Annotated in this window: 104 protein-coding genes, 1 pseudogene and 1 riboswitch (1 of these 106 running past the window's edge); of the genes and pseudogenes, 62 read left to right on the forward strand and 43 right to left on the reverse strand. The window is 71.8% G+C overall.

Features of this window, described 5'->3' with window-relative positions:
- Positions 1–578, reverse strand: the 5' end (the start) of a protein-coding gene (locus ACZ52C_RS27310; RefSeq protein ID WP_469077243.1) for an ABC transporter substrate-binding protein. Its footprint begins 733 nt before the window's first position; 578 of the gene's 1311 nt are visible here — the first part of the coding sequence; it begins with the start codon at positions 576–578; its stop codon lies off the left edge, out of view.
- A gap of 256 nt (positions 579–834) precedes the next feature.
- Between ACZ52C_RS27310 and ACZ52C_RS27315 the strand changes: the two genes are divergently transcribed.
- Positions 835–1863: a LacI family DNA-binding transcriptional regulator gene (locus ACZ52C_RS27315; protein WP_469077244.1), complete on the forward strand. Its 1029-nt coding sequence runs from the start codon at positions 835–837 to the stop codon at positions 1861–1863.
- Positions 1864–2544: 681 nt separating this feature from the next.
- Here the strand turns inward: ACZ52C_RS27315 and ACZ52C_RS27320 are convergent.
- Positions 2545–3114 (reverse strand): AAA family ATPase, encoded by a 570-nt coding sequence (locus tag ACZ52C_RS27320; protein ID WP_469077245.1) that lies wholly within the window; start codon positions 3112–3114, stop codon positions 2545–2547.
- 291 nt (positions 3115–3405) lie between these two features.
- Positions 3406–3867: a MarR family winged helix-turn-helix transcriptional regulator gene (locus ACZ52C_RS27325; RefSeq protein ID WP_469077246.1), complete on the reverse strand. Its 462-nt coding sequence runs from the start codon at positions 3865–3867 to the stop codon at positions 3406–3408.
- A 112-nt stretch (positions 3868–3979) separates the two neighbouring features.
- On the opposite strand from ACZ52C_RS27325, the gene ACZ52C_RS27330 reads away from it, so the two are divergent.
- The 4 genes from ACZ52C_RS27330 to ACZ52C_RS27345 all read left to right on the forward strand — a co-directional run bounded on the left by ACZ52C_RS27330 (position 3980) and on the right by ACZ52C_RS27345 (position 8588).
- Positions 3980–4384, forward strand: coding sequence for an HGxxPAAW family protein (locus tag ACZ52C_RS27330; protein ID WP_469077247.1), 405 nt, complete (start codon positions 3980–3982; stop codon positions 4382–4384).
- Between the two features lie 101 nt (positions 4385–4485).
- The gene (locus ACZ52C_RS27335; RefSeq protein WP_469077248.1) at positions 4486–5601 is read left to right on the forward strand and encodes a LacI family DNA-binding transcriptional regulator; all 1116 of its coding nucleotides are present in this window, start codon (positions 4486–4488) and stop codon (positions 5599–5601) included.
- A gap of 290 nt (positions 5602–5891) precedes the next feature.
- Positions 5892–7952: a galactose-binding domain-containing protein gene (locus tag ACZ52C_RS27340; RefSeq protein ID WP_469077249.1), complete on the forward strand. Its 2061-nt coding sequence runs from the start codon at positions 5892–5894 to the stop codon at positions 7950–7952.
- A gap of 30 nt (positions 7953–7982) precedes the next feature.
- The gene (locus ACZ52C_RS27345) at positions 7983–8588 is read left to right on the forward strand and encodes a TetR/AcrR family transcriptional regulator (RefSeq protein ID WP_469077250.1); all 606 of its coding nucleotides are present in this window, start codon (positions 7983–7985) and stop codon (positions 8586–8588) included.
- A gap of 3 nt (positions 8589–8591) precedes the next feature.
- Here the strand turns inward: ACZ52C_RS27345 and ACZ52C_RS27350 are convergent, their stop codons facing one another.
- From ACZ52C_RS27350 to ACZ52C_RS27370, 5 genes are all read right to left on the reverse strand, one after another.
- Entirely contained in the window at positions 8592–9173 is a 582-nt protein-coding gene (locus ACZ52C_RS27350) for a GTP-binding protein (protein WP_469077251.1), read from the reverse strand.
- Positions 9160–9516 carry a DUF742 domain-containing protein gene (locus ACZ52C_RS27355; protein WP_045562949.1) on the reverse strand — a complete coding sequence of 119 codons (357 nt, stop codon included), beginning with the start codon at positions 9514–9516 and terminating at the stop codon, positions 9160–9162. Before ACZ52C_RS27355 ends, ACZ52C_RS27350 begins: the two co-directional genes overlap by 14 nt.
- Position 9517: 1 nt before the next feature.
- Entirely contained in the window at positions 9518–9946 is a 429-nt protein-coding gene (locus tag ACZ52C_RS27360) for a roadblock/LC7 domain-containing protein (protein ID WP_020114533.1), read from the reverse strand.
- A gap of 49 nt (positions 9947–9995) precedes the next feature.
- On the reverse strand, positions 9996–12479 hold the full coding sequence (locus ACZ52C_RS27365) for a nitrate- and nitrite sensing domain-containing protein (RefSeq protein ID WP_469077252.1): 2484 nt from the start codon (positions 12477–12479) through the stop codon (positions 9996–9998).
- Between the two features lie 242 nt (positions 12480–12721).
- Positions 12722–13729: a substrate-binding domain-containing protein gene (locus tag ACZ52C_RS27370; RefSeq protein WP_469077253.1), complete on the reverse strand. Its 1008-nt coding sequence runs from the start codon at positions 13727–13729 to the stop codon at positions 12722–12724.
- Positions 13730–14124: 395 nt separating this feature from the next.
- Here ACZ52C_RS27370 and ACZ52C_RS27375 point away from each other — a divergent pair, with 395 nt between their 5' ends.
- The 4 genes from ACZ52C_RS27375 to ACZ52C_RS27390 all read left to right on the forward strand — a co-directional run bounded on the left by ACZ52C_RS27375 (position 14125) and on the right by ACZ52C_RS27390 (position 19577).
- Positions 14125–16182, forward strand: coding sequence for a pectinesterase family protein (locus tag ACZ52C_RS27375; RefSeq protein WP_469077254.1), 2058 nt, complete (start codon positions 14125–14127; stop codon positions 16180–16182).
- Between the two features lie 140 nt (positions 16183–16322).
- On the forward strand, positions 16323–17849 hold the full coding sequence (locus ACZ52C_RS27380; protein ID WP_469077255.1) for an alginate lyase family protein: 1527 nt from the start codon (positions 16323–16325) through the stop codon (positions 17847–17849).
- 72 nt (positions 17850–17921) lie between these two features.
- Entirely contained in the window at positions 17922–18296 is a 375-nt protein-coding gene (locus ACZ52C_RS27385) for a DUF779 domain-containing protein (protein ID WP_086800222.1), read from the forward strand.
- A 57-nt stretch (positions 18297–18353) separates the two neighbouring features.
- Positions 18354–19577, forward strand: a complete 1224-nt coding sequence (locus ACZ52C_RS27390; protein WP_469077256.1) for a phosphodiester glycosidase family protein — start codon at positions 18354–18356, stop codon at positions 19575–19577.
- A 211-nt stretch (positions 19578–19788) separates the two neighbouring features.
- Here ACZ52C_RS27390 and ACZ52C_RS27395 read toward each other — a convergent pair whose 3' ends face one another.
- The 6 genes from ACZ52C_RS27395 to ACZ52C_RS27420 all read right to left on the reverse strand — a co-directional run bounded on the left by ACZ52C_RS27395 (position 19789) and on the right by ACZ52C_RS27420 (position 25144).
- Complete coding sequence (locus tag ACZ52C_RS27395; RefSeq protein WP_045562955.1) at positions 19789–19983, reverse strand: hypothetical protein; 195 nt, start codon at positions 19981–19983, stop codon at positions 19789–19791.
- Between the two features lie 117 nt (positions 19984–20100).
- Positions 20101–20970, reverse strand: coding sequence for a phosphatidylinositol-specific phospholipase C/glycerophosphodiester phosphodiesterase family protein (locus tag ACZ52C_RS27400; RefSeq protein WP_469077257.1), 870 nt, complete (start codon positions 20968–20970; stop codon positions 20101–20103).
- Positions 20971–21174: 204 nt separating this feature from the next.
- Positions 21175–22278, reverse strand: a complete 1104-nt coding sequence (locus ACZ52C_RS27405; RefSeq protein ID WP_469077258.1) for an acyl-CoA dehydrogenase family protein — start codon at positions 22276–22278, stop codon at positions 21175–21177.
- Positions 22275–23459 carry an acyl-CoA dehydrogenase family protein gene (locus ACZ52C_RS27410; RefSeq protein WP_469077259.1) on the reverse strand — a complete coding sequence of 395 codons (1185 nt, stop codon included), beginning with the start codon at positions 23457–23459 and terminating at the stop codon, positions 22275–22277. The genes ACZ52C_RS27405 and ACZ52C_RS27410 overlap by 4 nt, the downstream gene beginning before the upstream one ends.
- Positions 23456–24433, reverse strand: coding sequence for an NADPH:quinone oxidoreductase family protein (locus ACZ52C_RS27415; protein ID WP_469077260.1), 978 nt, complete (start codon positions 24431–24433; stop codon positions 23456–23458). Before ACZ52C_RS27415 ends, ACZ52C_RS27410 begins: the two co-directional genes overlap by 4 nt.
- 114 nt (positions 24434–24547) lie before the next feature.
- The gene (locus ACZ52C_RS27420) at positions 24548–25144 is read right to left on the reverse strand and encodes a helix-turn-helix domain-containing protein (RefSeq protein WP_060885613.1); all 597 of its coding nucleotides are present in this window, start codon (positions 25142–25144) and stop codon (positions 24548–24550) included.
- Between the two features lie 78 nt (positions 25145–25222).
- Here ACZ52C_RS27420 and ACZ52C_RS27425 point away from each other — a divergent pair, with 78 nt between their 5' ends.
- The 5 genes from ACZ52C_RS27425 to ACZ52C_RS27445 all read left to right on the forward strand — a co-directional run bounded on the left by ACZ52C_RS27425 (position 25223) and on the right by ACZ52C_RS27445 (position 29982).
- Positions 25223–26149, forward strand: a complete 927-nt coding sequence (locus ACZ52C_RS27425) for an NAD(P)/FAD-dependent oxidoreductase (RefSeq protein ID WP_469077261.1) — start codon at positions 25223–25225, stop codon at positions 26147–26149.
- Between the two features lie 118 nt (positions 26150–26267).
- A complete protein-coding gene (locus ACZ52C_RS27430) occupies positions 26268–27806 on the forward strand; it encodes an ATP-dependent DNA ligase (protein WP_469077262.1) in 1539 nt (512 codons plus the stop codon).
- Entirely contained in the window at positions 27803–28270 is a 468-nt protein-coding gene (locus tag ACZ52C_RS27435; RefSeq protein WP_469077263.1) for an NUDIX hydrolase, read from the forward strand. The genes ACZ52C_RS27430 and ACZ52C_RS27435 overlap by 4 nt, the downstream gene beginning before the upstream one ends.
- Before the next feature lie 64 nt (positions 28271–28334).
- Positions 28335–29720 (forward strand): NADP-dependent succinic semialdehyde dehydrogenase, encoded by a 1386-nt coding sequence (locus ACZ52C_RS27440; RefSeq protein ID WP_469077264.1) that lies wholly within the window; start codon positions 28335–28337, stop codon positions 29718–29720.
- A gap of 25 nt (positions 29721–29745) precedes the next feature.
- Entirely contained in the window at positions 29746–29982 is a 237-nt protein-coding gene (locus tag ACZ52C_RS27445; protein ID WP_045562964.1) for a DUF6213 family protein, read from the forward strand.
- 112 nt (positions 29983–30094) lie between these two features.
- Here the strand turns inward: ACZ52C_RS27445 and ACZ52C_RS27450 are convergent, their stop codons facing one another.
- Together ACZ52C_RS27450 and ACZ52C_RS27455 are read right to left on the reverse strand one after the other, a co-directional pair.
- The gene (locus ACZ52C_RS27450; RefSeq protein ID WP_469077265.1) at positions 30095–30295 is read right to left on the reverse strand and encodes a hypothetical protein; all 201 of its coding nucleotides are present in this window, start codon (positions 30293–30295) and stop codon (positions 30095–30097) included.
- 137 nt (positions 30296–30432) lie between these two features.
- The gene (locus ACZ52C_RS27455) at positions 30433–31659 is read right to left on the reverse strand and encodes an acyl-CoA dehydrogenase family protein (RefSeq protein WP_316730502.1); all 1227 of its coding nucleotides are present in this window, start codon (positions 31657–31659) and stop codon (positions 30433–30435) included.
- Between the two features lie 172 nt (positions 31660–31831).
- Here ACZ52C_RS27455 and ACZ52C_RS27460 point away from each other — a divergent pair, with 172 nt between their 5' ends.
- Positions 31832–32476: a TetR/AcrR family transcriptional regulator gene (locus ACZ52C_RS27460; RefSeq protein ID WP_467333977.1), complete on the forward strand. Its 645-nt coding sequence runs from the start codon at positions 31832–31834 to the stop codon at positions 32474–32476.
- 95 nt (positions 32477–32571) lie between these two features.
- On the opposite strand, the gene def is transcribed toward ACZ52C_RS27460, so the two are convergent.
- A complete protein-coding gene (gene def, locus ACZ52C_RS27465) occupies positions 32572–33111 on the reverse strand; it encodes a peptide deformylase (protein ID WP_469077266.1) in 540 nt (179 codons plus the stop codon).
- Positions 33112–33263: 152 nt separating this feature from the next.
- Between def and ACZ52C_RS27470 the strand changes: the two genes are divergently transcribed.
- From ACZ52C_RS27470 to ACZ52C_RS27500, 7 genes are all read left to right on the forward strand, one after another.
- Positions 33264–34502: a Mur ligase family protein gene (locus tag ACZ52C_RS27470; RefSeq protein WP_045562346.1), complete on the forward strand. Its 1239-nt coding sequence runs from the start codon at positions 33264–33266 to the stop codon at positions 34500–34502.
- Positions 34503–34540: 38 nt separating this feature from the next.
- Entirely contained in the window at positions 34541–35269 is a 729-nt protein-coding gene (locus ACZ52C_RS27475) for a type 1 glutamine amidotransferase (protein WP_469077267.1), read from the forward strand.
- A 244-nt stretch (positions 35270–35513) separates the two neighbouring features.
- Positions 35514–36539 (forward strand): 6-phosphofructokinase, encoded by a 1026-nt coding sequence (locus ACZ52C_RS27480; RefSeq protein ID WP_469077268.1) that lies wholly within the window; start codon positions 35514–35516, stop codon positions 36537–36539.
- A 202-nt stretch (positions 36540–36741) separates the two neighbouring features.
- Positions 36742–37686, forward strand: a complete 945-nt coding sequence (locus ACZ52C_RS27485; RefSeq protein ID WP_469077269.1) for a cytochrome c oxidase assembly protein — start codon at positions 36742–36744, stop codon at positions 37684–37686.
- A 206-nt stretch (positions 37687–37892) separates the two neighbouring features.
- Positions 37893–39458 carry a DUF6777 domain-containing protein gene (locus ACZ52C_RS27490; RefSeq protein ID WP_469077270.1) on the forward strand — a complete coding sequence of 522 codons (1566 nt, stop codon included), beginning with the start codon at positions 37893–37895 and terminating at the stop codon, positions 39456–39458.
- Positions 39459–39474: 16 nt separating this feature from the next.
- Positions 39475–41523, forward strand: coding sequence for a serine/threonine-protein kinase (locus ACZ52C_RS27495; protein WP_469077271.1), 2049 nt, complete (start codon positions 39475–39477; stop codon positions 41521–41523).
- 22 nt (positions 41524–41545) lie between these two features.
- Positions 41546–41701, forward strand: a complete 156-nt coding sequence (locus tag ACZ52C_RS27500; RefSeq protein WP_033529045.1) for a hypothetical protein — start codon at positions 41546–41548, stop codon at positions 41699–41701.
- 43 nt (positions 41702–41744) lie between these two features.
- On the opposite strand, the gene ACZ52C_RS27505 is transcribed toward ACZ52C_RS27500, so the two are convergent.
- From ACZ52C_RS27505 to ACZ52C_RS27520, 4 genes are all read right to left on the reverse strand, one after another.
- Positions 41745–42965, reverse strand: a complete 1221-nt coding sequence (locus tag ACZ52C_RS27505) for a sensor histidine kinase (RefSeq protein WP_469077414.1) — start codon at positions 42963–42965, stop codon at positions 41745–41747.
- 148 nt (positions 42966–43113) lie between these two features.
- Entirely contained in the window at positions 43114–44859 is a 1746-nt protein-coding gene (locus tag ACZ52C_RS27510; protein ID WP_469077272.1) for a sodium/solute symporter, read from the reverse strand.
- A 3-nt stretch (positions 44860–44862) separates the two neighbouring features.
- Complete coding sequence (locus tag ACZ52C_RS27515) at positions 44863–45222, reverse strand: hypothetical protein (protein ID WP_469077273.1); 360 nt, start codon at positions 45220–45222, stop codon at positions 44863–44865.
- A gap of 9 nt (positions 45223–45231) precedes the next feature.
- Entirely contained in the window at positions 45232–45999 is a 768-nt protein-coding gene (locus ACZ52C_RS27520; RefSeq protein WP_469077274.1) for a LytR/AlgR family response regulator transcription factor, read from the reverse strand.
- A gap of 102 nt (positions 46000–46101) precedes the next feature.
- On the opposite strand from ACZ52C_RS27520, the gene ACZ52C_RS27525 reads away from it, so the two are divergent.
- The 3 genes from ACZ52C_RS27525 to rocD all read left to right on the forward strand — a co-directional run bounded on the left by ACZ52C_RS27525 (position 46102) and on the right by rocD (position 48770).
- Positions 46102–46593, forward strand: coding sequence for an Lrp/AsnC family transcriptional regulator (locus ACZ52C_RS27525; protein ID WP_469077275.1), 492 nt, complete (start codon positions 46102–46104; stop codon positions 46591–46593).
- Positions 46594–46716: 123 nt separating this feature from the next.
- Positions 46717–47547, forward strand: coding sequence for a dimethylargininase (ddaH, locus tag ACZ52C_RS27530; RefSeq protein ID WP_469077276.1), 831 nt, complete (start codon positions 46717–46719; stop codon positions 47545–47547).
- Positions 47544–48770: an ornithine--oxo-acid transaminase gene (gene rocD, locus ACZ52C_RS27535; RefSeq protein ID WP_469077277.1), complete on the forward strand. Its 1227-nt coding sequence runs from the start codon at positions 47544–47546 to the stop codon at positions 48768–48770. Before ddaH ends, rocD begins: the two co-directional genes overlap by 4 nt.
- Positions 48771–48849: 79 nt before the next feature.
- On the opposite strand, the gene ACZ52C_RS27540 is transcribed toward rocD, so the two are convergent.
- Complete coding sequence (locus tag ACZ52C_RS27540) at positions 48850–50961, reverse strand: SpoIIE family protein phosphatase (protein ID WP_469077278.1); 2112 nt, start codon at positions 50959–50961, stop codon at positions 48850–48852.
- 285 nt (positions 50962–51246) lie between these two features.
- Between ACZ52C_RS27540 and ACZ52C_RS27545 the strand changes: the two genes are divergently transcribed.
- The gene (locus ACZ52C_RS27545) at positions 51247–51966 is read left to right on the forward strand and encodes a lysophospholipid acyltransferase family protein (protein ID WP_469077279.1); all 720 of its coding nucleotides are present in this window, start codon (positions 51247–51249) and stop codon (positions 51964–51966) included.
- Positions 51967–52120: 154 nt separating this feature from the next.
- Positions 52121–53146 (forward strand): NAD-dependent epimerase/dehydratase family protein, encoded by a 1026-nt coding sequence (locus tag ACZ52C_RS27550; RefSeq protein WP_469077415.1) that lies wholly within the window; start codon positions 52121–52123, stop codon positions 53144–53146.
- A gap of 72 nt (positions 53147–53218) precedes the next feature.
- Here ACZ52C_RS27550 and ACZ52C_RS27555 read toward each other — a convergent pair whose 3' ends face one another.
- The 8 genes from ACZ52C_RS27555 to ACZ52C_RS27590 all read right to left on the reverse strand — a co-directional run bounded on the left by ACZ52C_RS27555 (position 53219) and on the right by ACZ52C_RS27590 (position 60498).
- The gene (locus ACZ52C_RS27555) at positions 53219–54808 is read right to left on the reverse strand and encodes an alpha/beta hydrolase (protein WP_469077280.1); all 1590 of its coding nucleotides are present in this window, start codon (positions 54806–54808) and stop codon (positions 53219–53221) included.
- Positions 54809–54972: 164 nt separating this feature from the next.
- Complete coding sequence (locus ACZ52C_RS27560) at positions 54973–55770, reverse strand: urease accessory protein UreD (RefSeq protein WP_469077281.1); 798 nt, start codon at positions 55768–55770, stop codon at positions 54973–54975.
- On the reverse strand, positions 55767–56450 hold the full coding sequence (gene ureG, locus ACZ52C_RS27565) for an urease accessory protein UreG (RefSeq protein ID WP_469077282.1): 684 nt from the start codon (positions 56448–56450) through the stop codon (positions 55767–55769). Before ureG ends, ACZ52C_RS27560 begins: the two co-directional genes overlap by 4 nt.
- Before the next feature lie 276 nt (positions 56451–56726).
- Positions 56727–57401: an urease accessory protein UreF gene (locus tag ACZ52C_RS27570; protein WP_469077283.1), complete on the reverse strand. Its 675-nt coding sequence runs from the start codon at positions 57399–57401 to the stop codon at positions 56727–56729.
- Complete coding sequence (locus tag ACZ52C_RS27575) at positions 57401–59122, reverse strand: urease subunit alpha (protein ID WP_319109752.1); 1722 nt, start codon at positions 59120–59122, stop codon at positions 57401–57403. Before ACZ52C_RS27575 ends, ACZ52C_RS27570 begins: the two co-directional genes overlap by 1 nt.
- Entirely contained in the window at positions 59115–59426 is a 312-nt protein-coding gene (locus ACZ52C_RS27580) for an urease subunit beta (RefSeq protein WP_033529028.1), read from the reverse strand. Before ACZ52C_RS27580 ends, ACZ52C_RS27575 begins: the two co-directional genes overlap by 8 nt.
- A gap of 10 nt (positions 59427–59436) precedes the next feature.
- On the reverse strand, positions 59437–59739 hold the full coding sequence (locus tag ACZ52C_RS27585; RefSeq protein WP_045562427.1) for an urease subunit gamma: 303 nt from the start codon (positions 59737–59739) through the stop codon (positions 59437–59439).
- 111 nt (positions 59740–59850) lie between these two features.
- The gene (locus tag ACZ52C_RS27590) at positions 59851–60498 is read right to left on the reverse strand and encodes a TetR/AcrR family transcriptional regulator (protein WP_469077284.1); all 648 of its coding nucleotides are present in this window, start codon (positions 60496–60498) and stop codon (positions 59851–59853) included.
- 102 nt (positions 60499–60600) lie between these two features.
- Here ACZ52C_RS27590 and ACZ52C_RS27595 point away from each other — a divergent pair, with 102 nt between their 5' ends.
- Positions 60601–61674, forward strand: coding sequence for an ABC transporter permease (locus tag ACZ52C_RS27595; protein WP_469077285.1), 1074 nt, complete (start codon positions 60601–60603; stop codon positions 61672–61674).
- 171 nt (positions 61675–61845) lie between these two features.
- A complete protein-coding gene (locus tag ACZ52C_RS27600) occupies positions 61846–62376 on the forward strand; it encodes a GNAT family N-acetyltransferase (protein ID WP_469077286.1) in 531 nt (176 codons plus the stop codon).
- 112 nt (positions 62377–62488) lie between these two features.
- Here ACZ52C_RS27600 and ACZ52C_RS27605 read toward each other — a convergent pair whose 3' ends face one another.
- Complete coding sequence (locus ACZ52C_RS27605; RefSeq protein WP_469077287.1) at positions 62489–62767, reverse strand: type II toxin-antitoxin system Phd/YefM family antitoxin; 279 nt, start codon at positions 62765–62767, stop codon at positions 62489–62491.
- Between the two features lie 145 nt (positions 62768–62912).
- On the opposite strand from ACZ52C_RS27605, the gene ACZ52C_RS27610 reads away from it, so the two are divergent.
- The 5 genes from ACZ52C_RS27610 (at position 62913) to ACZ52C_RS27630 (ending at position 66059) form a co-directional block, all read left to right on the forward strand.
- Complete coding sequence (locus ACZ52C_RS27610; RefSeq protein WP_469077288.1) at positions 62913–63314, forward strand: hypothetical protein; 402 nt, start codon at positions 62913–62915, stop codon at positions 63312–63314.
- A 135-nt stretch (positions 63315–63449) separates the two neighbouring features.
- Positions 63450–64088: an ATP-dependent Clp protease proteolytic subunit gene (locus ACZ52C_RS27615; RefSeq protein WP_469077289.1), complete on the forward strand. Its 639-nt coding sequence runs from the start codon at positions 63450–63452 to the stop codon at positions 64086–64088.
- A gap of 7 nt (positions 64089–64095) precedes the next feature.
- The gene (locus tag ACZ52C_RS27620) at positions 64096–64413 is read left to right on the forward strand and encodes a hypothetical protein (RefSeq protein ID WP_469077290.1); all 318 of its coding nucleotides are present in this window, start codon (positions 64096–64098) and stop codon (positions 64411–64413) included.
- Between the two features lie 372 nt (positions 64414–64785).
- Positions 64786–64956, forward strand: a riboswitch (cyclic di-AMP (ydaO/yuaA leader).
- 3 nt (positions 64957–64959) lie between these two features.
- Complete coding sequence (locus ACZ52C_RS27625; RefSeq protein WP_045562372.1) at positions 64960–65433, forward strand: C40 family peptidase; 474 nt, start codon at positions 64960–64962, stop codon at positions 65431–65433.
- Between the two features lie 77 nt (positions 65434–65510).
- Positions 65511–66059: a DUF6328 family protein gene (locus ACZ52C_RS27630; RefSeq protein WP_469077291.1), complete on the forward strand. Its 549-nt coding sequence runs from the start codon at positions 65511–65513 to the stop codon at positions 66057–66059.
- Here the strand turns inward: ACZ52C_RS27630 and ACZ52C_RS27635 are convergent.
- On the reverse strand, positions 66031–66489 hold the full coding sequence (locus ACZ52C_RS27635; RefSeq protein ID WP_469077292.1) for an ATP-binding protein: 459 nt from the start codon (positions 66487–66489) through the stop codon (positions 66031–66033). The genes ACZ52C_RS27630 and ACZ52C_RS27635 overlap by 29 nt on opposite strands.
- 258 nt (positions 66490–66747) lie before the next feature.
- On the opposite strand from ACZ52C_RS27635, the gene ACZ52C_RS27640 reads away from it, so the two are divergent.
- Both ACZ52C_RS27640 and ACZ52C_RS27645 read left to right on the forward strand, forming a co-directional pair.
- On the forward strand, positions 66748–67608 hold the full coding sequence (locus ACZ52C_RS27640) for a helix-turn-helix domain-containing protein (RefSeq protein ID WP_469077293.1): 861 nt from the start codon (positions 66748–66750) through the stop codon (positions 67606–67608).
- A 9-nt stretch (positions 67609–67617) separates the two neighbouring features.
- Complete coding sequence (locus ACZ52C_RS27645; protein WP_045562376.1) at positions 67618–67842, forward strand: DUF397 domain-containing protein; 225 nt, start codon at positions 67618–67620, stop codon at positions 67840–67842.
- 57 nt (positions 67843–67899) lie between these two features.
- Here the strand turns inward: ACZ52C_RS27645 and ACZ52C_RS27650 are convergent, their stop codons facing one another.
- On the reverse strand, positions 67900–69030 hold the full coding sequence (locus ACZ52C_RS27650; protein WP_469077294.1) for an 8-amino-7-oxononanoate synthase: 1131 nt from the start codon (positions 69028–69030) through the stop codon (positions 67900–67902).
- Between the two features lie 197 nt (positions 69031–69227).
- Here ACZ52C_RS27650 and bioB point away from each other — a divergent pair, with 197 nt between their 5' ends.
- Genes bioB through bioD form a run of 3 tightly spaced genes read left to right on the forward strand, consistent with a single transcriptional unit; the run spans position 69228 to position 72514 of the window.
- The gene (gene bioB / locus ACZ52C_RS27655; RefSeq protein WP_469077295.1) at positions 69228–70478 is read left to right on the forward strand and encodes a biotin synthase BioB; all 1251 of its coding nucleotides are present in this window, start codon (positions 69228–69230) and stop codon (positions 70476–70478) included.
- Entirely contained in the window at positions 70471–71775 is a 1305-nt protein-coding gene (locus tag ACZ52C_RS27660; RefSeq protein ID WP_469077296.1) for an adenosylmethionine--8-amino-7-oxononanoate transaminase, read from the forward strand. Before bioB ends, ACZ52C_RS27660 begins: the two co-directional genes overlap by 8 nt.
- 19 nt (positions 71776–71794) lie before the next feature.
- On the forward strand, positions 71795–72514 hold the full coding sequence (bioD, locus tag ACZ52C_RS27665; protein WP_469077297.1) for a dethiobiotin synthase: 720 nt from the start codon (positions 71795–71797) through the stop codon (positions 72512–72514).
- Between the two features lie 104 nt (positions 72515–72618).
- Here bioD and ACZ52C_RS27670 read toward each other — a convergent pair whose 3' ends face one another.
- On the reverse strand, positions 72619–74832 hold the full coding sequence (locus ACZ52C_RS27670) for a helix-turn-helix transcriptional regulator (RefSeq protein WP_469077298.1): 2214 nt from the start codon (positions 74830–74832) through the stop codon (positions 72619–72621).
- Positions 74833–74941: 109 nt separating this feature from the next.
- Here ACZ52C_RS27670 and ACZ52C_RS27675 point away from each other — a divergent pair, with 109 nt between their 5' ends.
- Together ACZ52C_RS27675 and ACZ52C_RS27680 are read left to right on the forward strand one after the other, a co-directional pair.
- Positions 74942–75628 (forward strand): esterase/lipase family protein, encoded by a 687-nt coding sequence (locus ACZ52C_RS27675; protein ID WP_469077299.1) that lies wholly within the window; start codon positions 74942–74944, stop codon positions 75626–75628.
- 119 nt (positions 75629–75747) lie between these two features.
- Positions 75748–76434, forward strand: a complete 687-nt coding sequence (locus ACZ52C_RS27680) for a class I SAM-dependent methyltransferase (protein ID WP_469077300.1) — start codon at positions 75748–75750, stop codon at positions 76432–76434.
- On the opposite strand, the gene ACZ52C_RS27685 is transcribed toward ACZ52C_RS27680, so the two are convergent.
- The 4 genes from ACZ52C_RS27685 to ACZ52C_RS27700 form a co-directional block, all read right to left on the reverse strand.
- Complete coding sequence (locus ACZ52C_RS27685) at positions 76403–76777, reverse strand: fic family toxin-antitoxin system, toxin component (RefSeq protein ID WP_469077301.1); 375 nt, start codon at positions 76775–76777, stop codon at positions 76403–76405. The genes ACZ52C_RS27680 and ACZ52C_RS27685 overlap by 32 nt on opposite strands.
- A gap of 4 nt (positions 76778–76781) precedes the next feature.
- A complete protein-coding gene (locus tag ACZ52C_RS27690) occupies positions 76782–77021 on the reverse strand; it encodes a toxin-antitoxin system HicB family antitoxin (protein ID WP_220650197.1) in 240 nt (79 codons plus the stop codon).
- A 117-nt stretch (positions 77022–77138) separates the two neighbouring features.
- On the reverse strand, positions 77139–77489 hold the full coding sequence (locus ACZ52C_RS27695; protein WP_469077302.1) for a CU044_2847 family protein: 351 nt from the start codon (positions 77487–77489) through the stop codon (positions 77139–77141).
- A gap of 33 nt (positions 77490–77522) precedes the next feature.
- On the reverse strand, positions 77523–80450 hold the full coding sequence (locus tag ACZ52C_RS27700) for a CHAT domain-containing protein (RefSeq protein WP_469077303.1): 2928 nt from the start codon (positions 80448–80450) through the stop codon (positions 77523–77525).
- A gap of 184 nt (positions 80451–80634) precedes the next feature.
- On the opposite strand from ACZ52C_RS27700, the gene ACZ52C_RS27705 reads away from it, so the two are divergent.
- The 12 genes from ACZ52C_RS27705 to mug all read left to right on the forward strand — a co-directional run bounded on the left by ACZ52C_RS27705 (position 80635) and on the right by mug (position 93188).
- Positions 80635–80895: a hypothetical protein gene (locus ACZ52C_RS27705; RefSeq protein ID WP_469077304.1), complete on the forward strand. Its 261-nt coding sequence runs from the start codon at positions 80635–80637 to the stop codon at positions 80893–80895.
- A 659-nt stretch (positions 80896–81554) separates the two neighbouring features.
- Positions 81555–82418, forward strand: a complete 864-nt coding sequence (locus ACZ52C_RS27710) for an ABC transporter ATP-binding protein (RefSeq protein ID WP_469077305.1) — start codon at positions 81555–81557, stop codon at positions 82416–82418.
- Between the two features lie 4 nt (positions 82419–82422).
- Complete coding sequence (locus ACZ52C_RS27715; protein WP_469077306.1) at positions 82423–84993, forward strand: ABC transporter permease; 2571 nt, start codon at positions 82423–82425, stop codon at positions 84991–84993.
- 50 nt (positions 84994–85043) lie between these two features.
- On the forward strand, positions 85044–85925 hold the full coding sequence (locus ACZ52C_RS27720; protein WP_469077307.1) for an LLM class F420-dependent oxidoreductase: 882 nt from the start codon (positions 85044–85046) through the stop codon (positions 85923–85925).
- A 67-nt stretch (positions 85926–85992) separates the two neighbouring features.
- Positions 85993–86418, forward strand: coding sequence for a GNAT family N-acetyltransferase (locus ACZ52C_RS27725; RefSeq protein ID WP_469077308.1), 426 nt, complete (start codon positions 85993–85995; stop codon positions 86416–86418).
- A gap of 209 nt (positions 86419–86627) precedes the next feature.
- Positions 86628–87965: a hemolysin family protein gene (locus ACZ52C_RS27730; RefSeq protein WP_469077309.1), complete on the forward strand. Its 1338-nt coding sequence runs from the start codon at positions 86628–86630 to the stop codon at positions 87963–87965.
- Complete coding sequence (locus ACZ52C_RS27735; RefSeq protein ID WP_469077310.1) at positions 87962–88978, forward strand: hemolysin family protein; 1017 nt, start codon at positions 87962–87964, stop codon at positions 88976–88978. The genes ACZ52C_RS27730 and ACZ52C_RS27735 overlap by 4 nt, the downstream gene beginning before the upstream one ends.
- A gap of 477 nt (positions 88979–89455) precedes the next feature.
- On the forward strand, positions 89456–90268 hold the full coding sequence (locus ACZ52C_RS27740) for an SGNH/GDSL hydrolase family protein (protein WP_469077311.1): 813 nt from the start codon (positions 89456–89458) through the stop codon (positions 90266–90268).
- Between the two features lie 25 nt (positions 90269–90293).
- Positions 90294–90644 carry a DUF4326 domain-containing protein gene (locus ACZ52C_RS27745; RefSeq protein ID WP_469077312.1) on the forward strand — a complete coding sequence of 117 codons (351 nt, stop codon included), beginning with the start codon at positions 90294–90296 and terminating at the stop codon, positions 90642–90644.
- Between the two features lie 164 nt (positions 90645–90808).
- Positions 90809–91096: a hypothetical protein gene (locus ACZ52C_RS27750; RefSeq protein ID WP_469077313.1), complete on the forward strand. Its 288-nt coding sequence runs from the start codon at positions 90809–90811 to the stop codon at positions 91094–91096.
- Positions 91097–91203: 107 nt separating this feature from the next.
- Positions 91204–92646 carry an adenylosuccinate lyase gene (gene purB / locus ACZ52C_RS27755; RefSeq protein WP_469077314.1) on the forward strand — a complete coding sequence of 481 codons (1443 nt, stop codon included), beginning with the start codon at positions 91204–91206 and terminating at the stop codon, positions 92644–92646.
- Between the two features lie 44 nt (positions 92647–92690).
- Positions 92691–93188: a G/U mismatch-specific DNA glycosylase gene (mug, locus tag ACZ52C_RS27760; protein WP_469077315.1), complete on the forward strand. Its 498-nt coding sequence runs from the start codon at positions 92691–92693 to the stop codon at positions 93186–93188.
- Between the two features lie 15 nt (positions 93189–93203).
- Here mug and ACZ52C_RS27765 read toward each other — a convergent pair whose 3' ends face one another.
- Positions 93204–93641 (reverse strand): hypothetical protein, encoded by a 438-nt coding sequence (locus tag ACZ52C_RS27765; protein ID WP_469077316.1) that lies wholly within the window; start codon positions 93639–93641, stop codon positions 93204–93206.
- A 311-nt stretch (positions 93642–93952) separates the two neighbouring features.
- Here ACZ52C_RS27765 and ACZ52C_RS27770 point away from each other — a divergent pair, with 311 nt between their 5' ends.
- A complete protein-coding gene (locus tag ACZ52C_RS27770; RefSeq protein ID WP_469077317.1) occupies positions 93953–95110 on the forward strand; it encodes an ROK family transcriptional regulator in 1158 nt (385 codons plus the stop codon).
- A gap of 93 nt (positions 95111–95203) precedes the next feature.
- Here ACZ52C_RS27770 and ACZ52C_RS27775 read toward each other — a convergent pair whose 3' ends face one another.
- Both ACZ52C_RS27775 and ACZ52C_RS27780 read right to left on the reverse strand, forming a co-directional pair.
- Positions 95204–95965, reverse strand: coding sequence for a GntR family transcriptional regulator (locus ACZ52C_RS27775; RefSeq protein ID WP_469077318.1), 762 nt, complete (start codon positions 95963–95965; stop codon positions 95204–95206).
- Between the two features lie 162 nt (positions 95966–96127).
- Positions 96128–97018: an RNA polymerase sigma-70 factor gene (locus ACZ52C_RS27780; protein WP_469077319.1), complete on the reverse strand. Its 891-nt coding sequence runs from the start codon at positions 97016–97018 to the stop codon at positions 96128–96130.
- A gap of 160 nt (positions 97019–97178) precedes the next feature.
- On the opposite strand from ACZ52C_RS27780, the gene ACZ52C_RS27785 reads away from it, so the two are divergent.
- Positions 97179–98036: an alpha/beta fold hydrolase gene (locus ACZ52C_RS27785; RefSeq protein WP_319109691.1), complete on the forward strand. Its 858-nt coding sequence runs from the start codon at positions 97179–97181 to the stop codon at positions 98034–98036.
- Positions 98037–98531: 495 nt separating this feature from the next.
- Here ACZ52C_RS27785 and ACZ52C_RS27790 read toward each other — a convergent pair.
- Positions 98532–99110 (reverse strand): annotated as a pseudogene (locus tag ACZ52C_RS27790) (EamA family transporter); the annotation flags it as partial.
- Here ACZ52C_RS27790 and pdxR point away from each other — a divergent pair.
- The 5 genes from pdxR to ACZ52C_RS27815 all read left to right on the forward strand — a co-directional run bounded on the left by pdxR (position 99065) and on the right by ACZ52C_RS27815 (position 108130).
- Positions 99065–100507: a MocR-like pyridoxine biosynthesis transcription factor PdxR gene (pdxR, locus tag ACZ52C_RS27795; RefSeq protein ID WP_469077320.1), complete on the forward strand. Its 1443-nt coding sequence runs from the start codon at positions 99065–99067 to the stop codon at positions 100505–100507. The pseudogene ACZ52C_RS27790 and the gene pdxR sit on opposite strands and share 46 nt — an antisense overlap.
- A 362-nt stretch (positions 100508–100869) precedes the next feature.
- Positions 100870–102465, forward strand: a complete 1596-nt coding sequence (locus ACZ52C_RS27800) for an alkaline phosphatase D family protein (protein WP_469077321.1) — start codon at positions 100870–100872, stop codon at positions 102463–102465.
- Between the two features lie 81 nt (positions 102466–102546).
- Positions 102547–103962, forward strand: a complete 1416-nt coding sequence (locus ACZ52C_RS27805; RefSeq protein WP_469077322.1) for an SWIM zinc finger family protein — start codon at positions 102547–102549, stop codon at positions 103960–103962.
- A complete protein-coding gene (locus ACZ52C_RS27810; protein WP_469077323.1) occupies positions 103959–106673 on the forward strand; it encodes a DUF7824 domain-containing protein in 2715 nt (904 codons plus the stop codon). The genes ACZ52C_RS27805 and ACZ52C_RS27810 overlap by 4 nt, the downstream gene beginning before the upstream one ends.
- Positions 106674–106813: 140 nt before the next feature.
- Positions 106814–108130, forward strand: coding sequence for a GNAT family N-acetyltransferase (locus tag ACZ52C_RS27815; RefSeq protein WP_469077324.1), 1317 nt, complete (start codon positions 106814–106816; stop codon positions 108128–108130).
- A 347-nt stretch (positions 108131–108477) separates the two neighbouring features.
- Here the strand turns inward: ACZ52C_RS27815 and ACZ52C_RS27820 are convergent, their stop codons facing one another.
- Entirely contained in the window at positions 108478–109710 is a 1233-nt protein-coding gene (locus tag ACZ52C_RS27820; RefSeq protein ID WP_469077325.1) for a trans-sulfuration enzyme family protein, read from the reverse strand.
- A gap of 60 nt (positions 109711–109770) precedes the next feature.
- Between ACZ52C_RS27820 and ACZ52C_RS27825 the strand changes: the two genes are divergently transcribed.
- Both ACZ52C_RS27825 and ACZ52C_RS27830 read left to right on the forward strand, forming a co-directional pair.
- Complete coding sequence (locus tag ACZ52C_RS27825; protein ID WP_469077326.1) at positions 109771–110262, forward strand: Lrp/AsnC family transcriptional regulator; 492 nt, start codon at positions 109771–109773, stop codon at positions 110260–110262.
- A gap of 121 nt (positions 110263–110383) precedes the next feature.
- Positions 110384–112075, forward strand: coding sequence for a DUF885 domain-containing protein (locus tag ACZ52C_RS27830; protein WP_469077327.1), 1692 nt, complete (start codon positions 110384–110386; stop codon positions 112073–112075).
- The last annotated feature ends 113 nt before the right edge of the window (positions 112076–112188 follow it).

Genomic DNA, 112188 nt, shown 5'->3' on the forward strand with positions numbered 1-112188 from the left:
TCCCACTCGGCCAGCGTGGCCGGCGGCTTCTCCGGGTCGAGCTTCGCCTTGCGGTAGAGGTCCTTGTTGTAGAAGAGCACCGACAGGTCGAGGGTGTGCGGCACCACGTACTTCTTGTCCTCGTACGTGCCGGCCTTGATGTGCGACGGGGCCAGGTGCTCGGCGAAGGGCAGGGCGTCGATGCGTTCGGTGAGGTTGGCGAAGAGGCCGCTGGAGGTGTAGTTGGGGACGAAGACCACGTCGGAGGCGAAGAGGTCGGGCAGGTCGCGGGAGCCGGCGGCGGCGCCGACCTTCGCCTGGTAGTCGTCGGTGGGGACGACGGTCAGCTCGACCTTGTTCTTGTGGCTCGCGTTGTAGGCCTTCACCAGGGCCTCGCTCTGCGGCCGGGTGGCGGCGCGCGTCCACATCGTGAGGGTGGCGCCGTCGTCGACGCCGGTGGCGTTCGCCGCTCCGCCGCCTCCGCCCGAGTCGCCGTCGCCCGACCCGCAGGCGGTGACCAGGCTCGCGGCGGCGAGCAGTGCGACGGCCCCGGTGGCGAGACGCCCCGCGCGGCCACGTGGTCCGAGCGTGCTCCCCATGTTCGATCCCCCTTGTCACAAAGTGGTGTCACAGAGCGGTGGCGCTGAACCGGGTGACGGAGACGAAAGAAACCGAAAAGGCTTTCTGAGACGCTAGGCGGCGCCTGAATACCCGTCAATCCCCTTGCAGAGAGCGGTTGTCGACGACCGACGGAAGCCGTGCGGGCAGCCGGACCGAAACGTTTCCCGTAAGGTTCCGGGTGCGGCGTGTCATCCTCGGCGAGGTCGACACGCGTGGCGAGACAGGAGATCACCCATGGCACAGGCCACCGGCCCCTCTCGTTCGCAGCCCGCCACGCTGGGCGACGTCGCCCGGCTGGCGGGCGTCTCGATCGCCACGGCGTCCAAGGCGCTCAACGGCCGCAGCCAGGTCCGCGCGGAGACCAGGCAACGGGTCGTCGAGGCCGCCGAGCGGCTGTCGTTCCGCCCCAACCAGGTGGCGCGCGGTCTGCTCGCCGGGCGCACCGGCACCGTGGGGCTGCTGACCAGCGATCTGGAGGGCAGATTCGGCATACCGATCCTGATGGGTGCCGAGGACGCCTTCGGCGCGGGCGAGGTCGCGGTCTTCCTGTGCGACGCGCGCGGGGACACGATCCGTGAACAGCACCATCTGCGCGCCCTGTTGGGCCGCCGCGTGGACGGTCTCATCGTGGTCGGCAGCCGCACCGACCCCCGTCCCTCGCTGGGGCGCGAGGTGCCCGTGCCCGTCGTCTACGCCTACGCCCCCTCCGAGGACCCGGCGGACTTCTCCGTCGTCCCGGACAGCGTCGGCGCCGGCCGGATCGCCGTGGAACACCTCCTGGCCTGCGGCCGCGGCCGGATCGCGCACATCACCGGTGACCCCGGCTACCTCGCGGCGCGGGACCGCGCCGAGGGGGCGCGGGCCGCGCTCGCCGACGCCGGACTCTCCCTGATCGGCGAGCCCCGGTACGGCGCGTGGTCGGAGGGCTGGGGCCGGGCCGCGACCGCGATGCTCCTCGACCGGCACCCCGACATCGACGCCGTCCTCTGCGGCAGCGACCAGATCGCCCGCGGCGTCATGGACGTCCTGCGCGAACGCGGCCACCGTGTCCCCGAGGACATCGCGGTCATGGGCTTCGACAACTGGCAGATCCTGACCGCCGGTTCACGACCGCCGCTGACCAGCGTCGACATGAACCTCGAACAGGTGGGCCGCGTAGCCGCCCACGCCCTCTTCGCCGCCATAGCCGGCACCCCCCGCACCGGCACCGAAACCCTCCCCTGCAAGGTGGTGATCAGGGGCTCCACGGCACCACTGTCGTGACGGCGGTGCGTCGGAGGTACGGCGTCGGAGGTGCGTCGTCGACCCCGGTCGGACCCGGCAGACCCACCAGGAACCCGGTCGCCCGGCAGGCCGACCGGTGGGCCATGTCGGCCCGGTGTCTGGTGACGTCGGCGGTGCGAGGTGGAGTCTGGCCACAACGCCGCGCCTGGGTTCCGCAGCAGATGCGGGACGCCGACGCTTCGGGCCGCGCCGGACGGTCATGGTGGAGGGGGACACCGGCTCCCAGTTCTCGCTCGGAGACGCCGCGCTTGAGCCGGAGCCGCTGCGGATCCCAACGCCGTCGCAGTCGTCCCGGACTCCCGGTCCCTCAAGGGCGCCGAGACAGTGGGCCAGGACACCCGCGGCTTCGACGGCGGGAAATCGATCAACGCCAGGAAGCGGCACCCGGCCGTCGACATGCGCGGCATGGCTCTGTCCGTCATGGCCACCAGGGCCTCGCGGCACGACAACATCCCCGCCGTGACCAGCTCTTCCGTCTGCGCTTGCCCCATCCCGAACTCGCCGTCGCCTCACGCGCCCCTCCCGGCCGCCACGCACCACGCCACACCCCGTCGAACCTGTGCAAGCGGCCGGTGAGCCCCAGCCCATACGCATCCGGACGCAGCCACAGAGGATCCGGCTGGCCCCAACCGCGTTGCGCTGATCGGGGACCAGCCATCATCAGAAGTCGTGCATCGAGTCGTTCGCGCCCGCGATGCTCTCGCACGGGCCGAGGAGATACGCGCCCCTCGCGACGCCTTGCAGAAGGCTCTCGGCGGTTGCCTCGGCAGTCAGGTTGGTGGAATCCAGGACGTGGGCCTCGTAGACACCGACATTGCTGAACTGGTCATGCAGTGAGCGAATCGGCTCAGGGTCGGTCAAGGCGTCGCCGGCCCGGTTCGTTGCCCGTTCCAGCGTGGTGTGCCGGTCCGGCCGAATGACGACATAGCTCAGCCGCAGAGCCCGCTCCCGGGCCGTCGCACGGAAGAGGTCGATGAACCAGGGCCCGACGACGCCGTCACAGATCACCTGGTAGCCGCCGTCCGCATAGCCGAACGCAGCCGAGACCAGTACCTGAAGGACTACCTGATTCTGTTGATGTGCTCCGGGCAAGTAGGGCGCGATCCAGCCCTGCTTGATATAGCGCCAGAAGTCGTCGCTGTGCAGGTGGACGCTAGGTGCCAGGCGATCGACCAGCAACTGCGCCACAGTGCTCTTGCCCGCACCGGGCGGCCCGGTCAAGACGATCACCTGGCCCCGATGAGGAGATGTCCGAGAGACGGGCGGCGGATTCATGCCGCTACCGTGCCACGTTCACCCGGCACGCCGCTGCCCTCGCCTTTGGAGGCGGCATTACCGCACTACAGCCGGCCCTGCCAGACGGTCACGGATCACGGGTTCCGACACAGCTTCTGACCACAGCGACGGCCTCCACCACGCGGTCCAAGCTGTCACCCCCATGCACGACCTCGCCCCGGCCTCGTGATCAGAACGGCCATGGTCCAGCTCCGGCCTGCACCAGCAAGCCCTCTGCAACGCCCTTCAGCGGGACTCGTCCAGATATCCCCGCGCCAGCTCCCCCGCGCGCGTGAACCAGTCGACGAGCAGGGCCAGTTCGTCGGGTGAGTACCGGGCGAAGAGTTCGGCGAGGCGGGTGTAGAACGGGCCGTAGACGGCCACCACCCGCTCGGCCGCGTCCGGGACCGCCACCACCCGCACCCGGCGCCGGTCGGCCGGATCGGGCTGCCGCGCCACGAAGCCGCCGCGCTCCAGACGGTTGAGCACACCGGTCACCGCTCCCGTGGTGACATGCGCGCGCGTGGCCAGATCACCCGCGGTGACCGGCGCGTCCCCCGCCTCCAGGACGTACGCGAAACAGACCAGGTCGGTGACGCTCAGCCCGAGGTTCCGGGCGAACTCCTGCTGACCGACGATCATCGTCGCGATCAGGCCGTCCATGGCACCGATCGCGTCGGGCACGGTGGGGCGACGTTCGGCCTCCATTGAATTCGCCTCCGGGGCAAGCTAAATTCCTTACTCGCTAAGACATCTTACGACGCCGTGGGCGTGGCCACGGCATGCCGTGGCGCGCCCGCGCGCGAGGGGAGCGGACACCATGAGTCTGTACGACGAGGGCCACACCGTGGCCGGCTGGACCGGCACCGCCATCGGCGCCGTGGGTTCGACGGCACTCGGCCTGGGCGTATGCGGCTGGACCCCCGGGTTCACCCTGGGCGCCGTCATCTCGGTCGCGGCACTCGTCGTCACCTGGGCCCTGCACCTCGCCGGCTGGGGCAAGCCGCCGGGCCCCCGCCCCCGTGACCAGTGGAGCCTCCGGGTCCGCGACCGCTCCGCACGCGGCGGCCACGTCGACTGCCTCGGCTGCCGCCTGGCCGGCCGCCGCCGCGCCCCCGCCCGGCTCCCCGCCGTACCCGGACCCGCCACCGCCGCCGACACCACCGGCCCAGGCGCCACCGGCACCGCCCCCGCCGTGATCCCGGCGGGAGAGGCCTCGCACTGAACGAAGGCCCCGGCAGCGGGGAGTAAACGCTTACCCTCCTGAGGGGTCGCAGTTCCGCAACCACCCGCCGTCCACAGCCTTCCATGCAGTAACGTCGAACCGTGACGGTCAATGAAAACGGTCGCCGGAGCAGCGCCGAAGCAAGCGGTGCCAGGCGTCGACGGAGCAGCACCTCGGGCGGCGAGCGACCCAGCACGATTCGGGACGTCGCCGCGCGCGCCGGGGTCTCCGTAGCAACCGTTTCCCGCACACTCGCCGGTAACTACCCCGTCTCCACGGAGACCAGGGCCCGGGTGATGGCGGCGGTCGACTCCCTGCACTACGTGGTGAACGTGCACGCCAAGGCGCTCTCCGGCCGCGTCGCCGGCCCCGTCGCCCTGGTCATCAAGGACATCACCGGCCCCTCCCTCGCCCATGTCGCGGCGGGGGTGGAGCAGGCGGCCGCCGACCGGGGCCGGCTGAGTCTGGTGTGCGCCACGCACGACGACTCGGCCCGTGAGGACGACCTGGTCCAGCTGATGCGCGAGCAGCACGCGGCGGCGGTCGTCCTCGTCGGCGGCGCCCGGCAGGACGAGGCGTACCGGCGGCGGATGGCCGAGTACGCGACGGCGCTGGACGCGGCGGGCTCCCGGCTGGTGCTGGTGGGTCGTCCCCCGCTGCCCGGCTCCCTCCCGGTCACGGTGGTGCAGTACGACAACCGGGGCGGCGCCTTCCAGGCCACCGACCATCTGCTGACCGCCGGGCACCGGCGCGTCCTCTTCCTGGGCGGCGACCCCGGCCTCAGCACCGCCGACCAGCGCCGGGACGGCTTCCTGCACGCGCTGCGCGCCCATGGCGTCGAGCACACCGAGGAGTTGGAGCTGCCGGGCCCGTACACCCGGGTCTCGGGCTACCAGCGCACTCGGGAGGCACTGGCCGCCGGTCTCGACTTCACGGCCGTCTTCGCGGGCACCGACATGGTGGCCACGGGCGCGCTCGCCGCGCTGCGCGAGGCCGGGCTCGACGTCCCGGGTGACGTCTCCCTGGTCGGCTTCGACGACGTCCCGTTCGCCGCCGACCTCACCCCCGCGCTGACCACGGTGCGGGTGCCGTACGAGGATCTGGGGCGTACGGCCGTCCGGTTGGCACTGGAGCGCGAGGAGCGCCTGGGCGGCGACGACCACGTGGTGCTGAGCACGCAGTTGGTGATCCGCCAGTCTGTACGCACGCTGTCGTGAGGGTGGGCACCGGCCGGTGACTGCGGGGGCGGCGCTGGAGGCGGACGCCGCGACAACCCGGGACAACCCGCCCCTGCGCGCGAGAGTTTGGCGAAGCGTCACCTCGTCGTGAAGTCGCAGGCGCCATCAGGTCAACCGTCCCGGACTATTGACTCGGATCACCACAGTAGCGATTCTCGTCACATCGCTTGTGCCAGCCATGACAATCGGGCTATGGCGTCGTGGGTGTTCAACGCGTCCCGGAACGGTCTGGCCGATCGACCGCGCATCCCCCGACCGAGGACGTGAGTATGACCGGGACTCCACGCGCCCACCGCAGCCGCAGACCCCTCATGGTGCTGGCGCTGTTGCTGACCGCGATGGGCATGCTGCTCAGCCCGTCGCCGAGTTCGGCGGCCACCGGCGACTGGTGGCTGCCCACCTCACGGCCGTCGCCGGATTCCCAGATCAACGTGACGGGCGAGCCGTTCAAGGGGACCGACTCGGCGGGTGACGTGCGCGGGTTCGTCGACGCGCACAACCACCTGTTCTCCAACGAGGCGTTCGGCGGCCGGCTCATCTGCGGCAAGGTGTTCTCGACCGCGGGCATCGCGGACGCGCTGAAGGACTGTCCCGAGCACTACCCGGACGGTTCCCTCGCGATCTTCGACTACATCACCCACGGCGGCGACGGCAAGCACGACCCGGTCGGCTACCCGACGTTCAAGGACTGGCCGGCGTACGACTCGATGACCCACCAGGCGAACTACTACGCCTGGATCGAGCGCGCCTGGCGCGGTGGTCAGCGGGTGCTCGTCAACGACCTGGTCACCAACGGGATGATCTGCTCGATCTACCCGTTCAAGGACCGCAGCTGCGACGAGATGACCTCGATCCGGCTCCAGGCGAAGCTGACCTACGACCTCCAGGCGTACATCGACGCGCAGTACGGCGGCACCGGCAAGGGCTGGTTCCGGATCGTCACCGACAGCGCGCAGGCCCGTGAGGTCGTCAAGCAGGGCAAGCTCGCCGTCGTCCTGGGGGTGGAGACCTCCGAGCCGTTCGGCTGCAAGCAGATCCTCGACGTCCCGCAGTGCAGCAAGGCGGACATCGACAAGGGGCTCGACGAGCTCTACGGCCTGGGTGTGCGCAGCATGTTCCTGTGCCACAAGTTCGACAACGCGCTGTGCGGCGTCCGCTTCGACGAGCACGGTCTCGGTACGGCGATCAACGTCGGGCAGTTCCTGTCGACGGGCACCTTCTGGCAGACGGAGAAGTGCAAGGGCCCGCAGAAGGACAACCCGATCGGTGGGGCGGCGACGGAGGCCGAGGCGGACCTGCCGGAGGGCACCGAGGTGCCGGAGTACGACGACAGCGCGCAGTGCAACGTGCGGGGGCTGACCGATCTCGGTGAGTACGCCGTGCAGGGCATGATGAAGCGCAAGATGATGCTCGAGATCGACCACATGAGCGTCAAGGCGACCGGCCAGGCGCTGGACATGTTCGAGGCCGCGTCCTACCCGGGCGTGCTGTCCTCGCACAGCTGGATGGATCTCAACTGGACGGAGCGGGTCTACTCGCTCGGCGGTTTCGTCGCCCAGTACATGCACGGGTCCGAGGAGTTCAGCGCGGAGGCGAAGCGCACGGACGCGCTGCGGACGAAGTACGACGTGGGCTACGGCTACGGCACCGACTTCAACGGCATCGGTGACCACCCCGCCCCGCGCGGCGCGAACACCTCCAACCCGGTGACGTACCCCTTCAAGAGCGTCGACGGCGGCTCGACGATCGACAAGCAGACCACGGGCCAGCGCACCTGGAACTACAACACCGACGGCGCCGCGCATGTCGGCATGATCCCGGACTGGATCGAGGACATCAGGCTCGTCGGCGGCCAGGGTGTGGTGGACGACCTCTTCAAGGGCGCCGAGTCCTACCTCGGCACCTGGGGCGCCTCCGAGGCCCACCAGGCGGGCGTGAACCTCGCCAAGGGCGTGTCGGCGACGGCCAGTTCGTCCGAGTCGAACCCGGTCACCAGCTACCAGCCCGGGCGGGCGGTGGACGGCGACGGCGGCACCCGCTGGGCGAGCGACTGGAGCGACAGCCAGTGGCTGCAGCTGGACCTCGGTTCGTCGCGGGTGATCAAGAAGGTCACGCTCGACTGGGAACGCGCCTACGGCAAGGCGTACCGGATCGACGTCTCCACGGACGGCTCGACCTGGAGGACCGTGTGGTCCACGACCTCCGGTGACGGCGGCCTGGACACGGCCTCGTTCTCGGCGGTGTCGGCCCGCTATGTTCGCATGCTGGGGACCGACCGCGGCACGGACTGGGGTTACTCCCTCTACGAGGTCGGCGTCTACAGCGGCTGACCGCACTTCACGGGGGAAAGAGGGGCTCATATGGCACGCCTGCCGTCGGCCGAGCGGCGCAGACAGCTCACCGAGGCCGCGATCCGCGCGATGACCCGGGACGGCGTCCCCAGGACGACGACCCGGTCCATCGCGGCCGAGGCGGGCGTGTCACTGAGCGTCTTCCACTACTGCTTCGAGTCGAAGCAGGAACTGATCGAGTCCGTCATCACCACGATCACCGGGCACTACGTCACGCTGGTGAGGGAGGCGATCCGGCCCCGCGGCACCCTCAGGGAGACCGTCCGGGCCGGTTTCCAGGCCTACTGGGACCATGTCTCCACCCACCCGGGCGAACACATGCTGACCTACGAGCTGACCCAGTACGCCCTGCGCGAGCCGGGCTTCGAGCACCTGGCCCGGCGGCAGTACGAGATGTACCAGGCCACCTACGCCGACCTCATCGAACAGCTGCGGCTGTCCATGCGCTTCGAACTGACGGTCCCCATACCGGTCCTGGCCCGCTACCTCGCCGCCATGACCGACGGCCTCACCCTGAACTTCCTGGTCCTGGGCGACGACGCGGCCTGGACGAACATCCTCGACACCATCACCGACCATGTGGCCGGCATGGTGCGCGAGGAGGTCCGTCCGTAGCCGTCAGCGGGCCGACGCCGCGATCAACTGGTCCAGGAGGGCGATCAGGACGTCTCGGCACGAGGTGCGTTCGCGGGCGTCGAAGAGGAGGACCGGGGTGGTCTCGGGAAGGGCCAGGGACTCCCGGATGACCTCGGGCTCGTAGGGGTGCTCGCCGTGGAAGCCGTTGACGCCGATGACGAACGGGATCTTGCGGCGTTCGAAGAAGTCGATGGCGGCGAAGCTGGACTCGGGGCGGCGCACGTCGACCAGGACGACGGCGCCGAGGGCGCCGATCGCGAGGTCGTTCCACATGAACCAGAACCGCTGCTGTCCGGGCGTACCGAACAGATAGAGCACGAGGTCCTGGCCGATGCTGATCCGGCCGAAGTCCAGGGCCACCGTGGTGGCGTTCTTCTCGGGGATGCCGTCGAGGTCGTCGACCCCGAGCCCGGCGGTGGTGAGGGGTTCCTCCGTGCGCAGCGGGACGATCTCGCTGACCGACCCGACCATGGTGGTCTTCCCGACGCCGAATCCGCCGGCGATGAGGATCTTCACCGTGTCGGGTGCCGAGATGCCCTGTGCGGTGTGGTCAGAGCCGGCCAAGGCCGTCCCTCACTTTCTTCAGCAGGTCCAGGTCGGGGGCGCGGGCGATCAGACGTGGCTGACGGACGCTGATCCGGCCCGCCTCCAGCAGGTCGCAGAGCATGATCGCGACCACGCTCACCGGGAGGTCGAGCTTGCTGGCCAGCTCCGCCACCACGATCGGCTTCGCGCACAGCCTGACGATCCGGGTGTGCTCCGGCTGCGGCCGGGTGCCCCCGGCCGGCTGCGGGTCCACGGCCGTCACCATGGTGATGAGGGTGAAGTCGCCACGGGCGGGCCGGGTGCGGCCGCCCGTCAGGGTGAACGGGCGAACCAGCCGGCCCGCAGCGTCGCCTCCGTTCACCTCACTCGCCGCTGTCGGCCGCGACGACACCGGCGCGTGGGGCCGCGCTGAGGTGCTCGCCGATCTTCTTCACCAGCATGTTCATCTGGTACGCGACCACGCCGACGTCGGCGCCCTGCCGGGTCAGCACGGCGAGGTTGGCGCCGGGTCCGGCGTTGGTGAGGATCAGGAAGGCGTTGCCCATCTCGATGAGCAGCTGACGGACGGGCCCGCCGCGGAAGTCCATGCTGACGCCCTTGCTGAGGCTCATCAGGCCGGACGCGGTCGCCGCCAGCCGCTCGGCGTCGTCGCGCAGGAACGCGGTGGACTTGCTGACGACCAGTCCGTCCTCGGAGAGCACGACGGCGTGGTCGACCTCGGCGACCCGGTCCACCAGTCCGGTGAGCAGCTGGTCGAGCTGGCTGTGGGTGGCGGGGATGGGGCGTGTCATCTGTGTGTCCTTCAATGAGCGGTCTGCGAGGGAGCAAGTCGTGGGGACGTCAGGTGCCGGAGGCGGGGACTCGGTCTCCTGGGTCTTCGGATGCGGTTTCCTCCCCGGTCGCGTGATCGGATTCCGTGTCGTCGTCGCGTGCCTGGAGCGTGCCGCGCTGGAACCCGGCGAGCGAGGAGGCGGCCCGCTCGGCGGTGAAGTCGTCGGCGTCGCCGTCCGGGCAGGGCCCGGCCTCCTCCTTCAGCTCCGCCGCCAGACTGGTCTGCGGGATCCGGCGGGGCAACGGCATGAGGCCGCCCTTCTTCCCGGCCCGGGACTTCTCGCCTCGGGGCTCCCCCGCTCGGGGCGCCCCGGCTCGCGGCTGCCCGGCGGGGGCCGGCCGTGTCCCGTTCACGTCCTCGAAGGTGTCGGCGGGCCGTGCGTGCGCGGCGGGCCGTTCCTCCGGCGCCCCCTCCTCCGGCCCGTCGTCCGGCGTCGCGCGGTCCGCGTCCTGCCCTGCGGCCGCGGACCGCGGCTCCGCCGCGGCGGCGACCCGGGCGGCCACCGGCGAGGTGCGGGACGGCGGTTGGACCGGCTCGGTGCCGTCCTCGTCCGGGACGGGCGCCTCGCGCACCACGATCTCCTCCGGGATCAGCACGATCGCGGTGGTGCCGCCGTACGGCGAGGCGCGCAGGGTGACGGTGATGCCGTGCCGGGTGGCGAGCCGGGCGATGACGAACATGCCGAGCCGGAGGTCGTCGGCGAGCGCGACCACGTCGAACTGCGGGGGCACCGCCAGCTGGGCGTTGAACGCGGCGTAGTCCTCCTCGGACATGCCGAGTCCCCGGTCCTCCACCTCCAGGGCGAGGCCCTTGGCGACGATCGCGGCGCGGACGCTCACCGGGCTGGGCGCGGGTGAGTAGGCGGTGGCGTTGTCGATGAGCTCGGCGAGGAGGTGGATGACGTCGGCCACGGCGGGCGGGGCGATCCACACCTCGTCGTCGGTGTGCACCTCCACCCGCTGGTACTGGGCGACCTCGCCGACGGCGCTGCGCAGGATGTCGATCAGGGCGACCGGTTCGGTCCAGCTGCGGCCGGGCCGCTCGCCGCTGATGATGACCAGGTTCTCCTCGTAGCGGCGCAACTGGCTGGCGGTGGAGTCCAGTTCGTACAGGCCCTTGAGGATCTCCGGGTCCTGGTGCTGGCGCTCCAGCTTGTCGAGCTTGGTGAGCTGGAGGTTGACCAGGTTCTGGCTCTGCCGGGCGATGCCGAGGATGACGCGCTGGAAGCCGCGCCGGGTGTCGGCGAGTTCCACGGCGGTGTGCACGGCGGTGCGTTGGGCGGCGTTGAACGCCTTGGCTACCTGGCCGAGTTCGTCGGTGCCGTAGTCGAGGGGTGCCGCGGCCTCGTCCACGTCGACCTTCTCGCCCCGGTCGAGGCGGGCGACGACGTCGGGCAGCCGGTGCTCGGCGAGGCCGAGGGTGGCGGTGCGCAGGCCGGTGAGCCGCCGGGACAGGGAGCGCGTGATGCGCCAGGACATCACGACGCACACCAGCAGCGCGGCGAGACCGCCGGCGCTCAGCGAGGCGGCCGTGATGAGCAGCCCGCGGGCCTCCTCGCCGCTGCGGTCCAGCAGCGTCCCGGTCTGTTCGCGGATCAGCTTCTCGTACTGGACGGACAGCCGCGCCATCGCGCCGTCCCACTCGGCCTGGGCCCGCGGCAGCCTGGTCCTGCGGGCGTCCCCGGTGCCCGTGGTGTGGGCCGAGAGGACCTCGTCCTCCACCTTCTGCAGCGTCTGCCAGTCCTTGCCCTGGATGACCTTCTCGATCTCGGTCTTGACCTGGCCCTCCACCGTGTGGACGAGCTGGTCGTCGACGAGCCAGCGGCGGGCGCTGACCACGCGGGCGAAGTGCTGGCGACTGGCCTCGTCCAGTTCGCCCGAGGGCCAGTTGAGGGTGAGGATCGCGTCGCCCTGGGAGACCAGTTCCGCGGCCTGTTCGAGGGTGACGAGCGGTCCGGCCTGTGAGGTGAGGTCGCCGTCGTCGACCTGGGAGAGCGCCTGGAAGGCGTGGATCTGGCCGTCGATGATGTCGGTGTACTGGTCGAGGATCTGCTCGGGCGTGATGTCGGTGGGGTTGTCCACCTGGTCCCGGTAGTACTCCAGGCTGCCGGAGCCTGCCATCACCGAGTACAGGCGCTGGCTGATGCGGTCGGGGGCGTCCTCGATGGCGCCGGCGCGCGAGGCGAGCTTCGCGACCGCCCGGTCGGTCACCCGGCGCTGCTGGTCGAGGGCGTCCATGGAGCTGCCGGGGGCCGCCATGTAGGCCGCGGACAGGGCGCGCTCGCGTTGCAGGGCGAGGGTCGCCTCGGTTCCCATGGCACCGGTGGACTTGCTCAGTCCGGTCTGCGTCCGCAGCCGCAGGCCCTCCGAGAACATCTGGGTCGTCGTCACACCCCAGCTCACGGCCAGCGTGACGCTGGGGATCAGAGCCAGGAGGATCAGCGAGAGACGTATGGAGCCGAGACGGCGCCGGGCGCCGGTCCGTGAGGGCATCGTCGTCCTTGGGCGGTTGGCGGGGAGCGGAAGGGGATCGGAGGCGGGGGCGGCAGGGGTCCGGGGATGGTGGGTGGACACCTGTCAGTACGGCGCACAGGGGATGCGCAGGATGTTATCCGCACAAGTGAACGCACGTCGCAGGGGTGGCCGGAAGTTTGGTGTCGCCGTTACACGACCGTTCCGGATGCTTGGTGTCCGGGCCGCGGTCATGTCCGAACGGAAGGTTCCGTTTGCCGGTGTCAACGGGTCCCGTTCGCGGCGAACTCGGCTATTCCGGCGATGTTCTTCTTGGTGACGAACGCCGGGCCGGTGAGGACCGGCTCGACACCGCCGCCGCTGATGTTGCCGTTGGTCCGGTGGAGCCAGAGCCCGTCGACGGCGAGATAGCCCTGGAGGTAGGGCTGTTGGTCCACGGCGAACTGGACGTCGCCGTCGCGCACGGCCTCGACCAGGTCCTTGTTGAGGTCGAAGGTGGCGACCTGGGCCTTGCTGCCGACGTCGTCCACCGAGTCCACGGCGGCGAGCGCGAACTGGGCACCGAGGGTGACGACCTCGTCGATGGTGGGGTCCTGACGGAGCCTCGCGGCGATGGCTTCGGTCACCGAGTCGACGTCGGTGCCGTCGACGTAGAGGTTCTGCGCCTGCCCGGCGAACGTCTTGCGCACTCCGGCGCAGCGGGCCTCCATGGCGACGTTGCCGCGCTCGTGGATGACGCACAGGGCGTGCTTGGCGGCGCGGGCGTCGAGTTCGTCGCCGAGGGCGCGGCCGGCGACGCTCTCGTCCTGGCCGTAGAAGGCCAGCAGGCCCTGCGCCTGCCAGGCGTCGATACCGGAGTTGAGGCCCACCACGGGTATCCCGGCGGCGCGGGCCTCGGCCACCGCGCCGCGCATCGCCTGCGGCTTGGCGAGGGTCACCGCGATGCCGTCGACCTTGTCGGCGATCGCGTCCCGCACCAGCTTCGCCTGCCCCGCGGGGTCGGGGTCGCTGACGAAGGTCAGCTCGACACCGTCCTTGGCGGCCGCGACCTCCGCGCCCTTGCGGACCAGGTCCCAGAAGGCGTCCCCCTCGGCGCTGTGGGTGATCAGCGCGATCTTCATCCCGCCCGGTGCTCCCGGCGCACCCGTGTCCGAATCGGCGTCCGATCCGCCGAACACCGAGCAGCCGGCGACGGTCAGACAGAGTGCCGCGGCGAGCACCCCGGCACGGAACGTCGTGAAGATCCTGTGGGACGCGGGGGGTGGGTTCATGGGAGCGCGGCACCTCGCTGTGCGACCGGGGTGGGACGTGTGGGGAGAGCGGGATCGCCGCCATCACCGCGATGACGTGCGGTGACTGGCCGACTTTCGCTGGGCGGAGCCAATCGCGTGTGACGCCCGGTAGTCAAGTGAACATCGAAATCGATGTGCTGCTGTGACAGCCCCCGGCTGACCTGCGCACACGTGTCAACGACCGCCTTGGGCCCGCCCCGAGCGACCTGGACCGTTCCACCCCCGGTGCGAGGGGCGATTCTCGGCCATGGCGCTCTCTCCTCCGAAGTTCCGTTCACCTGACCGAAATTCGCACCGGAGGACGGCAACCTCTCCCCGTCCGGCGGCGACTGCTCGACTGACGACCATCCCCCCGCACGGAACGGAAGCGACGCGTGAGCGACAACCACGGCAAGGCCCGCCACCGCAGAAGGAAGACGGCGCTCGTGGCCGGTGTCCCCCTGACCCTGGCCGCCGCCGGGACCCTGGCCTACGGCACGGTCTTCGGTGTCTTCGGCGAGGCGGCGCAGCCCCGCGCGGCGGCGGCCACCGCCGCCTGGGTCGACGAGAGCGCCGACGGCTTCGCCTCGGTGAACGCGCTGGGCCAGAACGGGACCTACGGCGGCCGGGGCGGAAAGACGGTCACCGTGCGGACCCTGGCCGACCTGGAGAAGTACGCGACCGCCGCCGAGCCCTACGTCATCGTCGTGGCGGCGACGATCGACATGAACCCGGTGGGCAAGGAGATCAAGGTCGCCTCCGACAAGACGATCGTCGGCTCCGGCACCTCGGGCCACATCGTGGGCGGCGGCTTCTTCCTCGGCTCCGGCGTCCACAACGTCATCATCCGCAACCTGACGATCCGGGACTCCTACCAGGGCATCTGGAACGACAAGGACCACGACTTCGACGCGATCCAGATGGACGGCGCCCACCACGTCTGGATCGACCACAACGACCTGCGGCACATGGCGGACGGCCTCATCGACAGCCGCAAGGACACCACCTACGTCACGGTGTCCTGGAACAAGCTGAGCCAGAACAACAAGACCTTCGGCATCGGCTGGACCACCAACACCACCGCCGACCTGACGATCCACCACAACTGGTTCCGCGAGACCGAGCAGCGCAACCCGTCCACCGACAACGTGGCGCACGCGCACCTGTACAACAACTTCCTGGAGGACGTCTCCGGTACGGAGATCTCCTCCTCGTACGGCAACTACGCGCGCGGCAACACGAAGATGGTGCTGGAGAACAGCTACTTCCAGGGTCTGAAGAACCCCGTCACCAAGGACGCCACGGCCGCCCTGGTCCAGCGCGGCAACGTCTTCTCCGGCACCTCGGGCCGCAACGAGAGCGGCGGGACCGCGTTCGACCCGAAGACGTACTACTCCTACTCCCTCGACAAGGCCGCCGACGTGCCCGCCCTGCTGAAGTCCGGTGCGGGCCCCCGGAGTTCCATCGGGACGACGGCGACGACCAAGGCCGCCGCGGCCACCACGCTGACCGTCGCCAAGGACGGCAGCGGCCAGTTCACCACCGTGCAGAAGGCCGTCGACGCGGTGCCCGCGGGCAACACCGCGCGGGTGGTCATCTCGGTCGCGCCGGGCACGTACCGCGAGGTCGTCAAGGTCCCGTCCGACAAGCCGCACGTCACCATCCAGGGCTCGGGCGCCAGCCGCAAGGACACCACGATCGTGTACGGCAACGCCGCGGGCATGCAGAAGCCGGACGGCTCGGGCACCTACGGCACCCCCGGCAGCGCCACCGTGTCCATCCAGTCCGACGACTCCCAGGTCCGCAACCTGACCGTCACCAACGACTTCGACGAGGCCGCGAACCAGTCCCTGAACGGGCACCAGGCCGTCGCGCTCCTCACCCAGGCCGACCGGATCGTCCTCGACGGCGTCATCGTCAACGGCGACCAGGACACCCTGGAGATGGAGACCGCCGCCAAGGACAAGCTCGGCCGGGTCTACGTCACCAACTCCTACGTCACGGGCAATGTCGACTTCGTCTTCGGCCGGGCCACCGTGGTCGTCGACAAGTCGGTCATCACCCTGAAGAAGCGCTGGAACGGCACCTCCGCCGGGTACATCACCGCGCCGAGCACGCCCGCGAACCGCAAGGGCATCCTGATCAACCGCTCGACCGTCAACGGTGACGTGTCCGCCGCGAGCTTCTTCCTCGGCCGCAACTGGCACCCCGGCGGCGACACGACCGTCGACCCGCAGACCACGGTCCGCAACTCCACCCTCAGCGCCGCGATCAAGTCCACGCCGTGGTCCGACATGGGCGGCTTCTCCTGGAAGGACGACCGCTTCGCCGAGTACAAGAACACCGGCGCCGGCTCGGGCAGCGCGAGCGGCGACCGCCCCCAGCTGACGGACGCCCAGGCCGCCGACCAGGAGATCGCGGACTGGCTGGGCGGGTGGACCCCGGGCGCCTGACCCGACGGGTACGCAGGACGACGCACCGCCCCGGTTTCTGTTATCCGCGCCGGGGCCGGTGCGTCTCCTGCGCGTGGCCGCCCGCGCGGGCCGACGCGGGCCCGAGCCGCGACCCGTACCCGAGAACCGAGGACCCCCACGTGACTGCACAGATCAGCCGCCGGAGCACGCTGAAGATCGCCGGTATCGCCGCGGGCACGGCCGGCCTGGGCGTCGGCACGGGCCTGGCGGCGGCGCCCGCCTCCGCGGCGGGCGCCGCCTTCGCACACCCCGGTCTGCTCCACACCACGGCCGACCTCGCACGGATGGCGGCGAAGGTGAAGGCGGGCTCCCGGCCGCACACCGCGGGCCTCGCGAAGCTGACCGCCAACCCGCACTCCCAGACGTCGTGGACCCCCCGCCCCGTAGCCACGGTCTTCCGGGGCGGCGGCTCCCCGCAGAACTACGCCCAGCTCTACAAGGACATCCACGCCGCCTACCAGAACGCCCTGCGCCACCACGTCACCGGCGAGAGCGCGCACGCCGACACCGCCGTGCGGATCCTCAACGCCTGGTCGGGGACACTGACCGGGGTGCGGGGCAGCGCCGACCGCTTCCTCGCGGCGGGCCTGTACGGCTACCAGTTCGCCAACGCCGCCGAACTCGTCCGCGACCACGACGACTTCGAGCTGGACCGCTTCAGGACCATGCTGAGCGAGGTCTTCGCCCCGCTGAGCGACGACTTCCTGGTCCGCCACAACGGCGCCGTGATCACCAACTACTGGCCCAACTGGGACCTCGCCAACATGGCCTGCGTCCTCGCCACCGGCATCTTCTGCGACGACAAGGCCCAAGTGGCGCGCGCCGTCGACTACTTCAAGAACGGCGAGGGCCTCGGCGCGGTCCGCAAGGCCATCCCGGTCGTGCACGACGACGGCCTCGGCGAGTGGCTGGAGGCGGGCCGCGACCAGGGCCACGCGCTGCTGGGCGTCGGCCTGATGGGCACCTTCTGCGAGATGGCCTGGAACCAGGGCATCGACCTGTACGGCTACGACGACAACCGCTTCCTCAAGGGCGCCCAGTACGTGGCCAAGTGGGCCATGGGCGGGGAGGTCGCCTACACGGCCAACACCCGCGCGAAGGGCGCGGTCGACGGCTGGTCCGGCAGGGAGACGGCCTCCGACGCGGCCGGCGTCGACCCGAACATGACGCGCCCCATCTGGGCCATGATCGCCAACCACTACACCCGGCGCCGGGGCCTCGACGCCTCCTACCTCACCCGCATGGCGGCCAAGGCGGCCCCCGAGGGCGGCGGCGGCGACTACGGCCCCAACAGCGGCGGCTACGACCAACTCGGCTTCGGGACACTGGCGTTCACCCGCGACCGGGCGAGCGCGGCCGAGGCGGACGCGGCACCGTCCGCGCCGGGCTCGGACACCGGCTCCGCCGCGGGCTCCGGGACGGGCACGGAGACGGGCGCGGGCGCGGGCGCGAAGAAGGGCGCCACCGGCGACTCGCGGTCCTCCTCCGCACGCGCCCAGGGCGGCCGGGCCGAGGACCTGGCCGCGACCGGCACCTCCGACGTCCCGGCCTGGACCGCCGCCGGCGGCATCGCGGCCCTCGCGGGCGGCCTGCTCCTGCTGCGCCGCCGCAACCGCCCGGGCGGCGGCGACGCCCCGCAGGGCTGACCCCTCACCCGCGACCGCGGCGAACGGGCCCGCGCAACGTCCTCGCAACCTGAGAGGACGTTCACTGCGCCCATGGATGTCGTTCCCCGCGTAGAGCTCACCCCCGCGGCCGCCGATCTCGTCCGGCGGCTGCGAGCGGCCCACGGCCCGTTGATGTTCCACCAGTCGGGCGGCTGCTGCGACGGCAGCGCCCCCATGTGCTATCCCGACGGCGAGTTCCGCACGGGGAACTCGGACGTCCTCCTCGCCGAGCTGACCGTCGACGGGGTCGACGAGACGGTGGGGTTCTGGATGTCCCGCGGTCAGTACGAGGCGTGGAGCCACACCCGGCTCATCGTGGACGTCGTACCGGGCCGGGGCAGCGGGTTCTCCCTGGAGGCACCCGAAGGGGTGCGTTTTCTGATCCGTTCCCGCGTCGTCGAGGCGGAGCCACCGCCCGGCCGGTAGTCGTCTGGTGCACTTCCCCTGAGTCCTGGGACATTTGACGAGACATCAGGGGGCACCGTGACACGTCGTGCTCGACGGTTCAGAACGGTACTGACGGTCCTCTCGGCGTGGAGCGTGCTGGCCGGCGCCGCCCTCGTGGGGGCTGCCCCGGCCGCCGGCGCGCCCGGGGCCGTCGTCGCGCCGGGCGTGGAGTACAGCGAGTTCGACATCCAGGCGGCCATGGGCCTGACGCACGCCCATGTGCTGAGCGTCGACCTCGGCAACCCCCAGGTGGGCGTCGGGCTGCTGTACCCGGGGAAGGTGGCCTCGCGGGCGACGGTGTCCCGGCTGGCCGGCGCGGCGGGTGCCGTGGCCGGGGTCAACGGCGACTTCTTCAACATCACCGAGACCCAGCACCCCGGCGTCGCGGCCACGGGGGCGCCGGTCGGCCCGGCGATCGCCGACGGGCACGCGCTGAAGGCCGCCGTGCCGAAGGGCCAGCGCTTCGGCCCGGCCCTGCCACCGGGCACCGGCACCACGGACGTACTGGGTGTCACCACCGACGGTACGGCCCGCCTCGACAGCATCGCCCTCGACGGTTCCGTCACCACCGCCGAGGGCGACCTTCCGCTCCGCGGCCTCAACCAGTACGCCCTGCCGGTCGGTTCCGTGGGAGCGTTCACCTCGGACTGGGGCGATGTCTCGCGGATGCGCGCGGTCTGCGGCACGGACACCGACCGGGCCGCGCCGTGCAGCACCGACAGCCACGAGGTGCTGGTGGAGGACGGCCGCGTGGTCGGTACGGCGGGCACCCCCGGCAGCGGCGCGATCGCGGCCGGCGCGACCGTGCTGGTCGGCCGCGAGGCGGGCGCCCAGCAGCTGCGCAAGCTCGCCCCCGGTGACGCGGTGGAGGTACGGCACCTCCTGGTCTCCTCGACCGGCACGCCGTACGCCTTCGCGCTCGGCGGCTACCCGGTCCTGCGGGACGGCCGACCGCTGCCGGGCCTCGACGGCACGACGTCGGCGGTCCGCACGGCCGCGGGGGTCGCCGACGGCGGCCGCCGTCTGCTGCTGCTCGCGCTGGACGGCGCCGCGGCCTACCGCACCGGGCTCACGATCGCCGAAGTGGCCGCCACTATGCGGGACTTGGGATCGGTCGACGCGTTCAGCCTGGACGGCGGCGGCTCCTCCACGCTCGTGGCCCGCGCCCCGGGGGCGAGCACGGTCACCGTCCGCAACCACCCGAGCGACGGCACGGAACGAGCCGTACCGAACGGCATCGGCGTCTTCACCAAGCCGTGAGCGACGCGGACTTCGGCTGCCGGCCCGGTGGGGGCTGATCGCGCAGTTCCCCGCGCCCCTGAAAGACCAGGCCCCTGCGGGCCTGAAAAGCACGGGGCGCAGCCCCTGCTTTTCAGGGGCGCGGGGAACTGCGCGAGAAGCCCCACCGGCGCCGCAGCCGCCGACGCACCCGCACCCGCACCCGCACCCCATCAGGCGCCCCCGCCCCACCTCACGGCTTCACACTGCTCACGATGTCCGCCGTGGCCGTCAGCCCGTTGTGCACGGTCGGCGCCAGACTCGTGCCGGCCATCGAGAATCCCAGCAGCACACAGACCACGGCGTGCGACAACTTCAGCGCGCCGTTGCGCAGGAAGACCACCGTCAGGATCATCAGCAGCACCACCACAGAGATGGAAACGGCCATCGTCAACCTCCTCCGCCACGCCCACTTCGCGGCATTCGGCCGCAAGTGTGGCGTAGCGGAAGGTTCGTCCGTGCGGCGGACGCGTCCGCCGAACGAGTGGTGTCGGTCGGGCCGCGGCTACGCCGCCCCGCGGGCGTCCAGGAACGCTTCGAGGCCCGCGAGGTCATCCGTGTTGAGGTGGTCGACACCGGCCGCGAGCAGCTCGCCCCAGAGCGCGTCCCGCGCCGGACCGGCCTGGTCGGGCGTCGCCCAGAACCGCACCTTCTGCCCGCGCCCGTGCGCCGTGGAGACGATCTGCCGGAGCCTCGCGCGTTCGGCCTCCGGGAACGGACCGACGCCCTGCCAGGTGAAGTTGAGCAGCCAGTTGTCGGAGATCAGCGGGATGAAGGAGGCGGGCGCGGGCGTCGGCGACACGAGGTCGGCGAGCCGCCCGTCGTAGAAGGCGTGCCGCACGGTCTGCGTCTCCATGGGCACCCTGGCGGCCCGGTCCCCGGAGATCACGGCCGTGACCGCGCCCGGGTGGACCCGGCCGTGCGCGTACGTGGTGAACAGGTGCCGGTGGCGCCGCAGGTGACGGTCGAGCTCCAGATAGGTGGAGGAGCCCTCGGTCTTGATGTCGATGAGCAGTTGCAGCGGCCTGCGCTGCCCCCGGTACACCGAGCCGTGGTGGGCGCGGACACGAGCGGCGAGCGGGTCGAGGTAGAGGGCTTCGAGGGTGCGGGCGGGGTCCAGGTCGGCGGGGTCGTGGGCGACGAGGAGCCGGTCGCCGACGAGGAAGATGTCGGCCTCGACGCTGCCGAAGCGGTGGTCGAGGGCGTCGAGGAGGGGCCGCGGGTGCTCGTAGTCGTTGTGCGCGTGGGCCCGCCACAACGGGCGCGGCCGGTGCCTGGGTTCGCCGGCCAGGGCGCTCGTGGCGGGCAGGGCGACGGCGCCCGTGAGGGCGGCGCCGAGGGTGGTGAGGGCTCTGCGACGGGTGGTGAGGGCCATGCTCTGCCTCCCGGGTGGGCCGGTTGCGGACCCAGCGAGTATGCGAGCCGGAAGGGGCCGATGAGCAGGCCCGTGCGGGGAGTTGGCCGGACCGCCGTCGTGCGTTCACCCGGGTCCGCCCCGCCCGTGGGGGCGCACACGGAGAAGCCCGCCCCAGGTGGGGCGGGCTCTGCTCGCTGTTCTCCGGGGCTTTCCCGGCGTCGGTCAGGGCGCCTGGAGGTCGACCAGTTCGGCCAGGGCCGCCCGGTGGGCGCCCGCCGTGCCGTACGCGATCGAGTCCGCCTTGGCCCTCTTCAGGTACAGGTGGACCGGGTGCTCCCAGGTCATGCCGATCCCGCCGTGCAGCTGGAGCGCTTCCTCGGCCGTGTGGACGGCCACGGGCGCGGCGAAGGCCTGGGCGACGGCCACCGCGAGGTCGGCGTCGTCGTCGCCGGTGGCGAGCCGGTCGGCCGCGTTCCGGGCGGCGGCCCGCAGGTTGACGACCTCCAGCCACAGCTGCGCGAGGCGGTGCTTGAGCGCCTGGAAGCCGCCGACGGGCCGGTTGAACTGCTTGCGCTCCTTGAGGTAGCGGACCGTCTCGGTCAACGTCCATTCGGCGAGGCCGAGTTGCTCGGAGGCGAGCAGTCCGGCCCCGGCGCGCAGGGCGCGGCGGACGGCGGGCTCGGCGTCTCCGAGGAGCCGGCCCGGCGCCCCGTCGAGCGTCACCTTCGCCAGCGGCCGGGTCAGGTCCAGGGACACCTGCGGGGTGACGGTCACCGCCGAGGCGTCGACCGCGTAGAGGCCCCCGTCGTCGGCGGGCACCAGCAGCACGTCGGCGACGGCCGCGTCGGCGATGCCGGTCAGCTCTCCGTGCAGGGCGCCGTCCTCGAACCGTACGACCTTGTAGGCGCTGCCCGCGGAGACGTGCAGGGCGACGGCGAGGGCGCCGATCCGGCGGCCCGACGCCAGGTCGCCGAGGAGGTCACCGGCGTCGCCGGCCAGCAGGGCCTCGGTGGCGACGACGGCACTGGTGAGGTACGGCACCGGGGCGACGCTCCGGCCGAGTTCCTCCAGGACGACGGCGGCTTCGCGATGCGAGGCGCCCTGGCCGCCCAGCTCCTCGGGGACGAGGAGGCCGGCGAGGCCCATGCCGTCGGCGAGCAGCTTCCACAGCTCACGGTCGTGCGGCGCGTCCGACTCGGCGCGGGCGATGACCCCGGCAGCGTCGCAGTGGTCGGTCAGCAGGTCGCGCACGGCCGCGCGGAGGGCCTCCTCGTCCTCCGAATACAGCAGGTCGGGCTCTGCGCGCTGGGGCGACTGGGTGCTCATCGGGCGAGGTCCTTCCACGCGACGTCCTTGTCGGTGCGCGGTTCGCCGGGCAGGCCCAGGACGCGCTCGGCGACGATGTTCAGCAGGACCTCGGTGGTCCCGCCCTCGATGCTGTTGCCCTTGGAGCGGAGGTAGCGGTAGCCGGCGTCGCGGCCGACGAAGTCGACCAGCTCGGGACGGCGCATGGTCCAGTCGTCGTACAACAGCCCTTCCTCGCCCCGGAGTTCGACCTCCAGGCCGCTGATCTCCTGGTTGAGGCGGGCGAAGGCGAGCTTCATGCCGGCGCCCTCGGGGCCGGGCTGTCCGGCGACGAGCTGCTGCCGCAGCCGTTCGGCGGTGAGCCGGGCGGCCTCGGCCTCGACCCAGAGCTTCAGCAGCCGCTGGTGGAGGTCGTGGGTGCGCAGTTCGGGGCGTTCGCGCCAGGTCTTCGTGACCGGGCCGATCATGCCGCCCTCGCGGGGCAGCCGCATGCCGCCGATGGCGACGCGTTCGTTGTTGAGGGTGGTCTGCGCGACCTTCCAGCCGTCGCCGACCTCGCCGAGGCGACGCACGTCCGGGATGCGGACGTCGGTGATGAACACCTCGTTGAACTCGGCCTCGCCGGTGACCTGGCGGAGCGGGCGGACCTCGATGCCCGGGTCGGTCATGTCGCAGAGGAAGTAGGTGATGCCCCGGTGCTTGGGCACGTCCGGGTCGGTGCGGGCGATGAGGATGGCCCAGCGGGCCACGTGGGCGCTGGACGTCCACACCTTCTGCCCGTTGACGACCCAGTCACCGTCGCCCTGCCGGACGGCCCGGGTGCCGAGCGCGGCGAGGTCGGACCCGGCGCCGGGCTCGCTGAAGAGCTGGCACCAGACCTCCTCGCCGGTCCACAGCGGGCGCAGGAACCGCCGCTTCTGCTCCTCGGTGCCGTAGGCGAGGATCGTGGGCGCGGCCATGCCGAGGCCGATGCCGATGCGGCGCGGGTCGTTGTCGGGGGCGCCCTCGGCCGCCAGGTCGGCGTCGACCACGGCCTGGAGGGAGCGTGGGGCGCCGAGTCCGCCGAGGCCCTCGGGGTAGTGCACCCAGGCGAGTCCGGCGTCGAAGCGGGCGCGCAGGAAGTCCAGGCGGTCGGTGGTGGCGGGCGGGTGCGCGGCCAGCAACTCGGCCGTGCGGCGCCTGAGGTCTGCTGCGTCGGTCATGCGGCGGCTCCGTTCTCCGGCGAGGGCACCACGACGAGCCGGCCCGTGGTCACGCCGTCGGCGACGCGCTGCACGGCGGCCGCCGCTCCGGCGAGCGGTGCGCGCTCGCTCACCAGCGGCTTGACCACGCCCCGGGCCGCCAGCTCGGTGAGCTGCTCGTGGCAGTGCTGGACCAGCTTCGGGTTCTTGGTGTTGTACAGGCCCCAGTGCAGGCCGAGGATCGCGTAGTTCTTGACCAGGGCGTGGTTGAGGCCGGGGCTGGGGATCGTCCCGCTGGCGAAGCCGACGACCACGATGCGCCCCTCGAAGGCGACGACCTTGGTCGACTGCGTGTAGGCCTCGCCGCCCACGGGGTCGTAGATCACGTCCGCGCCCCGGCCCGAAGTGGCTTCCTTCACGGCGGAGACGACGTCCTCGCTCCGCCGGTCGATCACCACGTCGCAGCCCAGCTCCCGGGCCACGGCGGCCTTGTCGGCGCCGCCCACGACACCGATGACCGTCGCCCCGGCCGCCTTGCCGAGCTGCACCGCCGCGCTGCCGACCCCTCCGGCGGCAGCGTGGACGAGCAGGGTCTCCCCCGCTTCGAGGCGTGCCCGGCGGTGGAGGCCGAACCAGCCCGTCTGGTAGCCGATGTGCAGGGCCGCGGCCTCGGCGTCGTCCAGCGACTCGGGCGCGGGCAGCAGGGCGGCGGCATCGGCGACCGCGTACTCGGCGAAGCCACCGTGGGGCAGCGCCGGATTGGCGAGAACCCGGCGGCCGTCCTCGGTCTCGCCGCAGATCTCCACGCCCGGGGCGAAGGGCAGCGGCGGGCGGACCTGGTAGTGCCCGCGGCACATCAGGACATCGGGGAAGTTGATGTTCGCGGCACGCACCTTCAGCAGGACCTGGCCGTCGCCGGGCGTGGGCCGCTCCACGTCCTGGAGCCGCATCACCTCGCTCGGCTCGCCGTTCTCGTGCACTTGCCATGCCTGCATGCGGTGCCTCCACGGACTGCTTCCGACTGCCTCGTCGGGCCCCGGCCCGACTGCCGCATGCATACTAAGCGGTCGCTTGCCTTCCGGGGAACCGTCCGGGTCCAGTAGCGTGCGTCACGACCGCGCCGGCCTGGCCCGTACGTGCATCCGCTCCCCCTGCGGCCCGAACAGGCTGAGGAACTCCACCGGCCCCTCCCCCGTCGAACCGAACCAGTGCGGCACCCGGGTGTCGAACTCGGCGGCCTCCCCGGCCACCATCACCACATCATGTTCGCCGAGCACGACGCGCAGTTTCCCGGACATCACATACAGCCACTCGTAGCCCTCGTGGGTGCGCGGCTCCGGCTCCTGCTGCGACTGCGGGATGAGCACCTTGAAGGCCTGGAGCCCGCCCGGCTGGCGGGTGAGCGGCCAGTACGTCCGCCCGTGCCGCTGGATCGGTTTCGACCGCACCCGGGGATCGCCCACCGGCGGCTCCCCGATCAGCTCGTCCAGCGGCACCTGGTGGGCCCGCGCGATCGGCAGCAGCAGCTCCAGGCTGGGCTTGCGCAGCCCCGACTCCAGCCGCGACAGCGTGCTCACCGAGATGCCGGTCGCCTCCGACAGCCCGGCGAGCGTCGCCTCGCGCTCCTTGCGGATCCGCCGCAGCCGCGGCCCGACTCCGGCGAGCACCTCGTCCGTGCCGCCGGTCTCCTCACCCGTCTCACTCATCGCTCCATTGCAGTTTCAGCAAAGACATTTGTCAATGCGGCAGTGCTCGCGCGACCGTCGGGCATGGAGGTGGTCACCATGACCCAGCAGTACGAAGTGATCGTCATCGGCGGCGGCGCGGCAGGACTCTCCGCCGCCCTGGTCCTCGGCCGGGCCCGGCGCCGCACCCTGGTCGTCGACGCGGGCGAGCCCCGCAACGCGCCCGCCGCGCACATGCAGGGCTTCCTGTCGCGGGACGGGATGCCCCCGGCGGAGTTCCTGGCCGTCGGACGGGAGGAGATCGCCCGCTACGGCGTGGAGCTGGTCCGGGGCCGGGCGGTCGACGTGACCCGGGACGACGACGGCCGGCACCTCACCGTCGTCCTCGCGGACGGCCGGACCGCGCGTGCCCGGCGCCTGGTCGTCGCCACGGGGCTGAAGGACGAGCTTCCGGCCGTCCCCGGCGTCGCCGAACGCTTCGGCCGGGACGTCCTGCACTGCCCCTACTGCCACGGCTGGGAGGTCCGCGACCAGCCCTTCGGCGTGCTCGCGACGTCCCCGCTGAGCGTCCACCAGGCCCTGATGGTCTCCCAGTGGTCCAAGGACGTGACCCTGTTCCCGCACGAGGTCCCCGAGAGCGACCTCTCCGACGACGACCTGCGCCGCCTCGCCGCCGCCGGGGTCCGCGTGGTCCCCGGCGAGGTCGCCGGCCTGGTCGTGGAGGACGACCGCCTCACCGGCGTCAGGCTCGCCGACGGCACGACCCACGCCCGCTCGGTGCTCTTTACCGCGCCCCGGCCCCTCCCGCGGACCGGCCTGCTGGAGAAACTGGGCGCCGACCTGAACGAGACCCCCTTCGGCGCCTACCCCGTGGTCGACCCGACCGGCCGCACCACGGTCCCCGAGGTCTGGGCCGCCGGCAACGCGATGGGCTTCTCCGAACAGGTGATCAACGCGGCCTCCTCGGGCTACCGAGCGGGCGCCACGATCAACGGAGACCTCCTGATGACGGACCTGGACACCTGAAGGGGCGCGGGGAACTGCGCGACAAGCCACGACGCACCCGCACCCGCACCCGCACCCGCCGAGACCCGCACCCCCACCCCCATAGGCGCCCGGCGAAACTCCGTAGGACCATGGCCCCATGCTCTTCGCCCGGCTCGCCCGCGTGTCGCAAGAGATCGCCGCCACCTCGGCCCGGTCCCGCAAGACCGCCCTGCTCGCCGAACTCTTCCGCGACGCCGACGCGGCGGACGTCCCGATCGTCATCCCGTACCTCGCGGGCCGACTGCCCCAGGGCAGACTCGGCATCGGCTGGAAGGTCCTGGACCAGCACATCCTGCCGGCCGACACCCCCACCCTCACGGTCCGCGAGGTCGACACCCGGCTGACGGTGATCGGCGCGGTCACCGGCACCGGTTCGCAGGCCGAACGAAGGCGCCTGGTCGGCGAGTTGCTGAGGGCGGCCACCGAGGACGAGCAGCGCTACCTGTTCGGTCTGCTCACCGGGGAGGTCCGCCAGGGCGCCCTCGACGCCCTCGCCGTGGAGGGGCTGGCCGGCGCCACCGGCGCGCCCGCCACCGACGTACGCCGGGCGGTGATGCTGGCCGGTTCGCTGCAGACCGTGGCGCAGGCCCTGCTCGCGGAGGGCGCCTCGGCCCTCGACGCGTTCCGGCTCACCGTCGGGCGGCCCGTCCAGCCGATGCTGGCGCACAGCGCGTCCTCCGTCGCGGAGGCCGTGGCGAAGCTCGGCGTGTGCGCGGTCGAGGAGAAGCTCGACGGCATCCGCGTCCAGGTCCACCGCGACGGCGACCGCGTGCGCCTCTACACCCGCACCCTGGACGACATCACCGACCGACTGCCCGAACTCACCGCCGCCGCACTGGAGTTGAGGGGCCAACGGTTCATCCTGGACGGCGAGGTGATCGCGTTCGACGAGACCGGCCGGCCCCGCTCCTTCCAGGAGACCGCCGGACGCGTCGGCTCCCGGCTGGACGTGGCGACGGCCGCCGCACAGGTCCCGGTCTCGCCGGTCTTCTTCGACGCCTTGTCCGTGGACGGCCAGGACCTCCTCGACCTGCCCTTCGCCGACCGGCACACCGAACTGGCCCGCCTCGTCCCCGAACCGATGCGCGTCCGCCGCACCCTGGTGCACGGCCCCGGCGACCTCGCCGAGGCGGAGGGCTTCCTCGCCGCCACCCTGGAACGCGGCCACGAGGGTGTCGTGCTGAAGGCCCTCGACGCCCCCTACAGCGCGGGCCGGCGCGGGGCGTCCTGGCTGAAGGTCAAGCCCGTCCACACCCTCGATCTGGTGGTCCTGGCCGCCGAATGGGGCCACGGCCGCCGCACGGGCCGGCTCTCCAACCTCCACCTCGGCGCCCGCACCGCCGACGGCTCCTTCGCCATGCTCGGCAAGACCTTCAAGGGCATGACCGACGCGTTGCTGGCCTGGCAGACCGAACGGCTGACGGAACTGGCGGTGGAGGAGCACCGCTGGGGCGTGACCGTACGCCCCGAACTCGTCGTCGAGGTCGCCTACGACGGCCTGCAGCGCTCCACCCGTTACCCGGCCGGCGTCACCCTCCGCTTCGCCCGCGTGATCCGGTACCGCGAGGACAAGACCCCCGCGGAAGCCGATACGGTCGAGGCCCTGCTCGCCGCACACCCCGAGGTGACCCGTTGACCACACCCAAGCGCAGTGCCGGCCTGCTGCTCCACCGCCGCACCGAGCACGGCGTCGAGGTACTGCTCGGCCACATGGGCGGCCCGTACTTCGCGCACAAGGACGCGGGGGCGTGGAGCGTGCCCAAGGGCGAGTACGAGCCGGACGAGCCCGCGTGGGACGCGGCCCGCCGGGAGTTCCAGGAGGAGCTGGGCCTGACGCCGCCCGACGGGGAGGCCGTACCGCTGGGCGAGGTGCAGCAGAAGAACGGCAAGATCGTCACGGCCTGGGCGATCGAGGCGGACCTCGACCCGGCGACCGTCGTACCGGGGACGTTCCGCATGGAGTGGCCGCCGAGGTCGGGACAGCTCCAGGAGTTCCCTGAGCTGGACCGCGTGGAGTGGTTCACCGTCGAACGGGCCAGGGCCGTGATCGTCCCGGCACAGGCGGAGTTTCTCGACCGTCTCCTGGAGCACTCGGACTGAGTCCGCGTTGCGGCGTGCGCCGTCGCGCGGGAAGGTCGAAGGACAGCCCACGCAGGAGGCCAGCATGCCCATCGCCACGGTCAACCCGGCGAACGGCGAGACCCTCAAGACGTACGACGCCCTGGGCGAGGAGGAGATCGAACACCGCCTCGCCACCGCCGACGCCACGTTCCGCACCTACCGGACCACCTCCTTCGCGGAACGCGCCCGGCTGCTGCGCCGGGCCGCCGACCTCCTCGACGAGGACACCGAGGACGTCGCCCGGGTGATGACCACGGAGATGGGCAAGCCCGTCAAGCAGGCCCGCGCCGAGGCCGCCAAGTGCGCGAAGGCGATGCGCTGGTACGCCGACCACGCCGAGGTGCTGCTCACCGACGTGGAGCCCTCCGACGCGGACGTGAAGGACTCGGGCGCCTCCCGGGTCCTGGTCCGCTACCGGCCGCTCGGCCCGGTGCTCGCCGTGATGCCGTGGAACTTCCCGCTCTGGCAGGTGATCCGCTTCGCCGCGCCCGCCCTGATGGCCGGCAACGTGGGTCTGCTGAAGCACGCCTCCAACGTCCCGCAGACCGCGCTCTACCTGGAGGACCTCTTCCGTCGGGCGGGCTTCCCCGAGGGCTGCTTCCAGACGCTGCTCGTCGGCTCCGGCGCGATCGAGGACATCCTGCGCGATCCGCGGGTGAAGGCCGCCACCCTCACCGGCAGCGAGCCCGCCGGCCGGGCCGTCGCCTCGGTCGCGGGCGACGAGGTCAAGAAGACCGTCCTGGAACTGGGCGGCAGCGACCCGTACGTGGTGATGCCCTCCGCCGACGTCGAGAAGGCGGCGCAGGTCGCCGTGACGGCCCGGGTGCAGAACACCGGCCAGTCGTGCATCGCCGCCAAGCGGTTCATCGTGCACGCCGACGTGTACGACGCCTTCGCCGAGCGGTTCGTCGAGGCGATGAAGGCGTTGAAGGTGGGCGACCCGCTGGACGAGGACACCGACGTCGGCCCGCTCTCCAGCGAGCGGGGCCGTGAGGACCTGGAGGAACTGGTCGACGAGGCCGTGGAGAGCGGCGCCACCGTCCTGTGCGGCGCGGAACGGCCCGACGGGCCCGGCTGGTTCTACCCGCCGACCGTCCTCGCCGACATCACCCCCGAGATGCGCGTCCACCAGGAGGAGACCTTCGGCCCGGTGGCGACCCTGTACCGGGTCGCCGACCTCGACGAAGCGATCGCGATCGCCAACGACACGCCCTTCGGGCTCAGCTCCAACGTGTGGACCCAGGAAACCGCCGAGGTCGACCGCTTCGTCCGGGACCTCGACGCCGGCGCGGTCTACGTCAACGGGATGACCGCCTCCCACCCGGCGTTCCCGTTCGGCGGGGTCAAGCGGTCCGGATACGGGCGTGAGCTGTCCGGACACGGAATCCGGGAGTTCTGCAACATCACCACGGTATGGCACGGGGCGTGAGCGTTCCGCGGCTACCATCCCCGTTGTGAACCGCGAAGTGACTCTGCCTCTGATCGTCGACGACCGCGGGACCCTACAGGTGTCTGCGGCCGATGTGAGCAAGCTGCTGCGGACGGTGGGCGGGCGCTGGCTGCACCTGGTGGAGGCGGGTGAGGAGCTCGACGAGGACACGGTGGCGGCCCTGACGATCGAACTGGCGAAGCTGGCGGACCGGATCGACGTGGCGTGCATCGCGCACAGCAGCGGCGGCGCGTCCGGCTGAAGGCCGGTTCGCCCACGCGCCCTAGCCCTCACGCCGGTACGCGCCTGCGGGTACGTCGTGGCTGGCGCGCAGTTCCCCGGGCCCCTGACGGGGCGCGTTCCGCAGGGTCGCGTCACAGTGGTCCAGAACATCGACTCGTAGCTCTGGAGCAGTCGGCCGATGCCGCGCCGAGGGCGAGCCGGGCGACGTACGACGGGTAGGCCTGACAGCCCGGCAGCGGCTCGTACGCCGCGGCCCGTTCCGCGTCCACCCCGCACGCCTCGGCGTACACCCCGAGCGCCCGCGCCGCCACCGCCTCGCCCTCCGCGAGCACGGCGAGGGTGCCGAGCCCGGCCGCGCCGGAGGCGATCAGGGGCAGCAGGGGGTCGGCCTCGGGGCCAAGGGGCGCGGGGAACTGCGCGAGCGACCACGACGCTCCCGCACCCCGAATCGCACGACATCCCCTCGGGGCTACCGAATCGGCATCCCCGACAGCGTCCGGGCGATCACCAGCCGCTGCACCTCACTCGTACCCTCGAAGATGGTGTAGATGGCCGCGTCCCGGTGCATCCGCTCGACCGGGTACTCACGGGTGTACCCGTTGCCGCCCAGGATCTGGATCGCCTGCGCCGTGACCTTCTTCGCCGTCTCGCTCGCGAACAGCTTCGACTGGGACCCCTCGGCCGCCGTGAACTGCTTGCCGTTGATCGCCATCCAGGACGCCCGCCACACCAGCAGCCGCGCCGCGTCGACGGAGGTCCGCATATCCGCGAGCTGGAAGGCGACGCCCTGGTTGTCGATGATGGGCCGGCCGAACTGCTCACGGGTCTTGGCGTAGTCGAGGGCGACCTCGTAGGCGGCGCGGGCGGTGCCCACCGCCATGGCGCCGACGGCCGGGCGGGACGCCTCGAACGTGGCCATCGCGGCGTTCTTCACCCGCTCACCGCCGGCCTTGGCCCGCTCACGGGCCCGCGCCAGACGCTCGTCGAGCTTCTCCTTGCCGCCGAGGAGGCAGGAGCCGGGGACGCGCACGTCCTCCAGGACGACCTCGGCGGTGTGGGAGGCGCGGATGCCGTGCTTCTTGAACTTCTGGCCCTGGGACAGGCCGGGCGTGTTCGGCGGGACGATGAAGGACGCGTGGCCCTTGGAGCCGAGCTCGGGGTCGACCACGGCGACGACGACGTGGACGTTGGCGATGCCGCCGTTGGTCGCCCAGGTCTTGGTGCCGTTGAGGACCCACTCGTCCTTGGCCTCGTCGTAGACCGCGCGGGTGCGCATGGAGGCGACGTCGGAACCGGCGTCGGGCTCGGAGGAGCAGAACGCGGCGACCTTGACGTCGTTCGCGTCGCCGTACATCTGGGGGATCCAGGTGCCAACCTGCTCCTCGGTGCCGTTGGCGAGGACGCCGACGGCGGCGAGGCCGGTGCCGACGATGGACAGCGCGATGCCCGCGTCGCCCCAGAACAGCTCCTCCATGGCCATGGGGATGCCGAGGCCGGTGGGGTCGAAGTACTGCTGGGCGTAGAAGTCGAGGGAGTAGATGCCGACCTTGGCGGCCTCCTGGATCACCGGCCAGGGGGTCTCCTCGCGCTCGTCCCACTCGGCGGCCGCGGGGCGGATCACATCGGCGGCGAATCCGTGGAGCCAGTCGCGGACCTCTCGCTGTTCCTCGTTGAGTTCCATGGTGAACTCGGCCATGACGCGCCTCCAGCACTGCACTAAGATGTTACCTGCGGTAACTGGAGTCTGTTACCGGTCGGTAGGAAAAGTCAACTCCCGGGGCGGGCTCGGTAGCCCGTTCGATCCGGTCGTGTCAATCAGTGTTAGTTTGCGCAGGCGTCACTGTCATCAGTATGTGGGGGAGAGACTCATGGACACCACGCAGCGGACCGACCAGGAGCGGTCCGCCGACCGCCGTCGGCGCGAGCTGCTGGAGGCCGCGGACCGAGTCGTGCTCCGCGACGGCCCCGGAGCGTCGATGAACGCCATCGCCGCCGAGGCCGGCATCACCAAGCCGATCCTCTATCGCCACTTCGGCGACAAGGGCGGACTCTACGCCGCCCTCGCCCAGCGTCACACCGACGCCCTGCTCGACTCCCTGCGGGCCGCGCTGGACGCCCCGGCGGAGCGCCGCGAACGTGTCGAGGCGACGCTCGACACCTATCTGGCCGCCATCGAGGCCCGCCCCCAGGTGTACCGCTTCCTCATGCACCCCGCCGAGGGCGGCCAACCCGGCGACCAGGGCTTCGACGTGGGCAAGCACTCGGCCCCCCTCCTGCGGCGCATGGGCGAGGAACTCGGCACGGTCATCGAGGAGCGCCTCGACCTCGGCCCCGACAGCCGCCTATTGGCACGTGTATGGGGCCACGGCATCGTAGGCATGATGCACGCCGCCGGCGACTGGTGGCTCGGCGAACGCCCCCTCACCAGGGCCGAGTTGGTCCGCAGCCTCGCAGACCTCCTCTGGGGCCGCCTGGCAGCGGCGGGCGACAAGGTCGGCGGCCCGGGCTTCTAGGGTTCCTTTTCGGCGAAGTCGGTCATCAGCGCCCCTGAAAAGGGGCGCGGGGAAGTGCGCGAGAACCCCCACCGAACCCCCACCCGCCGACGAACTCACACCCCCCACGACGCCCGAGCGACCTTCCTCATCACCCGAGAACGCCGCCACCCCGACAACCGGTCCACATAAACCCGGCCCTCAAGGTGATCGCACTCGTGCTGGAGGCACCGCGCGAAGAACCCGCTCCCCCGCACCCGCACCCGGTCCCCGTCCACCGTGAACCCCTCCACCACGGCCTCGTCGTACCGCTCCACCCCCGCCTCCAGCCCCGGCAGCGACAGACACCCCTCGGGCCCCCGCAGCACGATCCCCTCCGTGGCCACCAGCCTCGGGTTCACCACATGGCCGAGATGACGCACCTCGTCGTCGTCCGGACAGTCGTACACGAACACCCGGAGCGCCCGGCCCACCTGGTTCGCGGCGAGCCCCACCCCCCGCGCGTGGTACATCGTCGCGAACATGTCCTCCACAAGCCGCACCAGTTCGGGCCCGAAGTCCGTCACCTCTTCACAGGGCGTCTGCAATACGGGGTCCCCGAGCAGTGTCATGGGGAGAACGCGCCCTCGGGCGCCGGGAATCGAGCCGCTTCGCATGGCCGCAAGGGTACGTTCGGACCCGATATCGCCGGTCCGGACGGGGCGACGGCCCGGTCGAGATTCGGGCGGGTGAGTGGATCTCGATAGGCTTTGGTCCACACGTAGCCGGGACTGGGCGCGGCGCTGTACGCAAGGAGGATCGAGAACTGATGGCAGGCAACTCGGACCCGCTCACGCCGCGGGCCAAGCTGGCCGTGACGGCGGGCAAAGCGGTCGCGGCGGCATCGCGTGCCGCGGGGCGCGGTAGCGGATCTGTGATCGGTGGCCGGGTGGCACTGAAACTCGACCCCGACCTCCTCGCCCGGCTCGCACAGAGCCTGGACGTCGTCCTGGTCTCGGCCACCAACGGCAAGACCACCACGACCCGGCTGATCGCCGAGGCACTCCGCGCCGCGGGCGAGGTCGTCTCGAACGCGCTCGGCGCCAACATGCCCGCGGGCATCACCTCGGCCCTCGCCGGGAACTCGGACGCCAAGTTCGCGGTGATCGAGGTCGACGAGAAGTACCTCGCCGGTGTCGCGCGGGACACCGACCCCAAGTGCATCGCGCTGCTCAACCTCTCCCGCGACCAGCTCGACCGTGCCGCCGAGACCCGCATGATGGCGGAAGCGTGGCGGGAGGGCCTGGCCGGCACCAAGGCCGTCGTCGTGGCCAACTGCGACGACCCGCTGATCGTGTGGGCGGCCTCGTCGTCGCCGAACGTGATCTGGGTCGCGGTCGGCCAGATGTGGAAGGACGACGCCTGGTCCTGCCCGTCCTGCGGCGGTGTGATGCAGCGCCCCGGCGACGACTGGTTCTGCGGCGAGTGCGGTTTCCGCCGCCCGACGCCGAGCTGGGCGCTCTCCGGCGACCACGTCCTGGACCCGCACGGTTCGGCCTGGCCGATCCATCTGCAGCTGCCGGGCCGCGCCAACAAGGCCAACGCCGCCTCGTCGGCCGCCACCGCCGCCGTCTTCGGGGTGCCGCCCCAGGTCGCCCTGGAACGCATGTACCAGGTCCAGGCGGTCGCCGGACGGTACGACGTGGTCCAGTTCATGCAGCGCGACCTGCGGCTGCTGCTCGCCAAGAACCCGGCGGGCTGGCTGGAGACGTTCTCCCTGATCGACCCGCCGCCTTCGCCGGTGATCCTCTCGGTGAACGCGCGCGGCGCCGACGGCACCGACACCTCCTGGCTGTGGGACGTGGACTACACCCGGCTCACCGGCCACCCGATCTTCGTGCTCGGCGACCGCAAGCTGGACCTCGCGGTGCGCCTGGAAGTCGCGAACCAGCACTTCCAGGTCTGCGACACCCTCGACCAGGCGGTGCAGATGTGCCCGCCGGGCCGGATCGAGGTCATCGCGAACTACACCGCGTTCCAGGACCTGCGCCGCCGCGTGGGCAACTGAGCATCCGACCACATACGACTCTGAGGGGCACTGACTTCATGAGTGACAACAGCCTGCGGATCGTCTGGGTCTACCCGGACCTGCTCAGCACCTACGGCGACCAGGGCAACGTCCTCGTCGTCGAGCGCCGGGCGCGCCAGCGCGGCCTGGACGTGGCCCGGCTGGACGTGCGCAGCGACCAGCCGATCCCGACCTCCGGCGACATCTATCTGATCGGCGGCGGCGAGGACCGGCCGCAGCGGCTGGCGGCCGAGCGGCTGCGCCGCGACCGCCACCTGTACCAGGCGGTGAACAACGGCGCGATCGTCTTCGCGGTCTGCGCCGGCTACCAGATCCTCGGCCACGAGTTCGTCAACGACCTCGGCCAGCGCGAGCCCGGCCTCGGTCTGCTCGACGTGACGACGACCCGGGGCGAGGGCGAGCGGTGCGTCGGCGACGTCCTCGCGGACATCGACCCGCGCCTCGGGCTGCCGCAGCTGACCGGGTTCGAGAACCACCAGGGCGTCACCCACCTCGGACCCACCGCCCGCCCGCTCGCGAACGTGCGGCTCGGCAAGGGCAACGGCACGGGGGACGGCACGGAGGGCGCGTACAACGACACCGTGTTCGGCACGTACATGCACGGGCCGGTGCTGGCACGGAACCCGCAGATCGCGGACCTGCTGCTGAAGCTGGCGCTGGACGTGAACGCGCTGCCGCCGACCGACGACCGCTGGTTCGAGGCGCTGCGCGACGAGCGGATCTCGGCGGCCCAGCAGCCCGCGTAACACGTCCGGCGGAGGGCCGGGGCCTTGAGAAACGGTTCACCAGCGCGTGAGCGAAAGGCCCATCCGTGGCGCCTCTCGCTCACCTGTGAAAGCCCGTCTGACCAGGGCTCCGCTCACCTGTGCGGGGCCGTCCAGCAGGCGGACGCCCGCTACGGCCCCGCCCCCTGCCGCCGGTAGGGTGGCGGGGATTCCAGCCGGACAACGTGGTCCGGTCCCCGGCCCACGTCGAGAAGGTATTCGGGCTATGCGCATTGGTGTCCTCACGTCCGGCGGCGACTGTCCTGGACTGAACGCCGTCATCCGGTCCGTCGTGCACCGCGCCGTCGTCGACCACGGCGACGAGGTCATCGGCTTCCGGGACGGCTGGAAAGGTCTCCTGGACTGCGACTACCTCAAGCTCGACCTGGACGCCGTGGCGGGCATCCTGGCCCGCGGCGGCACGATCCTCGGCTCCTCCCGCGTCCAGCCCTCGCACCTGCGGGACGGGGTGGCACGGGCGAAGGAACACGTCGCGGAGCTCGGGCTCGACGCGATCATCCCCATCGGCGGCGAGGGCACGCTGAAGGCGGCCCGGCTGATGTCGGACAGCGGACTGCCGGTCGTGGGCGTGCCGAAGACCATCGACAACGACATCGCGGTCACCGACGTCACCTTCGGCTTCGACACGGCCGTGGGGGTCGCGACGGAGGCGCTGGACCGGCTGAAGACCACCGCCGAGTCCCACCAGCGCGTGCTGGTCGTGGAGGTCATGGGCCGCCACACCGGCTGGATCGCGCTCCACTCCGGCATGGCGGCCGGCGCGCACGCCATCGTCGTACCGGAACGGCCCTTCGACATCGACGAGCTGACCACGAAGGTCGCCGAGCGGTTCTCGGCGGGCAAGCGGTTCGCGATCGTCGTCGCCGCGGAGGGCGCCAAGCCGAAGGCCGGGTCGATGGATTTCGACGAGGGCGGCAAGGACATCTACGGGCACGAGCGGTTCGCGGGGATCGCGCGGCAGCTGTCGGTCGAGCTGGAGCAGCGCCTCGGGAAGGAGGCGCGGCCGGTGATCCTCGGGCATGTGCAGCGCGGCGGTACGCCGACCGCGTACGACCGGGTGCTGGCGACCCGGTTCGGGTGGCACGCGGTGGAGGCCGTGCACCGGGGTGAGTTCGGGCACATGACCGCGCTGCGGGGGACCGACATCGTGATGGTGCCGCTGGCGGAGGCGGTCGAGACGCTGAAGACGGTGCCGTCGGAGCGGTACGCCGAGGCGGAGTGCGTGCTTTAGGGCGCCGGTGACAGCTCGGTCCAGCAGGTGGTTCGCGGGCTGCGGGCCGTTCGTGGTGGATCGCGCCCACGCGGCGGAGCCGCATGTCGAAACAGCCCCGCGCCCCTTCAGGGCTTGCCCCCGGTCGCTGAGGCGGCCGGGGGCGGTTCTAGTCTGGGGGCGGACGTACAGCGCTCAACCCCCACGAAACAGGAGCCGGCGGATGGACCACAGCGGGCACGGCATGGGGCTTCTGCCCTTCACCCTCGGGCGGGGGCTCGCGTGGTCGGCCGACCCCTTCTTCCTCGTCGCCTGTCTGGCCGGGCTCGCGCTCTACGGCTGGGGTGTGGTGCGCCTCGTGCGGCGGGGGGACAAGTGGCCGGTGGGACGGACCGTCGCGTTCGTCGTCGGTGTGCTGCTCGTGATGCTGGTGACGTGCACCGGGCTGAACGACTACGGCATGGTGATGTTCAGCGTGCACATGGTGCAGCACATGGTGATCAGCATGCTGGCGCCGATCGTGCTGCTGCTGGGGGCGCCGATGACCCTGGCGCTGCGGGCGCTGCCGGTGGCGGGGAAGGGGCGCAAGGGGCCGCGCGAGCTGCTGCTGATGTTCCTGCACAGCTGGTACATGAAGATCGTCACGCATCCGGCGTTCACGATCCCGATGTTCATCGCGAGCCTCTACGGCCTGTACTTCACACCGCTGTTCGACTTCCTGATGGGGTCGACGCCGGGGCACATCGTGATGATGACGCACTTCCTGCTGGTCGGGCTCTTCTTCTTCTGGCCGATCATGGGCGTGGACCCCGGCCCGCACCGCCCCGGCTATCTGATGCGGATGCTGGAGCTGTTCGCGGGCATGCCGTTCCACGCCTTCTTCGGCATCGCGCTGATGATGGCGTCCGCCCCGATGGTCAAGACGTACGAGAACCCGCCCGCCTCCCTCGGCATCGACGCGCTCGCCGACCAGAACGCGGCCGGTGGCATCGCCTGGGCCTTCAGCGAGATCCCCTCCGTGCTCGTCCTGTTGGCGCTGCTCTTCCAGTGGTACAACTCCGAGCAGCGGCAGGCCCGGCGCACGGACCGCGCGGCCGACCGGGACGGCGACAAGGAGCTGGAGGCGTACAACGCCTACCTCGCCTCCCTCAATGCTCGTAGTCGCTGAGCCTCATTTCTTTTCCTTCCTCTTCTGTCCTCATTCTTTTCTTTGGCCACAGGACAGTGCCCCTTTTCTTTTCTCTTGACGGAAAGGCTTTGCCCTTCAGTAGCATGATGCGTGAGCCCCGCATACGCGTCGCGGGGTGACGGGGGAAACCGCCGGGGGGAGCGGTCATGACAATTCGCGCGCGCTTGCGAACATGTTTTCTATTGGTGGGTCTACTGGTCCTCACCGGTTGTGGCGAGTCGACCCCGTCACTGCTCGCGGTGACGGCGGTGGCCGCGGGGGTACCGTCCCTCGCCCCCTTCTTCGACGAGGGCGAACGGCTCGGCCGGGACCAGCCCGACCTGCGGTCCTCACAACCGCACAGCGGGCTCCAGCAGGGCAGCACCCCCGGCCTGTACGGGGGCACACGGAAACCGAAGATCTGCGACGTGGGCAAGCTGGAGGATTTCCTCACGGCCCCCGAGAACAAGAAAAAGGCTCAGGAATGGGCCCGGATCGTCGGCGTCGATGTCGACCGCATCCCGGATTATCTCGGCGACCTCACACCTGTTCTGCTGCGCCACGACACCCTCGTGAAGAACCACGACTACAAGAAGGGCCGTGGCGTCCCCTTCGACGCGCTGCTGGAAGCCGGTATCGCGGTATTGGTGGACGACCAGGGGCTGCCCGCCGTGAAGTGCAGCTGCGGAAATCCGCTGCGCTCGTTCACCGCGGACCCGGACCGCATCGACGTGACGTTCAGCGGCGACAACAAGGAGTGGGAGAGCTACGACGAGGCCGCGGTGATCGTCGTCAAGCCCGCGCCCGAGCAGCTGAAGGAGATCAAGCTCGTCGACGTCGAGGACCCGGACCGGGGCATCAGCCGGGAGGTCGGCACCACGGGTGGGTCCGACACGACGTTCGACGCGCGTGCGCGGCGGGCCGTGCCGAAGGTACGGGGGATGACCTTCGGTGAGGCGAGCGCGGCCATGGCGGAGAAGGGCCTGGCGGTGACGGTCACCGGGGACGAGATGCCGCCGGGTGACGCACCGGTGACCGGGTCGAGCCCCGGGCCGGGCACCGAGCTGGAGTTCGGCGCCGCGGTGGCCCTGGACGTGGAGTGGCCGGGCAAGGCGTCCGACAGCGGCACCGACGGTACGGACGGCACCGACACCTCCGGGTCCGGGTCGGGCTCGGACGGCGGGTCGGGGCCGGCCGGCGGCTCCACGGGGACGGATCCGGGGCCGACGGAGCCCACGGACCCGGGCGGATCGTCGACGGACGGGTCGGACTCGGGCGGGTCCGACCCGGGCGGGTCGCCGTCAGGTGGGTCGGGCTCGGATGGGCCCTCGTCAGGTGGATCGGACTCGAGCGGGTCGGACTCGGGCGGGTCGGACTCGAGTGGGTCCTCGTCCGGCGGGTCGCCGTCCGAGAGCAGTTCCGTGCCGACGGACCCGGGTACGACGCCCTCGGACGGTGACTCCTCCCCGACGGACGGTGTGCCGTCTCCCACAGAGTCCACCGCGCCGCAGCCCACGGGAGGTACGTCCCTCACGCCCTCGCCCTCCCAGTCCTCCGAGCGCCCCTCGGATCCCACCCCCACGTCCGCTCCCACTTCCCCCGTTCCCTCGACGCCGCCCAGCCCCACCAGGTCGACCGTGCCACCGACCGCCCCCGATCCCGATCCGACCGGTGATCCGCCGTCGGACGACCCGGGAGATCCCTGGGATCCGAGTGATGAGGGGACTCCGGGCGACCCCGTCGAGGAACCGGCCCAGCTCATGTGGATCTGAACCCTGGGAGTGACCGATGCAGTCAGGAGCACCGCATTCGGGGGGCGGCCGGGTCATCGCCGACCGCTACCTCCTGCTGAACCAGCTGGGCAGCGGCGGCATGGGCCATGTCTGGCTGGCGCACGACCGGCAGCTGGACTGCGAGGTGGCGCTCAAGGAGATCGTGTTCCGGCATCCGGGCGAGGCCGAGCAGGACCGCGCCGCCCGCGTGGCCCGCGCCCGCGCGGAGGCCCGGCACGCCGCCGGTCTGCGCGCCCACCCGAACGTGGTCACCGTGCACGACGTCCTGGAGCACGACGCGCTGCCGTGGATCGTCATGGAGTACGTGCCGGGCGCCCTCGATCTGAAGGCGCTGGTGGACCGGCGAGGCCCCCTCGCACCCGCCGAGTGCGCCCGGATCGGGCTCGCGGTGCTGGACGCGCTGACCGCCGGGCACGAACGCGGCATCATGCACCGGGACGTCAAGCCGGCCAACATCCTGCTCGCCCCGGACCACGCCGGATCGCCGTACGCCCGTGTGCTCCTCACCGACTACGGCATCTCCGTCCAGCCCGACACCCAGGAGACCCGGTACACCCGGACCCATGTGCTGGTCGGCACCGCCGGGTATCTGGCACCCGAGCGGGCGCAGGGCGGGCCGCCGACCGCCGCGTCCGACCTGTTCTCGCTGGGCTGCACGCTCTACCACGCCGTCGAGGGGTACGGGCCCTTCGACCGTGACGCGGAGATCGCGGCCCTCACCGCCGTGGTCCTGGAGGAACCGCGGCCCATGCTGCGGGCCGGCGCGTTGGAGCCGGTGCTGGCCGCCATGCTCACCAAGGATCCCGTGCGCCGGATCACCGCCGCCGAGACCGAGGCGGCGCTCTCCGCGATCGTCATGCCCCAGGCCCACCCGCGCACCGCGCCCGACCTCGGCTCGCAACCGCAGTGGGCGAGCGAGCCCACGCACACGGCGGAGCCGGAACACCCCCTCGTCCCGCCCGTCGCGCACGAGACACCGTGGTACGTGCCGTCGGGCGGAGACAGGGGACGCGGTGGACAAGGCGGACACGCTGGACTCAGTGGCCACGGCGGGCCGGGAGGAGGCGAAGCGCGGGGACCTGGGGACGGCTGGTCGCCGGCGGAGCACCGGGCGGTCGGCGCCGGTGGAGACGGCTTCGCCCCTCCCCCGCGGCCCACCGGGGGCGGCTCGGCAGCCGGCTCCGGCGGACATCGCCGCCGGCATCGCAGCCGGGCCCTTCTCGCGGGCATGGCCACCACCCTCGGTCTCGCCCTGGTCGTCGGCGGAACCTGGTACGCCGTGGGCACCATGAAGGAGCTGACGGACGGTCTCGGCGGCGGCACCGGGAGCACGGCCCTGCCCTACGGCGGCACCGTGGGCCTGACCGAGCCGCTGAAGGACGGCGACTGCGTCGACGTCACCTGGACCGACGCTCCGTTCACGGACGCCGCCCGGCTGCGGATCGTGCCCGGGTGTGCGGGACCCGCGATGGACGGGCAGGTGATGGCCTCCTACGAGGTGTCGTCCGCCGAGGACGCCCGCGCGGGCGGAGCCGCCCAGTGCGAGCAGCTCACCCTGGAGGCCCGGGAGAGGCTCGTGGACGTCCGCGCCCATGCCGTGCTGCCGACCGACGACGGGTTCGACGCCGCCGGCCACCGGGTCGCCTGTCTGCTGCTGGGTGAGCGCAGGCCGGTGTACGGGCCGATCGGGGAGAACCGGGCGGTGGGTGAGACGGTGATCGACGATGTCGCCACCCTGCAGAAGCAGGACTGCCTCGACCGGATCTCCAGCAACAAGGTGCGGCTGGTCTCCTGTCAGGACCGCCATGACGAGAAGGTGCTCGGGTTCCATGAGATGAGCTCCGACACCACCTTCGGGAAAGCGCAGAAGCGGGCGCGCACCGCCTGCGAGACGAACCTGCCGCCGCAGCAGTACGGCTATGAGCCCGACCGGACCGGTTCCAATTTCTGGGTCAGCGAGGACGGCTGGAAAAAGGGGGCACATTTCGTCGTCTGCACTGTCATTTCCGCCAGTGGGGGCACCATGGAGGGAGAAGAAGCCTGAGGACCTGAGGAAGGGTGTTGCGATGCCCGGTTCGACGAAGGCCATGGGGGTGCTCACCGTCGGTGGGCTGGTCATGGTGACTGCCTACTCGGTGGCCCTCGGCAGCAACGGCTGGCTGTGGTTCGGCTGGGTCGTTCTGGGCCTGCTGACGCTGGGCATGGTGGCGTCGCGCACCTGAGACCACCGAGGGCTCACCCCCAGCGGCTCACCGAGGGTGATCCTCAGGTCCGGGGTATTCCCCCGTCCGGGTGTACGCCCGGCTGGTATTTCGGCAGCCGGGCGGTGATCTTCATGCCCGCGCCCACCGCGGTCTCGATGACCAGGCCGTGGTCGTCGCCGTACACCTGGCGGAGCCGCTCGTCGACGTTGCTGAGGCCGATGCCGCCCGAGGGGCTGGTCTCGCCGGCGAGGATGCGGCGGAGCACGTCGGGTTCCATGCCGACGCCGTCGTCCTCGATGACGACGAGGGCCTCGGCGCCGGCGTCCTGCGCGGTGATGCTGATGTGGCTCTTGCCCGCGGCGCTCACGGACCGGCCTTCGAGGCCGTGCTTCACCGCGTTCTCCACGAGGGGCTGGAGGCAGAGGAAGGGCAGGGTGACCGGCAGGACCTCGGGGGCTATCTGGAGCGTGACCGAGAGCCGGTCGCCGAAGCGGGCCCGGACCAGCGCCAGGTAGTGGTCGATGGCGTGGAGTTCGTCGGCGAGGGTGGTGAAGTCGCCGTGTCTGCGGAACGAGTAGCGGGTGAAGTCGGCGAACTCCAGGAGCAGTTCGCGGGCGCGCTCGGGGTCGGTGCGGACGAACGAGGCGATCACCGCGAGCGAGTTGAAGATGAAGTGCGGGGAGATCTGGGCGCGCAGGGCCTTGATCTCGGCCTCGATCAGGCGGGTGCGGGACTGGTCGAGATCGGCCAGTTCCAGCTGGACGGAGACCCAGCGGGCGACCTCCCCCGCCGCCCGGACGAGGACGGCGGACTCGCGGGGCGCGCAGGCGACGAGCGCCCCGTGGACCCGGTCGTCGACGGTGAGGGGGGCGACCACCGCCCAGCGCACCGGGCAGTCGAGGATGTCGCAGGTCAGCCGGAAGGCCTCGCCCCGGCCGGTCTCCAGCGGGCCCGCCAGGCGTCCCATGATCTCGGCGCGGTGGTGCTCGGCGACGCCCTCCCAGGCGAGGACCGACTCGTGGTCGGTGAGGCAGAGCGCGTCCGTGCCGAGCAGGGTGCGCAGCCGCTTGGCCGATCTGCGGGCCGTCTCCTCGGTGAGGCCGGCGCGCAGCGGGGGCGCGGCGAGGGTGGCGGTGTGCAGGGTCTGGAAGGTGGCGTGCTCGACGGGCGTGCCGAGCCCGCCGAGGCTGTTGCGCGGGTGTGCCGTACGGCGGCCGAGCCAGAAGCCGGCCGCCAGCAGCGGGAGCACAGCCACGCAGAACCCGGCCAGGAAGCCGGTCACTTCACCGCTCATCGCTCACCTCCTGCATGTGGTACACCGCTCACCGCGCGTGGGTTCCCATCTCCGTTCCTCGGCCGGCATCGGGTCCGGCCGGTTCGGGCGGTCCGGCCGCCGTCCCCGACTCGTTTCCCCCTGCCCCGCTTCCCTGTCACCGCCGCCACAGTTCGATCTCCTTGGTCGCCGCGCGGGTCCGGCCGCCGACGAGTTCCTCCGGGAGGTGGAAGCGGGCCAGGATCGCCGGTGTCTCGGGCGGGACCTTGCCGGGGGTGGCCAGGGACACCAGCACCATCGTGAGGAAGCCGAGCGGTACGGACCAGAGGGCGGGCCAGGCCAGCAGGGCGTGCAGGGTGCCGGTGCCGGGGTATCCGGCCATGGTCGCGGCGACCGCGAGGAGGGCCGCTCCGCCTCCGACGAGCATGCCCGCGGCCGCGCCCGGCGGGGTGAGGCGCCGCCACCAGATGCCGAGGACGAGCAGCGGGCAGAACGAGGAGGCCGAGACCGCGAAGGCGAGGCCGACGGCGTCGGCGACGGGCAGCCCGCCGACCAGGACGCTCGCGGCGAGCGGCACGGCCATGGCGAGGACCGTGCCGAGCCGGAAGTGCCGTACGCCCCGGGCGGGCAGCACGTCCTGGGTGAGCACGCCGGCGACCGCCATGGTCAGCCCGGAGGCGGTGGACAGGAACGCGGCGAAGGCGCCGCCCGCGACCAGCGCGCCGAGCAGGTCGCCGCCGAGGCCGCCGATCATGCGGTCCGGGAGCAGGAGGACGGCCGCGTCGGCGTCGCCGGTGAGGGTGAGGTCGGGGGCGTAGATCCGGCCGAGTGCCCCGTAGATCGGGGGCAGGAGGTAGAAGACGCCGATCATGCCGAGGACCACGACCGTGGTGCGGCGGGCGGCGACGCCGTCCGGGCTTGTGTAGAAGCGGACGACGACGTGGGGCAGGCCCATGGTGCCGAGGAACGTGGCGAGGATCAGCCCGTAGGTGGCGTACAGGGGCCGTTCCTCGCGGCCGGAGGCGAGCGAGGTGGACATGCCGCCGTTGGTGCCCCGGTCGGCGACGGGGACGCTGTCGCCCTCGGTGAAGGTCAGGCGGGTGCCCCGGTCGATGCGGTGGGTGCCGGTGGGCAGGTCCACGCGCCGGTCGTCGTGGCGGCGGCCGTCGATCGTGCCGGTGGCGGTGACGGTGAGGGGGCTGGCGAGTCGCAGGTCGAGGGTCTCGTCGACGCGGACGACGCGCTGTTCGCGGAAGGTCGCGGGCTCGTCGAAGGCGTGGCGCGCGGCGCCGTCGCCCTGCCAGGCGAGCACGAGGAAGAGGGCGGGGACGAGGAGGGCGGTGAGCTTGAGCCAGTACTGGAAGGCCTGGACGAAGGTGATGCTGCGCATGCCGCCGGCGGCGACCGTCGCGGAGACGACGACGGCGACGATGACGCCGCCGAGCCATTCGGGGGCGTCGGTGAGCACGCTCAACGTCAGTCCGGCGCCCTGGAGTTGGGGCAGCAGGTAGAGCCAGCCGACGCCCACGACGAAGGCCCCCGCGAGCCGTCGTACGGTCTTGGAGGCGAGCCGGGCCTCGGCGAAGTCGGGCAGCGTGTACGCGCCGGAGCGGCGCAGCGGGGCGGCGACGAAGAGCAGCAGGACGAGGTATCCGGCGGTGTAGCCGACCGGGTACCAGAGCATGTCGGGGCCCTGCACGAGGACGAGGCCGGCGATGCCGAGGAAGGAGGCGGCGGAGAGGTACTCGCCGCTGATGGCGGCCGCGTTGAGGCGGGGGCCGACGGTGCGGGAGGCGACGTAGAAGTCGGAGGTGGTGCGGGAGATGCGCAGGCCGAAGGCGCCGACGAAGACGGTCGCCACGACGACGAGGGCGACCGCGGGGACGGCGTAGTTGTCGTTCATGCCTCAGCGGTCCTCGACGAGGCGGACGAGGTCCTGTTCGTTGCGCTCGGCGCGGCGCACGTGCCAGTACGCGAGGAGGACCAGCGGCGGGTAGACGCCGAAGCCGAGGAGGCCCCACTCCAGGCCGGCGCCGTCCGGCATCGCGGCGAACACCAGCGGCAGCGGCCCGACCAGCAGGACCAGGACCGTGAACACGCCGAGGGCGGCGCGGAGTTGGCTGCGCATGAGGGAGCTGACGTAGGTGTGGCCGAGGGTGGTCTGTTCGTCGATCTCGGTGCGGGGGCGCTGATGGCCGGAGGGGCGGGGGGTGCGGCGGGGCACGCCGGTGACGACGACGCGGCGTTCGGTGGGGTCGTTCGGCACGGCCGCTCCTCAGCCCGTGGTCCGGCGCATCAGCAGATCGCGCAGTTCGCGCGCGTGGCGGCGGCTGACCTGGAGTTCCACGGCGCCGACGAGGACGCTGACCGTGCCCGCGTCGAGGCGGAGTTCGCCGACGTGCCGCAGGGCGACGAGATGGCGGCGGTGGATGCGGACGAAGCCGCGGGCGCGCCAGCGCTCCTCCAGGGTCGACAGGGGGATGCGGACGAGGTGGCTGCCCTGCGGGGTGTGCAGTCGGGCGTAGTCGCCCTGGGCCTCGACGTGGGTGATGTCGTCGACGGCGACGAAGCGGGTCACCCCGCCGAGTTCGACGGGTATCTGGTCGGGGTCGGGTTCGTGGACGGGGATCGGCGGGGCCGGGGCCGTGGTCGCCTCGCGGAGCTGGGCGGCCCGGCGGATCGCCTCGGCGAGGCGTTCCCGGCGTACGGGTTTGAGGACGTAGTCGACGGCCTTGAGGTCGAAGGCCTGGACGGCGAAGCCCTCGTGCGCGGTGACGAAGACGACCAGCGGGGGCCGGGCGAAGCCGGTGAGGAGGCGGGCGAGGTCGAGGCCGTCGAGTCCGGCCATCTGGATGTCGAGGAAGACGACGTCGATCGCCTCGGGCCCGTCGGGGCCGGACTCCAGGGCGCGGTTGATCCGGCGCAGTGCCTCGGTGGCGTCGTTCGCGCCCTCGGCGCTGCCGATCCGTGGATCCGCGTTCAGCAGGTACAGCAGCTCCTCCAGGGAGGGTTTCTCGTCATCGACGGCGAGCGCGCGCAGCATGAAGGTGGAGTGTAGGAGTAATTCGTACTCATGCACACGGGCGCGCGGCGGAGGCCTTGGCGTTGGGGGTCGCGGACGCCTCCCGCTGGCTACAGTGCCCTCATGAACAGCAAGTCCGCGGCGTTCGACGAGCTCGATCGCAAGATCATCACGGCGTTGATGGCGAACGCGAGGACCAGCTTCGCCGAGATCGGTTCCGACATCGGTCTTTCGGCCACCGCGGTCAAGCGGCGGGTGGACCGGCTGCGCGAGAGCGGGGTCATCACGGGGTTCACGGCCACGGTGCAGCCGGCGGCGCTCGGCTGGCGCACGGAGGCGTACGTGGAGGTGTACTGCGAGGGCGCGGCGCCGCCCCGGCGGCTCGCGGAGGTGGTCCGCAACCATCCGGAGATCACGGCGGCGATGACCGTGACCGGTGGTGCGGACGCGCTGCTGCATGTGCGGGCGGTCGACGTGGAGCATTTCGAGGAGGTGCTGGAGCGGATCCGCACCGAGCCGTTCATCCGCAAGACGATCAGCTACATGGTGCTGTCGCACCTGCTGCCGGAGGCTCCGGAGGCCGCGGCGACCCAGGACGCAGCGAACGTGCGTTGAGCTGGTTCAACACGCAGCATTACTGCGCGAACACGCAACGTTCGTTCCTTGTCGTGCGCCTGGCCCGATTCCTACCGTGGTGTCATCCCCGTCGACACCCGTCAGGAAGCGGAGAAACCCTCTGTGCCCGACAGCCGTGTGCCGCGCCTTCGGCGCTTTCTCGTCTGCGAACCCAGACACTTCGCCGTGCAGTACTCGATCAATCCCTGGATGCATCCGGACACCCCCGTGGACGTCGACCTCGCCCAGGACCAGTGGCAGGAGCTGATCCGCGCCTACCGGGAGCACGGTCACACCGTGGACGCCGTGGAGCCGGTGGCGGCGCTGCCGGACATGGTGTTCGCGGCCAACTGCGCGCTCGTCCTCGGCGGCCGTGTCCTCGGCTCGCTGTTCCACGCGCCCGAGCGGCGCCCCGAGTCCACCGCCTACGACGCCTGGTTCGAAAGCGCCGGGTACGAGGTGGTCCGCTCCGAGTCGGTGTGCGAGGGAGAGGGCGATCTGGTGCCGGCCGGGCGCCATCTCCTCGCCGGGACCGGCTTCCGCACCACCCGTGAGGCGCATCGCCAGGCGCAGGAGTTCTTCGGCGTCCCCGTGATCAGCCTCCAGCTGGTGGACTCGCGTTTCTACCATCTGGACACGGCGCTGTTCGTCCTGGACGACGGCACCGACGGCTCCCCGGGCAACATCGCGTACTACCCGGAGGCGTTCTCCCCCGGCAGCCGCGCGGTCCTCGCCCGCCTCTATCCGGACGCGGTGATCGCCACCCGCGACGACGCCATGGCCTTCGGCCTGAACTCGGTGTCCGACGGCCGCCATGTCTTCATCTCGCCGCGTGCCAAGGAACTCGCCGACCAGCTCGCCCGGCAGGGCTACGTTCCCGTCCCCGTCGACCTGTCGGAGTTCCAGAAGGCCGGCGGCGGCATCAAGTGCGTCACTCAGGAGATCCGCTCATGACCGCTCCCGTCCGCGCACGTTCGTCGGCCGACCTCATCCGTGCCGAGGAGCCCGTCCTCGCGCACAACTACCACCCGCTGCCCGTGGTCGTCGCCCGTGCCGAGGGCACCTGGGTCGAGGACGTCGAGGGCCGCCGCTATCTCGACATGCTGGCCGGCTACTCCGCGCTCAACTTCGGCCACCGCCACCCGGCGCTGATCGAGGCCGCGCACCGCCAGCTCGACACCCTCACCCTGACCTCGCGGGCCTTCCACCACGACCGGCTCGCCGAGTTCGCCGCGTCGCTGGCCGAGCTGACCGGCCTGGACATGGTGCTGCCGATGAACACGGGCGCCGAGGCGGTGGAGAGCGCCATCAAGGTGGCCCGCAAGTGGGCGTACGAGGTGAAGGGCGTCCCCGCCGACCGGGCGACCATCGTGGTGGCCGCGGACAACTTCCACGGCCGGACCACGACGATCGTCAGCTTCTCCACGGACCCGGTGGCCCGGGACGGCTTCGGCCCGTTCACGCCCGGCTTCCGGGTGGTCCCGTACAACGACCTCGCGGCGCTGGAGGCGGCGGTCGACGAGACGACGGCCGCGGTGCTGATCGAGCCCATCCAGGGCGAGGCGGGTGTGCTGATCCCGGACGACGGTTATCTGCGCGGGGTCCGGGAGCTGACCCGCCGCACGGGCTGTCTGTTCGTCGCTGACGAGATCCAGTCGGGCCTCGGCCGCACCGGAAGGACGCTCGCCGTCGAGCACGAGGACGTCCTGCCCGACGCCGTCCTGCTCGGCAAGGCGCTCGGCGGGGGCATCGTGCCGGTGTCGGCGGTGGTGGCCCGTCGTGAGGTGCTGTCGGTCCTGCGGCCCGGCGAGCACGGCTCGACGTTCGGCGGCAACCCGCTCGCCGCGGCGGTCGGATCGGCGGTGGTCGAACTGCTGCGCACCGGGGAGTTCCAGCTCCGGGCCGCCGAACTGGGCGGGGTGCTGCGGGAGGGGCTCACCGAACTGGTCGGCCGGGGCGTGGTCGGCTTCCGGGCGCGCGGACTGTGGGCGGGTGTCGACGTCGACCCCGCGATCGGCACCGGCCGCGAGATCAGTCACCGGCTCATGGAGCGGGGCATCCTGGTCAAGGACACCCATGGCTCGACCATCCGGCTGGCGCCGCCCCTGACGATCACGGGGACGGAACTCCGGTCGGCGCTGGGCACGTTGGGGGAGGTACTGGGCGAGACCTCCTGAGGCGGCGGATCGGCCCCGAGCGCGGACCCCGGTACGACCGGCCGCGCGCTCGGGGCCTTTCCCGTGTCCGGTCACGGGGTCACCGGTCGGCGGTGCTGCGGGGGCGGAGCAGCAGCAGGGCGATGTCGTCGGTGTGCCGGCCCGTGCCGTGGGTGTGGTGGACGAGGTCGTCCACGAGCTGGTGCAGCGGGAGGTCGCCCGATTCGCCGAGATGCTGCGCGAGGTCGGCGATGGTCCGGCCGATGTCGGCGCCGGGGGCCTCCACCAGGCCGTCGGTGTAGAGGGCGAGAAGCGCCTTCGAGGTCAGGGACAGCGTGGTGGGCGGGTAGGAGGGGGTTCCGACGCCGATGCCGAGCGGGGGGCCGGGGCGCATACCGACGGGGTGGGTCCGGCCGTCGGGCCGGCGCAGCAGCGGTGGGGGGTGCCCGGCGCTGGCGAGGGTGACCTGGTGCCGGGCGAGGTCGAGGTGGGCGTAGAGGCAGGAGACGAAGCGTCCGGCGTTCAGGTCGGCGAGGTCGCGGTCGGTGTGGGTGAGGACCTGCTCGGGCCTGGCGCCGGCCGTGGCGTGGGCGTGGACGGCCATGCGTACCTGTCCCATGAGGGCGGCGGCCGCCATGTCGTGGCCCTGCACGTCTCCGATGACCGCGGCGGCGGTGGTGTCGGTGAGGCGGATGAGGTCGTAGAAGTCGCCGCCGATGTCCATGCCGTGGCTCGCGGGCAGGTAGCGGGCGGCGACGTCCAGGCCGTCCACGGTGGGCAGGGCGTGCGGCAGCAGCGTCTGCTGCAGGGCGTGGGCGAGGTTGTGTTTGGCGTCGTAGAGGCGGGCGCGGTCCAGGGCCTGGGCGATGAGCCCGGCGAGGGGCGTGAGGACGGAGCGCTCGGCGGCGGAGAAGGGATGGGGGTCGTTGTAGGCGAGCAGGAGGCAGCCGATGGGGTGCCCGGAGCTGAGCAGCGGCAGGAAGGCCCACGCGTGCTTGTCGGTGATCTGCGGGGCTCTCGGGTAGAGGCGGGCGAGTTCACCGCGGTCGGCGAAGAACGAGGCGGCACCGGTGGTGAGGGCGCGCCCGGCGGGGGTCAGATCGGCGTCCGTGGGCAGGCCGTCGAACTGCTCGATGAGGGCGGGGTCGTAGCCCCGGTAGCCGATGATCTGGATGCGTCCGGCCTGCGCGGTGGACATGATCATGCCGTGGGCGCCGAAGGCGGGCAGGATCCGGTCGGCGACCAGGTCGACGACGTCCTGCACGCCGACGGTCTCCGTCAGGGCCGCCGCCAGCGCCATCAGCAGGTGGATGCGGCTGTGGGACGGGGTGCCGGTGAAGGCCGACCGCCCGCCGAGGGGGCGGGAGGACGGGTCGGGGGCGATGAGGACGCTGGTGCCGCTGTCGTCCGTCTGGAGGCGGAGGTCGAGCCATTGGTTCGGGGGCCGCAGGACGGTCAGGGCGACGGGTTCGCGGCTGCTCATGGCGGTGCGGTACGCGTCCATGTACGCGATGTTGTCGAGCCAGGTCAGCGACTGCCAGGGGCGTGTGCCCAGCAGCTGCTCGGCCGGTCTGGCCAGCAGGCCGACGGCCGCGGCGTTCACATAGGTGATGCGCCCGCTCAGATCGAGGGCGAGCGTGCCGAGGGGCAGCCGTTCCACCAGCCGGGCCGCCTCGGACCCGGACTGCGGTACGGGCTCCACGCGGTCGGGGCGGACGAAACGGGGCCGGTCCGGGATGGGCGGGGGCAGGGGGGCCGCGTCCAGCACGCGCGCGATACGGCGGGCGCCGGCCGTGAGGTACCCGCGCTCCCGGCGGCTGAGCACCGGTGACCGGCCCGGGGACCACATCAGCAGCAGCGCGCCCCGGCAGTGCCGGACCCCGGTGAGCGGTACGACCGCGAAAGCGAGCTGGTAGGGGATGCTCGCCGCGACGCGCGGATAGCACCGGGCCAGCTCCTCCAGGGAACTCACCCAGACGAGCCGCTCGTTGCGTATGGCGTCCTGGGTCGGGCCGTGGACGGTGTACGGGGCCCGCCACCACGGGGCGAAGGCGTCGACCGGGACGCCGCACAGGGCGATCAGTCCCAGCACGGCCTCGGCCGGGTCCAGGACGTAGACGCCCGCGGACCTGGCGCCCGTACGGCGCACCACCGCCGCCAGGGCCTCACCGAGCGGATCGTCCACGCCCGGCTCCTCCCCGGACCCGTTCATCCGGCGCCACGCCCTACGCGCATATGCCGACGCTAAGCCCGCCCACGGGAGACGGCATGTCGATCAGCGCGGTCCCGATCACCCCCGCACCGGGCGTTCCCGCTGTTCGGTTTACTCCTGCCTCCTCCCGGTGACATGGCACGTCGGGCTACGATCAATCGTCGACACGCAGGACGAGGCCCACCAGCGCTCATGCGCCTGACGCCGCGTCAGCGAGGTCAGCGAGGAGTCCTCGTGAGTCCGAACACCTCCACAGAGCCGATCCGGTAGCGCGAGGGAGACGCCGTGTTCTACTACCTGCTCAAGTACGTGCTTCTGGGCCCTCTGCTGAGACTGGTCTTCCGGCCTCGCATCGAGGGCCTCGAACACGTGCCGTCGTCGGGCGCGGCCATCGTCGCGGGCAATCACCTGTCCTTCTCGGACCACTTCCTGATGCCCGCGATCCTCAAGCGCCGCATCACCTTCCTGGCGAAGGCCGAGTACTTCACCGGTCCGGGCCTCAAGGGCCGGCTGACGGCGTTCTTCTTCCGCAGCGCCGGGCAGATCCCGGTCGACCGTTCCGGCAAGGACGCGGGCCAGGCCGCCATCCGCGAGGGCCTCGGCGTGCTGAGCAAGGACGAGCTCCTCGGCATCTACCCGGAGGGCACCCGCTCGCACGACGGCCGCCTCTACAAGGGCAAGGTCGGCGTCGCCGTCATGGCGCTCAAGGCCGGCGTGCCCGTCGTCCCGTGCGCCATGATCGGTACCTTCGAGGCGCAGCCCCCGGGCAAGGTCATCCCGAACATCCACCCCGTCGTGATCCGCTTCGGCAAGCCCCTCGACTTCTCCCGCTACGAGGGCATGGAGAACGAGAAGGCCGTGCTGCGCGCCATCACCGACGAGATCATGTACGCGATCCTCACCCTCTCCGAGCAGGAGTACGTCGACCAGTACGCGGCCGTCGTGAAGGCGGAGGAGGCCGCCGCGGCGAAGGAGCGCAAGTTCCCGCGCCTGCCGCTGAGTTGAGCGGGCCCCGGCTGCCGCCGAGTCGAACGGGCCCCGGCGGACCCCAGCTCGGTCGCGGGGCGGTCGCGGCGCGGCCCGGTGTTCTGCCCGTGGCAGAGCGGCCCGGCGCTCGGCGCTCGGGCGTCGTACGGTCAGGGCCATGACACGACGAGCTGTGGTGGTCGGAGCGACGGGACAGATCGGCCGGCCGGCCGTGGGCGCGCTGGCGCGCGACGGATGGGCGGTGACGGCCGTCTCGCGGGGCGGCGGCCGGGACGATGGCTGGCCTGAGGAGGTACGGACCGTCTCCGCCGACCGGAGCGACGACGCGGCGCTCGCGGCCGCGGTCGGTGACGGCTGCGACGTGCTGGTGGACATGGTCGCCTACGGTCCCGAACACGCCCGGCAGTTACTGTCGCTGGCCGACCGGGTGGGCTCGGCGGTCGTCGTCTCCGGCATCTCGGTCTACGAGGACGACAAGGGCCGCAACTTCGACACCCAGGCGGAGCCGGGCGGTTTCCCCGAGTACCCGCTGCCCCTGCCCGAGAGCCAGCGCACGATCCGGCCGGGCGACACCTCGTACAGCACCCGCAAGGCGGGCCTGGAACGTGAACTCCTCGCCGGGGGCGACCGGTTGCCCACGACGTTGCTGCGCGCGGGCGCCATCCACGGACCGCACTGCCGTACCCCGCGCGAGCTGTACTTCGTGAAGCGCAACCTGGACGGCAGAGAGCGCCGGATCCTCGCGCACGACGGTGCGAGCCGCTTCCATCCGGCGAGCGTCCACAACATCGCCGAACTGATCCGGCTGGCCGCCGCCCGGCCCGGTTCGCGGGCGCTGAACGCGGTCGACCCCGACGCACCCACCGTCATGGAGATCGCCGCCGCCATCGACGCGGTGATGGGCGTACGAACGGAGAACGTGCTCGTCGACGGCCCCGCCCCGTCGCCCACGGTGGGCCACACCCCGTGGTCCGTGCCGGTGCCCGTGGTGTGCGACATGTCCGCGGCCGAGCGGGAGTTGGGCTACCGGCCGGTGGCCCGGTACGCGGACTCGCTGCCGGAGACGGTCGCCTGGATCGAGGCCCGCCTCGCTGGCGGACGGGACTGGCGGGAGGCCTACCCCAGGATGGCCGAGGTCTACGGCGACCTCTTCGACTACGCGGCGGAGGACGCCTGGCTGGCGGGGCGGCCGGCGTGAGCGCATGAGCGAGGGGGCGACCGGTGCCGGTCGCCCCCTCGCCGCTGTCAGGGCCCTACGGCCCCTCGGGTCCTACGGGGTCGGCGTGGCGTGCGGGGCGCACTTCACATCCGCCTTGCCCACCTTGCCGGTGAGCAGGTAGGTGTCCACGCGCTCGTTGACGCACGGGTTGACCAGGCCGGTGACTCCGTGGGAGCCGGCCTTCTTCTCCGTGATCAGCCGGGAGCCCTTGAACCGCTTGTGCAGCTCGACGGCGCCCTCGTACGGCGTGGCGGCGTCCCGCTCGGACTGGACGATCAGGACGGGCGGCAGGCCCTTCCGGGTCTTCACGTCCACCGGGGTGTACTGCTTGGACGGCCAGGTGGCGCACGGCAGGTTCATCCAGGCGTTGGCCCAGGTCATGAACGGGTGGTCCTTGTGCAGCCGGGTGTTGTCGCGGTCCCACTTCTTCCAGCTGGTGGGCCACTTGGCGTCGGTGCACTCGACCGCCGTGTAGACGGCGTTGCCGTTCTCCGAGGCGGCGTTGCCCGCCGTGTCGGAGAGGTCCGGGGCGGCCGCGTCGACCAGCGCCTGGGTGTCACCGGCGGCGTACTTGCTCCACACCTGGGCGGTGGGCGCCCACGCGGAGTCGTAGTACGGGGCGCTCTGGAAGAAGGAGATCAGCTCGGCCGGGCCGACCAGCCCGCCGAGCGGGTTCTTCTTCGCGGTGGCGCGCAGCTTCAGCCAGTTCGCCTGCACCTTCGCCTGGGTGTCGCCGAGGTGGTAGGTGGCGTCGTTCGCCGCGACCCACTTCGTCCAGTCCTTCCAGCGCGTCTCGAAGGCGACGTCCTGGTCCAGGTTGGCCTGGTACCAGATCTTCTCGCGGGAGGGGTTCACCACGCTGTCGACGACCATGCGGCGCACATGGTTCGGGAAGAGGGTGCCGTAGACGGCGCCGATGTAGGTGCCGTACGAGACACCGAGGAAGTTGAGCTTCTTCTCGCCGAGGGCGGCCCGGATGACGTCCAGGTCACGCGCGGTGTTCGGCGTCGTCATGTGCGGCAGCATCGCGCCGCTGCGCTCCTTGCAGCCGGCCGCGTACTTCGCCGCGAGCCTGCGCTGCTTGCGCTTGTCGGCCTCGGAGTCCGGGACCGGGTCCATCTTGGGCGCCTTCACGAACTCCTGCGGGTCGGCACAGGAGATGGGCGCCGACTTGCCGACACCGCGCGGGTCGAAGCCCACGAAGTCGTAGGCCTTGGACGTGTTGACCCACAGCGGGTTCTTGGTCGTGACCCGGCGCGGGAAGCGCAGACCCGAGCCGCCCGGGCCGCCGGGGTTGTAGACGAGCGCGCCCTGGCGCTCCTCCTTCGTACCGGTGCTGCCGATCCGGTCGACGGCGAGCTCGATCTGCTTGCCGTTCGGCTTGGCGTAGTCCAGCGGCACGCTGACCCAGCCGCACTGGATGGGCTTCTCCAGCCCCCAGCTCTCGGGGCAGTCCTGCCACGTGATGCCCTTCTTCGCCGCCTTCGCGGCGGCGACGGCGACACCCTTGGCCTCACGGTCCTGCGCGCTCGCGCCGTCCGCGGCGCCGGCCGCGGGGGCGGTGACGGCACTGGCTATCAGGGTCGCCGTGACGAGCAGTCCGGCGGAGCCGAACGCTCCCGCCCTTCTCGTCGGCCTCATACCTCTCAAGAGGGAACTCCCCGTACATCGATTCGAAGTGTCGAATGGTCACGGGGATCCTCGTGCCTGCGAGGCACCTGAGAACAGGGGCCCGACGCGTTCTTTACTAATCCGATAACCGGTGCGGAAAGTCCCGTTCAGCGGACCTCAGGTCTCACGCCTCCTCAGTCGCCCAGCTCGGCGAGAGCCCGGTCCAGCACGCGCCGCAGCCGCAGCGCGTCGGGCGCGAGCGCGCTGACGAGGACGGCGGGGCCGGCGAGCGGGGTGAGCGCGGCGGTCTCCCCCAGCACCTGCGGCTCGGGCAGCTTGTCGACGAACTCCGGCCGCACGACCAAGAGTTGCCCCAACGCCCGGTGTCCGCCCAGCACCGCCGGACCGTCCCAGCCGCCGGGCGCGCCGGGCCCGCACCGCACCTCCTGATCGAGCAACGGCCGCCCGTCGAGCAGCACGGTGAGCCGACTCCGCAGCCGCCCCGGTTCCTCACCGACCCGGCCGAGCACCTGCTCCTCGCGGAACACCAACCGGGCCCCGGCGGTGAGTTCGACGCGCGTCGACACCGCCAGGTCGCTGCCCTGCGCGGAGATCAACTGCTCGGGCAGCCACCGCAGTTCTCCTCCGTCGGCCACCTCGATCCGTACGTCGTAGCGGGCCTCTCCCCCGGCCTGTCCGGGCAACGCGATCGTCGCGGCGGCCGACCCCACGTCCAGCCGTGCCCCCGCACCGACCTCCGCCTCGACGGCGAACCGGTCCCCACCGAGCGGCCCGCTCATCGCCCCGACCAGCATGACCCGCGCCGCGTCACCACTCCCTCGGGTACGCCGCAGCGCCAGCGGCCCGTCGCTCTCCAGCACGGGCAGGGCCGTACCGCCCCGCCCGTCGGCGCGGGCCGCGATGCGTGCGGTGGCCCTGACGCCGGTGGTTCCCCGGTGCCGCTCCGCGGCGGCCCCCCGAAGGGTCGTCATGCCGTCCACGCCGCGAGCTTCTCCCGCACCCAGACGGCGACTTCTCCGACCCCGGCCTCCTCGCGCAACGACTGGAACACCACCGGCAGCTGCGCGCGCTGCGCCTTCGCGTCCGCGGCCATCCGGGCCAGGTCGGACCCGACGTACGGCGCGAGGTCCGTCTTGTTGACGACGAGCAGGTCGGCGGTGGTGACACCGGGCCCGCCCTTGCGGGGGATGTCGTCGCCGCCGGCCACGTCGATGACGAAGATCTGCGCGTCGACGAGCCCCTTGGAGAAGGTGGCGGTGAGGTTGTCGCCACCGGACTCCACGAGGATGAGGTCCAGCGGGCCGACCTCGTCCTCCAGGTCCTCCACGGCCTCCAGGTTCGCGGAGATGTCGTCCCGGATGGCCGTGTGCGGGCACGCCCCCGTCTCCACGGCCGTGATCCGCTCCGGCGGCAGCACGGCCTCCCGCAGCAGGAACTCGGCGTCCTCCCGCGTGTAGATGTCGTTCGTCACGACCGCGAGCGACAACTCGTCCCGCAACGCCCGGCACAGCGCGGCGACGGTCGCCGTCTTACCGGACCCGACGGGCCCACCGAGCCCCACACGCAACGCGCGCCGGGTCCCGTCGGGCCGGTGCGCGTCCGCGCCGATGGCTGAGGGGCCGTCGTGGGAGTGAGTGTGGTCCAGATGCATGTCTGCGGCTCCTTCTTGGGATGGGTGGGAGGACGGGTGCGGGTGAGTGGGGCTTCTCGCGCAGTTCCCCGCGCCCCTGAAAAAGCGGGGCTGCGCCCCAGCTTTTTCGGCCCGAAAGGCCGGAGGCCTTTCAGGGGTGCGGGGAACTGCGCGACCAGCCCCCACCCGACGGAACCTGGGGTCAAAGGGGCGCAGCCCCTGGGTGGGGGCACCTCCCGCTCGAGCGAAGCCGAGAGTGGGGGAGGGACGGGTAGGGGCGGCGGGGGCGAGACGAACTCAGGACGCGAACAACCGCACAGGCCAAGCCGCATGCACCTCCGCCCCGATCTCCGACAACGGCCCGGAAGCCACCGGCAGACCCCCCACCCCACCGTCCCCCACCCCCCGCGCCGCCTCGACCGCCGCCCCCACCACCCCGTCCATCTCGGGAGCCAGCCGCGCCAACACCCCCGTCGCGGCGAAGGGATCGAGACTCAGCAACCGCACCGTCGCACTCGCCGCCCCGCTCACACTCTCGTACGCGGAGCAGTACGCGGCGTCGTCCGCCCCCAGCCCGGCCGCCCGGGCCGCCACCCCCAGCACGACGGGCTGATGCGCCCCCTTCGGGAACTGCCGCGCCACCGCGTCCAGTTCCCCGGAGGGCCAGGTGGCGCGCGCCGCCCGCATCAGCTGCCGCCCCAGCTTCCGCGAGGCGACCCGCAGCGCGAGCGACGGTGTACGGGCGTCGGCGGCCACGTCCAGCTCGACCGGGTCGGCGCCCAGCGCGGCGGCGGCCGCGAGCGACGCCGACACCAGCCCGGCGGTGTGCAGACGCCCCCGGCAGAACGCCTCCAGCCCCTCCGCCCCGGTGATCAGCCCCGCCTTGACGGCCGCCTCGGCCCCGCCGGAGTGCGCGTGCCCCCCGGCGGGAAAGCGGCCGTCGGCCAGGACGAGAAGAGTCGCCCGGGACATCAGAAGAGGAAGTAACGCTGGGCCATGGGCAGTTCGGCGGCCGGTGTGGCCTCCACCAGCTCCCCGTCGATGTGCACGGCGAAACTGTCGGGGTCGACCCGCACGTCGGGCCGCGCGTCGTTCTCCCGCATGTCGGCCTTGGTGACCCCCCGGGTCGACTCGATGGCGACGAACCGCTTCCCCAGCGCGAGCCGCTCCGGCAGCCCGTCCTCGATGGCCAGCGGCGCCACGAAGTTGAACGAGTTCGCGGCGGGGGCCCGCCCGATCGCCCCGTACATGGGACGCGGCAGGATCGGCTGCGGCGTGGGGATGGAGGCGTTGGCGTCGCCCATCTGCGCGTACGCGATCTGCCCGCCCTTGATCACGAGCTGCGGCTTGACGCCGAAGAACGCCGGCTCCCACAGCACGAGGTCGGCGAGCTTCCCGCTCTCCACGGACCCGATCTCCCGGGCCAGTCCCTGCGCGAGCGCCGGGTTGATCGTGTACTTGGCGACATAGCGACGTACCCGTCGGTTGTCCGCCCGCCCGTCACCGGGAAGCGCGCCGCGCCGCCTCTTCATCACGTGCGCGGTCTGCCAGGTCCGCAGGACGACCTCGCCGACCCGGCCCATGGCCTGCGCGTCGGAGGAGATGATCGAGATCGCGCCCAGGTCGTGCAGGATGTCCTCGGCGCCGATGGTCGACGGCCGGATCCGGGACTCGGCGAACGCCAGGTCCTCGGGCACGGCCGCGTTCAGGTGGTGGCAGACCATCAGCATGTCGAGGTGTTCCTCGGCGGTGTTGACGGTGTAGGGCCGGGTCGGGTTGGTGGAGCTGGGCAGGACGTGCGGCTGGGAGACCACGGTCATGATGTCGGGCGCGTGCCCGCCGCCCGCGCCCTCGGTGTGGTAGGCGTGGATGCCGCGTCCGGCGATCGCGGCGAGCGTGTCCCCCACGAAACCGGCCTCGTTGAGGGTGTCCGTGTGGATGGCGACCTGGATGCCGGTCCGTTCGGCGACGGTGAGCGAGGCGTCGATGACGGCCGGGGTCGAGCCCCAGTCCTCGTGCAGCTTGAGTCCGAGGGCGCCCCCGCGGATCTGGGACAGCATCGCCTCGTGCGAGACCGTGTTGCCCTTGCCGAGGAAGCCGATGTTGAGCGGGTACTGCTCCATCGCCTCCAGCATCCGGGCGAGGTGCCACGGGCCGGGTGTGACGGTCGTGGCCTTGGAGCCCTCCGCCGGTCCCGTGCCGCCGCCGACCAGGGTCGTGACCCCCGCCGACAGGGCCTCGTCGGCGATCTGCGGACAGATGAAGTGGACGTGGGCGTCGATGGCGCCGGCGGTGACGATCCGCCCGTTGCCCGCGATGATCTCGGTCTCGGGGCCGATGACCAGGTCGGGGTGGATCCCGTCCATGGTGTCGGGGTTGCCGGCCTTGCCGATGCCGGTGATCCGGCCGTCGCGGATACCGATGTCGGCCTTGACGATCCCCCAGTGGTCGATGATCACCGCGCCGGTGATGACCGTGTCCGGGGTGCCTTCTGCGCGCGTAGCACGGGCCTGGCCCATGGATTCGCGGATGACCTTGCCACCGCCGAACACCGCCTCGTCACCGGCGAGTCCGGGCCCGCCGGAGCGGTCCTCCTCGATCTCGACGAGCAGATCGGTGTCGGCGAGCCGGATGCGGTCACCGGTGGTCGGGCCGAACAGGTCGGCGTACGCGGCACGCGAGATCTCAGGCATCGAGGGCACCTCCGGTCTCCCCGCGCAGTCCGGGCACGACACGGGCGCCGGTGAGCGGGACGAGTTCGACGTCGACGGGGATCCCGGGCTCGAAACGCACGGCGGTGCCGGCGGCGACGTTCAGCCGCTTGCCGCGCGCGGCGGCGCGGTCGAACTCCAGGCCGGGGTTGGCCTCGGCGAAGTGGTAGTGGGAGCCGACCTGGACGGGCCGGTCGGCGGCGTTGAGGACGGTGAGCCGCGTGACCTCACGGCCCTCGTTGTAGACGATCGGGTCGGAGGCGAAGAGGATCTCTCCGGGAATCACGGCCGCCCCCTCAGACGATCGGGTCGTGGACGGTGACGAGCTTGGTGCCGTCCGGGAAGGTCGCCTCGACCTGGACGTCGTGGATCATCTCGGGGATGCCCTCCATGACGTCGTCCCGGGTGAGCAACTGCCGCCCGGACGCCATGAGTTCGGCCACCGTACGGCCGTCCCGCGCGCCTTCCAGGAGGTGCGCGGTGATGAGCGCGACGGCCTCGGGGTGGTTCAGCTTCAGTCCTCGGGCCCGGCGCTTCTCCGCCACGTCGGCCGCCACATGGATCAGCAGCCTCTCCTGCTCGTGCGGGGTCAGTTGCACGGCGTCCACCTCACATCCTCGCTCCGGACCGTGCGGGATCCGGTTGCCTCGCCACCGGGCAAATTCGCTGGTGGCGTGGCCGCAGGCTAATTGGGCGTCGTTTCGGCGACGTTAACCGGACCGGCCCGCCCGGTCCCGGGCCTCCTGGTCCCCCATGCTCGTGAGCGCCTTGACCCCCAGCTCGACCACCTGGATCGGCACGTCCCCGAAGAGCGCGTACTGGGCGGCGAAGCCCTGGGCGAGCGCCACCATGGTCCGCGCGACGCTGAGCGCGGGGATGTCGGCCCGCATCATGCCGGCGTCCTGGTACGCCTCGACGATCCTGATCCAGGCCGCGCGGACCTGGGCGAAACCGTCCGCCAGGATGGCGTGCAGCTCGGGATTGCGCAGGGTCTCGGCCCACACCTGCACCATCAGCCGCGCGTACAGGGACTCCCCCGCCTCCCCGAGCGACGGCTGCCGGTGCAGGATCCGGCGCAGGGCCGCGCCGATCAGGACGTCCGGCGGCGGAGGCGGGCCCGACTGCGCGGCCTCCTCGAACGCCTCGCGCACCTCGCCGAGGACCGTGGCGACGATCGCGGCGATCAGCTCCTCCTTGCCGCTGAAGTACCGGTAGACCGCTCCGGCGGAGAGGTCGGCCTCCTTGAGGACGTCCTGCATGGAGGTGGCGTGGAAGCCGTTGCGGGCGAAGCAGCGGGCGGCGGCGTCGAGGATCTGGCGGCGGCGAGCGTCCAGACGCTCCTGGGATACGCGGGGCATGCCGTCCAACGTAAAACGAACGTTCCTTCTTGACAAGGCGCGACACCCGCAGCATGGTGAAACCAAGAAAAACGAACGATCCTTCTTTTTGAGGAGACAGCCATGTCCGCCCCCGCCGCAGCCACCACCGCCGCCGGCGCCACACCCACCGGCACGGCGGCCCCGGGCCACTCCGTACCCCCCGGCCGCCGCATGATCGCGGTCATCGTCCTGGTCCCGCTCGTCGCGACGCTCGCCCTGTGGGCCTTCGCCTGGCCCAACGCCCGGACCGCCCCCCGCGACCTCCCGCTCGGCGTGGCCGGGCCGACGGCCGCCGTGACCCAGGTCGAGCAGCAGCTGAAGCAGCGGGACGGCGCGTTCGAGATCCACCGCTACGCCGACGAGGCGGCCGCGCGGGACGCGATCGAGGAGCGGACCGTATACGGCGCGGTGGTCGTCACCCCGGCCGGGCCCAAGCTGCTCACCGCCTCGGCGGCGAGCCCGATGGTGGCCCAGTTGCTGCAGCAGGCCGTGACACAGCAGGCCGCCGAGGAAGGCGTCCGGGTGGCGACCACCGATGTGGTGGCCAGCCCGGCGAACGACCCGCGGGGCTCGGCCTTCGGTTCGAGCGTGCTGCCCCTGGCCCTGGCCGGCACGGCGTCCGGCGCCCTGGTCACCCTGCTCGGGCTGCGCCGGGGGCGTGCGGCGGGCGCGCTGGTCGGGGCCGCCGCGCTGGTCGGGACCGCCGCCGCCACCCTCGCCGACAGCTGGCTCGGTGTGCTCGGCGGTCACTGGTGGGCCGAAGCCGGTGTGCTGAGCCTGGCGACCCTGGCCGTCGGCGCCACCGTGGCCGGACTCGCCTCACTGCTGGGCAGGGCGGGCCTCGGTCTGGGCGCCCTGCTGATCGTCTTCCTCGGCAACCCGTTCGCGGGCGCCTCCTCGGCACCCCAGATGCTCCCCGAGCCGGTCGGCACCCTCGGTCAGTTCCTCCCGCCGGGTGCGGGGGCGTCGCTCCTGAAGTCGGTGTCCTTCTTCGACGGTGCCGGCGCCCTGGTCCCGGCCCTGGTGCTGACCGCGTGGGCCACGCTCGGCCTGACGGCGATCCTCCTGGGCGACCTGCGCGAGCGCCGCACCCGCCCCACCGGCCCGACGTCCCCGGAGCGCACCCCGGCCCCGGCCACGACCCCGGCCCGCTGACCCACCCGGTGACCGCCCACCCGAACCGGCCGTGCGCCCCCGCTGTAGCGGACGGGGGCGCACGGCCTTCCGGCGGAGTTCATCGGCCGGCCCCGCCTGCGGTCGGCTCAAGCCGTGGGCCAGCAGAAAATGCCTGCTCAGACGGGGTCCATGAGTGTTATCGTCACCCGCATGCCTGAACTGATCGCGCCCACCGATCGACTTCGGCTCTCATGGCTCGCGGCGCGTGACGAGTGGCCTCCGGGCGCTCACCAAGCCGGCTCCGGCTCGGGCCTCATGCCCGGGGCCGACCTCGACGACCCGGCCGTCTTCTCGGTGTGGGTGGAGCGACTGCGACAGCAGTCGGACCGGTCGGTTGCCCCGAGAGACGGGCGGGTCCACGCCACCCACTGGTGGATCGTCGAGGGCGATAGCTACGTGGGAGCCATCGATCTGCGGCACCGCCTGACCGCCTTCCTGCTCCACAGCGGCGGGCAGATCGGATACAGCGTCCGGCCCTCCGCCCGAAGGCGTGGCCTGGCCACGTGGGCTCTCGGCGCGGTTCTTCCCGAAGCCCGTGCGCTCGGCCTGGGCCGCGTCCTCATCACCTGTGACGACGACAACGCGGCATCGGCGCACACCATCGAGCGCAATGGCGGCGTTCTGGAGGACGTCCGCACCACCGAAGAGGGCGTCAAGCGCCGCTACTGGATCGCGCTGTAGGGAGCGACACCGGCTCGCCCGGCTCCAGCGCCGCCCACCGCTCGTCCGTGAGATCTCGCCGCCCCGTGAACCGGGTTCGTTCAGGGCTCAAGATCCACTTTCGGCGCACGACCTAGGAAGCTCCCGGCCTCCGATGCTCGGCCGCGATACCGAAGCGCTGTTGTTCCCGGGGCGCGGGCGCGGGTTCGCGGACTCGGGAGACGGCGCTGATCACCGGCTCGTCGGTCGGCTCCTGCAGCGCTTCGAGCTGCTCCAGGTCGGCTGCCGAGACCAGGGCGACGAGGGGCTTCCCGTGCCGCGTCACGACGACGCGCTCGCCGCCGTAGACCACGCGGTTGATCAGATCGGCGAGCTCAGCCCTGGCTTGCGTCACCGGAATCTCGTAGGCCATGGAGCCCAGCTTAGACCGGGCGCCGCGCGTCGCCCCGAGCGGAAGATCCCATTCTGGCCCACGGAGATCGACCTGTTCGTACGATCGGGCTCGGCTCCCTCAGGGAGGCGTTCATGACAACCGAACAGAGTCGGAGGGGGATCCCATGTCCAGCTTTTCCAGGCGTTCACTGCTCGGGTACTCAGGGACGGCGGCGGCGGGAGCGGTGCTCGCGTCGGGCGGCACGGCACAGGCGGCCACCGCGTCGGCGGTCACCACGGCGCGGGCGGGGACGGACGGCGCGGACACGGCGGTGACCGCGGGCGCCGAGAGCGGGACGACCGCGGTCGACTTTCCGGAGGGCACCCGGTTCGGCGGAACCGTCCGGATGCCCGGCACCGAGATGACCGAACTGACCCTGAGCTTCTCCGTGAGCGCCGTCGAGGCCCCGGCGGCACAGCGGATCAGCGCGCTGGAGGTGGCGGAGGCGTTGAACGAACTCGCCGCCGCTCGCGGGTGGCCGCCGGTCACCTTCTACGGGACCCCGGCCCCCGCGCCGCTCACCTGACTCCACCTCTCGCCGCACGGCACGGCCCCGTGGAGCCCGGCTCCGCGGGGCCGTTCGCTTTCGGCCGATCCCCTCCTCCTCGATACGTACGTCCTGTACATTTTTTACGGAAGTCGATCAGAGGAGGCGTGTTCCATGCCCGCGAACCGACCATCGGCCCGTCAGATGCTGCCCGAGTTCACCGAGCGCACCAGTGCGGGTCACCGAACGATGGATCCGTATTCGAAGTTGCTGGAAGAACGGATCGTGTTCCTCGGGACGCAGATCGACGAGACGTCGGCGAACGACGTGACGGCGCAGTTCATGCACCTCGAACACCAGTCGCCGGACCGCGACATCTCGCTGTACATCAACTCGCCCGGCGGCTCGTTCAGCGCGATGACCGCCCTCTACGACACGCTCCGCTTCGTCAGCTGCGACGTGGAGACCGTCTGCCTGGGACAGGCGGGTGCGGCCGCAGCGGTGCTGCTCGCGGCGGGCACGCCGGGCAAGCGGTTCGTGCTGCCGGGGGCGCGCGTGCTGCTCCACCAGCCGGCGGTGGCCGACCGGATCGAGGGGCAGGCCACGGATCTGGCGATCCAGGCCGAGGAGTTGACCCGCAACCGCCGGAGGCTGGAGGAGATGCTCGCCCGGCACACGGGCCAGAGTCCCGAGCGGATCAGCGCCGACATCGAGCGAGACCTGTTCCTCGACGCCGAGGCGGCGGTGGAGTACGGGCTGGCCGACCGGGTGATCCCGAGCCGCAGGACCTCGACACGTCCCGGCACGAGGTGAGCCACCGATGCTGCCACCCGAACTTCCGCCGTTGCCCGCGCTCACGCGCGCCGAGGCCGAGCTGATCGACCGTTATCTGGACGTGGTCGACCTGCTCGGCCGGATCAACCCGGCCCGATCGGGTGACACCTACCGCGGGTTGCGCGCGGCGCAGGCGCTCGTCGCCAAGGCGACCGCCCTGCGCGACGCGCTCGAACTGATGCACGCGCGCGGGGAGAACGAGGTGCACGCCCCGACGCTCGCGCGAGCTCTACGGGTCCTGGACGGCGAACGGCGCGCGGGCCGCGTGGCACTGCCCCCGAAACCGGAGGATTCACCCGCCTGAACCGATCCGGGGGCGCTCGCCGTACTACTGACGGGGTGTCCGGTCCAGGTCTCACGCCGTCCGGACGGCCTACCGCGATCGACCCATCGGCCCATACGTCGTGAGGACCTGTGAAGTTGCGCAACATGCCTGGTACCGGGCCGGAATATGCCATTCCGGTGCTGGTGCGGACCTCCTCGACCGACTGGACACAGCAGCCGAAAATGGTCTGTCCACCCGAACGGGTGAGTGGTGAGTAAGACCACAAATACCCGGTTCCGTTGGGATTTTCGGACTTCTGTGCGCCAAGATCCCTTCCTGACGACAAGCCCCCGCCGCAGCGGCGGGGCGATCCGGGTGGACGCCGAGTCCTGCCGCCGCCCGGATGACCGGTCGACAGAAGTGCATCGGCAGGAGTGGAGGACCCAAGCACGACGGGTCGCCGGAACGGTCACGCCATGACCGGGCCGAGCAGCCCTTGGGGTGAAGCCGCGTCAGCGGCCGGGCAACTTCGCCAGCCCGAATCCGACAGGTCATCCTTCACAGGCGGCTGACGAAGGGTTGCGCATGACTGCGCTGAATCGTGTCCCGTCGCTGTTGACCCGGGCCGGCACGGCCTCGGCTCTGACCATCGCCGCTGTCAGCGGCAGCATCGTGGTCCCGGGCGCCGCATCCGGCGCCGAGGCCGCCACGGTGGCGTCGAAGGCACTGAAGGTCGCGGCTTCCAAGAAGGGCTCCCCATACAAGTACGGCGCCGTGGGCCCGAGCAGGTTCGACTGCTCAGGGCTGACGCTCTACTCGTTCAAGAAGGCGGGCAAGAAGCTGCCCCGTACTGCTCAGCAGCAGTACAACAAGACGAAGCACATCTCCGCGAGCAGCCGCAAGCTCGGAGACCTCGTCTTCTTCCACTCGGGTTCGAACGTCTACCACGTCGGTATCTACGCGGGGAAGGGAAAGATCTGGCACTCGCCGAAGACGGGTGACGTCGTCCGGCTGCAGAAGCTGTGGACGAAGAACGTCTGGTACGGCCGGGTCCGCTGACCCACCGTCGGGGGCGGCGGAGCTCTACGCCGCCCCCGACGGGCGTGCGACCGGCGGTTTTGGATACCCGTTCGACCATGGCCGACGAACGCACCCGACCCGCACGCAACGAGACCCCCCTCGAACGCGCCGACCGCAATTTCTCCGAGCTGCTCCAGGAGTTGCGCGTCACCCAGACCGGGGTACAGATCCTCTTCGCGTTCCTGCTGACGCTGGCCTTCACCCCGCGCTTCCCGGACCTGGACTCCGTCCAGCGCGCCACCTACGTCGTCACCCTGCTGCTCGCGGTCCTCGCGGCGACGCTCTTCACCGCCCCGGCCGCTCTGCACCGCTCGCTCTTCCAGCAGAACGCCAAGCCCCTCATCGTCCAGGTGTCGTCCCGGCTGGCCACCGCCGGACTGTTCGTGCTGATGCCGGCCTTCACCGGCTCCGTCCTGCTCGTCGTGGACGTGACCCTCGGCCGGAAGGCGGGGATGGCCGCAGGGGCCGGCACACTCCTCGTCTGCCTCCTCCTGTGGGCCGTGCTCCCCAAGCTGGTGGTCCGCTTCTCCGACCACCACGACTCCTCGGCACGGTCGGCCCCGGACGAGGACCCCGTCAGGTTTCCTGCGGACCGCCCGCGCTGACCGGCTGCGCCGAGACCGTCCACGGGAGTTCGATCGCCACCGTCTTGCCGCCCTCCCGGGTGGGTCTGACGCTCAGCCTGCCGCCGCACTCCGCGGTCAGCCAGCGGATGATCACCATGCCCCGGCCGTTGTCCTGCTGGACGGCGGCCGGCAGCCGTTTCGGGAAGCGTGGATGGCTGTCGGTGACCCCGATGCGCAGCTGCTCGTCGCGGTCGAGGGCGAGGGCCACGGTGAAGGTGGGCGACTGACCGAGGGTGTGCTGCACGGCGTTGGTGGCGAGCTCGGACACGATCAGGCGCACGGTGTCCGCGATGTCGGCGTCGCCCGGCAGGCCCCATTCGGCGAGCACGCCGGCGACGTAGTTCCGGGCGGTGGACACCGAGGCGGGATCGCTCGGCAGAGTGACGGATGCTTCCAGGTGATCTGCCATGGCGAGGCGTCCCTTTCCCACGGGACCGGTGTCCGACAGGGAGCGGATGGTTCGACTACGGTCCCGGACTGGTGCTTCGCGCCAGACTGCCACTACCTGGGCCGTCACGGGTGGCGATCCACCAAGATATGCATATATCTGTCGCTCGAAGCGGTGAACTATCCGACGGCCGACCGTATTTGGGTGGGGTTCTCCTCCATCCTCTGTCGTCACCCCGTCGTCACCCCGACTTCGCGCGCCGGGCGGAAGGAGAATCCCATGCAGTACGGTCCGGCGGTGCGCCGCCGCAGGCTCGGTGCCGAGTTGCGTGTCCTGCGCACCCGTTCCGCGCTCACCAGCATCGAGGCCGCCCATCGCGTGGGCTGGCACCAGTCCAAGGTGAGCCGGATCGAGACGGGCGCCAGCGGCGTGAAGCCGGCGGACGTACGCAAGCTGCTGGACGCGTACGGGGTCGCCGACACCGAGTTACGGGAGCTGCTGCTGGCGCTCGCGGGCTCCGAGGACGGCGGCGGACGGCACAACTGGTGGCACGCCTACCGGGGCGTACTGCCGCCGACGTACCGGGACTTCATCAGTCTGGAGTCGCAGGCCGGGGGGATGCGGACGCTGGAGACCTCGGTGGTGCCGGGTCTGCTGCAGATCCCCGAGTACGCGCGGGCGGTGACGCGGGCCGCGGTGGAGGGGCTGGAAGACGACAAACTCGACGCGCTCGTGGAAGTGCGGCTGGCACGGCAGGAAGTCCTGCGCGGGAACCCGCCGCTGAAGCTGAGTGCCGTGCTCGACGAGGGCGTTCTCCGCCGTGAGGTGGGCGGTCCCGAGATCATGGCCCGGCAGCTGGGCCGGCTGGTCGAGGCGGCCCGCCTCCCGCAGGTGCGACTACAGGTGCTGCCGTTCACTGCCGGGGCGCACATCGGCATCACGGGCCCTTTCGTAATTTTCTCATTTCGGAGCACATCTGATCTGGACGTGGTTGTTCTCGACCACTTGACGAGTAGCCTCTACCTCGAACGGAAAGAAGACCTCAAGGCGTATGTCGAGGCCTTCAACGCCCTTCAGATCCACGCCCTTTCGCCCGAGGACTCGTTGGATTACATCGCCGGGCTAGCCGCCGGCGCGTAAGGAGGCACCATGTCCGCACTGCCTCGGAACGTACCCACCAGTACCGAACTACGCGGAGTGCGATGGCTGCGCAGCAGTCGCAGCACCGGAATGAACAACTGCGTGGAGACGGCCCGTCCCGCGTCCGGCCGCTGGGCCGGCCTGGTGGCCGTACGCGATTCGAAGAACACGGCGGGGCCCGCCCTGCTGTTCGATCCCGACGCCTGGGAGGGATTCATCACCACGCTGCGGTGACCGCCACCGACAGCGTGCGCACTTCCGCTTACGGCGACGTCCGGCCCTGACGCCGACTCACGGTCGCGTGTCGCCGATGATCCCCACGGCTCGGTCGATCTGCTCCCGTGTGAGATCCGCGCGGGCGGTCAGCCGCAGCCGCGAGACGCCGTCGGGTACGGACGGTGGGCGGAAACAGCCGACGGCGAGACCCGCCGCACGGCAGTCCGCCGCCCACCGCACCGCCTGATCCGGCGACGGCGCGCGTACGGACACCACGGCGGCGTCGGGCCGCACCGCTTCATGGCCCGACGCCGTCAGCCGTGCGTGCAGCTCCCGCGCCACCTCACGGGCCCGTGCCGCGCGCTCCGGCTCACGGCGCAGCAGCCGGAGCGCGGCGAGCGCCGCGCCGGTCGCCGCCGGGGCCAGTCCGGTGTCGAAGATGAACGTCCGGGCCGCGTTGACCAGGTGGTCGATGACCTTCGCGGGGCCGAGCACGGCACCGCCCTGGCTGCCCAGCGACTTCGACAGCGTGACCGTCACGACCACCTCGGGGTCGCCCGCGAGCCCCGCCGCGTACGGCGCGCCGCGGCCGCCGTCGCCGAGGACCCCGAGCCCGTGCGCGTCGTCCACCACGAGCCCCGCGCCGAACTCACGGCAGGCGGCGGCGAGGGAGGCCAGCGGGGCGGCGTCGCCGTCCACGGAGAAGACCGTGTCGGAGACGGCCACGGCGGGCACCCCGCCACCCGTGGCCAGCGCCTTGCGGAACGCCTCCGGGTCGGCGTGGGCCACGACCTGGGTGGTGCCCCGGGCCAGTCGGCAGCCGTCGATGAGGGAGGCGTGGTTGCCCGCGTCCGAGACGATCAGGGAGCCGTGCGGGGCGAGCGCGGTGACGGCGGCGAGGTTGGCCGCGTAGCCGGAGGAGAAGACGAGGGCGGCCTCGAAGCCGCAGAAGTCGGCGAGTTCCCGCTCCAGCTCACCGTGGAGTTCGGTGGTGCCGGTGACGAGCCGGGAGCCGGTGGCACCGCCGCCCCACCGGCGCGCGGCCTCGGCGGCGCCCTCGGTGATCTCCGGGTGCCGGGCGAGCCCCAGGTAGTCGTTGCTCGCGAGGTCCAGGAGCGGCGAGTCGGCGGGGCGGGGGCGCAGGGTCCGCACCAGCCCGGCCCGGCGGCGCGCCGAGGCCTGCTCGTCGATCCAGCCGAACGCCATGGGTCCTCCGGGGTGGTGTGGGCAGCCCGCGGCGCCGGGCTGTCGGGGACGGCACGGCGGGCGCTTTTGTAGGCAGTGCACAGACACTAACGGGCGGACCAGCCGCCCACGATGTGGCAATACCCACACGTCGAACCCACTCTGTTGTCCGAACTCTCCTTGGCCGGGAGCGGTCCCGTAGGACAGGATCGGCTCTCATGGACCTGCTGAACACGCTGGTGGACAAGGGGCTCCGGCGCGAGCCGCTGAGCCGTGCCGAGGCGCTCGCCGTTCTCGGCACCTCCGACGACGAGCTGTTGGACGTGGTGGCCGCGGCCGGGAAGGTACGCCGGCACTGGTTCGGGCGCCGGGTGAAACTGAACTATCTGGTCAACCTCAAGTCCGGTCTCTGTCCCGAGGACTGCTCCTACTGTTCCCAGCGGCTCGGTTCGACCGCCGGCATCCTCAAGTACACCTGGCTCAAGCCCCACGAGGCGTCGGAGGCCGCCGCGGCCGGGCTCGCCGGGGGCGCCAAGCGGGTCTGTCTGGTGGCCTCCGGGCGCGGTCCGACCGACCGGGACGTCGAGCGGGTCTCGGACACCATCAAGGCGATCAAGGACGAGAACGAGGGCGTGGAGGTGTGCGCCTGCCTCGGTCTGCTCTCCGACGGCCAGGCGGAGCGGCTGCGCGAGGCCGGCGCGGACGCCTACAACCACAACCTGAACACGTCCGAGGCGACGTACGGCGAGATCACGACGACGCACACGTACGCCGACCGGGTGGACACGGTCAACAAGGCGCATGCGGCCGGTCTGTCCGCCTGCTCGGGTCTGATCGCGGGCATGGGCGAGAGCGACGAGGACCTCGTCGACGTCGTCTTCTCGCTGCGCGAACTGGACCCTGACTCCGTTCCGGTGAACTTCCTCATCCCCTTCGAGGGCACCCCGCTGGCCAAGGAGTGGAACCTCACCCCCCAGCGCTGTCTGCGGATCCTGGCGATGGTGCGGTTCGTCTGCCCGGACGCCGAGGTCCGCATCGCGGGCGGCCGCGAGGTCCACCTGCGCACCATGCAGCCGCTCGCCCTGCACCTGGCCAACTCGATCTTCCTCGGCGACTACCTCACCAGCGAGGGCCAGGCCGGCAAGGCCGACCTGGAGATGATCGCGGACGCCGGCTTCGAGGTGGAGGGCGCCGACCAGGTGACGCTCCCGGAGCACCGGGCGACCGTGACCGCCGGCGGGGGCTGCGGGTCCGGGGTGAGCGCGGGGTGCGGATCGCACGCCGGGGGCGGCTGCGGGTCGCACGAGAGCGAAGGCGCGGGCGCGGGTTGTGGGTCGCACGCGGAGGGTGGGGTGTGCGGGTCCCCCGCCCAGGCCCCGACCGCCGCGACTCCGGCCGGCGAGGCCCGTACGGACCTGGTGGCCGTACGCCGCCGGGGCGCCGGCACCGACCTCGCGCCCAATGCCTGAGCTGAACGGTCCGGGCGTGCCCGAACTGAGCGTGCCCGAGCTGGTGGAGCTGGACCGGCGGCATGTGTGGCATCCGTACGGACCCATGCCGGGCCGGCAGGAACCGCTCGTCGTGGAGTCGGCGAGCGGGGTCCGGCTGAGGCTCGCGGACGGGTCGGGCGAGCTGGTCGACGGCATGTCGTCGTGGTGGTCGGCGATCCACGGCTACAACCACCCCGTCCTCAACGAGGCTGCGCGCGAGCAACTCGGCCGGATGAGCCACGTCATGTTCGGCGGGCTCACCCATGAGCCCGCGGTGCGGCTGGCGAAGCACCTTGTCGACATGTCGCCTGCGGGGCTGGAGCATGTGTTCCTCGCCGACTCGGGGTCGGTCTCCGTCGAGGTCGCGGTCAAGATGTGCCTGCAGTACTGGCGTTCGCTCGGCCGCCCCGGCAAGCGCCGGCTGCTGACCTGGCGCGGCGGCTACCACGGCGACACCTGGCAGCCGATGTCGGTGTGCGACCCCGAGGGCGGGATGCACGAGCTGTGGCAGGGCGTCCTGCCCCGGCAGGTGTTCGTGGACCCGCCGCCGGTCGAGTACGAGGAGTCGTACGCGGAGGCGCTGCGCTCGACGATCGAGCGGCACGCGGACGAGCTGGCGGCCGTGATCGTGGAGCCCGTGGTCCAGGGCGCGGGCGGGATGCGCTTCCACTCCCCCGCGTATCTGCGGGTGCTGCGCGAGGCCTGCGACGCGCACGGCGTGCTGCTGGTGTTCGACGAGATCGCCACCGGGTTCGGGCGTACGGGGGCGTTGTTCGCGGCGGATCACGCGGCGGTGACGCCGGATGTGATGTGTGTCGGCAAGGCGCTGACCGGCGGGTATCTGACCCTGGCGGCGGCGCTGTGCACCGCGCGGGTGGCCGACGGGATCTCGCGGGGCGAGGTGCCGGTGCTGGCGCACGGGCCCACCTTCATGGGCAACCCGCTCGCGGCTGCCGTCGCCTGTGCCTCGATCGAGCTGTTGCTGGGCCAGGACTGGCTGACGGAGGTCAAGCGGATCGAGACGGGGCTGCGGGAGGGCCTGGCGCCGGCGCGCGAGGCGCCGGGAGTGAAGGACGTGCGGGTCCTCGGCGCGATCGGGGTGGTGCAGCTCGACCACGCCGTGGACATGCGGGCGGCCACGGAGGCCGCCGTGCGCGAGGGCGTGTGGCTACGGCCGTTCCGCGACCTCGTCTACACGATGCCGCCGTACGTCACCGGCGACGAGGACGTGGCGCGGATCGCGCGCGCGGTGTGCGCGGCGGCCGCGGCGGGATGACGGAACGGAAGAGGACGACATGACGGTCCTGGTGGTCACGGGGACGGGCACGGAGGTCGGCAAGACGGTCACCACGGCGGCGGTCGCCGCGGTGGCCGTGGCGGCCGGCCGCTCGGTGGCCGTGCTGAAGACCGCGCAGACGGGTGTACGGCCGGACGAGCGCGGCGACGCTGACGAGGTGGGCCGGCTCGCCGGTGCCGTCACCGTCCGTGAACTCGCCCGCTATCCGGAGCCGTTGGCTCCGGCGACCGCCGCGCGCCGCTCGGGTCTGCCGCCGGTGCACCCGGAGGATGTCGCGGAGGCCGCGGCCAAGCTGGCGTCCGACCACGATCTGGTCCTGGTCGAGGGCGCGGGCGGGCTCCTCGTCCGCTTCGACGAAGCGGGCGGCACGCTGGCGGACACGGCCCGGCTGCTGGGGGCGCCGGTGCTCCTGGTCGCCTCGGCCGGGCTGGGCACGCTGAACACAACCGAGCTGACGGCCCGCGAACTCGCCGTCCGGGAGGTGGAGTTGGCGGGTGTGGTCATCGGCAGCTGGCCCGGGGCGCCGGATCTGGCGTCGCGGTGCAATCTGGCGGATCTGCCGGTGGTCGCGGACGCGCCGTTGCTGGGGGCGGTGCCTGCGGGGGCGGGGGCGTTGGCGCCCCTCGATTTCCGGGCGAGGGCGGGGGGTTGGCTGGCGCCGACGCTGGGTGGGGTGTGGGACGCGGTTTCCTTCAGTGCCGCCGAAGCCGCGCCGTAGGGGACCTGTGACGAATCGGCCGCGGGTTCGTCGTGGCTGATCGCGCCCCACGGCGGAGCCGCAGATGTGACAGCCCCGCGTCCCTGAAGGGGCGCGCCACAACCTCACGTCCCCGTCTCCCCCAGCAGCCGCACCAGCTCGATCCGCGATCTGATCCCCAACCGCGAGAACACGCCCCGCAGATGGTGGTCGATCGTGCGCGGGCTCAGCAGCAGCCGGGCGGCGATCTCCCGGTTCGTCGCGCCCTCCGCCGCCATGCGGGCGATCATCAGCTGCTGGGCGGTGAGGCGGGACGCCAGGGCCTCCGCGGCCGGTGCGGCGGCGGCACGCTCCCCGAGGGCGCGGAGTTCCGCGCGGGCCTGGGACGCGCAGTGCGGGGAGCCGAAGTGGTCGAAGGCCTCCAGCGCGCTGTGGAGGCGGTCGCGGGCCTCGGTGCGGTTGCGGAGCCGCCGCAGGGCGCTGCCGAACAGGAGTTCCGTACGGGCGCGTTCGAAGTCACGGGTGCCGGAGGCGTGCAGGTCGAGGGCGGCGCGATAGTGCTCGACGGCCTCCTCGCCGGTCGCGAGGAGGGCCCGGCAGCGGGCGCTGAGCGCGAGGTCGTCGGCGCTGCGGACGGTTCGGGCCCAGCGGTCGTAGTCGGCGTGCGCGGCGACGGCCACCCGGGTGTCGCCGGTGCGGACGGCGGCTTCGACGTAGTGCGGGGTGGCGAGGTGCCGGATGGCCCGGTGCCCGTGCCCGGGGCCGAAGCCGGCGAGGGCGCGCAGCCGGGCGGCCGAGGCGGCGTACCGGCCGGTGCTCAGGTCGAGGAAGGCGAGGGCGAACATGGCGAGCGCGGCGGGCAGTCCGAGGCCGCGTTCCAGGGCGTAGCCGCGGGCGGACTCGGCGCGTTCCCGGCACACCTGCTCGTCGCCGGTGACGGCGGCGAACATCGCGAGGGCGGCCTGGAGGTGACAGGCCCCGTTGTCCTGCCCGGTGGCGTACGCCTGGCGCAGGGCGTCCACGGCGGCGGCCTCGGCGGCCTTGGGGCGCCCGGTCCAGAACTCGGCGTAGGCACGGAACTCCATGGCCTGCGGCACGGTGACCGTCTCGCCGCGGGCCCGCGCGGAGGCGGCGGCGCGGGCGGTGGCGGTGAAGGCGCGGGTGTGGTCGCCGAGGAGGAGGGCGGCGATCCCGGCGTGGATGAGCTGGGTGGGGTCGCCGCCGGGACCGCAGCGCCCGGCGGCGGCTTCGAGGACGTCCCGGGCGTCGTCGTAGCGTCCCTCGAACGCGGCGGCGAGGGCGCCGAGGGTGCTGGGCGGGAGGATGCCGAGCCCGTCGGCGACGGCGGCGGCCTCGCGGCACCGGCGGAGGTCCCCGGTGTAGATGGCGGCCTCGGTGGCTCGTGCCAGCAGATGGGCGGCGCGGTCCGAGGCGGGGTCGCCGACGTGCCGGACGGTGGCGGTGAGCAGGGCGTCGAACGCCTCGGCGGCGTTGCCCGCGCGCAGGGCCAGCAGTCCGCCGAGGGCGTCGTCGTCGGTGGCGGCGACGAGGCGGCGGGCCCGGTCGCCGTCGCCGGACCGCCAGGCCTCGGCTGCGGCCTGGGCGAGCAGGGGCGCGCGTTCGGCCGGTTCGGGGGTGAGACCGGCGGCGCGTTCGGCGAGCGCGGAGGCGAGGGCCGGGTCGCCGATGGCACGTGCCACCCGTGCCGCGAGACGGAGTTCGGCGGCGAGGCGGCGGCTGGGTCCGAGGGCGGCGGCGGCCCGGTGCCAGGACCGGCCGGGTCGCTCGCCCTCGCCGCTGAGGACGGCGGCGAGGAGGCGGTGGGCCTCGCGCCGGTCGGCCATGGACGCGGACTCGTAGACGGCGACGCGGGTCCAGGCGTCCCGGAAGACGATGCCCTGGGCCGTGGTGTGCGCGAGGCCCGCCGCCTCGGCCGTGTCGAGGGGGCGGGTGTCGAGGCCGGCCGCGGTGACGGCACGCGCGTAGGCGTGGGTCGGCACCGGGTACTGGTCGGTGGCGGCGAGGAGCAGCAGGAAGCGGGTGTCGTCGGGCAGGGCCCGTACCTCCCGCCGGTGGGTCCGCAGCAGGGCGGGGGCCAGCGCCAGGGGCTCGGCGGGGAGCGGGTCGAGGCCCGTGAGCTGGCGCCGGGTGAGGGCGGCGGCGAGTTCCGCGGCGGCCCGGGGGTCGCCGTGGGCGGCGTGCAGCAGGCGTACGCGCACGCCTTCGGACAGCGTGGGCACGCCGGCCGTCGCTGCGTTCGGGCTCGGCCACACGTTCGTGGGGGGCGGTGGCGAGCGATGCGGAAGTTGTGGGGGGTTCACCGGAGTCACCACGCTCATCACGTTACTTGCGAGTTAACCGGCCAGTAAAGACCGGCGATTTCGCCGATGCGGCGCGCGTAGACCCCGCTGACACTCCTGACGAACCCCACCCGTTTCAGGAGGCACCATGCATCGCCGCATGCGCCGTATCGCCACGGCTCTCGCGACCGTGACCAGCACGCTCCTTCTGTCGCTCACCTTCTCGGCGTCCACCGCCCAGGCCGCCACCCACAACCCGGTCGTCTTCGTGCACGGACTGAGCAGTTCGTCCAGCAGTTGGGACGACTGGGTCGCGTACTTCAAGGCGGACGGCTACACCGCCTCGGAGCTGCACTCCTGGTCCTACGACTGGGGCCAGTCCAACGCCACCACGGCGGCCCAGCTGAAGACCAAGATCGACAGTGTGCGCGCCTCCACGGGCGCCGCGAAGGTCGACGTGGTGGTGCACTCCATGGGCGCGCTCAGCTCCCGTTACTACCTGAAGAACCTCGGCGGGACGGCGTACGTGGACGACTTCGTCTCCACGGCCGGGGTGAACCACGGGACGACCGTCGCCGGCTGGTGCCGGTGGCTCTACACGTCCTGCGGCGAGATGTACACCGGCAGCTCGTTTTTGACCTCGCTCAACTCCGGTGACGAGACGCCGGGCAGTGTGTCCTACGCCAGCTACTGGTCGAACTGCGACGACGCGCTCACCCCGGACACCACCGCGATCCTCAGCGGCGCGACGAACGTCGAGGTCGGCTGTGTCTCGCACAACGAGATGAACAACGACCACGGGGTGTACGAGCAGGTGCGCAACTTCATCGCCTGACCCCGGCCGACCCCCGCCGACCACCCGTCGCACAGTCGTTCCCCACGGCTGTGCGACGGGTGAGTCGGTGCTTCCCGGGGGAGAATCGCGGTGTCCGCCGCCCTCTCCGGGAGGTTCCCATGGTCCGCGCCCGCGCCGCGAAGGACGCCGTGCACCACCCCCTCTTCGCCCGGTTCTACGCCAGACTGAGCGTGTCGGCGGAGCCGAGGATCGGCCCGCTGCGCGACGAACTGCTCGCCGGGCTGTCGGGGCGCGTCATCGAGATCGGGGCCGGCAACGGCCTGAACTTCGCCCGCTATCCCGGCGCCGTCTCCGAGGTGGTGGCGATCGAACCCGAGCATGCGCTGCGGCGGCTGGCCCTGGAGGCCGCCCTGCGCGCCGAGGTGCCGGTGGACGTGGTGCCGGGCGCGGCGGAGGCGCTGCCGGTCAAGAGCGAGGCGTTCGACGCGGCCGTGGTGTCCCTGGTGCTGTGCAGCGTGCGGGACGTACGACGCTCGCTGAGCGAGGTGCGCCGGGTGCTGCGTCCGGGCGGTGAGCTGCGGTTCTTCGAGCACGGCCGGGGCGGCGGCCGGGCCATGCGGACGGCTCAGCGGGCGCTGGACGCCTCGGTGTGGCCGCTGCTGTTCGGCGGCTGTCATGTCTCGCGTGACCCGATCGACGCGCTGCGGGCCGCCGGTTTCGAGGTCGGGGCGGCCCGGGAGGTCCTGGTGCCCGAGCAGGGGCCGCGGTTGCCCAGCTCCTACTGCGTGCTGGGCCGGGCCCGGCGGCCGGGTCTCACTGACTCCACTGACGCAGCTCCCGCGTGATGTCGTGCACGCCGGCCTCACCGTTCTTGACCAGTCTGGCCAGTTCGCGCACCTGTTCGGCGGAGGTCACGACCTTGACCCCGCTGGCCACGAGGTAGCCGTAGGCGACGGCGGAGGCGAACAGCGCGTTGGAGCGCTCCAGCGCCGGTACGTGCAGGAGGAGTTGGAGCAGGGCGGCGGCCCGGGCGTGCGGGGTGTCGTAGACGGCGACGTCGAAGATCTGGGCCTCGTGCCGGGCGACGGCCGCGACGAGGGCGCCCCAGTCGGTGACCTGGGGATCGCCGGGCGTCTTGCGTTCGGCGACCATCAGGAGCCAGGCGAGGTCGATGCGGAGCTGACTCAAGGGATCAGTGACGTCCCTCGCGCCGGTTCTCGGGTTCGGTGCCGAACTCCTCGGCGAAGACCGCCTCGTACTGCTTCATGAAGTCGGCGGCGGACTCGACGAAGGTGTGGCCCGCCTCGCCGGTGTCCTGCCTGACCAGCTCCTCGATGTACCGGTTCACACTCATCCCGCGCTCCAGGGCTCGCTCTCGGGCGGCTCGGGCCGTGTCCTCGTCCACCCGCACGTTCAACTGGGTCTTGGCCATGCCTCGACGCTAGCGCCGGAGCGCTAGCGGGGGCAAGGGCGTCTGGCCCGGATCCGACCCGAGAACGCCCCTGGCCCACAGTTCGACGAGGCCCCGCCGCAGCGCACCAGCCCTGAACTACGTGGTGGGCCTGGGCTCGTTCCGCAACCAGGTGAGTGTGACATTGAAATTGGCGGTGGCGCTCGCTGCGGCGATGAAAGCACCCATCTCCGCGTGCAGGTTGAGGCCGAACTCGATTTGGATCTCACTGGGAGATTGCGCCGCGGATTGTATATGGGCCACGATCGCATGCATGGCGGGTTGCACACGATATATGGCGTCCTCGAACGAACGTTGAGCGCGTTCAGAGACTTGCGCACCGGAACCAGACCCAGAAATTCCGCGCGTAACCAACCCGTTCGACCGGTCTCCGACCTCGACGAGTACGGTCGTACCTTCATCGGTCGGGAACTCAACAAGTCGCCCCATCAGCTCTCCTCCTTTCCCGGAAAACCACTGGAACTATCGAATTGCCCACACTGTGACGGCGCGTCGGGTACCGGTCGCCAGGTGGGCGCCATCCGGACTGAACACCAAGGAAAGAACAGGATCCTCATGAAATATCTTGCAGATCAAGCGGGCGTCGGTCGCATCCCAGATACACGCCGCCCGGTCTTCGCCACCTGTGGCGAGCTGGGCGCTGTCGGGACTGAACGCCACTGACGTGACGGACGCCTCGTGGTCCAACTCGTGGACCTCGCCCGAGACCCAGAGTCGGGCCTTGGTGTCAACGCTGCAGCCGGCCGCGGCGCGTTTACCGTCCCGGCTGTAGGCCACCGAGTTCAAGAACGGGGTGTGATCTTCAAAGATGTTCACGGCAGAGTCCACGCCCCAAACGTGCAGCCCGGTCTGATCGGCCACAAGCAATCTACTGCCGTCCGCACTGAAGGTCACCGCCTTCACGCACTTCTGCTCGGACCAGAAGACCTGTTCGGCGGTCTCGGTATCCCAGATGCAGGCCAATTCATCAGCTCCGGTGGCTAGAGATGTGCCATCGGGACTGAATTCCGCTGCGGCCACTCCTCGCCCGACCGGCACCTGGAGCAGTTTCTCGCCCGTATGAGTGCTCCATATGGCGACACCTTTTCCGCTGCGGCCGACGAGACGCGTGCCGTCCGGACTGAACGCCACCAGGTACGGAGCCCGCTTCTGCCCTGTCCTGATACGCAACGGCTCACCACCGGACCTGCAGTAGACGCAAATCTGCGCACTCTCCCGGACGTCGACAGCCAGGTACTGTCCATTCGATTCCCACGCCAATGCCCCACAGGAAATGTCGATGTCGATGATCTTTTCAGGGCTGATGGGCGATGCATCACCACTTTCAGAGGCCGACCGGGCCGTCCTCAGACGTTCTTCGCACAGGCTGAGCCGCTGCTTGCTGTCCCTGAATCCCGCGCCCTCGACCGCGAGTGCGCCATAGAGATGGATCGCTTCGGCCCAGTCCTCGGTGAGTTCAGCTGCACGGGCCTCGCCATACAGCCCTTCGAGATACTCTGCCCGCTCTTCTTTTTCTACTTCTCGGCGAGCCCGAGTGGCCAGTCCGTCCGGATCGGCTACCGCCGGGTCCAACTGGTTGAGCTTTTCATCGACATCGAGTACGGCGTGCCACAGCCCTTCGCCCGCATAGGTTCGCAGTTTCTGCTGGAGGTGGGCGATGCGCTGGCGGTCGCGGCAGAAGTCACGGCGCCGGACCGTATTCGGGTAATCCGGGTCCTCCTGCAAAATTTGTTCGTAACACTTGATGGCGACTGACCAGTCCTCAGCCTGTTCGGCCGCAAGGGCCTGGTGGTACAGCCCTACCAGGTAGATTGCTCGTTGTTCTATCTCCAATTTTCGGTGAGCGCGTGTGGACAACCCATCGGGATCGGCAGCAGCCGGGTCCAGCCGGGCGAGTTCTTCACCGACATCGACCGCAGCCTGCCATCGTCCTTCATTCACCTGGGTGCGCAACTCCTCCTGCAGCTCGGCGATGTGCTGACGGGCGCTGCAGAGGTCGCGTCGCGCCACGGCATCCCGGTAATGCGGATCCTCCCGTATGACCTGTTCATATCGGCTGATCGCGGCGGACCAGTCTCCGGATTCCTCGGTCTTCACTGCTCGGGCGTAGAGCTCGGCGAGCTGCTCCTGCGTAGCCGCCCTACCGTGCAACACGATGGCCTCGCCATTGTTCGGGTCGAGGACGAGTAGGTCGTCGAGCAATGTGATGGCCTTGTCGGGGTGACCCTTACTCAATTCTTCTTCGGCCATGCTGTAAAGCGGCGGCACTTCTGATGACGGAGGAGGAAAGGTGAACGGAGCGTCGGCGTCGCCCCGCACGTACAGAACGGGCGTGATCCACTCCAACGACTGCCGGACGCCGAGTATGGAGACTCGTCCACTCTTCACGGCAGCGTCGACCTTACGACCGTTCGCCAGCGCGGTGTAGAACCCTTGCGTGAAGCGCAAAGACGCCTGGTCCGTGACCGAGAACTGCATGGCCACCACCGAATTCACTCCGCAATCCGCCAGGGTGGCTCCCACGCTTGAGAACCCTTGTCGCCTCCCCCCTTGGCCCGATGCGCACGAATTCAACACTATGAGTCGAGGTGCGGGGTAGGCCTCTCCTATGAGGGCTGCCAGGCTGGTCGCTTCTATCATGTCGGACTCGCCGTGCTCGTCCACCAGCGCGATCTGCCCCTGCTCCCCGTACTCGTCGTAGTAGCCATGGCCAATGAAGTGGAGCACGTGCCATTGGCCGTTGAGCAGTCGGGTCTGCAGACTCGTCCAGCTTGCGTCTGTCAGCCAGACCAACTCGACGAGGCCGGCAGCGATCTGTCCCCCGAGCGCCTTCTCCAACAGTTCGCGTTCATAGGAGGTGTCCAGCGCGTCGAGGTCACGCGGAGCGGCGATGACCGCCAAAATCCGCAGCGGCGGCTGCACAGGCAGGGGCAGAGGCGTGTGGGAGGCGGCGAGGTGTCTGACCATCGGCTCGCGCAGGCACACATAGGAGTCGGTGTGCGAGTCGAACAGGGCTTCCCAGGGGAGGAGTGTCAACTCTGGCGCATCCAACCGCAACACTATTTGCATGCGTTCCTGTCGCTCCTGTGCCAGGACCAGACTCGCGTCGTATGTTTTGGAGACTGGTCCGCTGAAGAGCGCGTCGAACAGTTGACGGCCCACCCGTCGCACGCGCCCCTCACATTGCACGCCGCGTTCGCGCGGCGGTGCCGCTGATCGCTCGCTGGAGCGCAGCACAGTGGTCGCCAGTTCACCGCGCTGAGCGAGCAACTTTTCAACGTCGAGATTCAGCGGCGCCCGGGGCTCCCCGCCGGCAGCTGCCTTCACGACCCGCACCTCGTACTCACGCGGGCGTAGCTTGCTTATCTGCAGTTCCAGGACAGTGGCCATGGCCACCCCGTTCCTGGCACACTCGCACGGCCGTACAGGGCTCGCGGAGCGACCGTCATGACGGAAAGCGGCTTGCCCCCATGTCTCCAGAATGCCGCGAGGTCGACGCGCCTGCACGTCGGCCCGATAACTGCATGCGGCAGCCCACCGGCGCTGTGTCACGGACGTCCGGCAGACCCTGGCCATGACGTTCTTGGTGGTGGTCGAGGGTGATGTGGGCGGACGGCGCATCGATCGCGAGGCGCTGACATCAGCGATCCGTGCCCGGTGGTATGAGGTCGAGATCGACTCGATTCACCGCAGTGAAGTGAGCAGCCTCGTATGGCAGTTTGAGACGGAGAGGGGTCCAGGTGAGGCCTGTCCGCTCGAGAACGGTACCTGCCTCTCCATGAACGTCCCGGAGGAAGACGCGATCTGGTGGGCGACACGACCGAGGCCGAATTGACCGACCTGGTCGATGCTGCGGGTTGATCTCAGCCCGGGGCGGCGAGCTGGGGGGCCATGACGGCGACGTCGTGCTCGACCCGACCGGCACTCGCATCATCGTGTCCCGGGGACGACCGCCCCCGGACCCGGACGTCCCCTCGGTGTGGCAAGACCGCCGATCCGGCCCTCCCCTCCACGCGTCCGTGCCGACACGGCCCGGCTCGAACGCAGCCCTGTGGCGATCGACCTGCCGACTCGGACGCGCGTCCCGCTGCCGACGGCGAACTCGCGCCCGAGAAGCCGAAGGGGCGCCGCTGCCGGCTTCGTCGCCGCCTACCCAGCCGCCTCGCCCGCCACCTGTCACCCGCCCAGAGTTCCCCTGCCCGCCCCGACCCGACGGTCCTGGAAGCACCCGACCACCGAGCGGACCTCCACGCGCAAGCTCCGAGTTCGCATCGCCGCGAGACAGCCGCCCCGTCGGCAGCGCCTCATGCGACCGACCGGAACGGCAAGGGCCCCTTGGCTCCGCCAATTGAGTGCCCCTTACATCGACCCCGAAAGCCCGACCTGCGGCGGAGGCGGGCTCGGACCTCTGGGGGATTTCGGCTGTGCCCTGGGTCACACTAGGCTCGGCCGAGAACGCCCGGAATTCGAACTGGTTCGAGCCTGGAGGCCGTTTTGTCCACTGCTGCCGCTGAGCACACCCTCGGCCGCGCGGAAGGCGACGGCATCGCCGCTCGCGCGCGGGGCCTGACGAAGGCGTACGGCTCGGACGAGACGGCGGTGCTCGCCCTCGACTCGGTCGACGTGGACATCGCGCGCGGCCGCTTCACCGCCGTGATGGGCCCCTCCGGTTCGGGCAAGTCCACGCTGATGCACTGTCTGGCCGGACTCGACACCGTCTCGGCCGGGCAGGTGTTCCTCGGGGAGACCGAGATCACCGGGCTCAGGGAACGCGATCTGACCAGGCTGCGCCGGGACCGGATCGGCTTCATGTTCCAGTCCTTCAACCTGATCCCCACGCTGAACGCGGCCGAGAACATCACCCTGCCCATGGACATCGCGGGCAAGAAACCCGACGAGAAGTGGCTGGACCAGGTCATCGACACCCTCGGGCTGCGGGACCGGCTGAAGCACCGGCCCGCGCAGCTCTCCGGCGGCCAGCAGCAGCGTGTCGCCTGCGCCCGCGCGCTCGCCTCCCGGCCCGAACTGATCTTCGCGGACGAACCCACCGGCAACCTCGACTCCCGCGCGGGGCTCGAAGTGCTCGGCTTCCTGCGCGAGGCGGTGGACCAGCTGGGCCAGACGGTCGTCATGGTCACCCATGACCCCGGTGCCGCCGCCCACTCCGACCTGGTGCTCTTCCTCGCCGACGGGCGGATCGTGGACCGGATGGAGCACCCCTCGGCCGAAGCGGTCCTGGAGCGCATGAAGCGGTTCGACACCGCCCGGGCGGCCTTCACCCCCGGGAGCGGGCCCACCACCGGGCCCGACACCAGGGCGGGCACCGGAACCACCGACGCCGACGCCGACGAGGACTGAGACCGTGCTCAAGGCGACCCTGCGGAGTTTCCTGGCGCACAAGGGGCGGCTGCTGCTGTCGGCCCTCGCGGTGATCCTTTCGGTGGCGTTCGTCGCGGGCAGTCTGATCTTCTCGGACACGGTCACCCGTACCTTCGACCGGCTCTTCGCCTCCACCTCGGCCGATGTGACGGTGGGCCCGAAGGACGACGGGCTGGAGGGCCAGATGCCGACCGGGGCGGTCCGGACGGTGCCCGCGTCGCTCGCCGAGCGGGCCGCGCGGATCAACGGCGTCGCGGAGGCCCACATCGACGTGTCCGTGGAGAACGTCACGGTCGTCGACAGCGAGAACGAGTCCGTGGGGCCGACGACGGGCGCCCCCACCATCGCCACCGACTGGCACCCCACCGACCGCAGCCCCGTGAAGCTGACCAGCGGAAACGCGCCCGAGGGCCCCGGTCAGGCGCTGCTCGACGCGGACACCGCGAAGAACAAGGACGTACGGATCGGGGACACCCTGACGGTCCTCGCCCGGCCGGGTTCCTTCGAGGTGGAGGTCGTCGGCATCGCCACCTTCACCACCACCAACCCCGGCTCCGCGCTGGTCTTCCTCGACACCCGCGTCGCGCAGACCGAACTGCTGGGCGATCCCGACGCCGCCACCGGCATCTCGGTGACCGCCGAGCAGGGGGTGAGCGACGACGTCCTCGCACGGCGGATCGCCGACGCGCTGGGGCCGACGGCGTACAAGTACGAGACCGCCGACGAGCAGGCCGAGTCGGCCGCCGCCTCGCTCGGCGGGTTCCTCGACGTCATCAAGTACGTGATGCTCGGTTTTGCCGGGATCGCGACGCTCGTCGGAATGTTCCTCATCGTCAACACCTTCTCCATGCTCATCGCCCAACGCACCCGCGAACTGGGCCTGTTGCGCGCGCTGGGTGCCGACCGGCGGCAGGTGCGGCGGTCGGTGCTGGCCGAGGCGGCGCTGCTCGGGCTGGTCGGGTCGACGCTCGGCCTCGCCGCGGGCATCGGACTGGCGTTCGGACTGATCGCGCTCATGGGCGCCTTCGGGATGAACCTGAAGTCGACCGAGATGGTGATCGGCGTGGGGACACCGGTCGCGGCCTACGTCGTCGGGCTCGGCGTCACCTTCGTGGCGGCCTATCTGCCGGCCCGCCGGGCGTCGGCCGTGTCGCCGATGGCCGCGCTCGCGGACGCCGAGATCGCCGGGGTGGGACGGCCGCTGAAGGTGCGCGCGGTGGTCGGCGGGGCCGTCGGGGCGGCGGGTGGAGCCGCGCTCGTGGGGTGCGCGGTGTCGTCGGACACGGGATCGGCGGCCTCCCTGCTCGGCCTCGGCGTGGTCCTCACCCTCGTCGCGACGGTCGTCGCGGGCCCCCTCCTGGTACGGCCGGTCGTCCGGGTGCTGGGCGGGGCGTTCCCCGCGCTGTTCGGCTCCGTGGGCCGGATGAGCCAGCGCAACGCCCTGCGCAACCCGCGCCGGACCGGGGCCACCGCCGCCGCGCTGATGGTGGGGATCGCGCTGGTCGGCGGCATGTCCGTGGCCAGCGCGTCGATGACGAAGTCCTTCGACCAGGAGATCGACAGGACCCTCGGTGCCGACTTCGTCGTCCAGAACCAGAACTTCCAGCCGTTCCCGCAGGAGGTCACCGACAAGGTCCGCGCCACCGACGGCGCCGGCCTCGTCGTACGGCAGCGGTTCACCCCGGTCGCGGTACGGCTGCCGGACGGCGACCGGGTCGAGACGACCGCCGCGGCCTACGACCCTCGGCTCGACGAGGTCGCGAACGTCACCTACGCCCGGGGCGACAGCGCGGCCGCGCTCGCGGACGGCGCCATCGCCATGGATGTGGAGTTCGCGCGGGAGCACGACGTCGAGGTCGGCGACACGCTCCCGGTGCGGTTCCCCGCCGGGAGGAACACCGAGCTGAAGGTCGGCGCGCTCACGGACCAGGACAGCGCCGAGGGGTTCGGGATGCGCGGCGGGCTGTTCTTCGGGACGGGCACCGTCGAGACGTACGTGCCCGACGGGCAGGACTCGGCGCTGTACGTCAACGCCGGATCCGGCGTGGGCGCCGACGAGCTGCGCGCGAACCTGGAGCGGACGCTGGAGGCGTATCCGCAGGTGCAGGTCCGCGACCAGGCCGACTACAAGGAGCTGGTCCGGGGCCAGATCGCCGTCCTGCTCTACCTGGTCTACGCGTTGCTGGGCCTGGCGATCGTCATCGCGGTGCTCGGCGTGGTCAACACCCTCGCTCTGTCGGTGGTGGAGCGCACCCGGGAGATCGGGCTGCTGCGCGCGATCGGGCTGGCCCGGCGACAGCTGCGGCGGATGATCCGGCTGGAGTCGGTGGTGATCGCCGTGTTCGGTGCCGTTCTCGGGCTCGCGCTGGGGCTGGTCTGGGGCGTCTGCGTGCAGCAGGTGCTGGCCCTCCAGGGGATGAAGGCGCTGGCGATCCCGTGGGGCACGGTCGTCGCCGTGGTGATCGGCTCCGCGGTCGTCGGCGTGGTGGCAGCCCTGCTGCCCGCGCTGCGGGCGTCCCGGATGAACGTGCTGGCGGCCATCGCGCACGAATGATGTACTCGCCGGTGTGCCCGACTCAAGTCCCTTTCGAGTGAGGAGAGTTCATGCCGCGCCCGTTCCGTTTCGGAGTCAACCTGCTCAGCCCCACGTCGGGCGGGGAGTGGCGCGCGAAGTGCCGCCGCGCCGAACAGCTCGGCTACGACGTGATCCTGGTCCCCGACCATCTGGGCATGCCGGCCCCGTTCCCGTCCCTGGTGGCCGCGGCGGAGGCGACCGAGCGGCCGCGGCTCGGCACCTTCGTGCTGAACACGGGCTTCTGGAACCCGACGCTGCTCGCCCGTGAGGTCGCCACCACGGACGCGCTGACCGGCGGCCGGCTGGAGCTGGGACTCGGCACCGGGTACGTGGCGGCCGAGCACGAGAAGGCCGGGCTGCCGTGGGGGTCGCCCGGCGAACGGGTCGACCATCTGCTGCGCACGGTCCAGGAGTTGGACCGGCTCCTCGATTCCGACGACCACCAGCCGCGCCCCGCGCAGCGGCCCCGGGTGCCGCTGCTGATCGGCGCCAACGGTGACCGGATGCTGCGGCTCACCGCCGAGCACGCGGACATCGCGGCGTTCACAGGCGCGCGGACGGTCGAGGGCGGGAAGCTGGAACCGCTGACCGCCGAGGAGCTGGACGAACGGGTCGGCCGCTACCAGGAGTTCGCCGCCGGGCGGAAGGAGCCCGCCGAGCTCAACCTGCTGGTCCAGATCGTCGAGCTGACCGAGGACCGCGCCGCCGCCGTGCGGCCGTGGCTCAGCCACCTGCCGAACCTCAGCGAGGAGCAGGTCCTCCAGCTGCCGCTGGTCCTGGTGGGGACGCTGGAGGAGATCGTCGCCCAGGTGCTGGCGCAGCGGGAGCGGTACGGCTTCTCGTATCTGACCGTCCTGGAGCCGAACATGGAGGCCTTCGCGAAGGTCGTCGAAGCGCTGCGGGGCAGGTGATCCCGCCCGGCCCGTCCGAATCCTGGAATTCCCGGTCGCGGTCCGGCGCTCGTGATCGGATCCGATCATGACCGACCTGCGCATACGGGCCGCGACGCCCGACGATCTCGACACCGTGCTCGCCTTCTGGAAGGTGGCCGCCGAGGGCACCAGCATCAGCGACGACCGTGAGGGCGTCGAGCGGCTGGTGGCCCGCGACCCCGAGACACTGATCCTCGCCGAACTGGACGGCGAACTGGTGGGCACGGTCATCGCCGGCTTCGACGGCTGGCGATGCCATCTGTACCGGCTCGCGGTGCACCCCGGGCGCCGCCGCAGGGGCATCGGTTCGGCGCTGCTCAGCGCGGCCGAGGAGCGGTTCGTACGGCTCGGCGGACGGCGCGGCGACGCGATGGTCCTCGTCCGCAACGAGACGGCCCAGCATGCCTGGCGGGCGGCCGGGTACGCGCCGGAGGAGAAGTGGCGGCGATGGGTGAAGCCGCTGGGAGACTGACCGCCGCGCACCGCTCGATCACGCGGGGAACGGACCGGGGAACGGGTGACCGAGACGTCTTTGCCGATCCTTTACCATGGGTGGACCTGTCAACCTCTACGGAAAGGTTGTGAGCGTCCGCCCATGGGCGAGCCTCCCAGTACCGGCACCGGCGCCCGACGCCGCGCGTTCCTCCCGCCTCTGTCCGACCATGGGACGGAGGTGACCCGATGACCGAAGTGCTCCTCCTTCTGGTGGCGGTGCTGCTCTCGCTGATCTGTGGTGGCTTCGTCGCCGCGGAGTTCTCACTGACCACCGTCGACCGGGGTCGGCTGGAGCGGGCCGTGGAGCGCGGCGAGCGAGGTGCCGCCGGCGCCCTCAAGGCCGTACGGAACCTGACGTTCCAGCTCTCCGGCGCCCAGCTCGGCATCACCGTCACCAACCTGGTGGTCGGCATGCTCGCCGAACCGTCCATCGCCAAGCTGATCGCGGGCCCGCTGGAGGCGCTCGGCGTGCCGCACTCCGCGTCGCGTTCGGTGGCCCTCGTCATCGGTACGGCCCTGTCGACCGTCGTGCTGATGGTCGTCGGCGAGCTGGTCCCCAAGAACTGGGCGATCTCCGCGCCGCTGCCGGTGGCGAAGAGGGTGGCGAACCCGCAGCGCTGGTTCAGCGCGGCGTTCCGGCCGTTCATCACCCACCTCAACAACACCGCCAACCGTCTCGTACGCCTCTTCGGCATCGAGCCGGCCGAGGAGCTGGCCTCCGCGCGCGGCCCCCAGGAGCTGGCGGCCCTCGCCCGGCACTCGGCCAGGGAGGGCGCCCTGGAGAAGGACACCGCCGAGCTGTTCGTGCGCACGCTGAACCTGGCCGATCTGACCGCGGAGAACGTGATGACCCCGCGCGTCCAGGTCATCGCCCTCGACGCCCAGGCGACCTGCGAGGACGTGGCGAACGCGACCCGGGCCACCGGTCTGTCCCGCTTCCCCGTCTACCGCGGCAGCCTCGACTCGGTCGTCGGCACCGTGCACATCAAGGACGTCCTCGCCGTGCCCGCCGAGCGCCGGCTGCGCACCTCCGTCGCCGAACTGCTGCGCGAGCCGCTGCTCGTCCCCGAGTCGCTGACCGTCGACCGGGTCCTCGACCGGCTCTCCGGCAAGCGCACGATGGCCGTCGTCATCGACGAGTACGGCGGCACCGCCGGAGTCGTGACCTTGGAGGACATCGTCGAGGAGGTCGTCGGCGAGGTCCGCGACGAGCACGACCCGCACGAGACCCCCGACCTGGCCCCCGTCGGCACCGACGGCGACGGCCGGGAGCTGTACTCGGCCGACGGCTCGGCCCGCACCGACCAGCTCGCCCGGGTCGGCCTGCGCGCGCCCGAGGGGCCGTACGAGACGCTCGCGGGCCTGGTCGCCACCGAACTGGGCCGTATCCCGGCCGTCGGCGACACCGTGGAGGTCGTCGGCTGGCGGCTCGACGTGGTGGACGCGGCCGGGCGCCGGGCCGCGCGGGTGCTGCTGCACGCGCCGGTCCCGACCGCCGAGGAGCACGAGGAGGAGACCCGATGACCGCCGTCCAGCTGCTGATCGGCTTCGCGACGCTGGTCGTCAACGCCTTCTTCGTGGGCGCCGAGTTCGCCCTGATCTCCGTACGCCGCAGCCAGATCGAGCCGTACGCCGAGGAGGGCGACCGCAGGGCCCGCAGCGTGCTGTGGGGGCTCCAGCACGTGTCCGCGCTGATGGCCGCCGCACAGCTCGGCATCACGCTGTGCACCCTGGTCCTGGGTGTCGTCGCCGAACCCGCGATCGAACACCTGCTGGAGCCGCTGTTCCACGCGGTGGGTGTGCCGGAGGGCGCGGGCCACGCGATCTCCTTCGTGATCGCCCTGGCGCTCGCCACCTATCTGCACATGCTGCTCGGCGAGATGGTGCCGAAGAACATCGCCCTCGCGGAGCCGGTGCGCAGCGCCCTGCTGCTCGGTCCGCCGCTGGTGACGCTGTCGCGTGCGCTGCGCCCGGTGATCTTCACGGTCAACGCCTTCGCGAACACGCTGCTGAAGCTGATGCGGATCGAGACGAAGGACGAGGTCGCGGCCACCTTCTCGGACACCGAGCTGGCCCGTCTCGTCGCGGACTCCAGCGAGGCCGGCCTCATCGACGACCGCGCGCAGGAGCGGCTGCGGGACGCGCTCGAACTGGGCCGCCGGCCCGTGCGCGACGTCATCCTTCCGCTGGAGCGGGTGGTCTACGCGGGCATGGGGGTCACCCCGGAGGAGCTGGAGCGGCTCTCGGCCGAGTCCGGGTTCTCCCGCTTCCCCGTGGTCGACGAGGGGCGCAGGATCGTGGGCTACCTCCATGTGAAGGACGCGCTCGACGCGGCCCCGCGCGACCTGCCGTTCTCCGTCCGGGACATGCGGTCCATCGCCCGCGTCCGGGAGACCACACCGCTGGACGACGTACTCACCGCGATGCGCCGCAGCCGGACCCATCTGGCGGCCGTACTGGGCGGTGACGGCCGCCTCGCGGGCATCGTGACCATGGAGGACGTCCTCCGGGAACTGTTCGGCCAGCCGACCGCCTGAGCACCCCCGCCGCTCCCCGCCCGGCCCACCGCCCGCAGCCCGCCGTCCGCAGCCACCACTCCCCGCCACCGTCCGCCTTCGGGCCGAGAGGGGCGGGCAGCGGGCTGACGGCGGCGGCCGGGCGGCGGGCTGCGGGCAGGCGTCCGGGGGTCAGCGGACGGCGGCGGCGATCGACGGCAGGCGGGCAGCTGGCTCACGGCAGGCGGCTGTCGACGGGAGTCCAGCAGCGGCAGGCGGTCGGTCGGCGGCGGCGGGACTCCTACGGGAGCTGTTCGGCCAGCCGACGTCTGAGAACCCCCGCCGCTCCCCGCCCGGCCCGCAGCCCGCCGTTGCGCCACTGCCCGCCGCCGTCCGCCTTCGGGCCGAAAGGGCGGCTGGGGGCGGGCAGTGGGGTGACGGCGGCGGCAGGCCGGTCGGCCGGCGGCGGGCAGGGGGACCGACCGGTGGGTATGTGTGCGCGGTACCATTTTTGACGCCATGCAGACGAACCCCATCCCCGACGGTCCCTCCGCCTCCGGTCCCGCCTACTCCAGCCTGGTCACGGTCGGCGACTCCTTCACCGAGGGCATGTCCGACCTCCTCCCCGACGGTACGTACCGCGGCTGGGCGGATCTCCTCGCCGGCCGCATGGCCGCGCGGACGCCCGGCTTCCGGTACGCCAACCTCGCGGTGCGCGGAAAGCTGATCGGCCAGATCGTCGCCGAACAGGTGGACGTCGCCGCCGCGATGGAGGCGGACGTGATCACACTGGTCGGCGGCCTGAACGACACCCTCCGGCCCAAGTGCGACATGGGCCGGGTGCGGGCCCTGCTGGAGGAGGCCGTGGAGCGCCTCGCCCCCTCCTGCAAGCAGCTCGTCCTGATGCGCAGCCCCGGCCGCCAGGGCCCCGTCCTGGAGCGGTTCCGGCCGCGTATGGAGGAGCTGTTCGCCTGCGTCGACGACCTGGCCGCCCGGCACGGCGCCCTCGTCGTCGACCTCTACGGCGCGCCGTCGCTGAGCGACCCCCGGATGTGGGACGTGGACCGGCTGCACCTGACCGCCGAGGGGCACCGCCGGGTCGCCGAGGCGGTCTGGCAGACGCTCGGCCACGCGGCGGAGGACCCGGAGTGGCGGACGCCGATGCCCGTCACACCACCGCCCGGCTGGACCGCCCGTCAGGTGGCCCACGCGCGGTTCGCCCGGCAGTACCTGCTGCCGTGGATAGGCCGCCGCCTCACGGGCCGCTCCTCCGGCGACGGCATGCCGGCCAAGCGGCCCGAGTTGCTGCCGTACGAGGGCCCACTAGCGTAGGGAGCCGGCCTACCGGGAGGCGCGTGTGACCACGACCGTGATCAACCTCAAGGGCCGCATCCGCGACTTCGGCCCCCGGCTGGAGTTCGCCCCCAGTGACCTGGTCTACATCGGCCGCCGCTGGACCATGGGCCACTGGGACCTGCCGCAGCACCCGCTCTACAACCCGTTCCAGTACGACACCGAGAAGAAGAAGCGCGACGGAACGCGAGCCGAGGTCATGGCGAAGTACCGCGCGTACCTGACGGCCGACCCCGAGCTGATGGCCCTCGTCCCGGGGCTGCGCGGCAGGACGCTGGCCTGCTGGTGCGCGCCCGAGGCGTGCCACGGGGACATCCTGGCGGAGCTGGCCGACGGCTCGGACTCCTCTTCGTAGACCCTGCCGCGTAGGCCCCGCGAAGAGACCCTCGGCGCCCTCTCCTCGGACCGGTCGCACGGCACCCGGTCCGCTACAACGGGTCACAACATGGTCACACATCCGTTGCGGCACCCCTGCGACGCGCATGATGCTCCCCCCACAGTCACATCACGGAGGGACCCATGCGCCGCACCGCCACCGTCCTGATTGCCGCAAGCCTGCTCCTCACCGCCTGCGCCAACAGCGTCGACACGGCCGCCTCGACGCCCAGCAGCACCGCTCCCACGGGGGACGAAGCACGCTACGACGAGATCTGGAACGCCCGGAGCCCCGGAATGCAGGCAACGGTGTGCAAGCTGCTGGCAGCGGACGACCAGAAGTCCGCCGGCACCCTGCTGCGTGAATCGCTCGACGACCCGTCGGTGGACCTGGACGCGCTGGTCGCGTACGTGAACGACGAGAAGTGCTGACGCACCGACCCGACGACGCACATCGTCCGGCGCGCCCCTGACCTGCGGCGCTCCGGACGATGTGGGTGTTCCAACGCCCCCGTGGGCGTTGAGTACACTCCGTACACGTGACTTCTGCGCCAGCCAAGCCCCGCATCCCGAACGTCCTCGCCGGACGCTACGCCTCCACCGAGCTCGCCACGCTCTGGTCGCCCGAGCAGAAGGTGAGGCTGGAGCGGCAACTCTGGCTGGCCGTGCTGCGGGCCCAGAAGGACCTCGGCATCGAGGTGCCGAACGAGGCGCTCACCGACTACGAGCAGGTCCTCGACACCGTCGACCTGGCCTCCATCGCCGAGCGCGAGAAGGTCACGCGGCACGACGTGAAGGCGCGGATCGAGGAGTTCAACGACCTCGCCGGGCACGAGCACGTGCACAAGGGCATGACCTCCCGCGACCTCACCGAGAACGTCGAGCAGCTGCAGATCCGGCTCTCCCTGGAGCTGGTCCGCGACCGTACGGTGGCCGTCCTGGCGCGGCTCGGCAAGCTGGCCGGCGAGTACGGCGAGCTGGTCATGGCCGGCCGTTCGCACAACGTGGCCGCGCAGGCCACCACCCTCGGCAAGCGGTTCGCGACCGCCGCCGACGAACTGCTCGTGGCGTACGGCCGCGTCGAGGAGCTGCTCGGCCGCTACCCGCTGCGCGGCATCAAGGGCCCGGTGGGCACGGCCCAGGACATGCTGGACCTGCTGGGCGGGGACGCCGCCAAGCTGGCGGAGCTGGAGGACCGGATCGCCGGGCACCTCGGCTTCGCGCAGGCGTTCACCTCGGTCGGCCAGGTCTACCCGCGCTCGCTCGACTACGACGTGGTGACCGCGCTGGTGCAGCTGGCGGCGGCGCCGTCCTCCCTGGCGAAGACGATCCGCCTGATGGCCGGGCACGAGCTGGTGACCGAGGGCTTCAAGCCCGGTCAGGTCGGTTCGTCCGCCATGCCGCACAAGATGAACACGCGGTCGTGCGAGCGGGTCAACGGCCTCATGGTCATCCTGCGCGGCTACGCCTCGATGACCGGCGAGCTGGCGGGCGACCAGTGGAACGAGGGCGACGTCTCCTGCTCGGTGGTGCGCCGGGTCGCGCTGCCGGACGCCTTCTTCGCGCTGGACGGTCTGCTGGAGACCTTCCTGACCGTCCTCGACGAGTTCGGCGCGTTCCCGGCGGTCGTCGCGCGTGAGCTGGACCGCTACCTCCCCTTCCTGGCCACGACCAAGGTGCTGATGGGCGCCGTACGGGCGGGCGTCGGCCGTGAGGTGGCGCACGAGGCCATCAAGGAGAACGCCGTCGCCTCCGCGCTGGCCATGCGCGAGCAGGGCGCCGAGCGCAACGAACTGCTCGACAAGCTCGCCGCCGACGACCGCATCCCGCTGGACCGTGCCCAGCTGGACGCGCTGATGGCCGACAAGCTCTCCTTCACGGGCGCCGCCGCCGACCAGGTCGCCGTCGTCGTCGGCCGGATCGAGGAGATCGTGAAGCAGCGCCCGGAGGCCGCCGGCTACACGCCGGGAGCGATCCTCTGACCCGCTACACCCAGGCCGAACTGGAGGCCGCCCGCGACCGGCTGGTGCCGGACGTCACCGCGGACGGCCTCCGGGTCCTTTTCTGCGGCATCAACCCGGGGCTGATGACGGCCGCCTCGGGCCACCACTTCGCCCGCCCCGGCAACCGCTTCTGGCCCGTCCTGCACCTGTCCGGCTTCACGCCGCGGCTCCTGAAGCCGTCCGAGCAGGGTGAACTGCCGTCGTACGGGCTCGGCATCACCAACGTCGTCGCCCGCGCCACGGCTCGGGCCGACGAGCTGACGGCCGAGGAGTACGTGGAGGGCGGCCGACTGCTGACCGCCAAGGTGGAGCGGCTGCGCCCGCGTTGGCTCGCGGTGGTGGGTGTGACCGCGTACCGCGCCGCCTTCGGGGACCGCCGTGCCGCCGTCGGACCACAGGAGAGGACGATCGGGGCCTCACGCGTGTGGGTGCTGCCCAACCCCAGCGGGCTGAACGCGCACTGGACCGCGGCGACGATGGCGGAGGAGTTCGGGCGGCTGCGGGTGGCGGCGGAGGACTGACCGGCCGCCCGGCCGTCACGGGGGGTCTATCTCCGTTATCAGCGCGACGAGTTGGAACGGCAGTTCCTTGTCCCACTGGGAGACGCCGAGGGCGACCCAGCGGCCGTCGACCTGCCAGAGGTGCAGGTCGGGGACGTGGGAGCTGAGCACCGCCCAGGGCTCCGGTATGTCCTCGCCGTCCATCGACCGGTCCAGGACACTCCACAGGCTGAACACGGACGGGGCGCCCCAGCGGGCGGTGAGCAGCTCCGACAGGGCGTCACGCTCCGCCTCGTACTGGTCCTCGGTCTCCTCGCGCCGTGTGCCGTCGTCCTCCCAGAAGTCGGCGCTCGTCCGTAACTCGGCGACGTGGTACCCCGGTCCGGCCGTGCCGACGTCCGACCGGCCGGGCTCCGCGGGGAACTCCTCGGAGCGCAGCCGGTCGATCACGGCGAGGTGGTGCGTGATGCTCATGCGGTCCAGTAAAGCGGGCACCACTGACAATTGGCACGGCGTCAGGACGAGCCTCAGGACAGGCGTCGGGGCAGGGGGCAGAGAGCAGGGGCGGCAGGGGGCAGATCGCAGGGGCAGCGCGGGACAGGGCAGGGCAGAGGTCACGACACGGCGGCGGGGCTCGGCGGCGGGGCGCAGTGCTCGGCGGCGGTGTCCGGGGGCGGCCCCGGGCCCCTGGGAGATTGCGCAGGTCGGGGGCGGCGGGCACTCGCCGGGGTGCGCCGTGGCGAGTACGATCCGGCAGACATGGGCGCGAGCTGGGAGGACGGGCGTTGGGGCCACTGACCGGCGGGGATCCTTCTCTGCTTCGAAGAATCAACTCGGCCGTGGTGCTGCACTCGCTGCGGGCCACGGACCATGCGACCCTGACCGAGATCACCAGGGTCACCGGCCTGTCCCGGCCCACGGTCGAGGGCGTCGTGGAGGGGTTGGTCGAGGCCGGTCTGGTGGTCGAGCGGGCCGCCGAGGAGGGCGCCGCCAGGCGGCAGGGGCGCCCGGCACGGCGCTACCGGTTCCGGGCCGAGGCCGGCCATCTGCTGGGACTGGACGTGGGCTCGCACCGGGTGGCGGCGCTCCTCGCCGATCTCGACGGGAAGGTGCTGGGCTCGCTGTCCAAGGAGGTCTCCGAGTCGGCGTCGGCGGAGGACCGCCTGGAGCGACTGCGCTCGACCGTCGCCGAGCTGCTCCGCAGGTCCGGTGTGTCGCGCGGTTCGCTGCGCGCGGTCGGGGTGGGCAGCCCGGGGATCATCGAGGCCGACGGCGCCGTACGCCTGTGCGCGGCCCTGCCGGAGTGGACGGGACTGAATCTGGGCGAGCGGCTGAGCCGTTCCTTCAAGTGCTCCGTGCTGGTCGAGAACGATGCCAACGCGGCCGCCGTCGCCGAGCACTGGAAGGGCGCCGCCACCGAGTCCGACGACGTGGTGTTCGTGCTGGCGGGGCTGAGCCCGGGCGCCGGTTCGCTGATCGGCGGGCGGCTGCACCGGGGGTACGGCGGCGCGGCCGGGGAGATCGGCGCGCTGCACCTGCTGGGCCGGGAGGCCACCCCGGAGGCCCTGCTGTCGACCACGGGCGAGCCCTTGCACCCGTTGGACGAGCAGGCGGTCGCCGAGGTGTTCAAGCACGCGCGCGAGGGCGACGTACGGGCCCGTGAGGCCGTGGACCGCTTCATACAGCGCCTCGTCCACGATGTGACGGCCCTCGTCCTCGCCCTCGATCCCGAGCTGGTCGTCGTCGGGGGCTGGGCGGCCGGCATCGACGACGTCCTCGATCCCCTGCGCCGCGAGCTGGCCCGCTACTGCCTGCGCCCGCCACGGGTCGCCCTCTCCCGGCTGGGCGAGGCCGCCGTCGCCATGGGCGCGCTGCGGCTCGCCCTGGACCATGTCGAGGAGCAGCTCTTCGCGGTGGAGGGCACGGTGACGGCGCGCCGCTGAGCCGCCGCCGGGCACGAGAACGCCGTGCCCCGCGAGAGGGGGCACGGCGGGTACGGCCGGGAGGTTCTGCCCGCGGCGTCAGGACGAGCGGCGTCAGGACGCGCGGCGCTCCGGGCCGTGGTGGATCTCGACGCTGCCCGAGGCGCCGAAGGTCAGGCGGCACGTGTCGGCACGGTAGGTGGCCTGGGAGACGGCCGCCGTGCGTCCCTCGGCGAAGAAGCGGGTGGTGACGACCAGGACGGGCGCGCCGGGCAGCCGGTCCAGCTCCTTGGCGTCGTCCGCCCGGGCGGAGCCCAGCTCCACCGAGCGGTCCTGTCCCTCCAGCTCCAGGCGCTGCAGCTCACGCAGGACGGCACGCGCGCGTGCGGCACCGGAGGGCGCGTCTATGCCGGAGAGGGCGGGCACGGAGGCGGCCGGGACGTAGAGCAGTTCGGCGGCGACGGGCTGGCCGTGCGACATCCGGGAGCGGCGTACGACGTGCACCTGCTCGCCGTGGACGCTGTCGAGGAGGTCGGCGACCGCGGCGGGCGGTGCCGAGGCCGCGCAGTCGACGGCCTGCCAGGCGTCGCCGACGGTGCCCGGCCACACGTGCTGCTCGGTGCCGACGGCGACGCCCACGCGCGGGGGCGCGACGGTGGTGCCGACGCCGCGACGGCGCTGCAGCCGGCCCTCCAGTTCGAGCTGCTCCAGCGCTTGGCGGAGGGTGGCCCGGGCGACGCCGAAACGGGCCGCGAGGTCACGCTCGTTGGGCAGGATCTCCCCCACCGAGAACTCGGAGTCCAATGCCTCACTGAGCACGGTCTTCAAATGCCAGTACTTCGGTTCCGGCACCGTTTCCAGCTGCTGGGTCCCCACCCTGTCCTCCGCTGCTTCGCCGTGGCCCGGCGGCGTTTTTAGCGCCCTTGTTTATTAAAGGTTGTTGCACTTTCTTGCGACCATAGGCCCGCCCCCACCCTTGGTCAAGACCAATCCTCGAACGCTCGGGCATCCGACGGGCCGGACGCCCGACAGCGTTCATCAAGGCTTCACGGCCGCCAGGGAGAGCAGCTTCTCCGGGTTGCGGACGATGTAGACGCACTGGATCCGCCCGTCGGCGACGTCGAGTTGGAACACGCTGTCGACCTCGCCGCCGGTCAGGAGGACCACGGCGAAGCCGCCGTTGATCTCCATGAACCGGAACGACGCGTCCCGCACGCCCTTGCCCGCCGCGCCGTGCACGAACCGTCCCACCTTGTCGGCGGTCTCGAGGACCCGCACCGGGGCCTTGCCGATGCCGCCGCCGTCGCCCACCAGACGCACGTCGGGGGCCAGCAGCGCCATGAGCCCGTCGAGATCGCCGCCCGCCGCCGCGGCGAGGAACTTCTCGGTCAGCTCACGGCGTTCGACGGGATCGACCTCGTAGCGCGGACGCCGCTCCTCGACGTGCCTGCGGGCCCGCCCGGCGAGCTGGCGCACGGCCGGCTCGGCGCGGTCGATCATGGTCGCGATCTCGGCGTACGGGTAGCCGAAGGCCTCCCGGAGCACGAACACGGCGCGCTCCAGGGGCGAGAGGGACTCCATGACGACCAGGACGGCGAGGGAGACGCTGTCGGCGAGGACGGCCCGCTCGGCGGTGTCCGGGACGGTGTCCGCGTAGTCGGTGACGTAGGGCTCGGGGAGCCACGGGCCGGGGTAGGCCTCGTTGCGCGACTGCACCTGGCGCAGCCGGTCGATGGCGAGCCGGGTGGTGACACGGACCAGGTATCCGCGCGGTTCGCGCACGTCGGAGCGGTCGGCGCCGGACCAGCGCAGCCAGGTCTCCTGGACCACGTCCTCGGCGTCGGCGACCCGGCCGAGCATGCGGTAGGCGACTCCCATGAGGACGGAGCGGTGCTCTTCGAAGACGTCGATCGCGATATCGGTGGTCACCGTTCCATCCCAACCCGAGGCGCCGGGCCGTGTCCAGGCGATTCCGACGATGCGCGTGGCTTGTTACTCCCGGGGACTACCCGCCGGTAGCAGTTGCTGACAAGCTGTCTACGACCGCCCTACGCCGGCGCGTCCTTCCGCCCAGACGAGGAGTCGCACCATGTCCGCCGCCACGGTCTCCTTCCAGGTCCCCTCCCCGCTCGGCCCACGGTCCGTGACGGTCTCCTACACCCGCGAGGGCACCGGTGAGCCGCTGCTCCTGCTGCACGGCATCGGCCACCACCGGCAGGCCTGGGACCCGGTGACGCACATCCTGGCGGCCGAGCGCGAGGTCATCACCGTCGACCTGCCCGGCTTCGGCGAGTCTCCGGCGCTTCCCGACGGACTCACCTACGACCTGCCGACGACGACCGCCGTCTTCGGTGCCTTCTGCGAGGCGCTGGAGCTCGACCGCCCGCATGTGGCGGGCAACTCCCTGGGCGGTCTGCTCGCCCTGGAGCTGGGCCGCGAGAAGCTCGTACGGTCCGTCACGGCGCTGTCCCCTGCGGGGTTCTGGAACGAGGCCGAGCGGCGTTACGCGTTCGGCGTCCTGCTCACCATGCGGCACATCTCGCGTCGGATGCCGCTCCCGCTGGTCGAGCGGCTGTCCCGGTCGGCGCTCGGCCGCACCGCCCTGACGAGCACCATCTACGCCCGCCCGGCCCGCCGTTCACCCGAGGCGGTGGTCGCCGAGACGCTCGCGCTGGCGGGGGCCACCGGGTTCGACGAGACCCTCCGGGCCGGCGGCAGCGTCCTGTTCACCGACGACGTCCCTGGCCTCCCCGTCACCGTGGCCTGGGGCACCCGGGACTGGCTGCTCGTCCGCCGTCAGGGCGTCCGCGCCAAGCGGGTCATCCCCGGCGCCCGGCTGGTGCGGCTGCCCGGCTGCGGCCACTGCCCCATGAACGACGACCCCGCGCTGGTCGCCCGCGTCATCCTCGACGGCAGCCGCCACCCGGCCCTCGACGGCAGCCGCTGACCCGCCCCGCGGAGCGGCCACCGTCCGGCGGCGTGCCGTCGCGCCCGATCCCAGGGCCACCCCGGCGCCCACCAAGGCGCTGCCGACCGCCTGCGCCGCACCGTAGGAGCCCGTGCCGACGAGGGGAGCCGTGCAGGCGGCGGCCACCGGGATGAGGCCGGAGAAGAGGGTGGCGCGCTCGGCGCCGATGCGCTGCATGCCCATGTACCAGCACACGAACCCGACGACCGTGACGACCGCCGCCTGCCACAGCAGCGCGAGGGACTCCGTGCCGTCCGGGCGAGGCAGCCACGCGCCGCTGTCGACGGCCACGCCGACGACGGCCGACTCCAGGGCGGCCACCGCGCACACGGTCGCCGACAGCAACCGCGGTCCGAGCGGTCGCAGCACCGGCACGGCCAGCACCGCGAAGCCGATCTCGCCCACCAGCGCGCACACGGAGAAGGCGATGCCCGCCGCGTCCGTACGGCCCCAGCCCTGGACGGCGAACGCGCCGGCTGCCACCAGCAGCGCCCCTCGGAGGACCATTCGTCGGGGGCGACGGCCCTCCGAGAGGGGGACGAGGACGGCCACGGCCACCGGGGCGCAGCCCACGAACACCCCCGGCACCGCCGGTTCCGCCGAGCGTTCGGCCGCGAGCACGGCGATGTTGAAGCCGACCATGCCGATCGCCGCGAGCAGCCCCAGCCGCGCCCACTGACGTGCGGACAGACGGCGCAGGGGTGCCGTGCCACCCGTGCCGAGCAGCGGGAGCAGCAGCAGACAGGCGAGGCCGTAGCGGAGGAACTGCCCACCCGCGTACGGGTAGTCGCCCAGCACGCTGTTGGCGGTGAAGGAACCGCCGACGAGCACACAGGCGAGGGCGGCGAGGAGGGCTCCGGAGATCGCGGACGAGGTCCGGGGCGTGCCGGTGGCGGGGGGCGCGGGCGCAGCGCCGTCGGTGGGCGCGGGAGAGGCGGGCGAGGTGGGCGTCGGCTTCATGGTCGCGACGCTAGGGAGCCGGGCGGTCCCGTTTAAGGTCCACTTCCATGACGTCATCGGGGACCAATTCCGACCACGGCGCGCCCTCGGCATCCGCTCCCTGGACCGCCGCCTGGGAGCTGCTGCTGCCCGTCGCGGACGCGCCCGCACGCGCGCGTGGACGCACTCTGCAGGCGGCGCTGCGGGAGGCGATCCGGTCGGGGCGACTGGCACGGGGGACGCGACTGCCGGCGAGCCGGGAGCTGGCCGCCGACCTCGGCGTCTCGCGGGGGCTGGTGACGGAGGCGTACGAACAGCTGGTCGCGGAGGGCTATCTGCGCAGCGGCCGGGGCGCCGGGACCTGGGTGGGCGCAGCCGTGCGGACGCCCGCGCCGCCACGCGCGCGTGACCTCGCTCCGCGTCCGCCGGGTGCCCGCGCCGACTTCGTGCCCGGGACGCCCGACCTGTCGCTGTTCCCCCGTGCGGCGTGGGCGGCGGCCCAGCGCGGGGTCCTCGCGGAGCTGCCGCACCACGAGCTGGGCTATCCGGATCCGCGCGGGCTGCCCCGGCTGCGCACCGCGCTCGCCGAGCTGCTGGCCCGGCGGCGGGGCGTGGTCGCCGACCCGGAGCGGATCGTCGTCGTCTCCGGGGTGGCCCAGGCCGGCACGCTCCTCGGATCGGTGCTCCACGCGCGCGGGGCACGTGTCGTCGGCGTCGAGGACCCCGGCAGCCCCGAGCACGGGACGCTGTACGCCGCCACCGGGCTCGGCACCGTGCCGTTGCCGCTGGACGAGGAGGGGCTGGCGGTCGGGCCACTGCGGGAGTCGGGGGTGCGGGCGGTGGTGACGACGCCGGCCCACCAGTTCCCGACGGGGATCGCGTACTCCGCGCGGCGGCGGAGCGAACTGCTCGACTGGGCGCGGGCGGTGGACGGGCTGATCGTCGAGGACGACTACGACGGGGACTTCCGCTACGACCGTGCCCCCGTGAGCGCGTTGCAGGGGCTCGACCCCGAGCGGGTCGCCTACACCGGTTCCGTCAGCAAGTCCCTCGCGCCGGGGCTGCGGCTCGGCTGGCTCCTCGTACCGGCGTGGCTGGCTCGGGAGGTCGTCGAGCGCAAACGGACCATGGATCTCGGGCACCCCACCATCGACCAGGCGCTCTTCGCGCGGTTCGTGGAGCGGGGGGACTACGACCGGCAGTTGCGGCGGTGTCAGCGGGCGTACCGGGAGCGGCGTGACGTGCTGGTGTCGGCGCTCGCCGAGCACTTTCCCGGGGCGGAGATATCGGGGATCGCGGCCGGGCTGCATGTCATCGTGGCGCTGCCGGAGCGGTACGGGGCGGTGGAGCGGTTCCTCGGGCGGGCCGGGGCGGGTGGGGTGGTGGTGCGGGGGTTGGGGGCGTACGGGAGGGTGCCGGATGCGCGGGTGCGGTTGGTGTTGGGGTACGCGCATCTTTCTCCTGCGCGGATTCGGGAGGGGGTGGGGGTGTTGGCGGGGGTGGTGGGGTGACGTCGGGGTTCGTCGCCCCCGCCGCCCCTACCCGTCCCATCCTCAAGGGGCTGCGCCCCTTTGACCCCCAGCGTCCGTCCGGTGGGGGCTGGTCGCGCAGTTCCCCGCGCCCCTGAAAAGCAGGGGCTGCGCCCCGTGCTTTTCGGCCCGAAAGGGCCGTAGGCCCCTAAGGGGCGCGGGGAACTGCGCGAAAAGCCCCCACTCACCCGCAGCCGCCGACTCACAGGTACACCCGAGCGCTGACGCGGGTCGCCTTCCCCCACACCCCGCGCAGTTGTTCACTTGTCGTTTCCGTGTGCGCTGCGGCGTGCGCGTAGTTGTGGCTGTGCACATTGGCCGGATCCGTCGCTGGAGGCGCATTCATGTCACACCGTCCGCCGAGTCCCCTGCCCGGTCGCCGCAGCGTGCTGCGCGGCTCGTTCGCCGCGTCGGCGGCGCTGGCGCTGCCCGGTTCCGTCGCACTCGGCTCGGCTCCCGCGCTGGCTCTCTCGGGACGGCCGCGGGCCGGCTGGGGTGTGCAGGCCGGGGACGTGACCGCGCACTCCGGGCTGGTGTGGGTGCGGTCGGACCGTCCGGCGCGGATGATCGTCGAGACGTCCGCCACCGAGTCGTTCCGCAATCCGCGCAGATGGCACGGTCCGCTGCTGGATGCCGGTACCGACTTCACCGGGACGACGCGGCTGCGCGGGCTGCCCTCGGGCGAGCAGATCCACTACCGGGTGCTGCTCGCCGATCCGCACGACCCGCGCCGCACCGGGGAGCCGGTCACCGGGACGTTCCGTACGACGTCCCTGAAGCGCCGCTCCGGGGCCCGGTTCGTGTGGTCGGGTGACCTGGCCGGACAGGGCTGGGGCATCAACCCGGACCGCGGCGGCTACCGGATCTTCGACGCGATGGGCGCGCTGGACCCGGACTTCTTCCTGTTCAGCGGTGACACCATCTACGCGGACGGCCCCATCGCCGCGACGGCGGCGCTCCCCGGCGGCGGCACCTGGCGCAACGTCACCACCGAGGAGAAGTCCAAGGTGGCGGAGACGCTCGCCGAGTTCCGGGGCAACTTCCGCTACAACCTGCTGGACGAGAACCTCAAGCGGTTCAACGCGCAGGTCCCGGCGATCGTGCAGTGGGACGACCACGAGGTCACCAACAACTGGTACCCGGGTGAGATCCTCACCGACGCCCGGTACACCGAGAAGAGCGTGGACGTACTGGCGGCGCGGGCGCGGCGGGCGTTCAGCGAGTACTTCCCGATCTCCACGCTGCGGCCCGGCGCCCGGGAGGGCCGGGTGCACCGGGTGGTGCGCCACGGTCCCCTGCTGGACGTGTTCGTGCTGGACATGCGGACGTACCGCGACGCCAACTCGCCCGGTACGCAGACCACCGACCCGGTGGGCATCCTCGGAGCCGAGCAGTTGGAGTGGCTCAAGCGGGAGCTGTCGCGGTCGCGAGCGGTGTGGAAGGTGATCGCCTCCGACATGCCGCTCGGTCTGGTCGTGCCCGACACCGGGGACGGCAAGCCGAACATCGAGGCCGTGGCGCAGGGCGACCCGGGCGCGCCGCTGGGACGGGAGCTGCAGATCGCCGAACTGCTGCGGTTCGTCAAGCACCGCAAGATCACGGGCACGGTGTGGCTGACGGCCGACGTGCACTACACCTCGGCGCAGCACTACCAGCCGTCGCGGGCCGCCTTCACCGACTTCGAGCCGTTCTGGGAGTTCGTCTCCGGCCCGCTGAACGCGGGCGCCTTCCCGGCGAACGCGCTGGACAACACCTTCGGCCCCGAACGGGTGTTCGTGAAGGCGCCGACGACGGCGAACGTGTCCCCGGCGGGCGGCTACCAGTTCTTCGGCGAGGTCGACATCGACGGCCACAGCGGGGAGCTGACGGTCCGGCTGCGGGAGCAGGACGGGACCGTGCTGTACACGAAGGTGCTCCAGCCGGGTCTCGTCGGTCAGTGACCGGCGGGCCGCGAGGCCGTCCGGAACTCGCGTCGGCGCAGGTCAGGGGCGATTGTCAGTGGTCGCTCCTACTGTTTTCCCATGACGCGATCTTTGCAGGCCGTGGCCTACACGCGACCCTCCGTGCTGGAGTCCGTGTCGGGCGGGCACCGGCTGGGGCTGGAGACCTCACGGGGTGCGACCCCGACGGGGCCGGAGGACCATCCGCGGTTCTTCACGGGCTTCCTGACCTCTCCTCAGGTGGCCGCGGCCGGGCTGCTGGCGGTGGCCGACGTGGCGGCGGCGCGGTACCACCAGCAGCAGCTGCGGTCCTCGCTGGACCCGGTGGTGACGGGCAACGGGGACCGGCTGCGGTTCGAGTCGTTCTCGGGCTGCGGCGGGGTCTACGCCCGGCTGGACGTGCTGGGACCGGGCCTCGACGGCGGTGAGGTGGGACACGGCACGACCAATGTGGACGTCAACAACCCGCTGCGGGAGGCGCTGTCCCGGGTCGGCGGGGACGATCCGCTCCATCTGCGGGTCGGGCCCGAGGAGTTGGCGGTCACCACGACGGCCGGTCCGGTGGTGGAGAAGAAGGTGCCGCTGCCGGACCGCTGGCTGCGCGGCTTCGCCGAGGCCCAGGTGATCGCGGCCGGGTTCGACCTGCGGGCCGAGCTGCCCGCCGCCGAGGCCGTGCGCTTCCTGCGGTCGCTGCCCCGTGGGAGCGCCCGGGGTGCCTCGCGGGGCGCCCAGTGGGTGGTGCCGGCCGGGCGCTCCCTGCGGCCGACGACCCGGCCCGTCCCGGGCGCGGTGTGTCTGCCGGGCCCGGAGCGCCTGGCCGCCCTGCAGCGGGTCCTGCGCCATGCCACCGCGCTGCGGGTGTACGGCCCGCCGGCGGCCGGCGCCACCGCCCTGGCCGGGGCCTGGGAGCTCGTGCTCCCCGGGATGCGGCTCACCCTCACCCTGTCCCCGGAGACGGCCCGGGGCTTCTCCGGGGAGGGCGGGGTCCTCGACGCGCTCGCCACCGACGAGGCCGCCGAGGACGCGGAGCTGATCGCCGTGCTGCTGGCCTGGGAGCCGCGCGTCGACGTCGGGGACCTGGCCGCCGCCTCCGGTCTGCCCGCCGACCGGGTGCGGGCGGCGCTGACCCGGCTGGGGACCTCCGGCCGCGTGGGCTACGACACGGCCGAGGCCGCGTACTTCCATCGCGAACTCCCCTACGAGGCCGATCGCGTCGAGCGTCACAACCCCCGGCTGCGCGCGGCCCGCGCCCTGCTGGCCGCCGGAGCGGTCGCGCTGGACGGCGACCTCGGCACGGTCACCGCCGAGGACGGCCATGTCCACCGGGTACGGGACAGCGCGGGCATCCTCAGCTGTTCCTGCCTCTGGTGGGCGAAGTACCGGGGCGGCCGCGGCCCCTGCAGACACGCGTTGGCGGTGCGCATGGCCCGCCGGGGCGCGACGGCGGGAGCGAGCGGGCTCGGGGTCGGGGTCGGGATCGACGGGGGTGTGCGATGAGCGCGGAGTCGCTGCTCGGTGCGGTGCGTGCGGGGAACCTGAACGAGGTCCTCGCACTGGTGGACGGCATGACGGACGCCGAACGGCGCGCGTGTGTGCCGGAGCTGAAGAAGCTCCGCACGGAACTGCGCGCGGAGCCGTGGCGGTCCCCGGCCCAGCGTGCGTATCCCGCGCTGCATGCCGCCGGCGCGGCCTGTCAGACCGGGGCCGCCGCCGTGGCGACCTGGCTCACCGGGTCCGAACTGCGGTGGCGGCAGGCCCCTCCCGCGGTCCTGATCGAGGTGCTCGGGGACCGCGCCCCCGAGTGGCTCGCCGACCTCGTGCGCCGGCTCGCGGAGCGTCCGCTCTCCGCCCGCGTCCCGTACGAGCTGATGGCGGGTCTGGTGCGCCTGGCGGGCTGCCCGGCGCCCACGTCGGAGGCCTATGTACGGGGCTGGATGGACCACGTCGGGCGAGCGCGCCGCCCGGCGGGCACGGTCATCGGGAACCTGCGCAACGACCCGTACCTGTCGGAGCTGGTCGCCGCCCTCTTCGAGACGGAGGAGGTCGGCGCCCGCAGCGCCTGGCGGTACGGCGAAGGTCTCGACGACTGGACGTACGCCCTCACCCAGCTGACCCGGGAGGGCCTCCTCGACCGCAAAGCCATGATCGACGGATGTGTGGCCCGGCTGCTGCGCGGCGGCGGTTCCACGGCGGACGACAAGGTCTTCCTCGGCCTGCTGACCGCGCTCGACCTCACCCGTGACGAGCAGGTGGAGCGGATCGCGGACTGGACGGCGCTGTGCGCGGACGCGTCGTCCACGGTCGCCGCGCACGCGCAGTCCGTCCTGGCGGGCTTCGCGCTCGACGGCGAGCTGGGGCCCCGCCGACTCGCCGAACTGACCGACGCGGTGCTCTTCCGCACGGAGAAGAAGCTCGTCCGGGCCCAGCTCGTGCTCCTGGACAGGACGCTCAAGAAGGATCCGTCCGCCGCGGCCGACCTGCTGCCCGTGGTGGCCCGGGCTTTCGGGCACGAGGACACGGAGATGCAGGAGCGGGCGCTCAAGCTGGTGGAACGCCATCTCGGTGAGGTCGCCGAGGCCGAGGCCGAGGCCGGTGCCATCGCCGAGGTCGGTGTCGAGGTCGGTGTCGTCCGTGCCGTCGATGTCGGGGCGGGCCGGGTGCGGGAGGAGATCGCCGGCCTCGCGTCCCTGCTGAGCCCGGGGCTGCGCGCCCGCGCCCAGGCGCTGCTCGGTGCGTCGGAGGCGTGCGACGCCGCCGAGGTGTACGAGGAGTCGCTGCCGCCCGTGCCCCTGCCGACGCGGATCGCGCCCGCGCCGGAGACGGTGACCGAAGTGGCCGAGGAGGTCGGCGCCCTGCTGGCTTCGGAGGGCGAGGTCGGCGCGTTCGAGCGGGCGCTGGACGGGCTCGTACGCCACGCGCACCGGGACCGGGAGGCGCTGGTGGAGGCGTTGCGTCCGGCGATGGCGCGACTGTGGTGGGCGGATGCGGACCCGGCGGCCGTCGACAGGTACTTCGGGGAGTCGCCGTACGGCCTGGAGATCGTCGTCGCGGCCCTGTTCGACCGGGTCCGCGCCTCCACCCTGCGTCCGGTGCGCAACGAGCCGACCGAGTCGCGCGGCTGTGTGCACAGCGGCCTCGCCGGGGTGTTCGAAGCGCGGCTGCGGGAGATCGCGTACCGCGTCCGGACCGACCCGATGCCGTTCCTGCTGGCGACGCCCACCTGGAGCACGGGGTCGTTGGAGGCGGCGGAACTGGTGGCGCGGCTCGACGCCTGTCGGCGGTCGGGTGCCCGGCCCGGCGAGGCGGACTTCGCTCAGGCGCTGCTACGGGTGCGGCGCGAGGATCCGGACGCCCTCGCGTCCGCCGCGACGGCGGCACGGGAGCTGGGGACGCGGGAGGGCGACCGGCTGGCCGAGTGGCTGCTCACGGACGTACCGTCCCAGCCCGTCGAGCGGAGCCGTACGGCCGGGCCGAGGATCCTCGTGGAGTTCGGTGAGCTTCCGGAGCTGGGGAGCGCCTTCTTCCCGCCGGAGTTCCGGCGCCTCGGCCGCCCCCTGTCCGTGTACCGGGGCAGTTGGCGCTGTCCCCACTGGGACCACCGGGAGTGGCGGCACTGGCTGGCGGTCGTACCCGGCCGCCCGGAACTGATGGCGGGGCGCGTGCTCCGCGACCTGTCGCAGGCGGCCATCGAGGACACCAGGACGGGGTTCTCCGTCCTGCCGGCTCTCGCCGAGGCGGAGGGCGAGCCCGGCGAGGCGGTGCACCTCTGTGTCGCGTACGGACTGGGTGCGCGGCACCCGGAGGACCGGCTCGCCGCCGTCGACGCCCTGCTGGTGCTGGCGGCTCGGGGCCGGTTGGACGCGGAGCGGCTGGGCGTCGATCTGGGGCGGCTCGCGGTGGTGGCGAGCGTGCGTCCGGCGCGCCTCGCCGAGTCGATACGCACGGTGGCGGCCACCGGGGCGTACGGCACCGCCTGGTCGGTGCTGCGGGAGGCGCTGCCGCCGCTGCTGGCCGACCTCGCGGGCGAGGGGGCGGCTGCGAGGAAGGCTCCGACGCGGGGGCTCGGGGAGTTGGTGGCCGTCGCCGCCGAATGCGCGGAGCGGTCCGGGGCACGCGGGGAGCTGCCGTATCTCGCGGCGGCGGCGGAGCGGAAGGGCTCGTCCCGGCTGGTGACCCAGTCCCGGCGGTTGTGTGCGGCGCTGGCCTGACCTTCATGATCGGTCGGCGACGGCATCGGTTCCGACAGCATCAGTCATAGAAAAAGCAACAAAAGGTGCGGAACGATGCTTTTACCGGTCAGTCACAAAGCGTTCGTGATCACGCAACACCACTCGTTCACAGTTGCCCCATGACTCAGAACAAGGCTGACGTGACGCGGGCGGGCAACGGCCGCCCCCTCCACCACCGACTGCGCTCCGCCACGGCCGGGTTCCGTGGCTGGTGGGAACGGCGCCACGGGCACGCGCCGCCGACGAGCGATACCGGCGCCCGGCCGCCGCTCGCCGAGGGGCGGCAGGCCGGGCCGTCGGAGACGGTCACCCCGGTGGTCTCGGGTGTGACCCTGATGTGGCGCATGCGGACGACGGTGAAGGACCAGCCGGGTTCGCTGGCCGCGCTGTGCACGGCGCTCGCGAAACTCAGGGTCGACATCCTGAGCCTGCAGACGCATCCGCTGGCCGAGGGCACGGTGGACGAGTTCCTGCTGAGGGCGCCCGAGGAACTGTCGGCCGCCGAGCTCGGCGGTGCCGTGGCGGAGTCGGGCGGCACCGGGACCTGGATCGAGCGCGGTGACGCCCACGACCTGGTGGACGCGCCGACCCGGATCCTCGGTCTGGCCACGCGCACGGCGCTGGACGCGGCGGAACTCCCGCTCGCGCTACGGCAGTTGCTCGGCCGTTGCACCATCCGCTCGCTGCCCGCCACCGCGCCCGGTTCGGGCCGGGTCCAGGAGAGCGTGCCGGTCGAGGGGGTCCTGGAGGACACGGTGATGCGGTTGCGGGCGCCGGAGGGTGGGGTGATCACGGTGGAGCGGCCGTATCTGCCGTTCACGCCGACGGAGTTCGCGCGGGCGCGGGCGCTGGTGGAGCTGGACGCTCGGCTCGGCCCGCGGATTCCGCGCAGCCAGGACGTGCTGACCCTGCCGGAGGGCAACGACATCACGGTGCGTCGTGCGGACGCCGGCGATCTGCGCGCGGCGAAGGCGATGCACGAGCGGTGCTCGGCGCGCACGCTGACCATGCGGTACCACGGGCCCGTGGGCGACGCCGACCGGTACCTCAAGCATCTGCTGAGCCCGAGTTTCGGGCGGACGCTCGCCGTGCAGACGGCCTCGGGGCGGCTCGTCGGGCTGGGACACCTCCTCTGGGACGGCGACGAGACCGAGATCGCGCTGCTCGTCGAGGACGAGTGGCAGCGCAGGGGCATCGGGAGCGAGTTGCTGCGCAGGCTGGTGGACATGGCCGCCGGGACGGGCTGCGAGCACGTGTACGTGGTGACGCAGGCGTCCAACACGGGGATGGTCGCGGCGATGCGGGGTCTTGAGCTGCCGCTCGACTATCAGATCGAGGAGGGGACGCTGGTGATCACCGCGCGGTTGTCCGAGGTCGGGGTCGCGGAGGTCGCGGAGGTCGCGGAGGTCGCGGAGGGGCGGGGGCGTATGGGGTGACGGGGGGATGACCGGCCGGGTGAGCGGCTCGGTGAGTGGGCCGCTGGGTGAGCGGGTCGGTCGGGTGCGGGTGGGTGGGGGCTGGTCGCGCAGTTCCCCGCGCCCCTGACGGGGCACGGTGAGCGACTCCGAGGAGCATCCGACGAGTTGGCGCAGGACCGGCCTCAGTCACCTGTCCGGCCCCGAGACAACCTCTGTCGGTCGGGCCACCCGGCTCGACCCGGAGGCGCGTCCCCTCGCCTCCTCACCCGGCCAGGCCAAGCCCCCCGACACCCGCCCCCTCAGCCCGATCCCCCGCCGGATCCAGCCGCCCAGCCCGGCCCGAGCCACCCGGCGGTCGCCCCGGCTCAGGCGCCCCTCGTCGAGAGGACCGGCCCCTTCGCCTCCGCCGTGGCTCGTCCGTTCGACGCCCCGGCGGGCCCGGCCCCCAGCGCCGTGTTCAGGTCTGACCACAGATCCTCGGGGTCTTCCAGGCCCACCGACATGCGGAGGAGGCGGTCGTTGACGCCGGCGTCGTGGCGGGTCGTCTCCTCCACTATGCGGTGGCTGATCGAGGCCGGGTGCTGGATGAGTGTGTCCACGCTGCCGAGGCTCACCGCCGGGGTGATGAGGCGGACGGCGGAGATGACGTCGTGGGGGTCGCCGTGGACCTCGAAGGCGATCATGGCGCCGCCGATGCGCGGATAGTGGACGCGGGCGACACGCGGGTCGGCGGCGAGGCGGCGGACCAGCTCGGCGGCGGTCGCGGAAGCGGCTCGCACGCGGACGGGAAGGGTGGAGAGGCCCCGCAGGAGCAGATAGCCGGCGAGCGGGTGCAGGACGCCGCCGGTGGCGAAGCGGACCTGGCGGAGCCGTCCGGCGAACTCCTCGTCGCAGGCCACGACCCCGGCCATGACGTCCCCGTGCCCGCCGAGGTACTTCGTGGCGCTGTGCAGGACGAGCCGCGCCCCCTGTTCGACGGGGCGTTGCAGGACGGGCGTGGCGAAGGTGTTGTCCGCGAGGAGCGGGACCGACCCGCAGGCGTGGGCGAGGGCGCGGAGGTCGAGTTCGGCGAGGGTCGGGTTGGCCGGGGTCTCGACGAGGACCAGGCCCGTGTCGGGGCGCAGGGCGTCCGCGACGCCGGCCGGGTCGACCCAGGTGACCTCGGTGCCGAGCAGCCCGGCGGTGAGCAGATGGTCGCTGCAGCCGTACAGGGGCCGTACGGCGACGACATGGCGCAGGCCCATCGAGGCGCGGACGAGGAGGACGGCGCTGAGGGCGGCCATGCCGCTGGCGAAGGCGACGGCGCTCTCGGTGCCTTCGAGGCGGGCGAGGGCGGTCTCGAAGCGGGCGACGGTCGGGTTGCCGAGCCGTCCGTAGATCGGCGGGCCCTCCGGCTGGGCACCGTCGCCGGCGAAGGCGTCGATGCGGGCGGCCTCGCCCCGGCTGTCGTACGAGGGGTAGGTGGTCGACAGGTCGATCGGCGGGGCGTGCAGGCCCTGGCGCGCGAGGTCGTCGCGGCCGGCGTGCACGGCCTCGGTGGCCAGTGCTCTCGGCGTGGTGCGTGCGTGGTCGTACGCGTGCGTGCTCGCTGAGTTCATGGACGTCAGGGTGAACATCGACCGGGACTCGGGGATCGAACACCGTGTTACGTTCGAACAATGCCCGATTCCGTCGTACTCGATCCGGTGGACCTCCATCTGCTGCGGCTGTTGCAGAACGACGCCCGGACGACGTACCGGGACCTCGCGGCGCAGGTCGGGGTCGCGCCGTCCACCTGTCTGGACCGGGTGACGCGGCTGCGCCGTGCGGGCGTGATCCTCGGCCATCAGCTGCGACTGGATCCGGCCAAGCTGGGGCGGGGTCTGGAGGCGTTGCTGTCGGTGCAGGTCAGGCCGCACCGGCGGGAGTTGGTGGGGCCGTTCGTGGAGCGGATCCGGGCGCTGCCGGAGTCGCGGACCGTCTATCACCTCACCGGGCCGGACGACTATCTGGTGCACGTCGCGGTCGCGGACATGGCGGATCTGCAGCGTCTGGTCCTCGACGGGTTCACCTCGCGGCGCGAGGTGGCGCGGGTGGAGACCCGGTTGATCTTCCAGCAGTGGGAGTGCGGGCCCCTGCTGCCTCCGGACGCCGACCGGCCCTCGCCCTGACCCGTCGAACATCGACCGGTCCCGACGCGGATCACGCCCTGAGCGGAATCCGGCCGAGGTAAGGCTCAAGCGCCACTTAAGCAGCTGACGCCGTACCCGTGGCCGTACCAAGATTGTCGGCATGTCTGACACCAAGAGCTCCCTGCCTCGTGAGGTCGCCGACGCGTACGTCGACGACCTCATCGCCCTCGACCCCGTGATCGGAACGTATCTGGGTGTGAAGGAGAGTTCCGGCGCGTTGCCGGACACCTCGCCGGCCGGTCAGGAGGCCCGTGCGGAGCTGATCCGTACGACGCTGGCACGGCTCGACGAGGCGGAGCGGCAACCGGGCGCGGACAGTGACGTCGAGCGCCGGTGCGCGCGCCTGCTGCGCGAGCGGCTGACGGCGGAGCTGGCCGTGCACGAGGCCGAGGAGGGGCTGCGCGCCGTCGGCAACATGGTCACGCCGCCGCACGAGGTGCGTGAGGTGTTCACGATCACCCCGGCGGAGACCGAGGAGGACTGGGCGGCGATCGCGGAGCGGCTGCGCGCGGTGCCGACGGCCTACGCCGGCTACCGCGAGTCCCTTGCGCTCGGGCTGGAGCGGAAGCTGTACGCGGGCCCGCGCCCGACCGCGACGTTCATCGGCCAGCTCACCGAGTGGGCGGACACGGACGGTTCGGGGCGCGGCTGGTTCGAGGACTTCGCGTCGGCGGGCCCGGAGTCGCTGCGCGCCGAGCTGGACGAGGCGGCGCGCGGCGCGACCCGGGCCGTGGTGGAGCTGCGCGACTGGATGCGCGACGTGTACGCCCCGGCGGTCGAGGGGGCACCGGACACGGTCGGCCGCGAGCGCTACGGCCGGCTGGTCCGCTACTTCACGGGGTCGGACCTGGATCTCGACGAGGCGTACGCGTACGGCTGGGCGGAGTTCCACCGGCTGCTCGGCGAGATGCGGCAGGAGGCCGCGAAGATCCTGCCCGGCGCCGAGACGCCCTGGGTGGCGCTCGCGCACCTGGACGAGCACGGTCGGCACATCGAGGGTGTGGACGAGGTCCGCGCATGGCTCCAGTCGCTGATGGACGAGGCGATCGAGGCGCTGGACGGCACCCACTTCGACCTGGCGGAGCCGGTGCGCAGGGTCGAGTCGTGCATCGCCCCGCCCGGTGGTGCGGCGGCCCCGTACTACTCGCCCCCGACCGAGGACTTCTCCCGCCCCGGCCGCACCTGGCTGCCCACGATGGGGGCGACCCGCTTCCCGGTGTACGACCTGGTCTCCACCTGGTACCACGAGGGCGTTCCCGGCCATCACCTCCAGCTCGCGCAGTGGGTGTACGTCAAGGACGACCTGTCCCGCTACCAGGCCACGGTCGGCGGGGTCAGCGCCAACGCCGAGGGCTGGGCCCTGTACGCGGAGCGGCTCATGGACGAGCTGGGCTTCCTCAAGGACGCGGAGGAGCGGCTGGGCTACCTGGACGCGCAGATGATGCGCGCCGCCCGGGTCATCGTCGACATCGGGATGCACCTGGAGCTGGAGATCCCGGCGGACTCGCCGTTCCACCCGGGCGAGCGCTGGACCGTGGATCTGGCGCAGGAGTTCTTCGGCGCCCACAGCAGCCGTCCGGCGGACTTCGTGGAGAGCGAGCTGACGCGCTATCTGACGATGCCGGGCCAGGCCATCGGCTACAAGCTCGGCGAGCGGGCCTGGCTGCTGGGCCGGGAGAACGCCAAGCGGCGCCACGGCGAGGCCTTCGACGCCAAGGCCTGGCACATGGCCGCGCTGTCCCAGGGGTCCCTGGGCCTGGACGACCTGGTGGACGAGCTGTCCCGACTGTGACCCGGACCGGCCGGGCCCACCGCCACCCGCGCGGGGGCCCGGCCACCACGCCGTTTCCCGGCTACGTGAGCGCTCGCGCCTGACCGCAGCCCGATCCCCGACGAGAAACCGGG

Source organism: Streptomyces sp. NPDC034049 (assembly GCF_055575575.1).

Bases quoted from the DNA above. Each gene is read 5' to 3' on its own strand.
- ACZ52C_RS27645 (WP_045562376.1), top strand. From the start codon at position 67,618: ATGTCCGCACTGCCTCGGAACGTACCCACCAGTACCGAACTACGCGGA.
- pdxR (WP_469077320.1), top strand. From the start codon at position 99,065: ATGACGTCATCGGGGACCAATTCCGACCACGGCGCGCCCTCGGCATCC.
- ACZ52C_RS27365 (WP_469077252.1), bottom strand. From the start codon at position 12,479: ATGCCCTCACGGACCGGCGCCCGGCGCCGTCTCGGCTCCATACGTCTC.
- ACZ52C_RS27730 (WP_469077309.1), top strand. From the start codon at position 86,628: ATGACCGAAGTGCTCCTCCTTCTGGTGGCGGTGCTGCTCTCGCTGATC.
- ACZ52C_RS27595 (WP_469077285.1), top strand. From the start codon at position 60,601: ATGTCCGCCCCCGCCGCAGCCACCACCGCCGCCGGCGCCACACCCACC.
- ACZ52C_RS27705 (WP_469077304.1), top strand. From the start codon at position 80,635: ATGACGTTCTTGGTGGTGGTCGAGGGTGATGTGGGCGGACGGCGCATC.
- ACZ52C_RS27400 (WP_469077257.1), bottom strand. From the start codon at position 20,970: ATGGCCCTCACCACCCGTCGCAGAGCCCTCACCACCCTCGGCGCCGCC.
- ACZ52C_RS27440 (WP_469077264.1), top strand. From the start codon at position 28,335: ATGCCCATCGCCACGGTCAACCCGGCGAACGGCGAGACCCTCAAGACG.
- ACZ52C_RS27480 (WP_469077268.1), top strand. From the start codon at position 35,514: ATGCGCATTGGTGTCCTCACGTCCGGCGGCGACTGTCCTGGACTGAAC.
- ACZ52C_RS27570 (WP_469077283.1), bottom strand. From the start codon at position 57,401: ATGTCCCGGGCGACTCTTCTCGTCCTGGCCGACGGCCGCTTTCCCGCC.
- ACZ52C_RS27750 (WP_469077313.1), top strand. From the start codon at position 90,809: ATGCGCCGCACCGCCACCGTCCTGATTGCCGCAAGCCTGCTCCTCACC.
- ACZ52C_RS27430 (WP_469077262.1), top strand. From the start codon at position 26,268: ATGCTCTTCGCCCGGCTCGCCCGCGTGTCGCAAGAGATCGCCGCCACC.
- ACZ52C_RS27625 (WP_045562372.1), top strand. From the start codon at position 64,960: ATGACTGCGCTGAATCGTGTCCCGTCGCTGTTGACCCGGGCCGGCACG.
- ACZ52C_RS27330 (WP_469077247.1), top strand. From the start codon at position 3,980: ATGAGTCTGTACGACGAGGGCCACACCGTGGCCGGCTGGACCGGCACC.
- ACZ52C_RS27500 (WP_033529045.1), top strand. From the start codon at position 41,546: ATGCCCGGTTCGACGAAGGCCATGGGGGTGCTCACCGTCGGTGGGCTG.
- ACZ52C_RS27700 (WP_469077303.1), bottom strand. From the start codon at position 80,450: ATGGCCACTGTCCTGGAACTGCAGATAAGCAAGCTACGCCCGCGTGAG.
- ACZ52C_RS27560 (WP_469077281.1), bottom strand. From the start codon at position 55,770: ATGACGACCCTTCGGGGGGCCGCCGCGGAGCGGCACCGGGGAACCACC.
- ACZ52C_RS27600 (WP_469077286.1), top strand. From the start codon at position 61,846: ATGCCTGAACTGATCGCGCCCACCGATCGACTTCGGCTCTCATGGCTC.
- ACZ52C_RS27815 (WP_469077324.1), top strand. From the start codon at position 106,814: ATGACTCAGAACAAGGCTGACGTGACGCGGGCGGGCAACGGCCGCCCC.
- ACZ52C_RS27415 (WP_469077260.1), bottom strand. From the start codon at position 24,433: ATGCAGGCATGGCAAGTGCACGAGAACGGCGAGCCGAGCGAGGTGATG.
- ACZ52C_RS27830 (WP_469077327.1), top strand. From the start codon at position 110,384: ATGTCTGACACCAAGAGCTCCCTGCCTCGTGAGGTCGCCGACGCGTAC.
- ACZ52C_RS27800 (WP_469077321.1), top strand. From the start codon at position 100,870: ATGTCACACCGTCCGCCGAGTCCCCTGCCCGGTCGCCGCAGCGTGCTG.
- ACZ52C_RS27395 (WP_045562955.1), bottom strand. From the start codon at position 19,983: ATGGCCGTTTCCATCTCTGTGGTGGTGCTGCTGATGATCCTGACGGTG.
- ACZ52C_RS27615 (WP_469077289.1), top strand. From the start codon at position 63,450: ATGCCCGCGAACCGACCATCGGCCCGTCAGATGCTGCCCGAGTTCACC.
- ACZ52C_RS27720 (WP_469077307.1), top strand. From the start codon at position 85,044: ATGCCGCGCCCGTTCCGTTTCGGAGTCAACCTGCTCAGCCCCACGTCG.
- ACZ52C_RS27785 (WP_319109691.1), top strand. From the start codon at position 97,179: ATGTCCGCCGCCACGGTCTCCTTCCAGGTCCCCTCCCCGCTCGGCCCA.
- ACZ52C_RS27425 (WP_469077261.1), top strand. From the start codon at position 25,223: ATGACCCAGCAGTACGAAGTGATCGTCATCGGCGGCGGCGCGGCAGGA.
- ureG (WP_469077282.1), bottom strand. From the start codon at position 56,450: ATGCATCTGGACCACACTCACTCCCACGACGGCCCCTCAGCCATCGGC.
- def (WP_469077266.1), bottom strand. From the start codon at position 33,111: ATGCGAAGCGGCTCGATTCCCGGCGCCCGAGGGCGCGTTCTCCCCATG.
- ACZ52C_RS27690 (WP_220650197.1), bottom strand. From the start codon at position 77,021: ATGGCCAAGACCCAGTTGAACGTGCGGGTGGACGAGGACACGGCCCGA.
- ACZ52C_RS27680 (WP_469077300.1), top strand. From the start codon at position 75,748: ATGGTCCGCGCCCGCGCCGCGAAGGACGCCGTGCACCACCCCCTCTTC.
- ACZ52C_RS27660 (WP_469077296.1), top strand. From the start codon at position 70,471: ATGCCTGAGCTGAACGGTCCGGGCGTGCCCGAACTGAGCGTGCCCGAG.
- ACZ52C_RS27695 (WP_469077302.1), bottom strand. From the start codon at position 77,489: ATGGGGCGACTTGTTGAGTTCCCGACCGATGAAGGTACGACCGTACTC.
- ACZ52C_RS27735 (WP_469077310.1), top strand. From the start codon at position 87,962: ATGACCGCCGTCCAGCTGCTGATCGGCTTCGCGACGCTGGTCGTCAAC.
- ACZ52C_RS27340 (WP_469077249.1), top strand. From the start codon at position 5,892: ATGACCGGGACTCCACGCGCCCACCGCAGCCGCAGACCCCTCATGGTG.
- ACZ52C_RS27345 (WP_469077250.1), top strand. From the start codon at position 7,983: ATGGCACGCCTGCCGTCGGCCGAGCGGCGCAGACAGCTCACCGAGGCC.
- ACZ52C_RS27640 (WP_469077293.1), top strand. From the start codon at position 66,748: ATGCAGTACGGTCCGGCGGTGCGCCGCCGCAGGCTCGGTGCCGAGTTG.
- ACZ52C_RS27575 (WP_319109752.1), bottom strand. From the start codon at position 59,122: ATGCCTGAGATCTCGCGTGCCGCGTACGCCGACCTGTTCGGCCCGACC.
- ACZ52C_RS27460 (WP_467333977.1), top strand. From the start codon at position 31,832: ATGGACACCACGCAGCGGACCGACCAGGAGCGGTCCGCCGACCGCCGT.
- ACZ52C_RS27650 (WP_469077294.1), bottom strand. From the start codon at position 69,030: ATGGCGTTCGGCTGGATCGACGAGCAGGCCTCGGCGCGCCGCCGGGCC.
- ACZ52C_RS27670 (WP_469077298.1), bottom strand. From the start codon at position 74,832: ATGAGCGTGGTGACTCCGGTGAACCCCCCACAACTTCCGCATCGCTCG.
- ACZ52C_RS27635 (WP_469077292.1), bottom strand. From the start codon at position 66,489: ATGGCAGATCACCTGGAAGCATCCGTCACTCTGCCGAGCGATCCCGCC.
- ACZ52C_RS27360 (WP_020114533.1), bottom strand. From the start codon at position 9,946: ATGACACGCCCCATCCCCGCCACCCACAGCCAGCTCGACCAGCTGCTC.
- ACZ52C_RS27725 (WP_469077308.1), top strand. From the start codon at position 85,993: ATGACCGACCTGCGCATACGGGCCGCGACGCCCGACGATCTCGACACC.
- ACZ52C_RS27410 (WP_469077259.1), bottom strand. From the start codon at position 23,459: ATGACCGACGCAGCAGACCTCAGGCGCCGCACGGCCGAGTTGCTGGCC.
- ACZ52C_RS27675 (WP_469077299.1), top strand. From the start codon at position 74,942: ATGCATCGCCGCATGCGCCGTATCGCCACGGCTCTCGCGACCGTGACC.
- ACZ52C_RS27555 (WP_469077280.1), bottom strand. From the start codon at position 54,808: ATGAGGCCGACGAGAAGGGCGGGAGCGTTCGGCTCCGCCGGACTGCTC.
- ACZ52C_RS27325 (WP_469077246.1), bottom strand. From the start codon at position 3,867: ATGGAGGCCGAACGTCGCCCCACCGTGCCCGACGCGATCGGTGCCATG.
- ACZ52C_RS27405 (WP_469077258.1), bottom strand. From the start codon at position 22,278: ATGAGCACCCAGTCGCCCCAGCGCGCAGAGCCCGACCTGCTGTATTCG.
- ACZ52C_RS27315 (WP_469077244.1), top strand. From the start codon at position 835: ATGGCACAGGCCACCGGCCCCTCTCGTTCGCAGCCCGCCACGCTGGGC.
- ACZ52C_RS27470 (WP_045562346.1), top strand. From the start codon at position 33,264: ATGGCAGGCAACTCGGACCCGCTCACGCCGCGGGCCAAGCTGGCCGTG.
- ACZ52C_RS27520 (WP_469077274.1), bottom strand. From the start codon at position 45,999: ATGCTGCGCGCGCTCGCCGTCGATGACGAGAAACCCTCCCTGGAGGAG.
- ACZ52C_RS27620 (WP_469077290.1), top strand. From the start codon at position 64,096: ATGCTGCCACCCGAACTTCCGCCGTTGCCCGCGCTCACGCGCGCCGAG.
- ACZ52C_RS27370 (WP_469077253.1), bottom strand. From the start codon at position 13,729: ATGAACCCACCCCCCGCGTCCCACAGGATCTTCACGACGTTCCGTGCC.
- ACZ52C_RS27605 (WP_469077287.1), bottom strand. From the start codon at position 62,767: ATGGCCTACGAGATTCCGGTGACGCAAGCCAGGGCTGAGCTCGCCGAT.
- ACZ52C_RS27540 (WP_469077278.1), bottom strand. From the start codon at position 50,961: ATGAACGGGTCCGGGGAGGAGCCGGGCGTGGACGATCCGCTCGGTGAG.
- ACZ52C_RS27420 (WP_060885613.1), bottom strand. From the start codon at position 25,144: ATGAGTGAGACGGGTGAGGAGACCGGCGGCACGGACGAGGTGCTCGCC.
- ACZ52C_RS27820 (WP_469077325.1), bottom strand. From the start codon at position 109,710: ATGAACTCAGCGAGCACGCACGCGTACGACCACGCACGCACCACGCCG.
- ACZ52C_RS27610 (WP_469077288.1), top strand. From the start codon at position 62,913: ATGTCCAGCTTTTCCAGGCGTTCACTGCTCGGGTACTCAGGGACGGCG.
- ACZ52C_RS27630 (WP_469077291.1), top strand. From the start codon at position 65,511: ATGGCCGACGAACGCACCCGACCCGCACGCAACGAGACCCCCCTCGAA.
- ACZ52C_RS27525 (WP_469077275.1), top strand. From the start codon at position 46,102: ATGAACAGCAAGTCCGCGGCGTTCGACGAGCTCGATCGCAAGATCATC.
- ACZ52C_RS27810 (WP_469077323.1), top strand. From the start codon at position 103,959: ATGAGCGCGGAGTCGCTGCTCGGTGCGGTGCGTGCGGGGAACCTGAAC.
- ACZ52C_RS27455 (WP_316730502.1), bottom strand. From the start codon at position 31,659: ATGGCCGAGTTCACCATGGAACTCAACGAGGAACAGCGAGAGGTCCGC.
- bioB (WP_469077295.1), top strand. From the start codon at position 69,228: ATGGACCTGCTGAACACGCTGGTGGACAAGGGGCTCCGGCGCGAGCCG.
- ACZ52C_RS27485 (WP_469077269.1), top strand. From the start codon at position 36,742: ATGGACCACAGCGGGCACGGCATGGGGCTTCTGCCCTTCACCCTCGGG.
- ACZ52C_RS27765 (WP_469077316.1), bottom strand. From the start codon at position 93,641: ATGAGCATCACGCACCACCTCGCCGTGATCGACCGGCTGCGCTCCGAG.
- ACZ52C_RS27495 (WP_469077271.1), top strand. From the start codon at position 39,475: ATGCAGTCAGGAGCACCGCATTCGGGGGGCGGCCGGGTCATCGCCGAC.
- ACZ52C_RS27475 (WP_469077267.1), top strand. From the start codon at position 34,541: ATGAGTGACAACAGCCTGCGGATCGTCTGGGTCTACCCGGACCTGCTC.
- ACZ52C_RS27385 (WP_086800222.1), top strand. From the start codon at position 17,922: ATGGATGTCGTTCCCCGCGTAGAGCTCACCCCCGCGGCCGCCGATCTC.
- ACZ52C_RS27740 (WP_469077311.1), top strand. From the start codon at position 89,456: ATGCAGACGAACCCCATCCCCGACGGTCCCTCCGCCTCCGGTCCCGCC.
- bioD (WP_469077297.1), top strand. From the start codon at position 71,795: ATGACGGTCCTGGTGGTCACGGGGACGGGCACGGAGGTCGGCAAGACG.
- ACZ52C_RS27825 (WP_469077326.1), top strand. From the start codon at position 109,771: ATGCCCGATTCCGTCGTACTCGATCCGGTGGACCTCCATCTGCTGCGG.
- ACZ52C_RS27805 (WP_469077322.1), top strand. From the start codon at position 102,547: ATGACGCGATCTTTGCAGGCCGTGGCCTACACGCGACCCTCCGTGCTG.
- ACZ52C_RS27590 (WP_469077284.1), bottom strand. From the start codon at position 60,498: ATGCCCCGCGTATCCCAGGAGCGTCTGGACGCTCGCCGCCGCCAGATC.
- rocD (WP_469077277.1), top strand. From the start codon at position 47,544: ATGACCGCTCCCGTCCGCGCACGTTCGTCGGCCGACCTCATCCGTGCC.
- ACZ52C_RS27510 (WP_469077272.1), bottom strand. From the start codon at position 44,859: ATGAACGACAACTACGCCGTCCCCGCGGTCGCCCTCGTCGTCGTGGCG.